Consider the following 112,227-nt stretch of genomic DNA (forward strand, 5'->3'; position numbering starts at 1 on the left):
GTCTGCCCCGGGGACACGACGTGTCCTCGCACCAGCGCCACGTCGACTGGCCCGCCGCCCGGTCGGACGGCGCGCGGTTCACCTACATCAAGGCGACCGAGTCCACGACCTATCGCAACCCTTACTTCGCCCGGCACTACGCGGGCGCACGCCGGGCGCACCTGATCCGCGGCGCGTACCACTTCGCCCGCCCCGACCAGTCCTCGGGCGCCGCGCAGGCCGCGTACTTCGTGCGGCACGGCGGCGGCTGGCGGGCGGACGGCTGGACCCTGCCGCCGGCCCTCGACATCGAATACGACCCGTACGACAGCAGGCACCTCTGCTACGGGCTCGGCCACCGGCGGATGGTCGGCTGGATCCGCTCCTTCAGCGACGAACTGGACCGGCTCACCGGCCGCCGCCCGGTGATCTACACGACCGCCCAGTGGTGGGCCGCCTGCACCGGCGGCAGCCGCGCCTTCGCCTCCGACCACCCGCTGTGGATCGCCCGTCACGGCACGTCAGGACCTGGATCACTGCCCGGCGGCTGGTCGTCCTGGACCTTCTGGCAGTACGGCACCGAGGGCGGCCTGCCGGGTGACCAGAATCTCTTTCACGGGCCACCGCCGAGCCGGCTGCGGGCCTTCGCGCGGGGCCGGTAGCCAAGGGGCGCCCCGGCCGGCCGCTCGGAGCGGAATCCCGAACCCCCGTTACCGACACCCCCACGCCTGACCCAGTTCACCTTCCGTTCACCCAGGTTGCCTACGTTCGACCCGCCAATGACGCTCGAACGATTGCCTGGGTAAATGGAAAGCTTCTCGCTGATCCTCGCGATTGTGGTGGTAACCGCACTCGCGTTCGATTTCACGAACGGTTTCCACGACACCGCCAACGCGATGGCCACCACCATCTCGACCGGCGCGCTGAAGCCCAAGGTCGCGGTGGCCATGTCCGCCGCGCTCAACCTTGTGGGCGCTTTCCTCTCCGTGGAGGTCGCCAACACGATCTCCAAGGGTCTCGTCGATGAGAACGGCATCCGTCCCGAGGTCATCTTCGCCGCCCTGGTCGGCGCGATCCTCTGGAACCTGCTGACCTGGCTGGTGGGACTGCCCTCCAGCTCCTCCCACGCCCTGATGGGCGGCCTGATCGGCGCCACCGTCGCCTCGGCGGGCTTCGGCGCCGTCCACGGCGACGTCCTGGTCACCAAGGTGCTGCTGCCGGCGGTCGCCGCCCCGGTCGTGGCCGGACTTGCCGCCATGCTCGCCACCCGCTTCTCCTACGGGATCGGCGGCAAGGCCGAGGGCGACGCCACCCGCAAGGGCTACCGCGCCGGCCAGATCGCCTCCGCCGGACTGGTCTCCCTCGCGCACGGCACCAACGACGCCCAGAAGACGATGGGCATCATCACCCTGGCGCTGATCGCGGGCGGTGCCATCGCCCCGGGCTCCAACCCTCCCACCTGGGTGATCCTCTCCGCCGGCATGGCCATCGCGCTCGGCACCTACATCGGCGGCTGGCGCATCATCCGCACCATGGGCACGGGCCTGACCGAGCTGGAGTCGCGCCAGGGCTTCGCCGCCCAGACCAGCGCCGCCACGGCCATCCTGGCCTCCTCGCACCTCGGCTTCTCGCTGTCCACCACCCACGTCGTCTCCGGCTCCGTGATGGGCGCGGGTCTGGGCCGCAAGGGCGGCGTGGTCCGCTGGTCCACCGCGACCCGCATGGCCGTCGCCTGGGTCCTCACCCTGCCGGCCGCCGCCCTGGTCGGGGCGCTCGCCGAGTCCGTCACGGACCTCGGTGACTGGGGCACCGCCGTCGTCGCGGTCTTCCTGGTCGGCTCCAGCGCCGCCATCTGGAAGCGCTCCCGCCGCGAGGTCGTCGACCACACCAACGTCAACGGCACCGACGAGGCCGCCGAGCCCGCCGGTGTGGTGACCACCGCGATCGCCGCGGTGACCCCGCCGCCGGCCGGCACCGTCACCCTCACCGAGGGGCCGGCCATCAGCTTCCCGTCGCAGTCCAGCGGCCCGGCCCCGGCCGTCGCCGAAGTCACGGCACCGGCCGCTACGGCCGTGCCCCCGGCCGCCACCGTCTGACCCGGTTACCGGAGGAAAAGCAACATGAAGATCGACTGGGCGGCCATCGGCTCCGTCTTCGGCGTCAGCCTGGCCTTCACGGTGGGCCTGGTGGCCCTGTTCACCCTCGGCGTCAACGGCCTGTCCCGGCGGGAGAGGGCGGCGGCGCAGGGCGGGTCCGCGGCGCTCGCCGTGACCGGCGCGTACGTGTGCTTCGCGGCGTGCGCGGCGGCCGTGGCCTACGGCATCTACCTGATCGTGGCCAAGCCCTGACCCGAGCCACCCTCGAAGAGGCTCCCCGCCGGTGCGTTCCGGCAGGGAGCCTTTTCCATGCCCGGATCTCGCCGGTGTGGGGCTGAGCACACTCTCCCCTCGCAGGTCAAAGGCAAGTTGACGGCCCTTCGGGGCGCGTGGTGGACTGCCCGGGCCATGTACGGCGGCAGGAGAGGAAGCCGGTGCGAATCCGGCGCGGTCCCGCCACTGTGACCGGGGAGTGATCCCCGGGAGCCAGGAACTCTCACCGCCGGCTTCGTCGAACCAGGGCGCGGACACCCTGAGTGAGGACACATATCGCCATGCTCGGCCGCAGATCGAGGACCCTTACCAGGGCCTGTCACGAGAGTCCCGCCTCCGCGCCCACGGCCGGCTGAGCCGATGGGTGCCGATCGCGCTTACGCGTACGGCGCCGCCGCCGGCCTTCTCGGTGACCTGCTCCTCGGCGATCCGCGCCGCGGGCATCCGGTCGCCGCGTTCGGGCGGGCGGCCGCTGCCGTGGAACGCGTGCTGTGGCACGACCACCGCGGCTGGGGCGCTCTGCACACCGCCGTCTGCGCCGGCGGCGCCGTGGCCGCCGGGCTCGTCGCCCGACGGGCCGTGCGCCGCTCCCCCGTCGCCTCCGCCGCGCTGACCGGCGTGGCCACCTGGGCCGTCGTCGGGGGCACCTCGCTGGCCCGCGAGGCCCGGGCCATCGGGCGCGCGCTGGAGGCCGGGGACGTGACGGCGGCCCGCGCGCGGCTGCCCCATCTGTGCGGCCGGGACCCGCAGGCGCTGGACGCCGACGGGATCGCCCGGGCCGTGGTCGAGTCCGTCGCCGAGAACACCTCCGACGCCGTCGTGGGCGCGCTGGTGTGGGGTGCCGTGGGCGGGGTGCCGGGGCTGCTCGGGTTCCGGGCCGTCAACACCCTGGACGCGATGGTCGGTCACAAGTCGCCGCGCCTGCGCCGGTTCGGCTGGGCCTCCGCCCGGCTCGACGACCTCGCCGGGTGGCCGGGGGCCCGGCTGACGGCCGTGCTCGCCGCGCTGGCCGGACCGGACCCGCGGGGTGCCGTACGGGCCTGGCGGGCGGACGCGGCCAAGCACCCGAGCCCCAACGCCGGTCCCGTCGAGGCCTCGTTCGCGGGCGCCCTGGGCGTGCGGCTCGGCGGGACGCTCTCCTACGCCGGCCGGGTGGAACACCGGCCCGTACTGGGCGGCTGCACCGGGCGGGCCGTCCGGGTCGCCGACATCGACCGGGCCGTGACGCTCTCCCGCCGCGTCGGCCTGCTCGCGCTCGGTGTCACCGCCGGTGCGCGCCTCCTCGCGAAGGGACGTGGCAAGTGAACGGTGGTCTCCTCGTCGCCGGCACCACCTCCGACGCCGGCAAGAGCGTCGTGACGGCCGGGATCTGCCGCTGGCTGGTGCGCCAGGGTGTGAAGGTGGCGCCGTTCAAGGCGCAGAACATGTCCCTCAACTCCTTCGTCACGCGCGAGGGCGCCGAGATCGGGCGGGCACAGGCGATGCAGGCGCAGGCCTGCCGGGTGGAGCCGACCGCGCTGATGAACCCCGTGCTGCTCAAGCCGGGCGGTGAACAGAGCAGCCAGGTGGTGCTGCTGGGCAGGCCGGTGGGCGAGATGAGCGCGCGCGGCTACCACGGCGGGCGCCAGCAGCGGCTGCTGGGCACGGTGCTGGACTGCCTGGCCGAGTTGCGGGGCACGTATGACGCGGTGATCTGTGAGGGGGCCGGTTCGCCCGCGGAGATCAATCTGCGGCGGACGGACATCGTCAACATGGGGATCGCGCGGGGCGCGCGGCTGCCCGTCCTCGTGGTCGGCGACATCGACCGCGGCGGCGTCTTCGCCTCCTTCTTCGGCACCCTCGCCCTGCTGTCGCCCGAGGACCAGGAACTGGTCGCCGGTTTCCTGGTGAACAAGTTCCGGGGCGACGTCTCCCTGCTGGAGCCCGGCCTCGACATGCTCCACGGGCTCACCGGACGGCGGACGTACGGCGTGCTGCCGTTCCGGCACGGGCTCGGCATCGACGAGGAGGACGGACTGCGGGTCTCCCTGCGCGGCACCGTGCGGGAGTCCACGGTGGCTCCTCCGGTCGGAGACGACGTGCTGCGGGTCGCCGTGTGCGCGGTCCCGCTGATGTCCAACTTCACCGATGTGGACGCGCTGGCCGCCGAACCGGGCGTCGTGGTGCGGTTCGTGGACCGGCCGGAGGAGCTGGCGGACGCGGACCTGGTCGTGGTCCCGGGGACCCGGGGCACGGTCCGGGCGCTCGAGTGGCTGCGGGAGCGCGGCCTCGCCGACGCCCTCGTACGCCGGGCCGCCGAACACCGGCCCGTGCTCGGCATCTGCGGTGGCTTCCAGATCCTCGGCGAGCACATCGAGGACGAGGTCGAGTCGCGCGCCGGGGAGGTCCCGGGGCTCGGAGTGCTGCCGGTGCGGGTGCGGTTCGCCCGTGAGAAGACGCTGACCCGGCCGGTCGGCGAAGCCCTGGGCGAACCGGTCGAGGGGTACGAGATCCACCACGGCGTGGCCACCGTCGGCGGGGGCCGGCCCTTCCTGGACGGCTGCCGGGCCGGACAGACCTGGGGCACGCACTGGCACGGCTCGCTGGAGTCGGACGGCTTCCGGCGGGCCTTCCTGCGCGAGGTGGCGGCCGCCGCGGGACGCCGCTTCGTACCGGCCCCCGGCACCTCGTTCGCCGCGCTGCGCGAGGAGCAGCTCGACCGGCTCGGCGACCTGATCGAACAGCACGCGGACACGGACGCGCTGTGGCGGCTCATCGAGTCGGGCGCGCCGCAAGGACTGCCTTTCATTCCACCGGGAGCGCCCGCATGAGCACAGTGTTGTTGTTGTCGACCGCCGACACCGATCTGCTGGCGGCCCGGGCCTCCGGCGCCGGGTACCGGATCGGCAATCCGACCCGGGTGGACGTGGCCGGGGAACTGCCGGGGCTGATCGAGGGCGCGGACCTCGCGGTCGTACGGCTGCTCGGCGGCAAGCGGGCCTGGGAGGACGGGCTGGCCGCGCTGAAGGCGTCCGGCGTCCCCGCCGTGCTGCTGGGCGGCGAGGCCGTGCCGGACGCCGAGCTGATGGCCGAGTCGTCCGTGCCCGCGGGCGTGGTGGCCGAGGCGCTGAAGTACCTCGTCGAGGGCGGCCCGGACAACCTGGCCGAACTGGCCCGGTTCCTCTCCGACACGGTGCTGCTCACCGGCGAGGGCTTCGAGGAGCCGCGGAAGATGCCGGAGTTCGGCGTCCACGGCTCGTACCCGGTCCGGGACGGCCGTCCGACGGTGGGCGTGCTGTTCTACCGGGCGCACGAACTGAGCGGCAACACCGCCTTCGTGGACACACTGTGCGAGGCGATCGAGGCGCGGGGCGCCAACGCCCTTGCCGTGTACTGCGGTTCGCTGCGCGGAGCGGACGCCGGGCTGTACGAGCTGCTGGGCCGGGCCGACGCGCTGGTCGCCACCGTGCTGGCGGCCGGCGGCACACACGCCTCGCAGGCGTCCGCCGGCGGGGACGAGGAGTCCTGGGACATCGGGGCGCTCGCCGATCTGAACGTGCCCGTGCTACAGGGGCTCTGCCTCACCTCCTCACGGGCCGCCTGGGCGGAGTCGGACGCCGCCCTGTCCCCCATGGACGCGGCGATGCAGGTGGCCATCCCGGAGTTCGACGGACGGCTCGTCACCGTGCCGTTCTCCTTCAAGGAGCAGGGTCCGGACGAGGTACCGGTGTACGTCGCGGACCCCGAGCGGGCCGCGCGGGTCGCCGGAATCGCCGTACGCCATGCCGAGCTTGCCCACAAGCCGAACGCGGAGAAGCGGATCGCGCTGGTCTTCACCGCCTACCCGACCAAGCACTCCCGGGTCGGCAACGCGGTCGGCCTGGACACGCCCGCCTCTGCGGTCCGGGTGCTGGACGCGCTGCGGGACGCCGGCTACGTGGCCGAGGGTTACCCGGACAACGGCGACGAGCTGATCCACCGGCTGATCGCGGCCGGCGGCCACGACGTCGAGTGGCTGACGGAGGAGCAACTGGCCGCCGCGCCCGCCCGGGTGCCGCTCGCCGACTACCGGGAGTGGTTCGACGGGCTCGACGCCGGGCTGCGGGACGCGATGCTGGAGGCCTGGGGCGAGCCGCCGGGCGGCCTGTACGTGGACGGCGACGACATCGTGCTCGCCTCGCTGCGGTTCGGGAACGTCGTCGTGATGATCCAGCCGCCGCGCGGCTTCGGCGAGAACCCGATCGCCATCTACCACGACCCCGACATGCCGCCCTCCCACCACTACATGGCGGCCTACCGCTGGCTCGACAGGAGTTTCGGCGCCGACGCGATCGTGCACATGGGCAAGCACGGCACGATGGAGTGGCTGCCGGGCAAGGGCCTGGGCCTGAGCGGCGGCTGCGCCCCGGACGCCGTGCTCGGCGACCTCCCGCTGATCTACCCGTTCATCGTCAACGACCCCGGCGAGGGCACCCAGGCCAAGCGGCGCGGGCACGCCACCGTGGTCGACCACCTCGTGCCGCCGATGGCGCGCGCGGACACCTACGGCGACCTGGCCAAGCTGGAGCAGCTGCTGGACGAGTACGCGCTCGTCTCCGACCTGGACCCGGCGAAGGCACCGGCGGTGCGCGCCCAGATCTGGACGCTGGTCAAGGCCGCCGAGCTGCACCACGACCTGCATGTGGACGAGCAGCCGGACGACGACGCGTTCGACGAGTTCGTCATGCACATCGACGGCTACCTGTGCGAGATCAAGGACGTGCAGATCCGCGACGGACTGCACATCCTCGGGGGCGGCCCGGAGGCCGAACCGCGGGTGAACCTGGTCCTCGCCGTGCTGCGCGCCTCCCAGGTGTGGGGCGGGCGGGCGAACGCGCTGCCGGGGCTGCGGGCGTCGCTGGCCCGGCACTACGGGCTGGTGGAGAAGGAGCTGCTGGCCGAGCCGGGCGCGCCGGTCAAGGTGCCGGTGGAGCTGACGGACCGGGTCGACGGTCCGTCCCGGACGGCGGCCGACGCGATCGACCTGCTGGAGCGGCTCTGCCGGCGGATCGCGGAGGACATGGAGTCCCGGGCGTGGGACCGGGCGGCCGTCCCCGCCGTACTGGACGGCGTGCTCGGCACCGAACTCGCGGACGCCGCGGCGGTGCTGGAATTCGCCTGCGACGAGGTCGTACCGCGGCTGGCCCGGACCACCGACGAGATCGGGCACATCCTGCGGGCGCTGGACGGCGGTTACGTGCCGGCCGGACCGTCGGGTTCGCCGACCCGCGGTCTGGTCAACGTGCTGCCGACCGGCCGCAACTTCTACTCCGTCGACCCGAAGGCGATCCCCTCCAGGCTGAGCTGGGAGGTCGGCCAGTCGCTCGCGGACTCGCTGGTCCAGCGGTACCTCCAGGACACCGGGGAGTACCCGAGGTCGGTCGGCCTCACGGTGTGGGGCACCTCCGCGATGCGCACCCAGGGCGACGACATCGCCGAGATCCTGGCACTGCTGGGCTGCCGTCCGGTCTGGGACGACGCCTCGCGCCGGGTGACGGGGTTCGAGGTGATCGGCCCGCAGGAGCTGGGCCGGCCGCGCGTGGACGTCACGGTCCGTATCTCGGGCTTCTTCCGGGACGCGTTCCCGCACGTGGTCGGGCTGATCGACGACGCGGTGCGGGCGGTGGCCGAGCTGGACGAGCCGGCCGAGGTCAACTTCGTGCGGGCGCACGTGGACGAGGACGCGGCGGAGCACGGCGACCGCCGGCGGGCGACGGCCCGGATCTTCGGCTCGAAGCCGGGCGCGTACGGCGCCGGTCTGCTGCCGCTGATCGACGCCCGGAACTGGCGCTCCGACGCCGACCTCGCCGAGGTGTACGCGGTGTGGGGCGGTTACGCGTACGGGCGCGGCCTCGACGGGCGGGCGGCGCGCGGGGACATGGAGACCGCGTTCCGGCGGATCGCCGTGGCGGCGAAGAACGTCGACACCCGTGAGCACGACCTGGTCGACGCCGACGACTACTTCCAGTACCACGGTGGCATGGTCGCCATGGTGCGGCACCTGACCGGCGCCAACCCCGAGGCCTACGTGGGCGACTCGGCCGTGCCGGACCAGGTGAGAACGCGCACGCTGGGCGAGGAGACGCACCGCGTCTTCCGGGCCCGGGTGGTCAACCCGCGCTGGATGGCGGCGATGCGCCGGCACGGCTACAAGGGCGCCTTCGAGATGGCGGCGACCGTGGACTACCTGTTCGGCTACGACGCAACGGCGGGCGTGGTCGACGACTGGATGTACGAGAAGCTCAGCGCGGAGTACGTCTTCGACCCGGAGAACCGGGACTTCATGCGGAAGTCCAACCCGTGGGCGCTGCGCGGCATCACCGAGCGGCTGCTGGAGGCGGCGGACCGCGGGCTGTGGGCGGAGCCGGACGCGGACACCCTGGAGCGGCTGCGCGCCACCTATCTGGAGCTGGAAGGCGACTTGGAGGGCGACCAGTGACAACCCCGTTCCCGTTCACGGCCGTGGTCGGCCAGGACGATCTGCGGCTCGCGCTGCTGCTGAACGCCGTGTCGCCGGCGGTCGGCGGTGTGCTGGTGCGCGGCGAGAAGGGCACTGCGAAGAGCACGGCCGTACGCGCCCTCTCCGCGCTGCTGCCGGAGGTGGCCGTCGTCCCCGGATGCCGGTTCTCCTGTGATCCGGCGGCCCCGGACCCGTCCTGCCCGGACGGACCGCACGAGCCGGGCGCCGGGGACCGACGGCCGGCCCGGATGGTCGAGTTGCCCGTGGGCGCCTCCGAGGACCGGCTGGTCGGCGCGCTGGACATCGAGCGGGCGCTCGCCGAGGGCGTGAAGGCGTTCGAGCCGGGCCTGCTGGCCGACGCCCACCGCGGGATCCTGTACGTGGACGAGGTCAACCTCCTGCACGACCACCTCGTCGACCTGCTGCTGGACGCCGCCGCGATGGGCGCCTCGTACGTCGAGCGCGAGGGTGTCTCGGTGCGGCACGCCGCCCGGTTCCTGCTCGTCGGCACCATGAACCCGGAGGAGGGCGAGCTGCGGCCGCAGTTGCTCGACCGGTTCGGGCTGACCGTGGAGGTCGCCGCCTCGCGGGAACCGGACGAGCGGGTGGAGGTCGTGCGGCGCCGGCTGGCGTACGACGACGATCCCGGCGTCTTCGCCGCGCGCTGGGCCGAGGAGGAGACCGCCGTCCGGCAACGGATCGTCGCGGCCCGGAAGCTGCTGCCGGGGGTGCGGCTGGGCGACGGCGCGCTGCGGCAGATCGCGGCGACCTGCGCGGCCTTCGAGGTGGACGGGATGCGCGCCGACATCGTGATGGCGCGTACGGCGACCGCGCTGGCCGCGTGGGCCGGGCGGACCGATGTGCTCGCCGAGGACGTCCGGCAGGCCGCGCTGCTCGCGCTGCCCCACCGGCGGCGGCGCAACCCGTTCGACGCGCCCGGTCTGGACGAGGACAAGCTGGACGAGACGCTGGAGCAGTTCTCCGGCGAGGGCGAGGGTGAGGACGACGACGACCCCGGCCCCGACGGCCCCGGAGGCGGCGGGCAGCCGGCGCCGGACAGCGGTCCGCAGGGCGACGGCGGTGCGGCCCCGGAGCCCGAGGCCGGGGAGGGCGGGCAGCCGCAGTCGTCGGGCGGGCAGGAGCAGCCGGCCGCACGGGCGGCCGAGCCGTTCCGCGCGAAGGTGCTGACCGTGCCCGGCCTCGGCGAGGGCGCCGCGGGCCGGCGCTCCCGAGCGCGTACCGAGCACGGGCGGACCACCGGGGCCCGGCGGCCCCGGGGCGCGCTGACCAAGCTGCACCTGGCGGCGACGGTACGGGCCGCGGCCCCGCACCAGCGGGCGCGAGGGCGGTCCGGTCCGGGTCTCGTGGTGCGCCGGGACGATCTGCGGCAGGCGACCCGGGAGGGGCGGGAGGGCAACCTCGTGCTGTTCGTGGTGGACGCCTCCGGGTCGATGGCGGCGCGGCAGCGGATGAGCGCCGTGAAGGGCGCGGTGCTGTCACTGCTCCTCGACGCCTACCAGCGGCGGGACAAGGTGGGTCTGGTGACCTTCCGGGGGTCCGCGGCGGACGTGGCGCTGCCGCCGACCTCGTCGGTGGACGCGGCGGCGGTCCGGCTGGAGTCGCTGCCGACCGGCGGCCGTACGCCGCTGGCGGCCGGGCTGCTGAAGGCGCACGAGGTGCTGCAGGTGGAGCGGCTGCGGGACCCGGCGCGGCGCCCGCTGGTCGTGGTGGTGACGGACGGACGGGCCACAGACGGAGGGGCGGCGCGAAGCGTCTCCGGCCGGGGCGGTGGTCGGGCGACGGGCGGGACGGAGCCGGTGGCGCTGGCCGGGCGGGCGGCGCGGCTGTTCGCGGCCGAAGGCGTCGCCTCGGTGGTCGTGGACTGCGAGTCGGGGCCGGTACGGCTCGGGCTCGCCGGGCAGCTCGCGGACGGCCTGGGCGGTACCGCGGTGACGCTGGACGAGCTGCGGGCCGACTCGATCGCCGGGCTGGTCAGGGATGTGCAGGGGACTTCGAGGAGGGCCGCGTAATGCCGCAGGGGCAGCCGAGTGTCGTGCCGGACGACGGACTGACGACCCGTCAGCGCCGTAACCGGCCGCTGGTCGTCGTGCACACGGGCGTCGGCAAGGGCAAGTCCACCGCCGCGTTCGGGCTGGCGCTGCGGGCCTGGAACCAGGGCTGGCCGATCGGGGTGTTCCAGTTCGTCAAGTCCGCCAAGTGGAAGGTCGGCGAGGAGAACGCGCTGCGCGTGCTCGGCGCCTCCGGTGAGGGCGGCAGCGTCGACTGGCACAAGATGGGCGAGGGCTGGTCCTGGGTGCAGCGCGACGCGCAGATGGACAACGAGGAGAAGGCCCGCGAGGGCTGGGAGCAGGTCAAGCGGGACCTGGCGGCCGAGACGTACCGGCTGTACGTGCTGGACGAGTTCGCCTACCCGATGCACTGGGGCTGGGTGGACACCGCCGAGGTCGTGGACGTGCTGCGGAACCGGCCCGGCACCCAGCACGTGGTGATCACGGGGCGGAACGCGCCGGAGAAGCTGGTGGACCTCGCCGATCTGGTCACCGACATGTCCAAGGTCAAGCACCCCATGGACGTGGGGCAGAAGGGCCAGAAGGGCATCGAGTGGTGATGACGCCGGTGCCCAGGCTGGTCGTCGCCGCGCCCGCGTCGGGCAGCGGCAAGACCACCGTCGCCACGGGGCTGATGGCCGCGTTCGCCGCGCGGGGGCTCGCCGTGTCCCCGCACAAGGTCGGGCCGGACTACATCGACCCCGGGTACCACGCGCTCGCCACGGGGCGGGTGGGACGCAACCTGGACGCGTACCTGTGCGGGCCGGAGCTGATCGCCCCGCTGTTCCTGCACGGGGCGCGGGGGTGCGATCTCGCCGTCGTCGAGGGCGTGATGGGGCTGTACGACGGGGCCGCGGGCCAGGGCGAGCTGGCGTCCACCGCTCATGTCGCCAAGCTGCTGCGGGCGCCGGTGGTGCTGGTCGTGGACGCCTCGTCGCAGTCGCGGTCGGTGGCGGCGCTGGTGCACGGGTTCGCGTCCTGGGATCCGGAGATGCGGGTCGGGGGCGTGATCCTGAACAAGGTGGCGTCCGACCGGCACGAGGCGCTGCTGCGGGAGGCGCTGGACGCCTCCGGGGTGCCGGTGCTGGGGGTGCTGCGGCGGGTGCCGCAGGTGGACACGCCGTCGCGGCATCTGGGTCTTGTGCCGGTCGCCGAGCGGCGGGACGCGGCGGCGGACGCGGTCGCGGCGATGGCGGCACAGGTCTGCGCGGGGTGCGATCTGGATGCGCTGATGACGCTGGCGCGCGGTGCGGGCGCGATACCGGGCGCGGCCTGGGACGCGGCCGAGGCCCTGGCTTCCCCTGCTCGGCCGGCCGGGAAGCGGGGGCCGGTGGTCGCCGTCGCCGGCGGTCGGGCGTTCACGTTCTCCTACGCGGAGCACGCCGAGCTGCTCGCCGCCGCCGGTGCCGAGGTCGTCACGTTCGATCCGCTCCGGGACGAGGAACTGCCGGAGGGCACCGCCGGGCTGGTCATCGGGGGCGGGTTCCCCGAGGTGTACGCGGCCGAGCTGTCCGCGAACGAGCCGCTGCGCAAGGCGGTCGCCGGACTGGCCCTGAGCGGTGCTCCCGTGGCCGCGGAGTGTGCCGGGCTGCTCTATCTGTGCCGGGAGCTGGACGGGCGGCCCATGTGCGGGGTGCTGGACGCCGGCGCCCGCATGGGCGAACGGCTCACTCTCGGCTACCGGGACGCGGTGGCCGTCGGCGACAGTGTGCTGGCCGCCGCGGGGACGCGGACGCGCGGGCACGAGTTCCACCGCACGGCCGTCGAGCCCGGCGCCGGTGCCGCTCCCGCCTGGGGTCTGACGACCCCGGTCCGGCGGGTCGAGGGTTTCGTACAGCAGGGCGTGCACGCGAGTTATCTGCACACGCACTGGGCCGCCGGGCCCGGTGCGGCCCGTCGGTTCGTGGAGAGGTGCCGGACGTCATGAGCAGCAGGCTGGTCGGAGTCGGGGTCGGTCCCGGGGACCCGGAGCTGGTGACCGTCAAGGGGGTCAACGCGCTGCGCGCCGCCGAGATCGTCGTCGTTCCCGTGATGGACACCGGTGAGCAGGGCCGGGCCGAGGCGACCGTGGTGCACTACGTGCCCCGGGAGAAGGTCGTTCGGGTGGTGTTCGCGCTGAACGAGCGGTCCGACCGGACGCGCCGGGAGGCCGCCTGGGACGCGGCGGGCGAGCGGGTCGCCGGGCTGCTGGAGCGGCACCGGTCGGTCGCCTTCGCCACCATCGGCGATCCGAACGTGTACTCGACGTTCACGTATCTCGCGCAGACGATCACGGAACTGGTGCCGGGTGTCGTGGTGGAGACCGTGCCCGGGATCACCGCCATGCAGGATCTGGCGGCGCGGTCGGGCGCGGTGCTGACGGAGGGGACAGAGCCGCTGACGCTGGTGCCGGTGACGGCGGGAGCGGCGGCGCTCAAGGAGGCGCTGGCGGGGCCGGGCACCGTCGTGGCGTACAAGTTCGGGCGGCAGGCCACCGAGGTCGCCGAGGCGCTGCGGGAGACCGGGCGGATCGGGGACGCGGTGTGGGGTTCGGCGCTCGGACTGCCGGAGGAGTCGGTGCGGCCGGCCGCCGAACTGGACGGGGCGCCGTTGCCGTACCTCTCCACGCTGATCGCCCCGCCGCGGCGCGACGGCGGGCGGGGCGGGAAGCTGTGACGCGGCCCGTGCGGTCAGCCGCCGGAGACGCCGACCACCAGCCAGATGAAGGCCGCGCCCGCGACCGTGCACAGCAGGGTGGAGCGGGCGGGGTGCTCGTGGTGGGCCTCGGGGAGGATCTCGGCGGCGGCGAGGTAGAGCAGTACGCCGCCGAAGAGGCCGAGATAGCCGCCGAGCACCGGCTCGGGGATGTGGAAGAAGACCGTCGACAGCGCGCCCACCAGGGGGGCGCAGGCGTCGGCCACGAGCATGCCCACGGCCCGGCGGCGGGCGTTGCCGTACAGGCTCGTGATGGTGAAGGTGTTGAAGCCGTCGGCGAAGTCGTGCGCGATCACGGCGAGCGCGACCGACGCGCCCATGCCGCCGCCCACCTGGAAGGCCGCGCCGATCGCCACGCCGTCCATGGCGCTGTGGCCGACCATCGCGGCCGCCGCAGTCAGGCCCACCTCGGGCGCGCGGTGCTGGTGCTCGGCGCCCCCGTGCGCCGCCTGGCGCGCGGCCAGGGTGCGCTCCACCAGATGGGCCAGCAGGAAGCCGGCCACGAACAGCAGCAGGGCCGCGGGTACGCCGAAGATCTCGCGGTCCGCCGCGTGCAGCGCCTCCGGCAGCAGGTCGAGGCCGACCACGCCCAGCATCAGGCCGCCGGCCAGACCCAGGACGAGATGGCGACGGTCGGTCACACGCTGTGCCGTCCAGCCGCCGGCCAGCGTCATCAGGAACGCGCCGAGCGCGACGAGGACCGCCATGGCCCCTTGCTATCCGATGAAGGCGCCTTCGCGCACATCCGGCGCCTTCCGCACGCCCCCAGACCCTGACGTTTCATCCCAGAACAGACCCGCGTCTTTCCTACGAGAGGACCCCTTCCCATGGCCATGGCCGATGCCCCCGCCGGCAAGGTGACGTTCGTCGGTGCCGGCCCCGGCGCCGCCGACCTGCTGACGTTCCGGGCCGCGCGCGCGATCGCGGCCGCCGACGTGGTGATCTGGGCGGCGAGCCTGGTGCAGGCCGAGGTCCTGGAGCACGCGCGGGACGACGCGGAGATCCTGGACTCGGCGGCGATGTCGCTGGAGGACGTGGTCGGCGTCTACCGGCGGGCCCACGCCGAGGGGCTGGAGGTCGCGCGGATCCACTCCGGGGACCCGGCGCTGTGGGGCGGCACGCAGGAGCAGCTCGACCGGTGCGCGGAGATCGGCATCGCGACCGAGGTCGTGCCGGGAGTGTCCTCGTTCTCCGCCGTGGCCGCCCTCGCCCAGCGGGAGCTGACCATCCCCGAGGTGGCCCAGTCGGTCGTCCTGACCCGGCTCGGCGGCGGCAAGACGCCGATGCCGCCCGGTGAGGAGGTGCGCGAGTTCGCCCGGCACGGCACCACGATGGCGGTGTTCCTGTCGGCGGCGCGCAGCGGCCAGCTGGTGCGGGAGCTGCTGGAGGGCGGCTATCCCACGGACACCCCCGTGGTCGTCGCGTACCAGGCGACCTGGCCGGAGGAGCTGATCGTCAGGTGCACGATCGGCACGCTGGAGGAGACGGTCAAGGAGCACAAGCTCTGGAAGCACACGCTCTTCCTGGTCGGCGCGGCCCTGGACGCCCACGGGACCCGCTCGCACCTGTACCACCCCGGCCACTTCCACGGGTACCGCAAGGCCGACCCGGAGGCACGGCGGGCGCTGCGCGAGCAGAGGGCGAAGAGTTGATCACGGTCGTCGGTACGGGGACGGGCGCGCCGGTCGCGGACGAGGTGCTCGCCGGTGCCGCCCTCGTCGTGGGCGGGCGGCGGCACCTGGACGCCGTGCGCCTGCCCGAGGGGGCCGGGCGGCTCGTGCTCGGGCCGCTGGCGCCCGCCCTGGACGCGATCGGGGAGTACGCGGACCGGGGGCTGCCGGTGGTCGTGCTGGCCTCCGGGGACCCGGGGTTCTTCGGGATCGTGCGGGCGCTGGCCGAGCGGTTCGGGGCGGGGCGGCTGGACGTGCGGCCGGGGGTGTCCTCGGTGGCCACCGCGTTCGCGCGGCTGGGGCTGCCGTGGGACGACGCGGTCGTGGTCAGCGCGCACGGGCGTGATCTGCGGACGGCCGTCAACGCGTGCCGGGCGCATCCGAAGGTGGCCGTGCTGACCGGGCCCGGCGCCGGGCCGGCCGAGCTGGGAGCCGCGCTCGGCGGCGGCCGGCTGCTGGTCGTGGCGAGCGCGCTGGGCGATCCGGAGCACGAGCGCGTGGAGCGGGTGACGCCCGCCGAGGCCGCCGCCCGGGACTGGGGCACGGCGGTGAGCGTGGTGCTGTGCCTGGACGAGGCGCGGACGCTGGGCGCCGTGCGGACGGTCGCCGGGGCGGGGGCGCGGCCCGCCGGATGGGCCCTGGACGAGGGCGAGTTCGCGCACCGCGACTCGATGATCACCAAGTTCGAGGTGCGGGCGCTGGCGCTCGCCCGGCTGGGGCCGCGCCTGGGCGACCTGGTGTGGGACGTCGGGGCCGGCTCGGGGTCGGTGGCCGTGGAGTGCGCGCGGCTCGGCGCGGCCGCCGTCGCCGTGGAGCGGACCGCGGACGGCGTCGAGCGGATCCGGGCCAACGCCGCCGCCCACGGAGTCGACGTGGACGTGGTGCACGGTGCGGCGCCGGACGCGCTGGACGGTCTCGACGACCCCGACGCCGTGTTCGTCGGCGGCGGGGGGCGCGAGATGCCGGCCATCGTCGGCGCGTGCGCGCGGCGGGCCCGGCGGACCGTCGTCGTCGCCATGGCCGCCCTGGACCGGCTGCCGGCCGCGCGCGCGGCGCTGACGGGCGCGGGGCTCCGCTGCGAGGGCGTGCTGCTGCAGTCGTCCCGGCTGGCGCCGCTGCCCGGGGACGTGACCCGGCTGGCGGCGGCCAATCCGGTTTTCCTGCTGTGGGGCGTCCGTCCCCCGGCATCCAGTGAAGGAGTAGCGAAGTGATCGGCCTCATTTCCGCCACCGCGGCGGGCGCGGCGGCGCGGGACCGGCTGGCCGCGGCCTGGCCGGACCGTACGCGGGTGTACGACGGTGGCGCCGGGGATGCCGTGCGGGCCGCGTTCGCCGAGTGCGAGCAGCTGGTCTGCTTCCTGGCGACGGGCGCGGTGGTACGGCTGCTCGCGCCGCTGCTCGGCGACAAGGCGGCCGACCCGGGCGTGGTGTGCGTGGACGAGGGCGGCCGGTTCGCGGTGTCGCTGCTCGGCGGGCACGGCGGCGGCGCCAACGAACTCGCCCGCGAGGTCGGCGGGTTGCTGGGCGCCGAACCGGTGGTGACGACCGCGACGGACGCGGTGGGGCTGCCGGGTCTCGACACCCTCGGGTTCCCGTTCGAGGGGGCGGTGGCCGCGGTGTCGCGGGCGCTGCTGGACGGCGAACCGGTCGCTCTGGAGGCCGAGGTGCCGTGGCCGCTGCCCGCGCTGCCCACCTCGCCGCGGGGCGCGTACACCGTACGGCTCACCGACCGGGCCGTCGCGCCGGGCGAGCGGGAGGTGCTGCTCAGGCCGCCGTCTTTGGTGGTCGGCGTGGGCGCCTCCCGGGGCGCGCCGGCGGACGAGGTGCTGGCCCTGGTCGAGGAGGCGCTGCGGGAGGCGGGCCTGTCGCCGCGGTCGGTCGCCGAAGTCGCCACCGTGGACGCGAAGTCGGAGGAGCCGGGCATCGTGGCCGCCGCCGGGCGGCTGGGGGTGCCCCTGGTGACCTACCCGGCGGAGGAACTGGCGGACGTGGCGGTGCCCAACCCGTCCGGCGCGCCGCTCGCGGCCGTGGGCACGCCGTCGGTCGCGGAGGCGGCGGCACTGGCGCGCGGTGGTGAACTCCTCGTGCCCAAGCGGAAGTCGGTGCGCGCCGACGGCCGGCCTGCGATGGCGACCTGCGCGGTGGTGCGGCGTCCGGGACGCGGACGGCTCGCCGTGGTCGGGCTCGGGCCGGGCGCCCGGGACCTGCTCACCCCGCGCGCGACGGCCGAACTGCGGCGGGCCTCGGTGCTGGTCGGCCTCGACCAGTACGTCGACCAGATCCGCGACCTGCTGCGGCCCGGCACCCGGGTGCTGGAGTCGGGGCTCGGCGCGGAGGAGGAGCGGGCCCGTACGGCCGTGGCGGAGGCCCGGCGCAGGCACGCGGTGGCGCTGATCGGCAGCGGGGACGCGGGCGTGTACGCCATGGCCTCCCCGGCGCTCGCCGAGGCGTCCGACGACATCGACGTGGTCGGTGTGCCGGGCGTGACGGCCGCGCTGGCCGCGGGGGCGATCCTGGGCGCGCCGCTGGGCCACGACCACGTGTCCATCAGCCTGTCCGACCTGCACACGCCGTGGGAGGTCATCGAGCGGCGGGTGCGGGCGGCGGCCGAGGCGGACATCGTGGTCACCTTCTACAACCCGCGGTCCCGGGGCCGCGACTGGCAGCTGCCCAAGGCGCTCGCGATCCTCGCCGGGCACCGGGACCCGGCGACGCCGGTCGGTGTGGTGCGCAACGCCTCCCGGCCGGACGAGTCGAGCAGGCTGACCGCGCTCGGCGAACTCGACCCGGCGACGGTCGACATGATGACGGTCGTCACCGTGGGCAACACCGCGACCCGGAACATCGCCGGCCGCATGGTGACCCCGCGCGGCTACCGCTGGCAGGAGAGCACGCAGACCGGCCCGCGGGAGGGCGCCCAGTGAACCGTGTCGTCCACCCCATCGAGCAGGAGTCCTTCCGGCGGCTGCGCGCCCGCCTGGACACCTCGCACTTCCCGCCGCTGACCAGGGCGGTGGTGGAGCGGGTCATCCACTCCGCCGCCGACCTGGAGTACGCGACCGACCTCGTCACCGACGAGGGCGATCTGGTGAGGGCGCACGCCGCGCTGCACGCCGGGGCGCCCGTCGTGGTGGACGTCGAGATGGTCGCGGCCGGCATCACCCGGCGGGAGACCGTCTGCCGGCTGAAGGACGCCGTGGCCGGTCCGGGGCTGACCCGTTCGGCGCACGCGGTCCGGCTCGCCTACGAGCAGGTCGGTCCGGGCGCCCTGTGGGTGATCGGCTGCGCGCCGACCGCCCTGGAGGAGCTGCTGACCCTGGACGCCTCCCCGGCGCTCGTCATCGGCCTGCCCGTCGGCTTCGTCGGCGCGGCCGAGTCCAAGGAGGCGTTGCGCGCGAGCGGGCTGCCCGCCGTGAGCAACGTGTCCGAGAAGGGCGGATCGGCGGTCGCCGCCGCCGCGCTCAACGCCCTGCTGTACCAGCCGATTTCCCCGGAGGAGACCCCGTGACCACCCCGCCGCCCGCCCTGCTCATCGCCGGCCACGGCACCCGGGACGAGGCCGGAGCCGAGGCGTTCCGCGACTTCGTGCGGGAGCTGGGCCGCCGTCACCCCCAACTGCCCGTCGCCGGCGGCTTCATCGAGCTTTCCCCGCCTCCGCTGGGCGAGGCGGTCGCCGAGCTGGTGGAGCGGGGCGTACGGCGGTTCGCGGCCGTCCCGCTGATGCTGGTGTCCGCCGGGCACGCCAAGGGCGACATCCCGGCGGCGCTGTCCCGGGAGAAGGAACGGCACCCGGGCATCTCGTACACCTACGGACGCCCGCTCGGCCCGCACCCGGCGCTGCTGAACGTGCTGGAGCGGCGGCTGGAGGAGGCGCTGGCCGGTACGTCCGCCGAGCGGTCCGACGTGACCGTGCTGCTGGTGGGGCGCGGGTCGACCGACCCGGACGCCAACGCCGAGGTGCACAAGGCGGCCCGGCTGCTGTGGGAGGGGCGCGGCTACGCGGGCGTCGAGCCGGCGTTCGTGTCGCTGGCGGCACCGGACGTGCCGAGCGGCCTCGACCGGTGCGCCAGGCTGGGGGCGCGGCGCATCGTCGTGCTGCCCTACTTCCTGTTCACCGGCATCCTGCCGGACCGGGTGCGCCGGCAGACCGAGGAGTGGGCGGCCGCCCGTCCGGAGCTGGAGGTGCGCTCGGCGGACGTCATCGGGCCCGAGCCGGAGCTGCTGGACCTGGTGATGGAGCGGTACGCGGAGGCCGTCAAGGGCGATCTGCGGATGAACTGCGACTCCTGTGTGTACCGGATCGCGCTGCCGGGCTTCGAGGACAAGGTGGGGCTGCCGCAGCAGCCGCACTTCCACCCGGACGACGACGGTCACCACCACGGGCACGGGCACCACCATCACGGGGGGCACTCGCACAGCCATGCGCGCTGAGGAGACCGGGGACGCCCCGGGCCCCGGGCACGATCTGCGTCATCACGGCGACGCCGAGATGCGCGACGACGGCGCCGGGCTGGTCGATCTCGCCGTCAACGTCCGCGCGGACACGCCTCCGCCGTGGCTGCGGGAGGAGATCGCCGCCTCGCTGCCGTCCCTCGCGGCCTACCCGGACGGGCGGGCCGCGCGGGCGGCGGTCGCGGCGCGGCACGGGCTGCCGGTGGAGCGGGTGCTGCTGACGGCGGGGGCGGCGGAGGCGTTCGTGCTGTTGGCGCGGGCGCTGAAGGTGCGCCGGCCGGTCGTGGTGCATCCGCAGTTCACCGAGCCGGAGGCGGCGCTGCGGGACGCGGGGCACACCGTGGACCGGGTGCTGCTGCGGGAGGCGGACGGGTTCCGGCTGGATCCGGCGGCGGTGCCCGAGGACGCGGACCTGGTGGTGATCGGCAATCCGACGAATCCGACGTCGGTGCTGCATCCGGGCGGTGTGATCGCCGCACTCGCCCGGCCCGGCCGGGTGCTGGTGGTCGACGAGGCGTTCATGGACGCGGTGCCGGGTGAACGGGAGGCGCTGGCCGGGCGGACGGACGTGCCCGGTCTCGTCGTGCTGCGCAGCCTGACCAAGACCTGGGGGCTGGCCGGACTGCGCATCGGGTACGTGCTGGCCGCGCCGGAGACGATCGCCGAGCTGGAGCGGGCCCAGCCGCTGTGGCCGGTGTCGACGCCGGCGCTCGCCGCGGCCGAGGCGTGTGTGGCGCCCCGGGCGCTGGCGGAGGCGGCGCACGCGGCCCACCGGATCGCGGCGGACCGCGGCCATCTGGTGGCGGGGCTCGCCGCGTTCGCGTCCCGCGGGGTGCGGGTGGTGTCGCCCGCGGAGGGGCCATTCGTGCTGGTGCGGCTGCCGGGGGCGGGTGCCGTGCGGCGGCGGTTGCGTGAGCTGGGGTACGCGGTGCGGCGGGGGGACACGTTTCCCGGGCTGGACGGGGACGCGTGGGTACGGGTGGCGGTGCGGGACCGGGGGACGGTGCGCGGGTTCCTGACGGCGCTGTCGGCCGCGCTGCCGTAGCCGGGGCGCCCCCCTGGGCCCCTTTCCCACCGGCCCGCCCGTCTGCGGGCCGCGAAGGCCGTCCCCCCGGCCGTCGTCAGCTCCTGCGGCGGCGGGCCACCGTGACCGCTCCTCCGCCGAGCAGCAGCAGTGCCAGTGCGCCGCCCGCGATGTACGGGGTCGAGGAGCTGCCGCCCGTTTCCGCGAGGTCGGCCTCGGCGCCCGGGGCACCCTGGGGCTTCACCTCGGGGGCGGTGCCGGCGTGGGTCGGGGTCACGTGCCGGGCGGGTACCGGGGTCTCGCAGGTGGCCTTGGCCAGGGTGACCGTGCCGTTGACCTCCGCCACGTTCAGCTTCAGCGGGTTGACGGAGACCTTGAGTTCGAGCGCCGTGGCGGCCGCCGTACGGGACGTGGTCCGGCGCTGGGAGAGGTCGAGGCGGACCTCGCCGACGCCGGGCACCTTCACCTCGGCCGGGCCGCCGGCGGTCAGCGAGACCCGCTTGCCGAGGACCGTGACGGCGCCGAGGACGTTCGCGGAGGCGACCGGCTTCTTCCCGGCGGCACAGGTCGCCTCGGCGGTGACCGTGCCGACCTCCACCACGGACAGCAGCGGCAGGCCCGGGACGTGCAGCCTGGCGTGGGCGAGACGGACCGAGCCCTCGGCGAGCCGGCCGTTCGCCGTCGCCCTGGCCGAGGCGGCCTGCGCGGCGAGGACCGTGAACGGCCGGCCGCCGTTCACGCCGTCGAGCCGGGCCGTCAGGGTCGTCCTGTCCGCGCTGCGCGGCGCCTGGACCTCGTTGAGGCTGACCGCGAGCGGGACGTTCACGGTTTTGTTGAGCAGGGACACGTCGAGCCCGGTGCGGAGCACGACGGCGGAGGCGCGGCCGTGACCGGTGGTGGCGTGCGCGGCGCTCGCGCCCAGCAGCGCGGGCGCCGCCGCGAGCGCGGTGACCGTCGCCACCGTGGCGAGCCTGCGTGCGGGCATGCGGAAGTTGTTGCTGTTCAAGGCGGTGGGACCCCCAGAGGAAACTTGCTTGGGACCCGTCAACCTTTACGCACTGTGGGTGAACGGTCAGCGATCCTGCGTCACTTCACTCCATCGTGGAGTTTCAGCACGTCTCTTCGAATCCTCGGGCACGTGCGTTCCCCTGCCCCGCCCGGGCCCCGCCGCCCGCTCGCCGGCCCCGCCGTCCCTACTCCACCACGCGTCCGTTCAGCACCACCCGGCGCGGGGCCGCCAGTACCCGGACGTCCGCCCGCGGGTCGGCCTCGTACACCACGAGGTCGGCCGGTGCGCCCTCATCCAGGCCGGGACGGCCCAGCCAGGCACGGGCGCTCCAGCTCGCCGCCGCCACCGCCCGGACGGGCGGGATGCCCGCGGTGACCAGTTCCGCGACCTCGGCCGCGACCAGGCCGTGGGCCAGTGAGCCGCCGGCGTCCGTGCCGACGTAGACCGGGATCCCGGCGTCGTGGGCGCCGCGCACGGTGTCGTAGCGGCGCTCATGGAGCCGGCGCATATGGGCCGACCAGCGCGGATACCTGCGTTCGCCGCCCGCGGCGAGCTGCGGGAAGGTGGCGATGTTGACGAGGGTCGGGACGATCGCCACGCCCCGCTCGGCGAAGAGCGGGATCAGGTCGTCCGTGAGGCCCGTGGCGTGCTCGACGCAGTCGATGCCGGCCTCGACCAGGTCACGGAGCGAGCTCTCGGCGAAGCAGTGCGCGGTGACGCGGGCGCCCAGCCGATGGGCCTCGGCGATGGCGGCCTCGGCCGCCTCCCGCGGCCAGCAGGCGGACAGGTCTCCGAGGTCGCGGTCGATCCAGTCGCCGACCAGTTTCACCCAGCCGTCGCCGCGCTCCGCCTCCCGGGCGACGTGGGCGACCAGGTCCTCCGGCTCGACCTCCCACGCGTAGTTGCGGATGTAACGGCGGGTGCGGGCGATGTGCCGGCCCGCCCGGATGATCTTCGGGAGGTCCTCGCGGTCGTCGATCCAGCGGGTGTCGGAGGGGGAGCCGGCGTCCCGGATCAGCAGCGTGCCCCGCTCCCGGTCGGTCAGCGCCTGCTTCTCGGCGGTGTCCGCGTCCACCGGGCCGTCGGTGCCGAGGCCGACGTGGCAGTGCGCGTCGACCAGGCCGGGCAGCGCCCAGCCCTCGACGGTGGTGATGTCACGCGCCCCGGCGGGGCGGTCGTAGGAGACGCGGCCCCCGACCACCCACAGTTCGTCGCGGACGTCCTCGGGCCCGGCCAGGACCCGCCCCCTCACATGCAGCACCGCGTCATCGCTCATACCCGGCACCCTAGCCAGCCGGGGCCCGGGCCCACCCACCGGTCTACCGCTCGGCTCCGGGCCCGCCCACCTGGTCCGAGGTCTCCTCCTCGACCTCGGCCATCGCCGGGTCCAGCAGACGGGAGAGGAAGTGACGGGTGCGCTCGTGCCGCGGGGCGCCGATGACCTGGCCGGGGCGGCCCTCCTCGACGATCAGGCCGCCGTCCATGAAGACGACCCGGTCGGCGACCTCGCGCGCGAAGGTCATCTCGTGGGTGACGACCATCATGGTCATGCCCTCCTCGGCGAGCCGGCGCATGACCGCGAGGACGTCCCCGACCAGTTCGGGGTCGAGCGCGGAGGTCGGCTCGTCGAACAGCATCACCTCGGGGCCCATGGCGAGCGCGCGGGCGATGGCCACCCGCTGCTGCTGGCCGCCGGAGAGGGAGGACGGGTAGGCCCGCGCCTTCTCGGCCAGGCCGACGCGGTCCAGGTTCTCGGCGGCGATCCGGGCGGCCGTCGCCTTGTCCCGGCCGAGGACCCGGCGCTGCGGCAGCGTGAGGTTGTCGGTGACGTTCAGGTGCGGGAAGAGGTTGAACTGCTGGAAGACCATGCCGATACGGCGGCGTACGGCGTCGATGTCGACGTCGGGGTCGGTCAGTTCGGTGCCGCCGACGAAGACCTGGCCCTTGGTGGGCTCTTCGAGCAGGTTCACGCAGCGCAGCAGCGTGGACTTGCCGGAGCCGGAGGGCCCGATGACGCAGACGACCTCGCCCTGGCCGATCTCCAGGTCGATGCCGCGCAGCACATGGTTGTCGCCGAAGGACTTGTGCAGGTCCCGGACCTGGATCTCCGCGCTGCTCATCGGATCGCCTCCTGGGACCTGGACTCCATGCGCCGGACGACGTAGCCGAGCGGGATGGTCACCAGCAGGTAGCACAGGCCCGCGACCAGGATAGGCGTGGAGTTGGCGGTGGTACTGGCCAGATCGCGGCCGTACTTGGACAGTTCGCGCTCCTCCAGGGTGACGCCGAGGAACAGCACCAGCGAGGAGTCCTTGAAGAGCAGGACGAGTTCGTTGGTGAGCGGCGGCAGGATGATCCGGAAGGCCTGCGGGACGATGATCGAGACCATGGCCCGGGTGGGTGAGAAGCCGAGCGAACGGGCGGCCTCCATCTGCCCCTTGGGCACCGCCTGGATGCCGGCGCGGATCGTCTCCGCCATGTACGCGGCCGAGACCAGGCCGAGCGCGATGGCGACCTTGCCGTAGGTGCCGCCCGGGATCTCCGTGCCCGGGAAGGCCAGCGGCACGGCCACGCCGACGAAGATGAAGATCAGCAGCGCCGGCAGACCGCGGAAGATCTCGATGTAGATGCCCGCCACCCAGCGGTACGGGCCCACGGACGACAGCCGCATCAACGCGATGACCATGCCGAGGACGAGTCCGACGACGAAGCCGGACAGCGTGTAGAGCACGGTGTTCTTCAGCGCCAGCGTGATGACCTCGGGGAACATCTGCTTGGCGATGCCGCCCTGGGCGAACTGGTTCTTCAGCCGGCCCCAGTCCGCCGCGACCGCGAACGCGATCACGGCGGCGGCGAACACCACGTACTGCACGGCCCGGGACAGGCTGCGCCGCTGCCGCCGGGTCAGGCCCTTCTTCTTCGGCTGGAGTCGTACGCCGGTGTCGGTCATGAGGCCGAGGGAGAGGCGGCGGACGCGTCGTACGGGCCGATCCACTTCTCGTACAGCTTCTTGTACGTGCCGTCGGCCTTCGCGTCGGCGATCGCCTTGTTCAGGGCCTCACGCAGCTCGGTGTTGCCCTTCTTGACGGTGAAGCCGTACTGCTCACCGGTCTTGAGGTTGCCGACGACCTTGAACTTGTCCGCGTTGGCCTTGTCCTTCAGCCAGCCCTGGACGACCGGGTAGTCGATGACGACGGCCTGGACCTGGCCGGTGCGCAGGCCGTTGAGGACCGCGTCGGAGGACTCGAAGGAGATCGGGTCGTAGCCCTTGCCCTTGACGTAGTCCTCGCCGGTCGTCTGAGCCTGAGCGCCGAGCTTCTTGCCCTTTGCCTTGACGTCCTCGAGGGAGTTGACCCCGCTGCTCCGGTCGACGAGGACCGCCTGGGTGGCCTCGAAGTACGGGTCGGAGAAGTCGACGTTCTTCTTGCGTTCGGCGGTGATGGTCATGCCGGCCGCGGCCAGGTCGCACTGCCCGGAGTTGAGGAACGCGCCGGTCTTGAAGTTCTCGAACGGCGTGTCCAGGATCTGCTGCTTGACGCCGAGGTTCTTGGCGACGAGGTCGACGAGGTCGACGTCGAAGCCCTGCACCTTGCCGTTCACCTCCGACTGGAACGGCGGGTACGGCAGGTGGGTGCAGGTGGTGAGCTGCCCGGCCTTGACGAGGTGGACCCCCTTGACCGTGGCGCCGCTCCCCCCGTCGCCCGAGGAGCAGCCGGCCACGAGCACGAGCCCGGCCGTGGCGGTGGTGGCGGCCAGAAGGCGGGTCCGGCGCCGGAGGAGCGTATTCATGGGGGATCTCCAGTGGGGGAATCGTGGGTTCCGATTATAAGGAGAGGTTTGGGTCTCTCAAATCAAACCGATGGCCGAAGGGCCTTCCGGCCTGAGAACTCGCCGGTCGCCGGGGCGGCGGAGGGCGAGCGTTACCCTCGTTCCCGGCGGCCTCCGGCCGGCCCCCTGGACCCTCGTGAGCGAAGAGAGCAGCGCCGTGACCCACCCCCTCCTCGATCTGCCCCCGCTGAGCGCCGAACGGTTCGCCGCCATCGAGGACCGGGTGGCCCGGCTGCTGGACACCCGGCAGGACGTGCTGATCACCCAGGGCGAGGCGCTGCTGCCGCTGGAGGGCGCGATCCGCGGGGCGGCCGGGCCCGGCACGACGGCACTGAACGTGATCACGGGGCCGTACGGGCAGACCTTCGGCAACTGGCTGCGGGACTGCGGGGCCACGGTGCACGACGTCGACGTGCCCTTCCACACGGCGGTGACCGCCGAGCGGATCCGCGAGGCGTTCGCCCGGCATCCGGAGATCGACTTCGTGTCGCTGGTCCACGCGGAGGCGGCGACGGGCAACACCAACCCGGCAGCGGAGATCGGCGAGGTGGTGCGCGAGCACGGCGCGCTGTTCTACCTGGACGCGGTCGCCTCGGTCGGCGCGGAGCCGGTGCTGCCGGACGCGTGGGGTGTGGACCTGTGCGTGATCGGGGCCCAGAAGGCGATGGGCGGACCGGCCGGGGTGTCGGCGATCTCGGTGAGCGAGCGGGCGTGGGCGCGCATGGCGGCCAACCCGGACGCCCCGCGCCGCTCGTACCTCTCCCTGCTGGACTGGAAGGACCGCTGGATCGACGGCGGCCGCAAGGCGCTGCTGCACGCTCCCGCCCAGCTGGAGATGCTGGCGCTGGAGGCGTGTCTGGAACGGATCGAGTCGGCGGGCCTCGACGCGGTGATGGCGCGGCACGCCGCGGCCGCGCGGGCCACCCGGGCGGGCGCGGTGGCCCTGGGCGGCGGCCTGGAGCCGTACGTGTACGAGGCGAAGGACGCGGCGCCGGTGGCCACCACCCTGCGGGCGCCGTCCGGGACGGTGGCGTCTGAGCTGGTGGCGCACGCGCTGGGGAACGACGCGGGACTGCCGCTGGCCGCCGGCGGGGGCGCCCTGGCCAAGGAGATGATCCGGGTGAACCACTACGGGCCGGACGCCACGCCGGACGCCGTGCACGCCTGTCTCGCGGCGCTGGGCGCGGCGCTCGCCGAGCACGGGATGACGGTGGACGTGACGGCGGCCCGCCGGGCGGCCGACGAAGCCTGGCGGTGACCACAGAAGTCCGCGAAACGACGGCCCGCACACACCGTGCGGGCCGTTTTCATTGCCCGAGTGGGAATTCAAATCACTTTCACAATTCCCGCGAATTCACCCATCGATAGCTTCCCGTCTTCTTCTGCCCGCTTTTTGCGAAGCTAAACGGGGAGGTTTTCCGGCAAGTTTCATGCATGTGACACACTCCACAAGCGAGGTCTTTTGTCCTATTTTGATGTGGGTCAAACCCGACATTTAACTACCCTGAACACGACTCCCGGCGCCCCTGCCCGTGCATTCTTCAATTTGTCTCGCTAAATTCCTTCCGCATGACTGCCGCACCAGCAGACCTGCTGATCGACCGACCGGCGGTGACCGACGGAGCCTCGCTCTGGCGGCTCGCCAAGGAATCGAAAACCCTCGACCTGAACTCCTCGTACAGCTATCTGCTGTGGTGCCGGGACTTCGCGGCCACCTCGGCGGTGGCCCGCGACGCGGACGGCGAGCCCGTCGGTTTCGTCACCGGGTACGTGCGGCCGGACGACCCCCGCACCCTGCTCGTCTGGCAGGTGGCCGTGGACTCCGCCTACCGCGGCCACGGCATCGCCGCCGCGCTGCTCGACGGGCTGACCGCCCGGCTCGCCGAAGAGCGCGGGATCACCGGCATCGAGACCACCATCACCCCGGGGAACACCGCCTCCGAGCGGCTGTTCACCTCGTTCGCGGCCCGGCACGGCGCGGACGTCACCCGCGAGGTGCTGTTCCAGGCCGGCCTTTTCCCGGACGGCCCGCACGACCCCGAAGTCCTGTACCGCATCGGCCCTCTGGCCCCCACCACCGCGCACTGAGGAGCGATTCACCGTGACGATCACCCAGCCCGACCTGAGCGTCTTCGAGACCCTCGAGTCCGAGGTTCGCAGCTACTGCCGCGGCTGGCCCACCGTGTTCGACCGTGCGCAGGGCAGCCGGATGTACGACGAGGACGGCCACGCGTATCTCGACTTCTTCGCCGGGGCCGGCTCACTCAACTACGGGCACAACAACCCGGTACTCAAACGGGCGCTCATCGACTACCTGTCCCGGGACGGCGTCACCCACGGCCTGGACATGTCGACCACCGCCAAGCGGAACTTCCTGCAGACCTTCGAGAACCTGGTGCTGCGCCCGCGCGACCTGCCGTACAAGGTCATGTTCCCGGGCCCGACGGGCACCAACGCCGTCGAGTCGGCGCTGAAGCTCGCCCGCAAGGTGAAGGGCCGGGAGGCGATCGTGTCCTTCACGAACGCCTTCCACGGCATGTCCCTGGGGTCCCTCGCGGTCACCGGCAACGCCTTCAAGCGGGCCGGCGCGGGCATCCCGCTGGTGCACGGCACCCCCATGCCGTTCGACAACTACTTCGACGGCCAGGTCCCCGACTTCCTGTGGTTCGAGCGGCTGCTCGAGGACCAGGGGTCCGGCCTCAACAAGCCGGCCGCCGTGATCGTGGAGACGGTCCAGGGCGAGGGCGGCATCAACGTCGCGCGCCCGGAGTGGCTGCGCGCGCTGGCCGAGCTGTGCGAGCGCCAGGACATGCTGCTCATAGTCGACGACATCCAGATGGGCTGCGGCCGCACGGGCGCCTTCTTCTCCTTCGAGGAGGCGGGGGTCACGCCCGACATCGTCACCGTGTCGAAGTCGATCAGCGGTTACGGCCTGCCGATGTCGCTGTGCCTGTTCAAGCCCGAGCTGGACGTCTGGGAGCCGGGCGAGCACAACGGCACCTTCCGCGGCAACAACCCCGCGTTCGTCACCGCCACCGCGGCCCTCGAGACGTACTGGACCGACGGCTCCGCCATGGAGAAGCAGACCCGCACCCGCGGCGAGCAGCTCGAGCAGGCGCTGATCTCCATCACCGAGGAGAACCTCGCCGACGTGAAGGAGTACCGCGGCCGCGGCCTGGTGTGGGGCCTGGAGTTCCGCGACAAGGAGCGCGCCTCACGGGTCGCCCGGCGCGCCTTCGAACTGGGACTGCTCATCGAGACGTCGGGGCCGGAGGGCGAGGTCGTCAAGCTGCTGCCCGCGCTCACCATCACCCCCGAGGAGCTGGAAGAGGGTCTCAGCATCCTCTCCCGCTCGGTCCGCGAGACCGCCTGACCCGCTCCGTACGGCCCACCGGCCGCACGCACAGCACACCGTACGACCAGGAGGAAGTTCAGCACCGTGATCGTCCGATCGTTCAAGGACATCGAAGGCACCGACCGGCACATCAAGTCCGCGTCCGGCACGTGGGAGAGCAAGCGGATCGTCCTCGCCAAGGAGCGGGTCGGCTTCTCCGTGCACGAGACCATCCTGTACGCCGGCACCGAGACGCACATGTGGTACGCCAACCACATCGAGGCCGTCGTCTGCACCAAGGGCGAGGCCGAGCTCACCGACCGCGAGACCGGGAAGACGTACACCATCACTCCCGGCACCACGTACCTCCTGAACGGGCACGAGCGGCACACGCTGCGTGTCAAGGAGGACTTCCACTGCATCTGCGTGTTCAACCCGCCCGTGACCGGACGGGAGGACCACGACGAGAACGGCGTATACCCGCTGCTCACCGAGCCCGAGGAGGTGTGACACCCATGACCGCTGTCACCGACCTGTATCCCAGCCGCGGCACCAGTGAGGTGGCCGTGCCCCGTCAGGACCCGGTGGTCTGGGGCTCCCCCGACACACCCGGCCCGATCCCGACGGCCGATCTGCAGGCGTTCGAGCGCGACGGCTTCCTCGCGGTCGACCAGCTGATCACCCCGGACGAGGTCGAGGTCTACCGGGGCGAGCTGGACCGGCTGGTCGCCGACCCGGCGATCCGGGCCGACGAGCGCTCGATCGTCGAGCCGCAGTCGAAGGAGATCCGCTCGGTCTTCGAAGTGCACCGGATCAGCGAGGTGTTCGCGAGGCTCGTGCGCGACGAGCGGGTGGTCGGCCGGGCCCGGCAGATCCTCGGTTCGGACGTGTACGTCCACCAGTCGCGGATCAACGTCAAGCCGGGCTTCGGCGCGAGCGGCTTCTACTGGCACTCGGACTTCGAGACCTGGCACGCCGAGGACGGCCTGCCGAACATGCGCACGGTGTCCGTCTCGATCGCGCTGACCGAGAATCACGACACCAACGGCGGGCTCATGATCATGCCGGGCTCGCACCGCACGTTCCTGGGCTGCGCGGGGGCCACGCCCAAGGACAACTACAAGAAGTCGCTGCAGATGCAGGACGCGGGCACCCCGTCCGACGAGGCGCTGACGAAGCTGGCCGCCGAGCACGGCATCCGGCTGTTCACCGGCAAGGCCGGCTCGGCGACCTGGTTCGACTGCAACTGCATGCACGGCTCCGGCGACAACATCACGCCGTTCCCGCGCAGCAACGTCTTCATCGTCTTCAACAGCGTGGAGAACAAGGCGGTGGAGCCGTTCGCGGCACCGGTGCGCAGGCCGGAATTCATTGGGGCGCGGGACTTCACTCCGGTGAAGTAGGCGCAGGCAGCACCCCCGACCACCGGGCCGGGGCCTCCTCGTGTGGGACGGGAGGCCCCGGCCCGGTCGTGCTGTCAGCCGGACAGCGCGTCCAGCAGACGGTCCACGTCCGCCGGCGTGTTGTAGAGGTGGAAGGCCGCGCGCAGACGGCCCGCGCGGTCGGACACCACGATGCCCGCCTCCCCCAGCCCGGGCTGGCGGTCACCGAGCCCCGGCACCGAGACGATGGCCGAGCCGGGCGCGGGCACCGGCTCGTGGCCGAGGCCGGCGAGCCCGGCCCGGAACCGGTCGGCGAGCCCCACGGCGTGCGCGTGCACGGCGGGCAGCCCGATCTCCTCGATCAGCTCAAGGGAGCGGCGCAGCCCGGCGTAGGTGAACAGGGCATGACTGAGGTCGAACTGCCGTGCGGAGTGCGCGAGTTCCCCGACCGGGCCGTAGCAGCTGTCCCACGGCCGCTCCCCCGCGACCCAGCCCGCCAGCACCGGGCTCAGCCCGCCGAAGTCCTCCGGGACCACCAGGAACGCCGCGCCGTGCGGGCCGAGGAGCCACTTGAAGGAGACCGCGGCGCTGAAGTCGAAGGCATCCGCGTCCACCGGGAGCCAGCCGGCGGACTGGGAGTGGTCGACGTAGGTGCGCGCGCCGTGCTCGCGGGCGGCCTCGCGCACGGCGGCCAGGTCGGCGATCCGTCCGTCGGCGGACTGGACCGCGCTGAGCGCGACGAGCGCGGTGCCCGGGCGGACGGACTCGGCGATCCGCTCCAGCGGGACCGCGCGGACCTTGAGGTCGCCGCGGACGTGAAAGGGGTTCACCACGGAGGTGAAGTCGTCCTCGACGGTGAGGACTTCGGCGCCCGCGGGGAGCGAGGCGGCGATCACCCCGGTGTGCGCGGCGACCGAGACGCCGGCCGCGACACGGGCGGCCGGAACGCCGGCGAGCCGGGCGTAGGCGGCCCGGCAGGCCTCGACGTCCTCGTACAGCGGCAGCAGCGGCAGGCCCTCGGCCCGCAGCAGCGCCGCCTCGTGCAGGGCGGTGACGGTACGGGCGGGCAGCAGGCCGTTGCTGGCCGTGTTGAGGTAGCTGGTCCTGGGGGCGAACTCGGCGCGGACGAGGCTCTCGAACGTCTCCGTGGTCTCCATGGCTCCACTCTGCGGCCCGATGAAGTGCCAGTCCATCGCGTATTTCTACGCGGATCCTCTCAGCGACCCTTATACGTCCGCGCCGACCTGTGGTTTCTCAGTACTGGGGCACCGCGCACCCGTCCGGGCCACAGGCCTCGGCGGTGCCCTGGCCGACCGGCTTCAGCGGGGAGCGCTCGCCCCAGGCCTGGGTCAGCGCCTGGGTGAAGACCTCGGCGGGCTGGGCGCCGGAGACGCCGTACGCGCGGTCGAGGACGAAGAAGGGCACGCCGGTGGCGCCGAGCTCGGCGGCCTCGCGCTCGTCGGCGCGGACCTCGTCGGCGTGGGCGGCGGGGTCGGCGAGAACCGCCCGGGCCGCCTCGGCGTCCAGGCCGGCCTCGGCGGCCAGCTCCACCAGCCGCTCGTCGCCCTCGGCGTACACCGACCGCTCCTCGGCGAAGTTGGCCCGGTAGAGGATCTGCAGCAGCTCGTCCTGCTTCCCCCGGCCCTTGGCGAAGTGCAGCAGGCGGTGCATGTCGAAGGTGCTGCCGTGGTCGCGGCCTCGGGTGCGGTAGTCCAGTCCCTCGGCGGCGGCCTGGGCGCCCAGGTTGTCCTCGCCCGCCTGGGCCTGCGCCTCGCTCATGCCGTACTTCCGGGTGAGCATGGTGAGCACCGGCTGGACGTCTCCCTTGGCACGGCCGGGGTCCAGCTCGAAGGAGCGGTGCACCACCTCGACGTCGTCGCGGTGCGGGAAGGCCGCGAGCGCCTTCTCGAAGCGGGCCTTTCCGACGTAGCACCAGGGACAGGCGATGTCGCTCCAGATTTCGACGCGCATGCTCTCGGCTCTTCTCCAGCTCGTACGGCGGCGGAGGCGGTCTCCGCGCGCGTACGTGAACGTTCAAGCAGCGGGGTTCATTCCCCGGGGACCGTGAACACCAGGTTGAGGTGGAGATGGCCGTCGTCCGGGTGCTCGGGGTCCGGGACCCAGCCCTGGCGGGCGTAGAAGGCCTGGGCACGGAGGTTGTCGACGTGCACCTCGAGCGCGGCCGTCCGGGTGCCGTCGGCCCGCCACTGCTCCACGCAGGCGGCGTGCAGGGCGGTGCCGATGCCCTCCCGCCAGTGGCCGGGGGCGACGTGGAACTGGAACAGCTTCACCGCCCCGGCGGGCGAGCCCTCCGGGGCACGGAAGGAGGCCAGGCCCACCAAACGGGCGTCGCGCACCGCGCACAGCACGTGGCCGTCGGGCCGTTCGATGGCCTGGCGCCACCGTTCCGTCCAGTCGACGTCCGGGTCCGGAAGGCCGTCAGGGTAGTACGTGGACCGGGCCCGCACCATCACATCGGCGACGGCCTCGGCCTCCGCGGGCAGGGCGGTCCTGATCATCAGTGACCGGGGGGTCCGGCGTGCGTCGATCATGCACCTGTAGACGTGCCGGGGCGCGGCTCCGGTTCCCCAGGGGCGCCCCGGCCGTCGTGCTCAGCCGCCGTCGCGCAGGTCGTCCGGCCAGCCGGCCCGGAACTCCAGGTGGTCGTAGGTCACCACACAGCCCTCGCCCAGCGGCGACTGGGTCATGAAGCCGACCAGCGCCGCGCCGGACTCCTTCTCCTCGCCCAGGGTGAAGAGCCGGACGAAGGTCCAGTGCCGGCCGTCCCGGGAGGCGTGGAAGGCGAAGGCGCGGCCGGTCCGGCTGATCCGCAGCCACGCCGAACTTCCTTCTACAGTGAAGGAGTTGGCGTCGTCGGAGTGCCCCCGGGTGACCACCGTGCAGACGGTGGGCACGTCCGGGGAGTACTCCAGACAGAGCTTGGCCCAGGCGCGGTCGCCGACGTGGACGTACAGGACCCCGGCGTCGAAGGAGGCGCCGAACCCCACAGTGACCCTGGCTATGAGCTGGAAGTCCCCCTCGGGCGCCCCGAGCAGCCGGGGCGCGTCGGCGGCGGGGTCGAGGGCCTCGCCGGTGGGCGGCACGAACCGGTCCTGCCGGGGTCCGGCCCAGCCGGTGAGCACGCCGCCCTCGTAGGACCAGTTGCCGTCAGGCCCGTAGGTCCGCAGGGAGAAGGGCAGTTCGGGGAGTTCTACGTCCATCGCGCGAGTGTCCCAGGTTCCTTGTCCGGCGTCCGGCTGATCCGCTCAGCGCTCCAGCCGGCCGTTGAACCGGCGGGGCAGCCCGAGCGGGTTGTCGTCGCGCAGCTCCCAGGGCAGCAGGGCCTCGGGCGCGTTCTGGTAGGCGACCGGCCGCAGCCAGCGCTCGATGGCGGTGCCGCCCACGGAGGTGGAGGTGGAGGTGGTCGCGGGGTACGGGCCGCCGTGGTGCTGGGCCGGCGCCACCGCCACCCCGGTCGGCCAGGCGTCGACCAGCACGCGCCCGGCCAGCGGCGTCAGTTCGGCCAGGATCTCCGCGCCGCGCCCCTCGCCGGCGGCCTCCCCGGCCGACAGGTGGACCGTGGCCGTGAGGTTGCCCGGCAGCCGCGACAGCACCGCCGTGGCCTCGGCGTCGTCGGCGTAGCGGACCACCACCGTCACCGGCCCGAAGCACTCCTCCAGCAGCAGGTCGTACGCCCCCTCGGCGGTCAGACCGCTCGCCGGGACGGTCAGGAAGCCCGCGCTCACCGTGTGCTCGCCGCGCGCGCCCGGCATGACCGGCGTCTCCACTCCCGGCAGCTGGGCGCGTTCGGCGACACCCGCGATGAAGTTGTCGCGCATCCGGTGGTCGAGCAGCACCCCGGCGGCGGTGTCGCCGACGGCGTCGGCCAGCGACTTCAGCAGCGTGTCGCCGGCGTCGCCGGACGGCACCAGCACCAGGCCCGGCTTGACGCAGAACTGGCCGACGCCGAGGGTCATGGACCCGGCGAGCCCGGAGCCGATCGCCTCGGCGCGCTCGGCCGCGGCCTCCTCGGTGACCAGGACGGGGTTCAGCGAGCCCAGCTCACCGTGGAACGGGATCGGCACCGCGCGCGCGGCCGCCGCGTCGAACAGGGCGCGCCCGCCGCGCACCGAACCGGTGAAGCCCGCCGCGGCGACCAGCGGGTGGCCGATCAGCTCGACGCCCGCCTCGAAGCCGTGCACGAGGCCGACGACGCCCTCGGGGATGCCGTGTTCGGCGGCGGCACGGCGCAGCACCCCGGCGACCAGCTCGGACAGGGCCGGGTGGTCGGGGTGGGCCTTGACCACCACCGGGCAGCCCGCGGCCAGGGCGCTGGCGGTGTCGCCGCCGGCCACGGAGAAGGCGAAGGGGAAGTTGGAGGCGGAGTAGACGGCCACCACCCCCAGCGGCACCTTGTACCGGCGCAGGTCCGGGACCGGCGGGGTGGCGGTGTCGTCGGGGTGGTCGACGATCACGTCCAGGAAGGCGCCCTCGTCGACGATGTCGGCGAAGGCCCGCAACTGGTACACGGTCCGGGCGAGTTCGCCGGTGAGGCGGACCGGTCCGAGGGCGGTCTCGGCGTCGGCGGTCTCGATCAGGCCGTCCGCGGCCGCGTCCAGGCCGGCGGCGGCCGAGCGGAGGAAGGCCGAGCGCACGGCGCGGTCGGCGAGGGCGCCGCGCGCGGCCCGCGCCGCCCGGACGGCCGCGTCCACCTCCTGGGCTGTGGCCTCCACCGCAACCTGTTCACGCTGCTTCCCGGTGCGCGGGTCGACACTCCAGACTGGTGCTGCTGCCACCGCGGGTCCCTCCAAGTAAGGCCGCATTCGCTGGGTAACCATCAGCCGCGTTCGATATACTGAACGCTGTCTCTGATGATGAATATGCTGCTCGGAGACTATTTCCCGTCGAATGAAGGGGTCAAGGGCGATGTCGGCAGGCGAGACGGGCGGGGCCCAGGTCAAGTCCGCGGTGCGGACCGTTGAATTGCTCGAGTACTTCGCCGGCAAGCCCGGCATGCACTCCCTCGCGGCCGTGCAGGAGGCCGTGGGCTACCCCAAGTCCAGCCTGTACATGCTGCTGCGCACGCTCGTGGAGCTGGGCTGGGTGGAGACGGACGCCACGGGGACGCGGTACGGCATCGGGGTGCGGGCGCTGCTGGTCGGTACCTCCTACATCGACGGCGACGAGGTGGTGGCGTCCGCCCGGCCGACCCTCGACCGCCTCTCCGACGACACCACGGAGACCATCCACCTGGCCCGGCTCGACGGCACGAACGTGGTGTACCTGGCCACCCGGCAGTCGCAGCACTACCTGCGCCCGTTCACCCGGGTCGGCCGGCGGCTGCCCGCCCACTCCACCTCCCTCGGCAAGGCGCTGCTCGCCACCCACACCGACGAGCAGGTGCGCAAGCTGCTGCCGGAGACCCTGCCCGCGCTCACCGAGCACACCATCACCGACCGCGAGAAGCTGATCGAGGAACTGCACCAGATCCGCGAGCAGGGCTTCGCCGTCGACCGCGAGGAGAACACGCTGGGGCTGCGCTGCTTCGGCGTGGCGATCCCCTACCGCACACCCGCCCGGGACGCCATCAGCTGCTCGGTGCCGGTGGCGCGGCTGACCCCCGCCCACGAACAGATGATCAAGGACGCGCTGTTCGACGCACGGGACCGGCTGACGCTGGCGACGCGGCGGCTGTAGTCGCGGGCGGGGTGGTCTCCCCCGTCCGGTGGACCGGGATCATCACCGCGCATGAGGTGCGACACCGGTGCGGTACGGGAGAGTCGGTCCATGCCGACCTCCCCCTCCCCCGCTCCGGCCCCGCCGGGACGGGCGACGGCGTTCCTGTTCGGCGGGCGGGCGCGGCGGCGCTGGATCCATCTGGTGCTGGGCGGCGCGCTCGCCGTTCCCTATGTCCTCGTCGGCTCGGTGATCCTCGGTCCGCTCACCGGCGCGGACGACGTCCTCGGCGACTTCTACCTGCAACTCGGGGCGTTCGCCGTGGGGTTGCCCATCGCCGCGGTCACCTCGCTGTTCCCGCCGACCCGGCCACTGGAGTCGGGCGCGGTGCGCGCGCTGTGCGGCGTGGAGGCGGGTGCCCTCGCCGACGGTCCGGCCCGCACCCGGGCGGAACGGGGCCGTACGGCGCTCTGGTTCACGCTGCATCTGGGGCTGGGCGGGATCGTCTCCGGGATGTCGCTGGCCCTGCCGCCGTTCGCGGCCGCCCTCGTCGTGCTGCCCCTGGTGGCCCCGCTGTGGGGCAGCCCACTGGACCTGCCCGGAGTCCTGGACCACCCGTGGGCGCGAGTGCTGTGTCCGGTGGCCGGTCTCGCCATGCTGGCCGCCCTCGCCGCCTGCGCGGCGGCCGCCGGGGCCCTGCTCGCCCGCTGCGCGCCCGCCCTGCTCGGGCCCACCCCCGAGGACCGGCTCGCCGCGGCCGAGGCCCGCGCCGCCGACCTCGCCGTGCGCAACCGGCTCGCGCGCGAACTGCACGACTCGGTCGGCCACGCGCTGAGCGCCGTCACTTTGCAGGCGGGCGCCGCCCGCCGCGTCCTGGACAGCGACCCGGAGTTCGTCCGCGAGGCGCTGGCCGCCATCGAGGAGACCACCCGGCGCACGGTCGGTGAACTCGACGCGGTGCTGGGCGTCCTGCGGGACGGCGACGCCCCCGGCACCGCGCCCGCGCCGACCCTCGCCACCGACCTGGACGGGCTGCTGCGCCGGACCCGGGCGGCCGGACAGGTGGTGACGGCCACCGTCGGCACCGATCCCGCCGCCCTGCCCCCGCTGGTCTCCCGGGAGGCGTACCGGATCGTGCAGGAGGGCCTGAGCAACGCCCTCAGACACGCCGGCGAACCGGTCACGCTCCGCATCACCACCACCGGCGGCCGGCTGGAGATCACCATGGAGAACCCGCTCGGCGCCGGCCCCGCGGCCCGCCCCGGCGGCGGCCACGGTCTGCGCGGCGTCGCCGACCGGGTGCGGCTGCTGGGCGGCACGGCGCGGGCCGGGGCGGCCGGGGGCACCTGGCGCCTGCACGTCCGGCTGCCCGTGCGGGAACACGCGTGAGCGACGAAGGGACCGTCATGACCCAGCCCGCGATCCGGGTCGTCATCGCCGACGACGAGCGCATGGTGCGCACCGCGCTGCGCGCCATCCTCTCCGCCGAGCCCGGCATCGAGGTGGTGGGCGAGGCGGCGACCGGCGCCGAGGCCGTGTCCGTCGTCCGGGAGCTGCGCCCCGACGTGGTCCTCATGGACGTCCGCATGCCGGAGACCGACGGCATCCGGGCCACCGAGCAGATCCTCGCCGGTCTCGACGGGCCGCCCCGGATCGTGGTCGTGACCACCTTCGAGAACGACTCCTACGTGTACGAGGCGCTGTGCGCCGGGGCCGCCGGGTTCCTGCTGAAACGGGCCGACGCCGAGACGCTGGTCCAGACGGTGCGGCTGGTCGCGCGCACCGACAGCCTGCTGTTCCCGTCGGCCCTGCGGTCCCTCGCGGCCGCGCACGCGCGGCGGGCGTCCGCTCCCCCGGCCTGGGTGAGCGGACTCACCGGACGCGAGAGCGAGACGCTGCGGCTCCTGGCCGCCGGGCTCACCAACGCCGAGCTGGCCCGGCGGCTGGGCGTCGGCCCCGCCACCGTGAAGTCGCACGTCGCGGCGGTGCTGGCCAAGACCGGCACCCGGGACCGGACCCAGGCGGTGATCGCCGCGTACGAGGCCGGCTTTCTGAACGCGGGATGAGAAAATCGGGCGTACGGGAACGATTGCCCCGCCCCGGTCGTCATCACGGGCGGGATGAACAAGACGATCAGGCGGGCGTCCGTCTTCACACTGCTGCTCGTGCTCGCCCTGCTGGTCAGGGCGACCTGGGTGCAGTACTACGACGGCACGGCCCTCGCGGACGACCAGGCAAACCGGCGGAACGCCATCCATACGTACGCGCAGCCACTGGGGAACATCATCGTGGCGGGCAGCCCCGTCACCGGCTCGGCGCGGACGAAGGGCGGCGACCTCGCGTACAAGCGGACCTACAAGGACGGGAGACTGTACGCGGCGGTGACGGGCTACGCCTCGCAGGCGTACGCCCCGACCCAGTTGGAGGGCATCTACCAGGACCTGCTGAACGGCACGGACAGCAAGCTGAAGACCGTGCTGGACACGGTGACCGGCAAGCGCGCCGATCCGGGCAACGTGCTGACGACGATCGACCCCGCCGTGCAGAAGGCGGCGTACCGGGCACTCGGCGGCAACAAGGGCGCCGCGGTCGCCCTCGACCCGAAGACCGGGAAGATCCTGGCCGTGGTGTCGACGCCGTCGTACGACCCCACGCGGCTCACCGACGCCAACACCGCCGGGGCCGCCTGGAAGTCGCTCACCACGGACAAGGACAAACCGCTCACCAACCGCGCGCTGCGCCAGCCGCTGCCGCCGGGCTCGACGTTCAAACTGGTCGTGGCGGCCGCCGCGCTGGAGAACGGGCTCTACGAGAACGTGGACGACCCGACCGACAGCCCCGATCCGTACACCCTGCGGGGCACCAGCCGGGTCCTGGCCAACGAGAACAAGTCGGCCCCCTGCGAGAACGCCTCGATCCGGGTCGCGCTCCGCTACTCCTGCAACAACGTCTTCGGCAAGATGGCCGTTGACCTCGGCCAGGACAAGGTGCGGGCCATGGCTGAGAAGTTCGGCTTCAACGACAAGGAGCAGGACGTCCCGGTGCGGGCGTACTCCAGCGTCTACCCCTCCGGCATGGACGCGGCGCAGACCGCCCTGTCCGGCATCGGCCAGTTCGACGTCACCGCCACCCCGCTGCAGATGGCCATGGTGTCCGCGGTGATGGCGAACGGCGGCAAGCTCGTCTCGCCGCACATGGTGTCGCGGATCACCGACGGCAACGGCGATGTGCTGCGGGACTACGACGACGGCGCGGACAGCGAGGAGATCGTCTCCTCGGACACCGCCGCTCAGTTGCGCTCGGCGATGGAGACGGTGGTCCGGGACGGTACGGGCACGAACGCGCGGATCGACGGGGCGACGGTCGGCGGCAAGACCGGCACCGCCCAGCACGGTGAGAACAACAGCAAGACGCCGTACGCCTGGTTCACCTCCTACGGCAAGTCCGACAGCACCGGCAAGGAGGTCGCCGTCGCGGTGATGGTCGAGCAGTCGGACGCGGCCCGCTCGGAGGTCAGCGGCAACGGGCTCGCGGCGCCGGTGGCCAGGGCCATGATGCGGGCGGCGCTCAAGTAGCGGGACGAGGGGGCGGTCCGGCGGGACCGCCCCCTCCGCGTCACTTGACGCCCAGGGCCTGCTCCACCGGATCGATGGCGAAGTACACCAGGAACAGCGCCGAGACGCCCCACAGCAGCCAGTTGACCTCGCGGGCCTTGCCCAGGACGGTCTTGACGATCACGTAGGACAGGAAGCCGGCGCCGATGCCGTCGGTGATGGAGTAGGTGAACGGCATCGCGGCGATGGTGAGGAACGCCGGGATGGCGATCTCGTACCGGTCCCAGTCGATGTGCTTGACGTGGGTCATCATCAGGAAGCCCACCGCGATCAGCGCGGGCGCGGCGGCCTGCAGCGGGACGATGGTCAGCAGCGGGGTGAGGAAGAGCGCCAGCCCGAACAGGCCGCCGGTGACGAGGTTGGCGAAGCCGGTGCGGGCGCCCTCCCCGACGCCGGCCGCGGACTCGATGTAGGCGGTGTTGGAGGAGGCGGAGCCGACCCCGCCGGCGACGGCGGCGGCACCGTCGATGAACAGCACCCGGCCGATGCCGGGCACCTGCCCCCGGTCGTCGAGCAGTCCGGCCTCGGCGCTGATGCCGACGATGGTGCCCATGGCGTCGAAGAAGTCGGACAGGACGAGGGTGAAGACCAGCAGCACGGCGGTGAGCACACCCGCCTCCGCGAAGCCGCCGAACAGGCTGAAGTGACCCACGAGGCCGAAGTCCGGGGCGGCGACGATCTCGTCCGGGACCTTCGGTGTGGTCAGGCCCCAGCTCTTGATGTCGGCGACCGCGTCGATGACGATGGCGACGACCGTCATCGTGACGATGCTGATGAGGATCGCGCCCTTCACCTTCCGGGCGAGCAGCGCGATGGTCAGCAGCACGCCCAGACAGAAGACCAGTACGGGCCAGCCGGTCAGCCGGCCGACCGCGCCGAGCTGGACGGGCACGGTGCTGTGCGCGGCGTCCGGGATGCGGCTGACGAACCCGGCGTCCACGAAGCCGATGAAGGCGATGAACAGGCCGATGCCGACGCCGATGGCCTGCTTGAGCTGCTGCGGGATCGCGTTCATGATCGCTTCGCGCAGCCCGGTGAGCACCAGCAGGCAGATGACGGCGCCTTCGAGGACGACCAGGCCCATCGCGTCCGCCCAGCTCATCAGCGGGGCGAGCTGGAAGGCGACGACGGCGTTGAGGCCGAGACCCGCGGCGATGGCGAGCGGGAGGTTGCCCCCGACGCCCATGACGACCGTCATCACACAGGCCACCAGCGCGGTGGCGGTGACGAGTTGACCGGTGTCGAGGGTGTGGCCGAACTTGTCCTTGGCGCTGCCCAGGATGATGGGATTCAGGACAAGGATGTAGGCCATGGTGAAGAACGTGGCGAAGCCGCCGCGTATCTCCCGGCCGAAAGTGGATCCCCGTTCGGAGATTCTGAAGTACCGGTCGACGCCGTTGCCGACGGGCGGTGTGGTGCCGGGCCGTTGGTCCGCCTTCTGTGTCTCGGACATGGTCGTACTCCTCGTCGCCTGATCAAGGTGCGCGGATGCTGGCTGGATTGTTCCCCTGTTGAACCCGTTTCAGGTTTTCCTCGTGTTACGGAATCGGGGTTCGGCCCGTCAACTGCCGTCCGGCCCACCGCAGGGCATGGCCTCGGCCGTGTACACCGTGTACGGCGGCGGCGCCAGGAACGCCGACGACAAAGTCCTGCAGTTCAACGGCGCGGGCAAGCTCGTGGTGAGCAAGTTCCAGGTCGAGAACTTCGGCAAGCTGGTCCGCTCCTGTGGCAACTGCAAGACGCAGTACAAGCGCACGGTCGTCGTCAACGACAACCGGCCCCGTGACACCCCCGGGGCTCAGAACGCGGTGGCACGCGGCGCCGGTGCCGCCCGGGGCAGGCGGGCCCGGGCCTGCCGCATCTCGTCCTCGCCGAGGTCGGGGCGCGCGAGCAGCGGCTCAAGGACCGCCTCGGCCCCGGCGGTGACGAAGCCGTCGGCGGTGCCGTCGGTGTGCTGGTCCAGCCATTCCAGCGTCCACGCGACGACCCGGCGGACCTCGGCCGGGGACAGCCCGGCCAGGGACAGCAGGGCCGCCAGGACGAAGCGGGACCGCCACACGGGCATGTACTGCTCCAGCCAGGACAGCGCCCAGGAGACCGCCGTCGCGCGCCGGGCCGCCGTCAGGTCGGGGCGGCCGAGGAACGGGGCCAGGAGGAAGCTGGCGTCGTAGGCGACGGGGTCCGGCTGGAGCCCCGAGACGACCCGCGAGACGACCTCGCGGGCCTGGTCCGGCGGCAGGTCAGCGCGCTGCACGAGCAGGCCCAGCACCCGCCAGGAGTCCGGGACCGCGTAGTGCGGCAGCCGTCCGAGGGTGAAGTCGGCCAACGCGCGCAGCTGTTCGGGGCCGAGGTCGGCGCGGGCCAGGAGCGGTGCCAGTACGGTCTGCGCGTTGGCCGGGCCGTCGTAGCGTTCCAGCCAGGTGACGGTGTCGCCGAAGGCGTGGCCGATTCCCTCCGGGCCGAGCCCGGCGTGCGCGTTCACCGCCACGAGCACGTGCCGTGCCTCGTGCAGGGAGCCGAACTCCCGCAGCCAGCGCGACGCGTGGGTCACGGCGAGCCGGGTCTCGTCCGCGGTGAGGTCGGCGCGGGCGAGCAGCGGCTCGAGCACGAAGCGGGCCGCGCGCATCGTCACATGGCGGTCCAGCCACACCTGGGTGAAGGCCACCGCGGCCCGGGCCCGGTCCCCCGTGATCTCCCCGCGCGCCAGCAGCTTGTCCAGCACGAAGCTCGCGCCGGGCGAGGTGACGCTGTGCTGGAGCCAGTCCGCGGCGAGGGAGATCCCCCGGTCCAGCGTCTCGGCCGTGATCCTCCTGTTGGCGATCAGCGCGCCCAGGGTGTAGCTGGCCTGGGGGCTCTCCCGGTGGTGCGCCAGCCACTCCAGGGCGTGGGCGGCCACCGGGCCGGTGTCCTCGTCGGGGAGTGCGCGCAGCTCCAGCAGCGGCTGCAGGAGGTAGGAGGCGGCCGGCCGGGTGTCGTGGTGCCCCAGCCAGGTCGTCGCGGCGGTCACGGTCCGGCGCAGCTCGTCCCCGGTCGGCTCGTGGTGGACGAAGACCGCCCGGAACACCTGCGCCGCCTCGGGGAGGTCCGGGTGCCGCTCGAGCCAGGCGAGGGCCGAGGCGAGGTCCTCCCGCCCCTGTTCGTCGCCGGGTCCGTGCCGGGCGGCCAGGCGGCGCGATAGCGCCTTCGCCTCGCGGTACGTGGTGCCGTTCTGCTGTCCCCGCTGGGTGGCGAAGGCGGTGGCCTGCTCGCGTTCGCCGTGGGACAGGTCGCCGCGGCCGAGCAGGGAGGTCAGCACGAGTTCCGCCTCGGGCACATGGCCGTGGTGGGCGAGCCAGGTCAGCGCCGCGGTGACCGCCTCCCGGGCCTGTGCGGCGGTGAGGGTGCCGTGGCCGAGCAGCGGGCCGAGGACGTACCCGGCGTTCCGGGCGGTGCCGTACTGGCGCAGCCAGCGGGTGGCGCGGCCGACGGCGTCGCGGGCCTGGCCGGCGGTGAGGTCGGGGCGGGAGAGCAGCGCGCGCAGGACGTACTCCGCGGCGTCGCTGTCGCCGTGCCGGCCCAGCCACCGCTCCGCCGAGCCGATGGCCTGCCGGGCCTGTTCCGCGGCGAGGTCGGTGCGGGAAAGCAGCTTGTTGAGGGTGAAGTTGGCCTCCGGGGAGCCGGTGCGGGTGGCCAGCCAGGCGCAGGCGAGGGTGTGGACGCCGTCCGCCTCGTACTCCGGCAGGTCGCCGCGGCCCAGCACCCCGCTGAGGACGTACCCCGCGGCGTCGGTGCCGGCATGGCGTTCCAGCCAGGTCATCGCCGCCGTGACGGCCTGTTCGGCCTGCTCGTGGGTGAGATCGGGACGGGCGAGCAGCGCGTCCAGCGCGAAGCTCGCCCCGGGGGCGCCGGCGTGCAGGGCGAGCCACTGCACGGCGAAGCCGGCCGCCCGCCGGCTCTCGTCCGCGGTGAGGTCGGGGCGCGCCAGCATCTGCCCGATGAGGAAGTCGGCCTCGGGCGAGGTGGCGTGCTGCTCCAGCCACCGCACGGCGAACCCGGCCGCCCGCCGGCTCTCGTCGCCGGTGAGGTCGGAACGCCCCAGCATCTGCCGGACCAGGAAGTCGGCCTCGGACCGGACGGCGTGCTCGTCCAGCCACTGGGCGGCGAACTCCACGGCCCGCCGCACCTGGCTCCTGGCCAGCTCGGTCCGGGCGAGCAGCGGGCGCAGCACGAACGTGGCGGGCGGCGCGGCGGCGTGCTGCTTGAGCCAGCGGAAGCTGAACGAGGCGGCCTGCCGCGCCTCGTTCTCGGTGAGGTCCTTGCGGGTCAGCAGGGAGCGCAGCACGTTGTGCGGCTCCCACAGGCTCCTGTGGTGCCGCAGCCATTCCAGCGCGAGCAGGACGATCCGCCGCAGCTCGTCGCCGGTGAGGTCGGTGCGGGCGAGGAGCGGGGTGAGGATCTGGGCGACCTGGCGCAGAGTGGTGTCGCGTTCCGACCACCGCAGCGCCACGGCCACGACCTGACGGACCTGCTGGGGCGTGAGGTCGGCGCGGCCGACCAGCGCCCGCAGCACGAAGTGCGCCTCCAGCACCTCACCGTGGCGGCGCAGCCAGGTGATCGCGTCGCGCAGGGCCGGCTTCTGCTGTTCGGCGGGGATGTCCGTGCGGCTGAGCAGGGGGCCGAGGACGAAGCTGGCCTCGCGCCGCCGGCCGTGGGACTCCAGCCAGCGCAGCGCCGCCGGAACGAGCAGCAGGGCGCCGCCGTCGGTGGGCAGGTTCCACAGGCCTCGGTAGAGCACGTGCCGGGCGTTGACGCCGTCCCCGAACTCCTCCAGCCAGGGGCCGACGAGCCGCTGCCAGTTCCGGACCACGCAGTGGGCCCAGGGCTGTCCGGAGCAGAGCGCGCCGAGGGCGTAGCCGCCGATGTCGGCGTCGGCGCGCATGACCTCGCCGATGGCCGCGGCGTTGTCGGCGAACCAGGCGTCGAGGACCGCGGACACCGCCTCGGCGCGGTGGGTGAGCGCCAGGTCGTTCATGAGCCGGGCCAGGTTGGTGGCGTAGCGGCCGATGGTGCGGGGGCTGGTGAGGCTGCCGTCGAGGAGGACCCGGGTGCGGGCGCGGTCCGGGGTGCGGCCGTGGGCGGGCAGGATCACGGACTCGACGAGTTGGTCGCAGACGATGTCGTGGGCGGTGGACAGGACGTCGCCGTCTCCGTCGCGTTCCAGCCAGCCGAGGTCGATCAGGGTCTCGACGACGACCTGGGCGTGCAGGCCGCCGCCGGGACTGCCGGACAGCGCGGCGGCCGCCGCCGCGATCACCTCGGTCTGTTCCTGGGGGCAGGCCGCGGCGGCGGCGGCCGCCGCGACCAGGTCGTCGGAGGCGGTGACCTGGTCGAAGGCGGTGCGCCGGCGTTCGTCGGGCAGGCGCCGGACGGCGAGGTCGTCCTCCATGAGCCGGTCGCGCAGCCAGCGGGCGAGGTCGCCGCCGGCCCGCAGCCCCGCGTTCCCGGCGTCGAGCAGGCCGGCCACGGCCCGGCGTTCCAGCTCCCGGGCGAGCAGCAGGGCGATGATGGGGCGGTGGCCGCAGATGGCCCGCATCCGCTCCATGCCGAGGCGGCCGATGGCCGTGGGGGCCAGATTGGCCAGGGCGTGCTCTGCGACGACCCGCTGGAACTCCTCGTCCTGGCGCAGCTCGACCTCGTCGAACAGGTCGTGCAGCGGGATGTGGCCCGCCTTCTGCAGCCAGCCCGGGCGCACCGAGGCGAGGAAGGCGACCTTGACGTCCTTGCGGCGGGCCTCCGGCAGCAGCCGGTGGCGCAGGGCGGTCAGGTCGAGCTGGGCGTCGTTGTCGTCGTCGTCCTTGAGGTACTCGTTCAGGTAGTCGATCACCACGAGGACCGGGCTGTCCTCGGCCAGGACCCGGTGGCTGATCTGCGCGGTGATGGACGACTCCCGGCCGGGGCGGACGTGCAGTACCCGCCAGCCCTCGCCGAGGGCGATCCGGCCCACCTCGAGTCCGGTGCGCGTCTTGCCGGTGCCGGCCGCGCCGACGAGCAGCACACCCCGCTCGTCGGTGTCGCGCAGCCGCCGGAACAGCGTCTCGGGCGCGGCCGGATGAGCGCTGCCCGGGGAGACGAAAGGCAGTTGCTCGGGGGTGAGGTTGCGCCGGAAGCCGCCGAGCCCGTCGACGAAGGTCTGCTGTCCGACCACGGCGGCCAGTGGATCGGGGGCGGGCTGCGGCTGCCGCCGCGGGGCGGCGCCGGACGGGCCGGGCTCCTGCTTGAAGGCCCGGTTGAGGGCGAGCGGGATGTCGTGGCCGCCGTCGAGGGTGGCCATCCGGGGCTGGGGGACGGGCCAGCCGTCCACCTTCTGGCCCTTCAGACCCTGCCTGAGCGCGTCGAACAGGTCGGCCGTGAGGAGGTGGCGCTGCTCCTCGCCGCGCCGGCCGCCGCGCAGCGGCCCGGTGAGGCCGTCCCGCAGCAGGCGGACCAGTTCCATGGTGAACACGCTGCCGTCCGGGCGGCACAGGGAGCGCTCCGTGACGGCCGCCGAGGCGAGGACGCAGCCGCCGTCGAAGGCGAGGTCCCGCTCCGGGATCGGCGGCGCCTCCTCCCCCATGTGGAGGGCGCCGCCCGCGTAACAGCAGTCCACGATGACGACCTTGTGCCGGGCCCGGGACCCGGCCACGAATTCGCGGACGCGTGCGTAGGAGACGAAGGTGTGGGGCCGGTCGAGGCCCGCCCTCTTCGCGGCCAGCAGCAGCCCCTCGTCGTCGTGGTGGCCGTGTCCGGCGTAGTAGACGAGCAGGAGGTCGTCCGCCTCGTCGGCCGCGTCGGCGACGGCGTCGAGGACGTCGTCCGCCCGGCTGTCCGCGGGCAGGACCCGGCAGTCGCCCTCGGCCAGGCCGCCCACGTCGGGGGCGGTCAGCAGGGCGAGCAGTGCGGGGATGTTCCGCTCGACACCCCCGAGCGCCGGAAAGCCGTCGAATTCATGGGCTCCGAAGAGCACCGCACGGGAGCCGCCCGGCCGCGGTGCGGTCATGACCCGTGCGTGCCGGCGTCCGTGTTCTCCAGGCGGCGCAGCAGGTCCGCGAGTTCCTCGGGGTTCAGGTGACCGATGTCGACGGTCGTGCCGCCGTGGGTCAGGGTACGTCCGCCCGTGCTGCGGCCCGGGGCCTTGGCGAGCCGCCAGCTCGCGTACGCCACGGCGAAGTTGGCGATGTCCGTCACGTTGCCGAGGACGATGTCGAGGGCGTCGAGCACCGACATCGTCGGACCCGGGACGCTGACGGGGGTGACCGGGAGCCTGCCGGTCCCGGGATCACCGGCGAGCCACTTCCGCAGGTCCGTCAGGGCCTTCTCGTCGCCGTTCCCCTGAACGCGGATCCGCATACGTCGCCTCCCCCGGTGCATGTGCCGCAAGCAAAGCCGATGGTAACGGAAATCAACGCTCCGGGAAGCGGCGGTCGCACGTGGCCGGAAACCCGCCCGCGCACCGGCCGGCCCCCGCCGCGGCAGGCTGCTGCCGGGACGGGGGCCGGGTGGAACTGCCGCTGGGCGTACGGCGGTCCGGAACGCGTCAGGACACGAAGTACGTCGGGTTGGGCAGCTTGTAGGTGCGGTCGGCGTGACCGCCGTCCAGGTCCGAGTACTGGTCGCCGAAGTTGGCGATGATGTCGTACCCGAGGTCGTCCTCGATGTGCTCGCGGGTACCGGCCTTGTACTGCACGGTCGTGCAGTTCCAGGTGCCCGGGGTGGCGCAGTCGCTCAGGTAGGCCGGGGGGTTGGCCTTGTCCTTGAGGAACATGTGGCCGGCGTCGAGGTTGACGTCGGCGCCGATCTTCTTCAGGTTCTCCACGGCGCCGGCGCGCTGCGCCTCGCTGAGACCGGAGTTGTAGAAGACCTCGACGCCCTTGGACTCGGCGTAGCGCACCAGCTCGGGGCTGCCGAAGACGGCCGGGCGGTCGGCGCGGTTCACGTAGTCGTTCCACGTCGTGGAGTTGTACGTGTAGTTGTAGCGCTTCTCGTAGTCGAGGCTGAGCAGCAGCGTGTCGTCGATGTCGAAGACGACGGCCGGCTTCTCGCCGTGGTGGTGGGCCTTGCGGGCCGCCTTGTCGATGTAGCTCCTGGCGTCGGCGTCGATCCGCGCCAGGTCCTTGGCGTACGGGCTGACCGGGGACGCCTGGTAGACGCCGTTGCTGTCGGCGGTGGTGCCGTAGTAGGTGTCGATGTCCTTCACCAGGAGCCCGATGTTGTAGGGCTCGTGGGTGGAGTTCGCCGTCGACTGACCGGCGGTGGCCGCACCGGCGCCGTACAGGGCGCCGCCGGCGAGGGCACAGGCGGCGGTGGCCGCCGCGATCCGCAGTGATTTACGCATGACAGGTTTTCTACGCGCGTCACCAGGGGTAGCGCGAGGACCTTTGCCCGATCGATATCGAGCCATCGGGTGAAAAGGCCCTCGCGTCCCCCGGCCGGTCCGGCCGGACGTGCCGTCAGCTCTCCTTCCAGGGTGCCCAGTCCCCGAGGTGGGTCTCCCGGGTCGCCGACGCCGCCTGCTCGGCGGTCAGTTGCGGCCGGTTCTCCGGGACGGTGACGACGGCGCCGGGACCGGTGTCGCGGTACTCGGCGAACCGCTGGGCCTGCCAGGGGTGGGAGGCCGACATGTTCGTGTAGGGGGCGGCCGCGTCGATGCCGGGGCCGAGCCAGGTGTCGCGGACGGTCAGCATCGGGCGGGCGGTGGTGTCGGAGCTGGGCACCCAGGGGCGGGCCAGCTTGTAGTAGGCGTCCGGGGCCTCGCCGCTGACGCGGCCGCGGAGCACCAGGTAGCCGTGCGGGTTGGCGGCGGCCGTGGAGGGCGCGAAGACGAAGCCGTAGGGGGCGGCGGCCAGGTCCGTCCGGTTCAGGGTGCGGAAGTGGCAGTGCTCCCAGACGGCGGTGGCCCGCCCGAAGACGAAGTCGACGTCGCCCTCGGCGTAGCAGTGCGCGTAGTACTGGCGGGCGAAGGTGCCGAGGGCCATGGTGTCGGCGTACAGGGTGTCCTGGTGGCCGAGGAAGCGGCAGTGCAGGAAGGCGCCGCGGTCGCCCTGCGCCTTGAGGGCGACGGCCTGGGTGCCGGTGATGTCCGGGTGGTCGGCGCGCAGCCAGTCGTTGGCGAAGGTGATCCAGCGGGCGGTGAACCCGTCCGCCTGCACGGTGGTGGTGGCCGAGCCGGTGGTGCCGTGGGTGCCGCCGCCGGGCTTGGGGGTGCCGGCCGCGTTGTCGTACACGATCACGACGTCCCGGGGGTCCTCGGAGGCGCCGATCCAGGTCAAGCCCGTACGGGAGGCGTCGACGAGGACCGTCTCCCGGTAGGTGCCCGGGGCGATGACCAGGGTGCGGCCGGTGCCGGTGGCCGCGGTCACGGCGGCCTGGACGGAGGTGAAGTCGCCCCGGCCGTGGGGGTCGACGTACAGGGTCCCCGGGGTGCGGCGGCGGGCCGGCGATCCGTGCCGGCCGAACGGGCCGGGCCGGCCGGCGGCCTGTGCGGGCGCGGCGGTGAGACCGAGCGCGGCGGCCGTGGCGCCCGCGACGAGGAGACTCCGTCGCGAAAGGGGTGGTCGGGGCGAGGGCATGGGCGTGCTCCTTCGCGGTGCGGCGGGTGTGGGAGTTCGGGGTGCGACGGGTGTGGGGGTCCGTGGTGCCGGCCCGGCTCACGGGAGTTCCGGTGCGGGGCGGGCGGGAAGAGGGGCCGGGGCCGGGGGACCCGGCCCCGGGTGGGTCAGCCGATGCGGCCGGCGCCCGCGCGGTGGCCGACGAGGCCCGGCACGGCCCTGGCCGGGTCGACCCTGGTGCGCAGGTCCGGGGTCCAGCCGGTCCCGGACCGCAGGGTCTCGCCGGGGATCTCGGCGTTGTGGACGGCGATCAGATCGGTGAGCCCGCCGTTGACGTAGTTGTCGGCGGCGGTGACCGGCGCGTCCTTCCACTTCTTCAGGATCGGACCGGCCGTCGCCCCGGCGGGCAGGGTGAACGCGTTGTGCTCGGCGACGAGCTGGGACTCCATGCCGATGCCGTAGCTGTAGGAGTAGCCGTCGCCCGCGACGAAGTGGTTGTTGTACGAGTCCACCTGGCCGAAGCGGACCCGCGGCGCGCGTTCCACCAGGTTCCGGAAGAGGTTGTGGTGGAAGGTGGCCTTGAGGTGGCCGCGGTCGACGGCGGCCGTGGCGGCGCTGTCGCTGTTGCCGACGAGGATCGTCTTGTCGTGGTCCTCGAAGACGTTCCAGGAGGCGGTGACGTAGTCGGCGCCCTTGACGATGTCCAGCTCGCCGTCGTGCTGTTCGTAGATCCGGCCGAAGTAGTACGGCAGGGTGCTGTCCGGGTGGCCGCCGTCGGTGAAGGTGTCGTGGTCCATCCAGACGTGGGTGGAGCCGTAGACCACCGCGCTGTCGTACTCGGAGTTCCAGTTGCCGTCGGCGGTGTCGGTCGGGTCCCACTGCGGGAAGCAGTCGAGGGGGCTCTCGAAGCGCAGGTTGCGGACGATGACGTTGTCGACGCCCTTGATCTGGAGGCTGGCGCCGTTGAAGCCGGCGTTCTTCCCGACTCCGATGATGGTGGTATTGGCCGGGACGTCCGCCTTGATGTAGGCGTCCTGGGTGGCGGCCGAGGCGCGGCGCAGGCCCTCGGGGCTGTCGGCGGGCTCGCCGTCCAGGGTGGTGGTGCGACCCCAGCTCTCCGGGGCGTACTTGGCCAGATAGGCGCCGAAGTCGTAGCCGGGCACGGCGAACGAGTCGCAGCTCGGCCCGTCGGCGTCGATGGTGCCCTTCACTCTGATGATCTTCGGGGCGCTGCCGCCGTCGGCGAGGGCGGCCTTGAACTGCTCCCAGGTGATGACGGTGTACACGTGCGCCCGGTCGGCGGCCGCACCGCCGGTCGTCCCGGTGCCGTACGCGGCCCAGCCGTCGCCGGCGGGCAGCACCTGCCGGTCGGTACCGGCCCGGTGCGCGGCCTGCGCGGACGTGGTCCCGGTGGCGGCGAGCACGAGCGCCGTGCAGCCCACCAGAATGGCTATGACACGTCCATGACACTTCTGTGTACGCACTGTGCGGCTCTCCTCTTTCACGAAGCTGACGATGACGTCGCGGGCGGCCAGGGAAATCACAGGGGTCAGGGAAACAAGGGGATCGTGGGGCGTATCGGTGTGCGGCTCCGCCGCGTGGGCGCGCCCCGGCCCTGCCGGACCGGGGCGCGCCCACGCCAAGCGGCCACGGACTCAGTGGTTCTTCTTCCAGTCCGCCTGCGCCGCGTTGAGCTGCTCGGCCAGCGTGTCCAGGAACTCCTTCGCGCTCATCTTCCCGAGCAGCAGCTTCTGGAAGTTCGGCTCGTTGTCCGCCTTGGAGATGGTGTTCCAGTCGGGCAGGTGGTACGGCAACTGGACGATCTTCGTGTCGGCCCCGTTCAGCGCCTCGGCCGCCAGCTTCGTCGGCTCGGCCTGCTGGATCCACGCGTCCTTGGCCGCGTCGGTGTTGGCCGGCACCTGTCCCGCCGACTCGTTGAACTTGGAGTTCTCGGCGGCGGAGAGGGCGAACTCGATGAACTTCCAGGCGGCCGCCTTGTTCTTGCTCGACTTGAACAGGCTCAGCCCGTCCACCGGGTTGGACACCTGCACCCGAGTGCCGTCGGCCAGCGTGGGGTTGGGGATGCCCCGGAACTTGTCCTTGCCCAGCGCCTTCAGATGGTCCTGGTACGAGCCCAGGTTGTGGCTCAGCATGCCGATGGTGCCGCTGTCCCACTGGGCGACCATCTTGGTGAAGTCGTTGTTGACGTCGGCGGACGGAGTGTCCTTCTTGTAGAGCGCGATGTACTTCTCGAGCGCGGCGACGTTCCTGGGGTCGTTGACGGTGGTCTTGTCGCCGTTCCAGAACGAGGCGATGCCGGTCTGGCCGTAGACCGCGTCGAGGGCCGGGGCGATGGCGCCCTCGCCGCCGCGGATGGTGAAGCCGAACGCGTTGTGGCCCTTGTCCGTGAGCCTGCCGGCCGCCTCGTAGAACTTCGCCCAGGTGGCCGGTGCGTCCAGGCCGGCCTTCGTGAACAGGTCCGTCCGGTACCACAGGGTGCCGTTGTTGGCGGAGGTCGGCACCTGGTACAGCGCGTCCCCGCCGCCGGCCGACTTGCTGACGTCGAGCAGGTTCCGGCTCAGCCTGCCGTTCAGCGGGCTCTTCTCCAGCCGGCCGTCCAGCGGCTCCAGGGCGCCCTGCACGGCGACCTCGGCGAGCATGGCAGTGCCCACACCGCCCACGTCGGGCAGCCCGCCGCCCTGGATGGCCGTGTCGTACTTGGACTGGGCGCTCGCGGCCGGGATGCCGACGTACTCGACCTTGATGCCGGGGTACTTCTTCTCGAAGTCGGCGATGATCTGCTTCCAGATGTCGGTACGGACACCGCCGTTGTTGTCCCAGAAGGTGATCGTTCCCTTGCCGGAACCCTCGCCCCCCTTGTCCCCCGCGCCGCCGCTGCCGTCGTCGCCGCAGGCGGTGGCGGTCAGCGCGAGGACGGAGCCCAGGGCGACCGCCGAGGCGGCGCGCGTGCTTCTGCGGATGCTGCTCTTCATCGGTCGGCTCTCTTCTGCTGGATCCAGTGGTGGGGTGGAGCTGTGGGGTCAGTGACCGGTCCGCACGCGCGGACCGGCGGGTGTGATCCGGAACCGGGTGAACGTCGCCGTCCCGGTGGATCCCGGTCCCCCGGGGGCGACGGCGAACAGGCCGAGCAGGGCGCCCACCCAGCGCCAGGGGGTGGCCGCGAACACCGGCCCGGAGGAGCGCGGGCCGTCCCCGACGTCGTAGTGGAACCGGCAGCGCGCCCCGGATCCGATCCCGACGCGCAGCCGGACCCGTCCGCCGGGCGCGGGGCACGGCACCCCGGCGTCCCGCCCCGCATCGGCCACGGCCTCGGCGAACCGGTGCACGAGCCGGACCGTCCCGTCGGTCCCCCGCTCTAGCCCGATCCAGCCGAAGGCGGAGCCGAGCACCGCGAGTCCCGCCCGCGCCCCCGGCTCACCGCCGTCGAGGCGCAGGTCGGCCTCGACCGCGCAGGGGAAGCCGGGCAGCCGCTGGGTGAGCACGTTCGGCAGCCGGCGCGGGTCGTGGGCGTCGGCCGAGCGGACACAGGTCAGCCGCAGCCCGTCCGCGGAGTGCTGGGTGGCCCAGCCGTCGCCCGGGTTGGCGGTCCACTGCCACTGACGGCCGTACCGCCCGCCGGGGAAGTCGTCGTCGGTGGCGGGCGCGGCCGGCGGCTGCGGCGGGAGGGCCGGCAGGCGGTGCACGGTCACGGGCGCGCCGTTGTCGCCCAGCACGGGCCAGCCGTCGGTTCCCCAGCGCATCGGCTGGAGGTGGACGACCCGGCCGTAGGCCCCGCGCTGCTGGAAGTGCAGGAACCAGTCCTCGCCGGCCGCCGTGCGCACCCAGCCGCCCTGGTGCGGCCCGTTCACCTCGGTGTCCTTCTGCTCCAGGACGATCCGTTCCTCGTACGGCCCGAAGAAGCCGCGCGAGCGGAAGGCGCCCTGCCAGCCGGTCTCCACGCCGCCCGCGGCGGCGAGGATCCAGAACCAGCCGTCGTGCCGGTAGAGCTTCGGCCCCTCCAGGGTGAACCAGCCGGGTATGCGGTCCCCGTCGACGATCACCTTGCCCTCGTCCAGCAGCGAGGTGCCGTCGGGGTGCATACGGTGGCCGGTGAGCCGGTTCTTGACACCGGAGCGGGACCTGGCCCAGGCGTGCACCAGATAGGCCTCTCCGGTCTCCTCGTCCCACAGCGGGCACGGGTCGATCAGGCCGCGGCCCGCCTTGAGCAGGTGCGGGCGGGTCCAGGGCCCGCGGATCTCCGGGGCGTTGACCTGGAAGACGCCCTGGTCGGGGTCGCCCCAGAAGATCCAGAAGCGGTCGTCGTGGTGGCGGATCGAGGGCGCCCAGACCCCGCGGTCGTGCCGGGGCACGGCGAACTCCTCCTCCGGCTCCAGGCGTTGGAGGGCGTGGCCGACCAGGGTCCAGTGGACCAGGTCGCGGGAGTGCAGCAGCGGCAGGCCGGGCACGCGGCCGAAGCTGGAGGCGGTGAGGTAGAAGTCGTCGCCGACGCGGACCACGTCGGGATCGGACCAGTCGGCGTTCAGCACCGGGTTCTCGTACGAGCCGGCGGTCACCGGCTCACCGCCTCGCGGACCAGCGCGGCCGCCTCGGCCCGGTCGAGCCGTCCGTCGGCGACCACGGTGACGACGCGGCGCACGACGGTCTCGCCGGGCGGTACCGGCAGCCGTTCGGTGGCGGCCAGCGACGAGCCCACCCCGGGGTACTCGGCGGCCCGCACGAACCACGGGTCCCGCCGGGTCTCCCCGGTGGCCCCGGCGAAGACCAGCGTCCAGCCGGCGGATGCCAGCGCGACCCAGTCGGCACGCCCGCCGTGCACCTCGGCCTCGCCCTCGCGGTCGGCGGTGAAGACCTCCGGTGCCCGCCGCTCCTTGCGGGCCCGCCAGAAGAAGCCCCCGTAGGCCGCGCCGGGCCGCCCGTTGGTGGCGGGGCTGCCGAGGGACAGCAGCCCCTCGGTGACGTTGGTCAGGGAGAAGGTGAGGTCCAGCGCCCAGGCCCGGTGGTCGAGCCCGGTGGCGGCGACGGTGCGGCGCTCGCGCAGCAGCTCCCTCCCGGCGGCGACCCAGCGCAGCTCCTCCACGAACCCGTCGGGGTCCAGGAGCTGGAAGGCGGTGTGCCGCTGGGCGCCGTGGTTGTCCAGCTCGGTCGGGCCCCGGTCGCGGACGAAGGTGCGCCCGCCCCAGAAGTTGTGCCCCTCGACGTCGGGAACGGCGACACCGACGCCGAGGTGGTGTGCGTGGTCGGCGGGTCCGAGTTCGGTGACCACCGTGCCGGCCAGGGTGGTGACGGGGTGCAGACAGGGGCGGGGGGCGAGGCGGGCCGGCAGCTCGGGTCGGGTGACGTACCGGCCGACCGGCCGGCCCGCGACCCGCAGAACCGGTGTGTCGTGGGACATCACGTGCTCACCTCTTTCGACAGGGCCCAGGAGGCGCCCAGTTCGGAGTAGAGGGCGAGGGTGTCGGCCGAGGCCGCGACCAGGCCGTCGACGCCGGTCACGACCCGGCGGTCCGCGCCGGACAGCGGGCGCCAGGCGCTCCGGGGCAGCGGGAGCGGGTCGGGGGCGGTGCGGACGGCCTCGACGACTCTCATGAAGGCGCCGGTCTCCGCCGGGGCGACCAGCAGCCCGGTGCCGTCGGTGAGGTGATCGACCAGGTTCTCCAGCAGGTCGTCACGGCCGTACGAGGTCTCCCGCGGGCCGTGTCCGGACCGCTGGAGCAGCACCCGGTCCTGCTTGTACCAGAAGGTGATCCGGCCCCTGCTGCCGTGGACCAGGACGTACGGCTCCCCCGGCTCCTCGGCGCACAGGGTCGCGGCGACCGTGACCGGGCCGCGCGTGGTGCGCACCCGGACGCAGGAGGTGTCGTCGGACTCGATGTCGTTGGCGCGCAGCAGCTCGGTCTCGATGCCGGTGACGTCCTCGGCCCGGGTGGCGCCGAGCAGGGCGAGGGAGGTGGCGACCGCGTGCGCGAGCGGGTTGGTGAGCACCCCGTCGACCACGTCGGCGCCGTTCAGCCGCCGCCGGCCGGCCCAGGGCGCCCGCCGGAAGTAGGCCTCGTCCCGGGCCCAGGCCCCCGCGCCGCCGACCCCGGTGACCTCTCCGATCGCACCCTCGGCGAGCAGCCGCCGGATCGCGGGCACGGCGTGCGAGCCGAGCGACTGGAAGCCGATCTGGCACGCGACCCCGGCCCCGGCGATCCCGTCGGCCATCCGCCGGTACTCGGCGAAGGACGGCGCCGGCGGCTTCTCCAGCAGCAGGTGCACGCCCCGCCCGGCGGCCGTCAGCGCCAGATCGGTGTGGGTGGGGATCGGTGTGCAGACGACGGCGGCCCTGGCCCCGGTGGCGTCGAGGAGCGCCCCGAAGTCGGCGGACTGCTCGGGCGTGCCGAGGCCGTCCGGGATCTCGTCCGGGCCCAGTGGGGTCAGTTCGCAGATGCCCGCCAGCCGGACGGCGCCCTTCGCCTGGAGCCGGCGGATGTTGTCCAGGTGCCAGCGGCCGTGGCCGCGCGCGCCCGCCAGCACGATGGGGACGGTCATCCCTTCACCGCCCCCGCGCTGAAGCCGGTGATCAGCCACTTCTGGATGAAGGCGAACACGACGACCACCGGTACGGCCGCGATGATGCCGCCCGCGGCCAGCGCGCCGAGGTCGACGCTGTCGGCGCTCATCAGGGTGTCGAGGCCCACCGGGATGGTCTGTTTGCCCTGGTCGGAGAGGAACATCAGGGCGAACAGGAAGTGGTTCCAGGCGTGCACGAAGGCGAACGAGCCGACGGCGATCAGTCCGGGCCGCAGCAGCGGCAGGACGACGATCCGGAAGGCGGTGAGCCGGTTGCAGCCGTCCACCCAGGCGGCTTCCTCCAGGGAGTACGGCACGTTCCGGATGAACCCGCTGATGAGGATCATCGACAGCGGAAGCTGGAAGACGCTCTCGGCGATGACGACGCTGCCGAGTGAGTTGATCATCGACAGCTTGGCGAAGATCTGGAAGAGCGGCACCAGCAGCAGCGCGCCCGGCACGAACTGCGAGCAGAGCAGGGCCAGCATGAAGCCGCGCTTGACGCGGAAGTCGAAGCGGGCGAGGGCGTAGCCGCCGGCCAGGGCGACCACCGTGGTCAGGACGAGGGTGGCGAGGCCGACGTAGACGCTGTTGGCGAAGTAGGTGCCGAAGCCGCGGTCGGTCCACACCTTGCCGAAGTGCTCGAACGTCGCCGGCCAGGGGACCAGGGAGGTGGAGCCGGCCGGGCGGAGGGCGAAGAGCAGGATCCAGTAGAAGGGGACCAGGGTGAACAGCAGGTAGACCGACAGCGGGAGATAGATCTGCCAGCGGGGCACCTCGTCCCAGGCGCGGCGCCTGCCGCGCGGGCGGGCGGACTCGGACACGACCCGCTCGGGCGCGGGAGCGATCTCGGTGATCACTTGGTCTCACCTCCGAACTTGCTCAGCCGCAGATAGACCATCGAGCAGAAGAGCAGGATCACGAACGCCACCGTCGTCAGGGCGGAGGCGTAGCCGAAGTTGTGGGCGTCGACGCTGGTGTTGGCGATGTAGAGGGGCAGCGTGGTGGTCTCGCCGGCCGGTCCGCCGCCGGTCAGGGTGTAGAGCAGGTCGACGTTGTTGAACTCCCACACCGCGCGCAGCAGCGTGGACAGGACGATGGCGTCCTTCAGGTGGGGCAGGGTGATGTGCCAGAACTGCTTCAGGCGGCTCGCCCCGTCGACCTCGGCGGCCTCGTACAGGTCCCGGGAGACGGACTGCAGGTCGGCGAGGATGAGGATGGCGAAGAAGGGGACGCCCCGCCAGAGGTCGGCGACCACCGCCGCCGGGAAGACCGTCGAGGTGTCCGAGAGCCAGCTCGTGCCGTAGGAGCCCAGCCCGGCGTCGGCCAGGTAACGGGTGATGCCGGTCTGGGAGTTGTAGAGCAGGACCCAGATCACCGAGGTCAGCACACCGGAGACGGCCCAGGGGGAGAAGACCAGGGCGCGGCCCAGCGACCGGCCCACGAAGGTCTGGTTGACGATGAGCGCCAGGGCCAGGCCGAACAGGAGCTGCAGTCCGACCTCGACGACGACCCATTGGGCGCTGAAGGTCAGCGTGTCCCAGAACTGCGGGTCGTGGCTGAAGGCCTGGGTGAAGTTGTCCAGGCCCGCGAAGCCGTTCCGCCAGGGCTTGGTGGGGTTGTAGTTCTGCAGGCTGTAGTAGAAGACGCTGAGCACCGGGTAGGCGATGAAGCCCAGCATCAGCAGGGCGGCCGGCGCGATCAGCAGGTACGGCAGCCTGCGCGGCGTCGCGGAGGCACGGCGCCGCCGGGGTGGCGCGGGCGGTTCCGCCACGGCTGCGGCTTGGGCCATGACTGTTCTCCGTTCGCAGTGGGGCAGTTCAACGGGTACAGGAAGCGCTTGCTACGTACACATGGGTGAAGCACTTCCGTGGTGGGGCGCCGGTCAGCCGGCGTAGGGGTCCGGCACGGTGCCCTGGCGGGCCAGGAACTCGAAGTCGCAGCCGGTGTCGGCCTGGGTGATCTGCTCGTTGTAGAGGGCGCCGTAACCGCGCTCGTACCGTGCGGGCGGCGGCGTCCACGCCGCCCGCCTGCGCTCCAGTTCCGTGTCGTCGACGTGGAGCCGGAGGGCGCGCCCCTCGACGTCCAGGGTGATGAGGTCACCGGTGCGCACCAGCGCCAACGGTCCGCCGATGTACGACTCCGGCGCCACGTGCAGCACGCAGGCCCCGTAACTGGTGCCGCTCATCCGGGCGTCGGAGATCCGCACCATGTCCCGCACGCCCTGCTTCAGCAGGTGGTCCGGGATGGGGAGCATGCCGTACTCGGGCATGCCCGGGCCGCCCTTGGGACCGGCGTTGCGCAGGACCAGCACGCTGTCGGGGGTGATCCCCAGGGACGGGTCGTTGATGGTGCGCTGCATCGCCTTGTAGTCGTCGAAGACGACCGCGGGGCCGGTGTGCCGGAGCAGGTGGGGCTCGGCGGCGATGTGCTTGATGACGGCGCCGTCGGGGCAGAGGTTGCCGCGCAGCACCGCGACCCCGCCCTCGCTCGCGACCGGGTTGTCCCGGGGCCGGATCACGTCGTCGTCGTGCACCTGGGCTCCGGCGAGCTGCTCGCGCAGGGTGTCGTGCGACACCGTCGGCCGGTCCAGGTGGAGCAGGTCGGGGATCCGGGAGAGGAAACCGGGCAGGCCGCCCGCGAAGTGGAAGTCCTCCATGAGGTAACGCTGTCCGCCGGGGCGGACGTCGGCGAGGACCGGGACCGTGCGGGCGATGCGGTCGAAGTCGTCCAGGGTGAGCCGCACCCCGGCCCGCCCGGCCATGGCGATCAGGTGGATCACGGCGTTGGTGGAACCGCCGAGGCCGAGGACGGTCGTCACCGCGTCCTCGAAGGCCTCGCGGGTGAGGATCCGGCTCAGCCTGCGGTCCCGGTGGACCAGTTCGACGGCGGTCATGCCCGCCCTGGCCGCCATCCGGTCGTGCCCGGAGTCCACCGCCGGGATGCTCGACGCGCCCGGCACGGTCACCCCGAGCGCCTCGGCGGCGGCGGTCAGCGTGGACGCCGTGCCCATGGTCATGCAGTGGCCGGGCGAGCGGGCCAGGCCGCTCTCCAGCTCGGTCATCTCGCAGTCGCCGATGAGGCCGGCCCGCTTGTCGTCCCAGTACTTCCACATGTCGGTGCCGGAGCCGAGGACCTCGCCGCGCCAGTGGCCGGGGAGCATGGGCCCGGCCGGAACGAAGACGGCAGGCAGGTCCACCGAGGCCGCGCCCATGAGCAGGGCGGGCGTGGACTTGTCGCAGCCGCCCATCAGCACCGCGCCGTCGACGGGGTAGGAGCGCAGCAGCTCCTCCGTCTCCATCGCGAGCATGTTGCGGTAGAGCATCGGGGTCGGCTTCTGGAAGGTCTCGCTGAGGGTGGAGACCGGGAACTCCAGCGGGAAGCCGCCCGCCTGCCACACCCCGCGCTTGACGGCCTGGGCGCGGTCGCGCAGGTGGACGTGGCAGGGGTTGATGTCGGACCAGGTGTTGAGGATCGCGACGACCGGCTTGCCGAGGTGCTCCTCGGGGAGGTAGCCGAGCTGGCGGGTACGGGCGCGGTGACTGAAGGAGCGCAGGCCGTCGGTGCCGTACCACTGGTGGCTGCGGAGCTCCTCGGGATCTCTGCGGGGCGCGTTCATATCGACCATCCGGCGGCGATGGCGGCGACCTCGGCGCGCTCGTCCGCGGGCAGCGGCTTGCTCGGCGGGCGGACGTCCCGGCGGCACAGGCCGAGCGCGGCGAGCGCCTCCTTGACGACGGTGACGTTGTTGGCGTTGCCGTGGGCGGCGCGCAGGTCCTCGAAGCGGCGGATCTGCTCCCAGACCTTCATGGCGGCCGGGAAGTCTCCGGACCGGAGCGCCTCGATCATGTTGCGGGAGACGGCGGGGGCGACGTTCACCAGCCCCGAGGTGAAGCCGGTGGCACCGGCCGAGAAGTAGGACGGGGCGTAGGGCTCGGCGAGGCCGGCGACCCACACGAAGCGGTCGAGCCCCGCGTCCCGGGCGAAGCCGGCGAAGCGCGCGGCGTCCGGGACGGCGTACTTGACACCCACCACGTTCGGGCACTGGTCGGCGAGTTCGGCGAGGCGGGCGCCGGCCAGCCGCTCGTTGCGGATGTACGGCACCACGCCCAGCTCGGGCACGGACTCGGCGATCGCGCGGTGGTAGTCGACCCAGCCGGCGGCCGAGACGTACGGGTGCACGGGCTGGTGGACCATCACCATCGCGGCGCCGGTGTCGCGGGCGTGCCGGGCGGAGTCGATGGCGGTGGGCAGGTCGTGGCCGACGCCGACCAGGACCACGGCGCGGTCGCCGGCCTCCTTCGCGGTCAGCTCGGTGACGAGGCGGCGCTCCTCGGGGGCGAGGGCGTAGAACTCGCCGGTGTTCCCGTTGGAGGTGATGGTGGTGATCCCGCCGTCGAGCAGCCGGCGCAGCAGGGCCCGGTGGGTGTCCCGCTCGACGGAGCCGTCCTCGGCGAACGGGGTCACCGGGATGGCCACCACGTCGGCCAGGGCCGCCCGCTGGGTCTCGAACGCCACGCTGCTCATTCCTGGCCTTCCTCGGGGTGGGGCTCGGAGATCGCCCGCCGTACGAACGACGCGATGTGGGCGTGCAGGGCGCTCGCCGCGCCGTCCGCGTCGCCCTCGAGCGCGAGCCGCAGGATGTCCCGGTGCTCGGCGGCCTCCCGCTCCCAGGAGGGGTCGGCCGCCCAGGCCACGGCCGCGACGAGGGCGGCCTGGTCACGGACCTCGTCGAGCATCCGGCCCAGCAGCGGGTTGCCGCACGGCAGGTACAGGGCGCGGTGGAACTGGCGGTTGGCCAGGGAGCGTTCGGCGGTGTCGCCGGCGGAGTCGGCGCGGGCCAGCGCCTCGCTGGCGGCGTCCAGGGACGCCCCGCGCCGCACGGCCCGGCGCAGGGCCTCGGGCTCCAGCAGCAGCCGGACGTCGTAGACCTCACGCGCCATGTCCGCGTCCACCATGCGCACCGTGACGCCCTTGTACTGGCTCATGACGACGAGCCCGGTCCCGGCGAGGGTCTTCAGGGCCTCGCGCACCGGGGTCTTGGACACCCCGAACTGGGCGGCGAGTTCCGTCTCGACCAGGGCCTGACCGGGCGTCAGCTGCCCGGTCAGGATGCGGTGTTTGATCGCGTCCAGCACGTACTGCGTGCGGGACGGGATCGGCGTGGGCACAGAGGTCATACGGCCCTCTCGGATCTCGCGTATCGCGTCTCATATATGACGTACGAAGTACGACGCGTTGAAGGTAGGAGGGGGCCCGTGTTTCGTCAATGCATCTGACAAAGGAAGTCGAGGTTGCCGCCAGGCGCCTCAGACGCTGTGGCTGTCGCCCTCCAGGGCGGCACGGGCGGGCCGTCCGAAGGCCTCGGCGGCGCGGGCGGTGGCCGCCGCCCGGGTGAGGGTGGGTCCGACGTGGGTGACGACCAGCTCGCGCACCCGTGCCTCCCGGGCGACGCGGCCGGCGTCCTCAGGGGTGAGGTGGACCTGCGGGAAGTGTTCGCCACCGCGATGCTCGTCGATGTCCGCCTCGCACAGGAACAGATCGGCGCGGGCGGCGAGTTCGGTGAGCGCGGCGCAGGGGCCGCTGTCCCCCGAGTAGGCCAGCACACTCCCCTGGCATTCGGCGCGCAGCCCGTACGCCTCGGTGTCGTGGGCGACGGCGCGGGCGGTGAGCCGGAGGTTCCAGTGCCGGACGTCGAGGCCGTCGTACAGGGCCCGGAAGTCGAAGACGCCCTTCAGGAACTCGGTGTCCGGGCGCCCGAAGAAGCCCGCCAGCCGGCGTGCGCAGTCCTGCGGCGCGTACACCGGCACGGGCGCGGCCGGGGTCATCCCGCCGAACGCGAAGGCGTAGGCGGCGGCGAGCAGATCGGCGCTGTGGTCGGCGTGCAGATGCGAGATCCAGATCGCGGTGAGCCGCGCGGGATCCGTGTGCCGCTGCAACGCCGCGAAGGTACCGGGCCCCGCGTCCACCCACACCTCGGCGCCCCCGCCGGCCACCAGATACCCGGAGCACGGCCGGTCGGGACCGGGGTGCGGGGAGGCGGCGCCGAGAACGGTGAGGGTGAGCGGCATAGCACGGAGAGTACGGGGTGTGACGCCGGGCTCCGGCCGGTTCGGTCAAGGACGCGCCCCGCGGCGCCGGGGCCCGCGGCGCGGGGCGCTCCGGCACCGCAGGCGGCACGACCGGCGGCGGCGCCGGCTGCCGCGCGGCACGCCGGCGGTCAGGACCGCCTCCGAAGGGGGCGGCCGGGCGTCACGGGCGCCACCCCGGATCCCGGCCGCTCAGTCCCACCGCCCGGTCCAGCAGAGGCGCGCCGTCCGGTACCGGGACGACCGGGCCGAAGATGCCGTCGCCGCGGCCGGCGTCCTCGGCGGCGGCGAGGAGGAAGCGGTGTGCCGTGTCGAGGGCGTCGGGGTCGGGCGCGTAGGACTGCCCCGTCGCGCGGGCCAGGTCCCAGCCGTGGATCACCAGTTCGTCGACGGCGACGGCGCCCGCGACCTCGCCGGGCAGGTCGATGCCGCCGGCCCGGGTGAAACCGGTCCAGGCGGCCGGGTCGCGCCAGGCGTCGGCCAGTTCGTCCAGCGCCTTGGGCAGTTCCTCGCGCCAGCCGGGGCCGAGGTCCGGGACGGCGGCGTCCGGGCTGGTGTCGGTCGTCGCGCCGAGGTCCTTGCGGGCGGCGTCACGGAAGGCGACCGACAGGTGCAGGATGTGGCCGAGCAGGTTGCGCACCGCCAGGTCCGGGCACGGCGTGGCGGCCGTGAGCCGCTCGTCGGCGACGGCCTCGGCGAGCCGTGCCACGATCCGGGTCTGCGGGCCGAGATCCAAAATGGTCATGGGTCACTCCTCGTAGGTCGCACTGTCCGTACGAAACGTTGACCGTCCCGCTCCCCGGAACTCATCGGTCGCCGCCGAGCCACTCCCACGGCGGACGGCCGCCACCGCCCCGCGTCCGGGAATAGGGCACTCTGCCGATGCCAGGCCCCCGCCTTAGGCCCACGATGGGCGGGCATGACGACTTCCTGGTCCCTGGTCCGCGTCCTGCGGGACCGCGACGCGGTGCTGTACCTCGCCGGCGTGGTGGTGTCGGCCTTCGGCACCTCCTCGCTGTGGCTGGCGTCGGGGGTGTGGGTGAAGGACCTCACGGGGTCCGACGGCCTGGCCGCCCTGAGTGTGCTCGCCCTGTGGGCGCCCACGCCGGCGGGTCCGGCGCTCGGCGCGCCGGCGGACCGGACGCGGCGCAAGCCCCTGCTGGTGGTGGCGAACCTGGGCCTGGCCGGGCTGCTCCTCACCCTGTTCGCCGCCGACTCCGCCGGCCACCCGTGGCTGCTCTTCGCCGTGCTGTTCCTGTACGGCGCCGTCGGTGTCGTCCACGACGCCGCCGAGTCGGCTCTGGTCGCCGCCGTCGTCGCTCCGGAGCTTCTCGGCGACTTCAACGGGCTGCGGACGGCCCTCACGGAGGGCATGAAACTCGTCGCCCCGCTGACGGGAGCGGGTCTCTACGCGCTCTACGGCGGCCCGGCCGTGGCCTGCCTGGACGCCGTCACCTTCGTCCTCGCCGCCGGTGTGTGCGCCCTGCTGCGGGTGCGCGAGGAGCGGCCCGCACGGGCCGGTGACGGATGGCGGCGACAGACCGCGCAGGGCGTCGGGCACCTGTGGGGGCACCCCGTGCTGCGCCCCCTGATCGTGGCGGGCGGTGCGACCATGCTGCTGGCCGGGCTCGCCGGCTCCACGGTGTACGCCGTCGTCGACCGCCTCGGCCACTCCCCCGCCTACGCGGGCGTGCTGTACGCCTTCCAGGGCGCCGGTTCGGTGGCGGCCGGGCTGGTCTCGGGGCCCGCGCTGCGCCGGCTGGGCGCGCGCCGGTTCGCGGCGGCGGGTATCGCGCTGACCGGGGTCGCCGCGGCCACGCGGGCCGTGCCGTCGGACCCGGTGGCCCTGGTGGGCTGCGTGGCGGGCGGGCTCGGCCTGCCCTGCGCGCTGATCGCCGCGTTCACCGCGGTACAGCGCCAGACCCCGGGGCCGCTGCTGGGCCGCGCGACGGCGACCGCCAACACGCTGGTCCTCACTCCGAACGTGCTCGGACTGGCCCTCGGGGCCGCCCTGGTCGAACTGGCGGGCCCGGGACTGCTGCTGCCGCTCTACGGCGCCGCGTTCGTCGCCGCGGCGGCCGCCCTGGCTCACCGCGCCGACAGCGCCTCGCGCACCGCGGACAGGTCGTCGTCCGACGCCAGCCCGGCGTGATACAGCCGCAGTTCCGTCGCGCCCTCGGCACGCGCGCGTGCCGCGTCCCGCGCGAGGGTGCCGGGGCTGCCGCCCATCCCGGTGACCACCGTGAAGTTGGCCGCCAGGACCTTCCGTCCGTCCGCCCGTGCGGCGAAGGGCGCCAGCAGTCCGGTACCGCCCGTACACGGCACCACCACACCGTCCGCGACACCGAGGACGTGGGCGGGGTCGACGCCGGCGTTGGCGCCGCAGTGGTACGGCACCGGGTCGGCGTGCAGCAGCACCTGGAAGCCCTCGGGCGCCGCGGCCCGTACGGCGGCGACGGCCTCCTCCTGGAGGGTGCGGGCGACGGTGTCGCGCCACGCGCGTGTGGCGGCCGCCGTGTCCTCTCCGAGGAGCTTCTCGACCGACGGCCAGCCCCCGTCGTCCGCCGCGCCCCGCCACAGCGGCTCCAGCGCGGCGCGCACCCCGGCCGCCAGCCGGCCGGGGTCCAGCCCCTGTTCGCCGTAACCGGCGCCGCAGGACGGGCAGAAGCACAGGGACATCAGGTACTGCCCGGCGTCCCCGAGACCGACCCCGGAGGTCTTGTCGTGCGCGTGCAGGTGCTGCAGGCCGTACCAGCCGAGGGACTCCAGCTCGGTGCCGTGCGCGCCCGGGCGCACGGCGGCCTCGGCGGCCAGGTCGACCAGGTACGCGCGCGTGGCGGGCTGCGCGACGCACGGCGCCCACGGGTAGCGGTCGCCGTAGGCGTTGACCACCGAGGTGTCCGGATGCTCGGCGCCCATGCGGGAGTTGTGGGCGAGGACGACCCAGGTGTGCACCTCGAGGCCGGCCGCCGCGAGCGCCCCGGCGGCCTCGCCGTAGGCGTCGCCGGGGGCCCAGCGTCCGGCGGGGTACGGGCGCAGCGCGCGGCCCGCCCAGCGGTCGCCCGGCGGGTAGAGGACGGCCGCGTGCTCCGCCGTCACGATGCGGTGGCGGGGGTGGCGGGGGGTCAGGGCGCGGGTGGAGTGGTAGGCGGAGGCGAGGGTGACCTGCCCGGCACCGAGCGAGGCGATCCGCTCGGGGGCGCGCGGGTCCCCGGCCACGTCCCAGGGGTAGAGGAACGCCGACGTCTTCACGCCTCCCCCTCCAGCAGCGCGTGTCCGCGCTCGATGAGCCGGGCGAGCCGCTTGACGTGGTCCTCGCCCGGCTCGTGCAGCGGCGGGCGGACCTCTCCCACGTCCAGGCCGCGCAGCCGTACGCCCGCCTTGACGAGCGAGACGGCGTAGCCGCGGCCCTGGGCGCGCAGTTCCACGAACGGGCCGTAGAAGCCGTCCAGGAGGCGCCGCACGGTGGCCTCGTCGCCCGAGCGCAGCGCCCGGTGGAAGGCGAGGGCGATCTCCGGGGCGAAGCAGAAGACGGCCGAGGAGTACAGGGTGACGCCGAGGGCGCGGTAGGCGAGCTGGGTCTGCTCGGCGGTCGGCAGGCCGTTGAAGTAGAGGAAGTCGCCGGGGGCCCCGGTGCGCACGGCGCTGACGACGCGCTGCATCAGGTCCAGGTCGCCGAGCCCGTCCTTGAGACCGATGACGCCCTCGGTGCGGGCCAGTTCCACGACGGTCGGCGGGGTGAAGACCGCGTTGTCGCGCTGGTAGACGATGACCGGCAGGGCGGTGGCGGCGGCGATCTCCCGGTAGTGCCGCAGCAGTCCTTCCTGGCCGGCGAGGACGAGGTACGGCGGCATCGCCAGCAGTCCGTCGGCGCCCGCCTCCTCGGCGGTGCGCGCGTAGCGGACGGCGAGCGCGGTGCCGTAGCCGGCGCCGGCGACGACGGGCACCCGCCCTCCGGCCGCCTCGACGGCCGCCCGGACGCAGGCCTCGAACTCCTCGGGCAGCAGCGCGTGGAACTCGCCGGTGCCGCAGCAGGCGAAGACGGCGGCGGCACCCGCCGCGACGCCCTCGCGCACATGGGCGCGGTAGACGTCGAGGTCGACGGAGCCGTCGGGGCCGTAGGCCGTGACGGGGAAGAACAGCGGTCCGCTCGGATCGCGGAGCCGGGCGGCGAGAGGGGCTGGCGTCACGAGCGCTCCCTGTCGGTGCATGCTTCTGATCGGCGTCCATATTCCTGAACAATTGCACGCTACGGGCCCCTTTCGGCCCGGGTCAAGCGTGCAAACCCGCGACATGGCACCGGATTTCCCCACTCCACGGCACACTTGACGGGATCCGCCACCGCTTTCTAGCGTGTCCACACATGTGAATGGTGTCCATGTGAATGATGCGCGCGCATGGCCGTTCAGCATTCGTCAGAGGCGACCAAGGAGACCGAGGATGCCCGCTCCCCGCACCGTTCTGCTCACCGGCGCCGCCGGCGGGCTCGGCACCCTGATGCGGTCCCTGCTGCCGGAGTACGGCTACTCGCTGCGCCTGTTCGACGTGCGGCCCGTCGAGGGCGAGCCGGACGCCGTCACCGCGGACCTCACCGACACGGACGCGCTGCGCGAGGCGGTGCGGGGCGTCGACGCGGTCATCCACCTCGCGGGCATCTCCCTGGAAGCGCCGTTCGAGAAGATCCTGAAGTCGAACGTCGAGGGCACCTACAACCTGTACGAGGCCGCCCGCCTCGAAGGCGTGCCCCGGATCGTCTTCGCCTCCTCCAACCACGCCGTCGGCTTCACCCCGGCCCCGGGCCCGGGCGAACCGCTGATCCCCATCGGCACCCCGCGCCGCCCGGACACCTTCTACGGCCTGTCCAAGTCCTTCGGCGAGGACCTCGCCCAGCTCTACTGGGACAGGCACGGCCTGGAGACCGTCTCCGTGCGCATCGGCTCCTGCTTCCCGGAGCCGACCAGCGTGCGCATGCTCTCGGTGTGGATGAGCCCGGACGACGGCGCCCGCCTCTTCCACGCGGCCCTGACCGCCGAGGGGGTCGGCCACACCGTGGTCCACGGCTCCTCGGCCAACACCCGCCTGTGGTGGGACCTCACCAGCGCGCGGGCGCTCGGTTACGACCCCCAGGACGACTCCGAGCCGTACGCGGAGAAGCTCATCGCCGAGCAGGGTGAACTCGACCCGGCGAACCCCGCGCACAGCCACCTCGGCGGCCACTTCGTGAACGACCCGCCCATCTGGCCGTACTGACGCGGCCGGCCCCCGAGGCCGGAAACGGCCGCTCACGGCGGCGGGCGGGCACCGAACGGGCCCGCCCGCCGCCGTTTCGGGCATCCGGACCGCCCGATCCCACCCCGCCCCGCACGGCCCCGCAGGTCCGCGACGGGCACCGCACACCCCGAACGGGCACAACCGGGCAGGATCGGGCCCGTAACAGACCTGGTCAGCGCCGCACACCCGCTGTAGAACTTCCCCCATGGGCCCGAACGGGCAGCTCGGCGGGGAAGCGGGTGAGGACATGGGCACCAGGACGGCGGAGGAACGCCAGCGCGAGATCGTGCGGGCCGCGCGCACCACCGGCTCGGTCGACGTCACCGCGCTCGCCGCCGAACTGGGCGTGGCCAAGGAGACCGTCCGGCGCGATCTGCGCGCCCTGGAGGACCACGGCCTGGTCCGCAGGACGCACGGCGGCGCCTATCCGGTCGAGAGCGCCGGTTTCGAGACGACACTCGCCTTCCGCGCCACCAGCCACGTCCCCGAGAAACGCCGGATCGCGGCCGCCGCGGCCGAACTGCTCGGCGACGCGGAGACGGTCTTCGTGGACGAGGGCTTCACCCCGCAGCTCATCGCCGAGTCCCTGCCGGCCGGCCGGCCGCTGACCGTGGTCACCGCGTCCCTGCCGGTCGCCGGCGCCCTGGCGGAGGCCGAGAACGTGTCGGTCCTGCTCCTCGGCGGGCGGGTCCGGGCCGGCACGCTGGCCACCGTCGACCACTGGGCCACCCGGATGCTGTCCGGCTTCGTGATCGACCTCGCCTACATCGGGGCCAACGGCATCTCCCGCGACCACGGGCTCACCACCCCCGATCCCGCGGTCAGCGAGGTGAAGACCCAGGCCGTCCGCGCCGCGCGGCGCACCGTCTTCGCGGGCGTGCACACCAAGTTCGGAGCGGTCAGCTTCTGCCGGTTCGCCGAGATCGGCGCGCTGGAGGCGATCGTGACGAGCACGCTGCTGCCGGCCACCGAGGCCCACCGCTACTCCCTGCTGGGCCCGCAGGTCATCAGGGTCTGAACGGCCGGGCCCGGGGATCCGGGTCCGCGACTCCGCATCACCTCCCACGGGGCACCCACGCACCACCGAACGCCCCTTATCTCCCCATACATCCAGGAGCGATCCATGCGCATCCCGAGCCGACGGAGGCCGCGAGCCACGCTCGCCACGGCCGCCGCGGGGACGCTGCTCGCCCCGCTGCTCGCCGGCTGCTGGGCCGGTGCGGGCGGGACCGGTTCCGGCGGCGACTCCATCAACGTGCTGATGGTCAACAACCCCCAGATGACCGAGCTGCAGAAGCTCACCGCCGCCCACTTCACCAAGGAGACCGGCATCAAGGTCAACTTCACGGTCCTGCCCGAGAACGACGTCCGCGACAAGATCAGCCAGGACTTCGCCAACCAGGCCGGCCAGTACGACGTGGCCACCCTGTCCAACTACGAGATACCGATCTACGCCCGCAACGGCTGGCTGCACGACATGGACGGCTACGTCGCGAAGGATCCCGCCTACGACGAGCAGGACGTGCTGAAGCCGATGCGCCAGTCCCTTACGGCGCGGGACGGCAAGCTCTACGGACAGCCCTTCTACGGCGAGTCGTCCTTCCTGATGTACCGCAAGGACGTGTTCGCGGCGAAGGGCCTCACGATGCCCGCCCGCCCCACCTGGCGGCAGGTGGCCGACCTCGCCGCGAAGGCGGACGGCGCCCGGCCCGGCATGAAGGGCATCTGCCTGCGCGGGCTGCCCGGCTGGGGCGAGCTGATGGCGCCGCTCACCACCGTGGTGAACACCTTCGGCGGCACCTGGTTCGACAAGGGCTGGAAGGCGCGGCTGGACTCCCCGGAGTTCGAGAAGGCGACAAAGTTCTATGTCGATCTGGTGCGCGAGCACGGCGAGTCCGGCGCCGCCCAGTCCGGTTTCGCCGAGTGCCTGAACGGCATGACCCAGGGCAAGGTCGCCATGTGGTACGACGCCACGAGCGCCGCCGGCCTGCTGGAGGCGGCCAAGTCCCCGGTCAGGGGCAAGCTCGGCTACGCCCCCGCCCCCGTCGAGCGGACCGGCTCCTCCGGCTGGCTCTACACCTGGGCCTGGGGCATCCAGAAGGCCTCCCGCAACCCCGACAAGGCCTGGAAGTTCGTGTCCTGGGCGTCCGGCAAGGGCTACGAGCGGCTGGTCGGCGAGACCAGCGGCTGGTCAAACGTCCCGGCGGGCAAGCGGGCGTCGACCTACCAGGACGCCGACTACCGCGAGTCGGCCGCCGCCTTCCAGGAGATGACCCGGAAGGCTATCGAGGGCGCCCGCCCGAACGATCCCGGCGTACAGCCGCGGCCCGCGCCCGGCATCCAGTTCGTCGGCATCCCCGAGTTCACCGACCTCGGCACCAAGGTCTCCCAGGAGATCAGCGCGGCCATCGCCGGACGCCAGTCCGTCGACTCGGCCCTGAGGAAGTCACAGGCGCTCGCCGAGAAGATCTCCGAGGAGTACGAGGGACGATGACAGCGACGACCACGGCACCGATCGCGACCACACCCGCACGGGCGGCACGCCGCCCCCCGGCCCGGCTGCGCGCCTGGGCCACCCGGGCCCCGCTGCTGCCGGCCCTCGTCTTCATGATCGTCGTGACCCAGCTGCCGTTCGTGGCCACGCTGGTGATCTCCTTCTTCGACTGGAACGCCCTCTATCCGAAGGCCCGCCGCTTCACCGGTTTCGACAACTACCGGCAGGTGCTGACCGACGCGGACCTGCGCCACTCGGTGTGGACGACCCTGCTGCTCACGGTGGCGGTGGTGCTGGCCAGCCTGGTCCTCGGCCTGGTCCTGGCCCTGCTGCTGGACCGGCGGTTCCGGGGCCGGGGCGTCGTGCGCACGCTGCTCATCGCGCCCTTCCTGGTGGTGCCGGTGGCGGCGGCCCTGCTCTGGAAGCATGTGCTCTACAACCCTGAATACGGGCTGCTCAATGGGCTGTTGCACTATGTGGGCGGCCCACAGCCGGACTGGATCTCGAACACCCCGCTGCTCGCCGTCGAGGCCTCGCTGGTGTGGCAGTGGACGCCGTTCATGATGCTGATCCTGCTGGCCGGACTGCAGAGCCGGGACCAGCAGCAGATCGAGGCCGCGCGGGTCGACGGCGCGAGCGACTGGCAGATCTTCCACCATCTGACGTTGCCCCACCTGCGCCGCTATCTGGAACTCGGCGCCCTGCTCGGGTCGATCTACATCGTCCAGAACTTCGACGCGGTGTTCACGATCACCTCCGGCGGCCTCGGCACCGCGAACCTGCCCTACACCGTCTACCAGAGCTTCTACCAGGCCCACGAGAACGGCCTCGCCTCGGCCGCCGGCGTCCTGGTGGTCATCGGCTCCATCGTCATCGCGACCTTCGCCCTGCGCGTGGTGTCGTCCCTGTTCCGCGAGGAGGTGTCCCGCGCATGAGCGCCACCGTCGTCAAGCGCAGGGTGCGCACGGGAACCGGCCTGGGTCTGGTGGCCTGGCTGGCCGGCATCGTGTTCTTCCTGCCCATCGCCTGGATGGCTCTGACGTCCTTCCACTCCGAGGCGGACGCGGCGACCAACCCGCCCTCCTTCGCCGCCTCCCTCACCCTGGACGGCTACCGCGAGTTCTTCGGCACCGGCGGCGGGGCGAGTCCCTGGCCGGCGCTGATCAACTCCACGGTGGCCTCGGTGGTCTCGACCCTCTGCGTGCTGCTGCTCGCCCTGCCGGCGGCGTACGCGCTGTCGATCAGGCCGGTGCGCAAGTGGACGGACGTGCTGTTCTTCTTCCTCTCCACGAAGATGCTGCCGGCCGTCGCGGGCCTGCTCCCGGTCTACCTGTTCGCGAAGAACGCCGGGATGCTCGACAACATCTGGCTGCTGGTCGTCCTCTACACCTCGATGAACCTGCCGATCGCGGTGTGGATGATGCAGTCCTTCCTCGCCGAGGTGCCGGTCGCGGTGATCGAGGCGGCCCGCGTGGACGGGGCCCGGCTGCCGACCGTCCTCACGCGCGTGGTGGCCCCGATCGCGCTGCCCGGCATCGCGGCGACCGCCCTGATCTGCTTCATCTTCAGCTGGAACGAACTGCTCTTCGCCCGGGTCCTGACGGGCGTGGCCGCCGAGACCGCCCCCGTCTTCCTGACCGGCTTCATCACCAGCCAGGGCCTGTTCCTGGCCAAGGTGTGCGCCGCGTCGCTCGTCATCTCCCTGCCGGTGCTCGCCGCGGGGTTCGCCGCCCAGGACAAGCTGGTCCAGGGCCTGTCGTTGGGAGCCGTGAAATGAAGGCCGCCGTCATCGAGTCCGTGGGCCGCGCCGTCGTCACCGAGGTGCCCGACCCCACGCCCGGACCCCGCGAGGTCGTCGTGGAGGTGGCCGCGTGCGGCCTGTGCGGCACCGATCTGCACATCCTTCAGGGCGAGTTCGCGCCCAAGCTGCCCATCGTCCCCGGGCACGAGTTCGCGGGCGAGGTGGTCGGCGTCGGCACCCAGGTCACGGAGGTCGCGGTCGGCGACCGGGTGGCCGTGGACCCGTCCCTGTACTGCTACGAGTGCCGCCACTGCCGCACCGGCCACAACAACCTGTGCGAGCGGTGGGCCGCGATCGGCGTGACCACGGCCGGCGGCGCCGCGCGGTACGCGGTGGCCCCGGTGGCGAACTGCGTCAGGCTGCCCGAGCACGTGCGCACCGAGGACGCCGCCCTGGTGGAGCCGCTGTCCTGCGCGGTGCGCGGCTACGACGTGCTCAACTCGCGCCTCGGCGCCCATGTGCTGATCTACGGCTCCGGAACGATGGGCCTGATGATGCTGGAGCTGGCCAAGCGCACCGGCGCGGCGAGCGTGGACGTCGTCGACGTGAACCCGGCCCGGCTGGAGACGGCGCGGAGCCTCGGCGTCTCGGCGTCGGCCGCGAACGCTGACGAGCTGGACCGGCCGCGGGGCTGGGACGTGGTGGTCGACGCGACCGGCAACGCGGCGGCCATCCAGGACGGTCTGGACCGGGTGGCGAAGGCCGGCACGTTCCTGCAGTTCGGGGTGGCCGACTACGCGACCCGGGTGACCATCGACCCGTACCGGATCTACAACCAGGAGATCACCATCACCGGTTCCATGGCGGTGCTGCACAGCTTCGAGCGGGCGGCGGAGCTGTTCGCGAACGGCGTGCTGGACCCGGAGGTGTTCATCAGCGACCGGATCCCGCTGGAGCGCTACCCCGAGGCGCTGGAGCAGTTCGCGGCGGGTGTCGGCCGGAAGATCGTCGTGGTGCCCTGAGCCGAACGGGGGTCGCGCCGTCGGTAAGGGAACGGTAAAGCGGTGCCGTTCGTTCACCCGGCATGACAGCTATGACCCCCGGCTCGAACATCCCCCTGTCCGCCGCCCGCGTGACGGTGGACGTCGCCGCCCCGGTGCGGCTCGACGTATCGGGCCTGCTGCTCACCGCCGACGGCAAGGTGCGCTCCGACGACGACTTCATCTTCTACAACCAGCCCGGCGGCCCCGGTGTGACGTACCGGTCCGGTGGCGGTGCCGCGCCCGACGCGATCGAGGTCGACACCGCCGCCGTACCGCCGGAGATCGAGAAGATCGTGGTCACCGCCAGCCCGGACGCGGCGGGCCAGACCTTCCAGGGCATCGAGCCGACGGCCACCGTCCGGGACGCCGCCGGCGGCTCGGTCCTGGCGACCTTCACGCCCCCGCGGCTCGGCTCGGAGACGGCGCTGGTGGTCATGGAGATCTACCGCCGCAACGGCCAGTGGAAGGCCCGCGCCGTCGGCCAGGGGTACGCCGACGGGCTGGCCGGCATCGCCACGGACTTCGGCGTGACGGTGGAGGAGCCCGCCGCCGCGCCCGCCGCGCCGCCGGTCACGGCACCGGTGGCCCCGCCGCGGCCCGCCGCCCCGCCGGCCCCCGCCACGCAGGCACCGGCCACTGAGCCGCCCGCGCCCGCCGCCCCCGCGGCTCCGGCGCCCGGCACCGGGAAGGTCAACCTGGACAAGGGCCGGGTCAGCCTCCAGAAGAACCAGACCGTGTCCCTGGTCAAGGGCGGCCGCCCGCTGCTCTCGCTGGTCCGGATGGGCCTCGGCTGGGAGCCCGCGTACCGCGGCAAGGACATCGACCTGGACGCCTCGGTCATCGCCTACGGCCCGCAGCGCAACCCGGTCGACAGCTGCTACTTCGGCAAGCTGTCGATCCTGAACGGCGCGATCAAGCACTCCGGTGACAACCTCACCGGTGAGGGCGGCGGCGACGACGAGGTGATCGTGGTCGACCTCGGGAGGATCCCGCAGGAGGTCACCGGCCTGGTCTTCACGGTCAACTCCTTCTCCGGCCAGAAGTTCACCGAGGTCGCCAAGGCCTACTGCCGCCTGGTGGACGCGGCATCGGGCGAGGAACTGGTCCGCTTCGACCTGACCAGCGCCGAGCCGCAGACCGGCGTGATGATGGCCAAGCTCATCCGGCAGTACTCCGGCGAGTGGGAGATGACGGCGATGGGCGACTTCGTGAAGGCGCGCACCGTGCGGAACATGGTCGGCCCGGGAGCCAGGGCGCTGTAGGCGCCGCCCGTCACGGCGGCCGGGGGCGCCCCCGCGCGGGGCGCCCGCCGGCCGGTTGGCCCAGCTGCCCGTGCAGGCCTTCCATCAGCAGGGTCAGATACCGGCGGATCTGCCCGCCCCGGCCGTCCGCGAACTCCGAGGCCGTCGCCACGCCGTGCGCCAGCCGCAGCAGTTCGACCGGCTCGACATCGGCTCGCAGGGTGCCCTCGGCCCGGGCCGCCGCCACCAGCCGGGCCACCGCGTCCCGGACCGGGGCGCAGCAGACCGGGACCGGCGCCGCCCCGCCGTCCATGACGGCCGAACCCAGCAGCGCCTTCAGTCCGCGCACCCGGATCGTCCCGGCGCACAGCTCGTTCAGCCACTCCACCAGCGCCGCGCCCGGCGGCAGACCCCGCGCCAGCTCGTCGGCCCGGGCGGCGAGCGCCGCCATCCGGTCGGCGTAGGCGGCCTCCAGCAGCGCCCGGCGGTTCGGGAAGTGCCGGTACAGCGTGCCGGAACCGACTCCGGCACGCTTGGCGATGTCGTCGAGCGAGGCGTTCTCCCCGTGCTCGGCGAAGACCTCCGCCGCCACCCGCAGCAGCCGCTCGTAGTTGCGCCGGGCGTCCGCGCGCATGGGTCTGGCCTGCGTCATCCAGGAACTCCTCGCGAACCGTGGGCCGATCCCGAACAGTACCGGGGGCGCTTCCCGCCGGACGGTCAGCAGTGGTCCGGCGGCTCGTACCCGGCGCCGGCCGGGTCCGGTCCGGTCCGGCGGCGGATCGCGCCGGTGCCCAGGGTGATCGTGGCGCGGACGCGCATGGGACCGTCACCGCGGCGGGACAGCACACAGATCCCGGCCACGCGCGCCTGCAGCACACCGAGCCGGGCGGCGCACTCGGCCGCCAGCTCACGCGGGGCACGGGTGCGGCCGAGCGAGAGGTGCGGGGTGAAGCACGGGAAGCGGTCCACGCAGTACGGGAACGGCTCCGCCAGCGCTTCCCGCAGCCCCGTCCAGGGCGCGAGGCCGGCCGCCGCGGGGTCGAGCCACACGGTGGCGAAGGCGCGATGGCGGAAGAAGCGGACCCCGTCGAGCCGGATGCCGAAGGGCTCGCGGTCCGCGGCCGCGGCGGCCAGCAGCGGGAGCGCCGCCGGGAAGTCCTCCTCCGGTACGAAGCCGAAGAGCAGGTTCACATGGGGCGGCCACCGGCGGATCTGCGGGTCGTGCTCGGCCCGGATCCGCTGGACGGCCGGCCACAGCGGGCCCGGAGGCAGCCAGGCGACGGCGGTCCGGGGCGTGGGCGCCGACGCAAGACGCCCGGGGGCGGCGGTCGGCCCGGGCCGCCCGGCGGGACCGGGCGTCTCGGGGCGGGGCACGCCTCCATCATGGCCCCGCCCGCCGCCGTCCGCCGCCCCTGAGGGCACCGCTCAGCCGGAGGAGGTGACGCGGTTCAGCGCTGCTGCCGCTTCCACGGGCCCGTGATGGCGAGCATGATGCCGGGCGTCTGGATGTTGGCGTACAGGGTCCTGCCGTCGGGCGAGAAGGTGACGCCGGTGAACTCGCTGTACTCGGGCTCCTCGGCGGTGCCCTGGTTCAGCTCGTTGCGGGCGATGGGGTAGGTGCGGCCGCTCTCCGTCGCGCCGAACAGGTGCTGCACGCCCTCGCCGTCCTCGGCGATGACCAGGCCGCCGTACGGGGAGACGGTGATGTTGTCCGGGCCGTCGAAGGCGCCGTCGACGGACGGGTCCGGGTTGACGCCGATGAGGACCTTCAGCGTCAGGGTGCGGCGCTTGGGGTCGTAGAACCAGACCTGGCCGTCGTGCTGGACGGGGCTCTCCGCACGGGCGTAGGAGGAGACGATGTAGGCGCCGCCGTCGCCCCACCACATGCCCTCGAGCTTGCGGGCGCGGGTGATCTGGCCCTCGCCGAACTGCTTGCGGGTGGAGACCTGCTTGGCGTCGCGGTCCGGGACGGTGACCCAGTCGACGCCGTAGACCGTGCCGGTCTTCGTGGCGCGGGAGAGGTCGTCGACGAACTTGCCGCCGGAGTCGAAGCACTTGAACGCCTGCAGGACGCCGGCGTCGTCGGCGAGGGTGCGCAGCTCGCCGCGGCCGTGGCGGAAGCCCTCCGGCGGGGTCCAGCGGTAGAGCAGGCCGTTGGGGCCGGAGGCGTCCTCGGTGAGGAACGCGTGCCCGCGCTTGGGGTCGATGACGACCGCCTCGTGGGCGTAGCGGCCGAAGGCCTTGACCGGCTTGGGGTCGCGGTTGGCCCGGCGGTCCTCGGGGTCGACCTCGAAGACGTAGCCGTGGTCCTTGGTGAAGCCGTTCTTGCCGGCCTTGTCCTCGGTCTCCTCGCAGGTGAGCCAGGTGCCCCACGGGGTGCTGCCGCCCGCGCAGTTGGTGGCGGTGCCGGCGATGCCCACCCATTCGGCGACCTCGCCGCCGCGCCGGACCTCGACGACGGTGCAGCCACCGGCCGCAGCCGGGTCGTAGACGAGGCCCTCGGTGAGCGGTACCGGGTGCGGCCACTGGGCGCGGGCCCCGGCGAGTTCGTGGTTGTTGACGAGGAGCGTGGTGCCGCGCGGGCCGTCGAAGGCGGCGGTGCCGTCGTGGTTGGACGGGGTGAACTCGCCCGACTCCAGCTTGGTCTTACCGCTGTAGGTGATGACCCGGTACTCGAACCCGGCGGGCAGCGCGAGGATGCCGTCGGGGTCGGGGAGCAGGGGGCCGTAGCCGACGCCGTGGTGCCCGTGGCCCCGCGCCGGCTCGCCGTCCGCGCCGCCGGTGTCCGTGGCGGCGAGGGCGCCCGGGGCGGTGGCGAGGGCGCCGACGCTGCCCGCGAGCGCGACTCCGGCACCGGTGATCGCGGATTTTCTGGCGAAGTCCCTGCGGCTGAGCGACATGGTGTCTCCTGTGACAGTGGGCGTGCCGTGGAGGGTGGCGTCCTGAGGTCGGCGCTCACGCTCCCGCCCGGTGCTGAACGGGAGTTGAACGCCGGGCTGCCACAGGGGTGCCTGTTCCATGAATCCGTACGCACTGCCCAACGGCCGGTAAAGCCCCCGGCCGCGGCCCGCTCCTCAGCCGCCGTGCTGCGAGCGGGCCTTGAAGGCGGCCTTGCGCGCCTCCTTGGCCACCTTCCTGTCCGGGTGCAGCCGCCCCATCGCCTCCAGCACGTCGGCGGTCGCGGGGTGGTCCACCCGCCACGCCGCGGCGAAGAACCCGCTGTGCTGCTCGGCCAGTCCCTCCACCAGGGCCTGCAGTTCCTCGGAGTTCCCCTCGGCCTGGAGCTGCGCGGCCAGGGTGTCGACGGTCAGCCAGAACACCAGATCCTGGGAGGGCGCGGGCACGCCCGAGGCGCCGTGTTCGCTCAGCCAGACCCGGGCGAGCCCGCCCAGCTCGGGGTCGTCGAGGACGTCCCGCAGCGCCGGCTCGGCCTCCGCGCCGACCAGGGACAGCGCCTGCTGGCAGCGCAGCCGGCGCAGCGGTGCCCCGGCGTCGGCGCCGCGTGCGGCCGCCAGCAACTCGCGGGCCGAGGAGAGCGGTTCGCGCCGGGCCAGCCACTGCTCGGTCTCGGCGCGGGCGGCGGACTGGCCGAAGCGCAAGGTGCCGTCGAGCAGCGCGTCCGCGCCCTTGTCGGCGAGTTCACCGACCGCGGGCGCCTCGAAGCCGGCCTCCAGCAGCCGTGCCCGCAGCCCGTACGCGCCGAGCGGGGTCAGCCGGACCATGCCGTAGCGGGAGACGTCGGTGTCGTCCACCGGCGCGGCGGGTTCCTCGTCGGCGTCGGCCATCAGCGCCTCGTCCACCGGCTGGTACTCGACGAGTCCGACCGGTTCCAGTATCCGGAACTGGTCGTCGAGGCGCATCATCGCGTCGGAGACCTGCTCCAGGACGTCGTTGGTGGGCTCGCCCATGTCGCCGGGGACGATCACCGAGGCGGCGAGGGCGGGCAGCGGTACCGGGGCGTCACCCGCGCCGCCCTCGGTGACGGTCAGCGCGTAGAGGGTGCCGAGCACGCCGTCGAGGAACTCCGTCTCGGCCTCCGGGTCCCAGTCGAGTGACGCGAAATCGATCTCGCCGCCCTCGTCCATGGCGTCGAGCAGGCCGTCCAGGTCGGGCACGCTCGCGTCCGCGACGACCGTCTCCAGGGCGCTGAGCCACACGGTGAGCACGTCGTGCGGGGAACCGGCGGTGAGCAGCGCCAGTTCCTTCCCGGCCGCCACGGTTCCGGCCTCCTCGTCGGTGACCGCGACCAGACCGGCGTCCACGGCCACCCGCCAGGCCTCGCTGGCGTGGGCGGCGGCGTCGTCCCCGCTCAGCCCGAGCAGTTCGGCGGCGGCCGGAAGCTGCTCCTCGACCAGTCCGCCGCCGGCGTCGACCCGGGTGCCGGGCCCGGCCCAGCGGGCGAGGCGGGCGGCGCGGGAGAGCAACGGTGTGGACAGCGCGGCGCGCGCCAGCTCCGCTTCGGGACGCAGCCGCACGGGCGGCAGGGGGGAGCTGTCTGACATCGGCTGAATCTCCTAGGACCGTGAAAGGGCTCAGCCGCTCAGCCTAGACGGATTTCCACCCATGCCGCCTGGTTCATCTCCCCGCCGGGCTGCGTACATGGCCGAAACCTTGACAACTCACCGCCGCAGGCAGGAGATTGACGCGCGTAGAAGTTGGGGGACAACTGTTCACTCGGCTCTACGCGTGTCACAGAGGGCCACGAGTCCCACACGCTGCCGTTCCACCCTCGTCCCGGCGCCCAGTCACGTCCCCGGAGGGATCCCTTGCCGAGCAGGTCTTCCGCGCGCCTCGCCGCGCTCACCGTCGCCGCCGTCTGCAGCGCGGCGTCAGCCGTCGTCCTCACCTCACCCGCGCACGCCGACTCGGTGCGCGTCCACGACATCCAGGGCACCACCCGGATATCCCCGTTCGCCGGGCAGAAGGTGACGGACGTTCCCGGCATCGTCACGGCCGTCCGAACCTACGGCTCCTCCAAGGGCTTCTGGCTGCAGGACGCCACGCCGGACGACAACCCGGCCACCAGCGAAGGCGTGTTCGTCTTCACCAGCTCCGCACCGAAGGTCGCGGCCGGCGACTCGGTCACGGTGACCGGCACGGTCTCCGAGTACGTCCCGGGCGGCGCCTCCTCCGGCAACCAGTCGCTGACGGAGATCACCAAGCCCACGGTCACCACGGTCTCCACCGGCAACGCCGTCCCGGCCCCGGTCGTCGTCGACGAGGACGCGGTGCCGGACGCCTACGCCCCGGCCGGCGACACCGCCGCGGCCGGTTCCGTCAACGGCCTCACCCTGGACCCGTCGAAGTACGCCCTGGACCACTACGAGTCCCTTGAGGGCATGAGCGTCCGGATCGCCGACGCGCGGGTGGTCACCGCGACCGACCCGTACAGCGAGCTGTGGGTCACGGTGAAGCCGCACGAGCACGCGAGCCGCCGCGGCGGCACGGTCTACGGCTCCTACGACTCCCAGAACACCGGCCGGCTGCAGATCCAGTCGCTGGGCTCGACCGCCGACTTCCCGAAGGCGAACGTCGGCGACAGCCTGGAGGGCAGCACCACCGGCCCGCTGGACTTCAACCAGTACGGCGGCTACACCCTGGTCGCGAGCGAGCTGGGCACGCTGAAGAGCGGCGGCCTTCAGCGCGAGACCACGCAGAAGCAGTCGGGACGCGAGCTCGCGGTGGCGACGTACAACGTCGAGAACCTCGACCCGTCGGACGCCACCTTCGACCAGCACGCCGCCGCGATCGTGCACAACCTGCAGTCGCCGGACATCGTGTCCCTGGAGGAGATCCAGGACAACAACGGCGCCAAGGACGACGGCACGGTGGACGCGAGCCAGACCGTGAACAAGCTGATCGACGCGATCGTCGCGGCCGGCGGCCCGAAGTACGACTGGCGTTCCATCGACCCGGTCAACGACCAGGACGGCGGCGAGCCCGGCGGCAACATCCGCCAGGCCTTCCTGTTCAACCCGGAGCGGGTGTCCTTCGCGGACCGCACGGGCGGCGACTCCACCACCGCGGTCGGCGTCACCAAGGCGCAGGGCAAGGCGCGGCTGACGGTCTCCCCGGGCCGGATCGCCCCGGCCGACGCGGCCTGGGCGAACAGCCGCAAGCCGCTGGCCGGCGAGTTCGTCTTCCGCGGCAAGACGGTGTTCGTGATCGCGAACCACCTGAACTCCAAGGGCGGCGACCAGGGCCTGACGTCCCAGTACCAGCCGCCGGTGCGCAGCTCGGAGATCCAGCGTCACGCGCAGGCGACCGTGGTGAACGGCTTCGTCAAGGACATCCTGTCGGTGCAGAAGAACGCCGACGTGATCGCGCTCGGCGACATGAACGACTTCGAGTTCTCCGGCACCGCCCAAATCCTCGAGGGCGACGGCGAGCTGTGGTCGGCGATCAAGTCGCTGCCGAAGAGCGAGCGTTACACCTACGACTACCAGGGCAACCAGCAGGTCCTGGACCAGATCCTGGTGAGCCCGGCGATCCGGCGCGACTGCGGCCTCGAGTACGACAGCGTGCACATCAACTCGGAGTTCAACGACCAGATCAGCGACCACGACCCGCAGGTGCTGCGGTTCCGTCCGTAGCCTGTGTCCCGGTTCAGGACTGGCCGAACACGCCGTTCAGCCAGTCCTGCCAGGCGGCTTCGTTCGCCCGGCCGTCGGCGCCGGGCGCGAAGTCGTGGACGCTGACGCCGAGCGGGGCGCCCCAGTGGCCGCGTCCGAAGAAGCGGACGAGGGCGCTGTCGGTGCGCAGCCCGATGAAGTACGGGTTCCGGTAGTCGAGTACGGCGTCCAGGGTCCGCCCGCCGGGCCCCTGGACACGGACCTTCGTGCCCGCGGCCGCGCCGTCCGCGAGTCCGAGGGCGCGGGCGACGGCCGCGAGCGCCCTGGGTGCCGCCGAGGCGGCGGGCCCGTTCACCTGGGCGAAGGCGACCGGACGGGGCGCGAAGTGCGTGAGGTACTCGCACAGTGTGTGCAGATAGAAGTTGGTGTGCTTGCTCGCGGTGTCGTACTGGTTGTTCCAGTCGTCGGTGAAGATGCCGCTGTGGACGTAGCGCACCCGGGCGCGGCGGCCCTCGTCGCGGGGCTCGATGGTGTGGTCGAGCCGGTTCAGCGACTGGCCGGACGTTCCCACGTCCTCGCTGCGGCTGGTGTAGCGGTGGGGCGGGTCCCACGCGGTGACCGTGGCTCCGAAGGGACCGCGGCCGCCCTCCCGGGGCTCGGGCGGGTCCATCGGCCACAGATAGCCGCCGGTACCGGTGGTGATCGCCGCCCAGACCTTCTCCGGCGGGGCGTCGACCTCGAACTCGCGGACGATCTCGAATTCCTCGGGCATGGCGGGGCTCCTGCTCGGCTCTCGGGGGCGGTCCGTATCGGACCGCGGGGTGGATCAGCTCGTCGACACCAAGCATCGCGGCCGCCGCCCCGGGGTCCCCGATCACGGTCATGTCCGGCGCGCGACCGCCCTCGCACCGACGGGCTTCCGCGTCCAGGAGGACGGAGCGAGCGGTGCGAGGGCGGTCAGCGGTGCCTGCCCGCCGGTGGGACGGGCGGGCCGGAGCGGGTCAGGAACAGCGGCTGTGCTGCCGGCGCCAGGCGATGACCGCCGCGACGGCGGCGGCGGTGAGGGCGCCGGCGGCCAGTACGGGCCCCGGGTGCCGCTTGCCGGCGTCCAGGGCGCCGCGCAGGGACTCCGTGAGGCCGCCGCCGGCGTGCCGCGCACGCCGTTCCCGCAGGGCGTGTCCGGCGCTGGTGGCCTGCTCCTGCAGGGCGTGTCCGGCGGTGCTGGTCCGCTCCTGCAGGGCGTGCCCGGCGCTCGTGGCGCGTTCCTGAAGGGCGTGCCTGGCCGGGGCCGACCGGTCCTGCACCGCGTGCCGGGCGTGGCCGGACCGGTCCTGCACCGCGTGGCGGGCGTGGCTCGACCGCTCCTGCATCGCGTGCCCGGTCCTGACCGCCCGCTCCTGCACGGTGTGCCCGGCCTGGGCGGCGGTGGAGCGGAGCTGCACGGTCATGGCGCCGGCCTTGTCCTTCAGGTCGGCGGCGCGGGCCTTGGCCCGGCCCTTCACATCGGCCTTGCCGACGAGCTGTTCGACGGTCTCGCCGAGCTGGCTGCGGGTGTGCTCTATCTGGTGCCGCAGTTCGTCGGGGCCCTTGGCGCCCGAGCCGTGCGGGTTCTTGTGGCTCATCGGTGTGCCCTTTCCCTGATCACGTCGACGTCCGCCTTGACGCTGCCGAGCGTCACCTCGGGTTTGGGCGGGGTCGCGCGGCGCAACTGGGCCCGGCCGGCCATGGCCAGCAGACCCGCCACGGCGAAGAACACCGCGGCGACGATCAGCGCCGACGCCCACACGGGCAGCGCGAGGGCGATCGCGGCGGTGGCGGCGCCGGCCAGGGTGATCAGGCCGACGTAACCGACGGCGCCCGCGGCACCGAGCAGTCCGCCGCCCCGTCCGGCATGGCGCCCCTTCTCGGCGAGCTCCTCCTTGGCGAGGGCGACCTCCTGCCGCAGGAGCCGGGAAAGCTGTTCGGTGGCCCGGCTGACGAGCTCACCCGTGGAAGGGTGCCCGTTGACAGAGGGCCGTGTCTGCGAGGTCACGGTCACGTGTTCCGCCTCCTCTTCCGTACGGAACTCCCCGAGTACCCAGGCCCGGATCCGTCACCCTCTCCCCTCTCCCCCCGTCCCGGGTGAGCCGAGCCGGGCGAGTTGCGTCTGGAACCAGTCCAGCCGGGCCTGCAACAGGGCCGCCTCGGCCACGAGTTCGGGTACGCCCATGTCCCCGCCGGCCGTCAACCCGGCGGACGGTGCGGCGGCTGCCGCCACCACCCGCAGGCCCTCTCCGGCCAGCCGGGCGAATCCGGCGAGCGGGACGGACGTACGTGCTCCCGCGCAGCCCGCGCACGCGGGTGCCAGGGCCTGCCAGCCGGGTCTGCCCCAGCCGGCGTCGGCGAGCGCGACCGGGCCGGCCCCGCAGGCGCACGGGCCCACGGCCGCCGTGCGCACCCGTTGCCGGGCGTACCGGAATCCGCGCTCGAAGCGGATGTAGGCACCGAGCACGGAGACTTCGAGCAGGACCGCCTCCCGGTGCTCGGCCGTGCACAGCATGGCCTCGGCGGCGGAGCGGTCGTGCACGCAGTGGAAGCCGCAGTCGCACAGGCGCGCGGGCGCGCGGTGCCGGCGCCCGTAGACGCAGGAGGCGTCGTCGAGCACGCCGTACGGCAGCGCGCCGCCCAGGGACACACCGGTGAACCCGGCCCGGGCGCCGTCCTGCGACAGCACCGGGTGGGCGATCTTGTATCCGGTCGGCGGCTCCGTCGGGCGTTCCACCGGGAGCCGCAGCCTCATCGGGCCGCCGGTACCTCTTCGCGGACCGACTCGGCCGGCGCGGTGCGGGTGATCTCCTCGGGGAGCTCCGGCTCCTCCCGGTGGACGAGGGGCCGCTCCTCGGCGACTCCGGTGGCCAGTGCCTTGCCGAGCTTCATGGTGCCTCCCATGACCGACGTCAATGACCGTCCCGACTCATAGTGACCCATGTCGGCCGACTTGGACACAGGACCTTCGGCCACCACCCCGATTCATCAGCATTACTAACCAATACTTCGTAGTGGAATTAAGTAGAGCTTCACCGTCGGGATGCCGAGACTACCTCTATGACGATCCGACGCAAGCCCTTCGGCCGCACCCTGTGCGCGATGATCACCCCGTTCACCGAGGCGGGCGCGCTCGACCTGGAGGGGGCCCGGCGGCTGGCGGACCGGCTGGTGACCGAGGGCTGCGACGGGCTGGTGCTGAACGGCACCACGGGCGAGTCGCCGACCACCACGGACGCGGAGAAGGCGGAGCTGATCACGGCCGTCCGGGAGGCGGTCGGCGACCGGGCCGCGCTGGTGGCGGGCGTCGGCACGGCGGACACCCGGCACACGGCCGAGGGTGCCCGCGCGGTGGAGAAGGCGGGCGCCGACGGCGTGCTGGTGGTGACGCCGTACTACAGCAGGCCGCCCCAGGAGGCGCTGGAGGCGCACTTCCGGCAGGTCGCCGACGCGAGCGGCCTGCCGGTGATGCTCTACGACATCCCGGGCCGCACCGGCACCCGGATCGAACCGGAGACGATGATCCGGCTCGCCGAACACCCCCGGATCGTCGCGGTCAAGGACTGCTCGTACGACTTCCTCGGCACCCAGAAGGTGCTGGCGCGGACGGAGCTGGCGTACTACGCGGGCTGCGACGAGCATGTGCTCGCGCTGTACGCGGTGGGCGCGGCCGGCTGCGTGAGCACGGTCGCCAACGCGGTGCCGGGGCGGATCGCCGCCATCCTGGACGCGTTCGACACGGGCGACACGGCCCGCGCGACCGAACTCCAGCTGGGCGTGACGCCGTTGATCGAGGCGATGATGGCCGCGGGCCTGCCCGGCACGGTCACCGCCAAGGCCCTGCTCGGCCGGCTCGGCCTGCCCGCCGGCCCGGTGCGCCCGCCCCTGCTGCCCGCCACCCCCGACACGGCCGACGGACTGCGGGCACTGTACGACCATCTCGTCGCGGCCTGACCGGCTCCGGGCGGGGCCGGACGCCGGGCCCGGAAAGGAACCGCGCCTCCCCGGGGCCCCGGCCGTACGGTGACCACGTGACCCGCCCGCTCCTCTTCCTGGATGTCGACGGACCGCTCAACCCGTACGCGGCCCAGCCGGAACGCCGGCCCGAGGGCTATGTGACGATCAGGGCCTCCGTCCGCCCCGGGCACGCGCTGCGTGTGTGGCTGAACCCGTCGCACGGCCCGGCGCTGCTGGCACTGGGGTACGAGCTGTGCTGGGCGACGACCTGGATGGCGGAGGCCAACCGCTGGATCGCGCCGGTCCTCGGGCTGCCCGAGCTGCCGTACGTCGACTTCGGGCACTGCCTGTTCGCCGAGCGGCCGGACGGTGTCCACTGGAAGACGGAGGCGATCGTGGCGCACGCGGCGGGCCGCCCCTTCGCCTGGGTGGACGACGAGCAGGGGCCCGCGGACACCGCCCATGTGACGGCCCACCACCCCGCGCCCGCCCTGCTGCACCACGTCGACCCACGGATCGGCCTGCGGGCGGAGGACTTCGCGGCACTCACGAACGCGCTCGGCGGGCTCACGACCGGGCGGTGAGGGCCGGGCCGGTGTCCGGCTCAGGGCCCTTCGGGCGGACGACGTACATTGCCGGACACTCTCCCGGCGCTCTCACGCCCGCCCCGGGACACGTCATCCGCCCGCGGCGCCCTCGGCCTCCCAGCGGAGCAGGTCGCCCGGCTGGCAGGCGAGTACCTCGCAGAGCGCGGCGAGCGTCGCGAAGCGCACCGCCCTGGCGCGGCCGTTCTTGAGCACCGCGAGGTTGGCGGGCGTGATGCCAACACGGTCCGCCAGCTCGCCCACGGACATCTTCCGCCTGGCCAGCATCACGTCGATGTCGACGACGATCGGCATCAGATCACCTCGTCCAACTCGGCCCGCATCCGCGCCGCTTCATCGTCGCGTGCGACGGCCTGGGCGAGCAGCGCCCGCAGCACGAGCACGATGAGCGCGACGCCCAGGATGGCCACGCCGACCCCGCCCATGATGACGGTGACCCCCGGATCGGCCCGCTGGCCCGGCGCGTTGAGGGCCGTGACCGCGAACCACAGGAGGGCGGCCGCCACGATGGAGCCGATCACGCCGTCCACGTACCTGAAGGCGGCATGGGAGAACACGGTTCCGCGTCGCACCATCGCCACCAGCCGCCATACGCAGACCAGGGCGACCTGCGCCGACACCATGCCCAGAATCGTGATCACGCGCAACGGGGTCAGCGGCAGCGATCCGTCCTCGGGGTCGTTCCCGCCGACCAGCGCCCACACCATCCCCGCCTGTACGAACACGGTGCCGGCGAGCACCACCACGAGCACGGCGCGCAGCGCGCGCACGGTCAGCTTTCCCACGGCCCGTCCTCCCATCGAGTTGCGATGGGAATCTATCGAAATTCGATAGACCGAGCAAGGGCTCACGCACGAACGCCCTCCCGGGCCGCCCTGCTGGGGCCGCAGGAGGACGCTCCGTCGCCGCAGAGGGGAAAGACAGGTCTCGCGGTCAGCGCTGCCCCGATCGCCCCAGTCGCCCACATGGGGGACGTCCGGATGCAGTGCGTGCACACTTCCGTACGGTCGGTTGCAGGGCCGGGACGCGCCTGGCCTGCCGAATCGGGAGGTTCGTCATGCGTCGCATCGGCTCGACACTCACCACACTCGCCGCCGCCGGAGTGCTCGCGCTCGCCGTTCCGGGCTCGGCCTTCTCCGCGAACGGGTTCCTCGCGATCGACGGAGTCCGCCACGACGACCCGAGAGGCTGCTTCGAGATAGCCCGACTGTCGACCGTCCTCAACTTCACGGACACACCCGCCCTGGTCCACAACGTTCCGGGCTGCGCGGGCGGGGTCGTCCAGGTCATCCCTCCCGGGCTGGCAGTGCAGGTGCCCGGAACGCACAGCATCTTCATCGGCTGACCAGCGGCGGGGCTTCGGGCCTGCCCGCAGGGCAGCACCGGTTGGCATATGCGCGAACTGGTGCCCGCCCGGCCCGCCGAGCGCACGGTCATCTTTCGGCTCGACCAGCATGCGACCGGCCTGCAGACCCGGCGACCCCGGGGGGTGAGCGTCGCTCCACCGATCATGCGTGGGTGAGGTGGCCGCCGGTGCGTGCGGCTTCCGGGGTGAGTCCGGTCCAGCGGCGGAAGGCCCGGTAGAAGGAGTTGGTGTCGTCGTAGGCGAGGAGGTAGGCGACTTGGGAGGTGGGGAGGGACCGGTCCGCCAGATAGCGGCGGGCGAGCTTCTCCCTGGTGTCGCTGAGGACGGCCTGGTAGCTGGTGTCTTCCGCTTGGAGCTGTCGCTGGAGCGTGCGGGGACTGAGCATGAGCTGGCCGGCGATGGCGTTGATCGAGCTCTCACCGGCGGGCAGACGCTCATGGAGTGCGGCACGCACCCGATCTGCCGTGGTGGCGGACGCTTCGAGCCCGGACAGGCGGCGGCGCAGTTCCGGTGCGAAGAAGTCCCACATGGACTCGTCCTCGGTGAGGAACGGCAGCGCGGCGTCCTCGGCGGAGAAGGTGACGGCGTCAGCCTTCCCTTCGCGGATCCGCGTGCCGAAATAGGAGGTCGTCGCAGGTGAAGGCTGCGGAGCCCGGCGCATGGCGACGCGGGTCGGGTTCACCTCGCGCCGCGTGCCGATGCGTGCCAGTGCCGCCCAGAACGCGAGTTCGGTGGCGACCAGCGGTGAGGGTGGCGTCGGCCCGCCGGGCCAGTGGACCGCGATCGTCAGCCCGGCGCGGTCGACGGTGACGCCGAGTTTCACCGGTCCGATGAGCGGTTTGAACGCGGCGATGCGCTCAGCCGCGGTACGCAGATCGGCGCTGCACAGCGCCGCGAAGATCGGCGGGTTGAACGCCTCGACGGACAGCGCGCGGCCGATCCTCACCGCGAGGTCGGGATCCGCCGCCTCGGCGTCCAGCGCGTCCCAGAACCGGTAGTACTCCTCGGTCGTCATCGTGACCGGACCGTGCGCGAAGACGCCGGCCGGAAGCTGCGCCCGCCGCAGCACTCGGGCGACGGAGATGTCGAGGTCGTGCAGGAGCGCCCGGGTACCCGGGTCCAGGGTGAACCGCTCTGCTGTCACCTCTTGAGGGTAGTTGTCTGCATGCGGAAGCAGGAGGGCCGTGTGCGCCATTCGGCATGCAGAAGACGCCATCTCTCGGTGGCGTGAACGGCAAGAAGATGGGCGTCATCGGCTAGTTCTTCGTCGGGTTTGTCCGCCTAGCGTGGAACCCGTCAACCACCGCAGCGGTGCGCGGCCACCGACGGCACCGACCGGCCGCGCTACCTCGCGGGCCCCTTCATCGAGCCGATCGCCCATCGTGCCGCCTCCGACGACGCCACCTTCATCGGCGGCGTCAAGGCCCGGTTCGGGCTCCGACCGGCCGGTACCGACAAACCACAGTCCGTCTACTCATGAGGACCCCCATGACCACCAAGACCGCCCTGGTGACCGGAGCCTCCTCCGGCATCGGCGAAGCGACCGCCCTCAAGCTGATCAGCCTCGGCTACACCGTCTACGGAGCAGCCCGCCGCACCGACCGCCTGCGAAAGCTCGCCGAACGCGGCGTGCGCCCGCTGGCGATGGACGTCACCGACGACGACTCCGTGCGCAGCGGGGTCGACCGGGTCATCTCCGAGACCGGCCGCATCGACGTCCTGGTCAACAACGCCGGATACGGCTCCTACGGCGCCCTGGAGGACGTCTCGCAGGACGAGGCCCGCCGCCAGTTCGACGTCAACGTCTTCGGCGCCGTCCGCCTGATCCAGATCGCCCTGCCTCACATGCGTGCCCAGCGCAGCGGGACGGTCGTCAACGTCACGTCGATGGGCGGGAAGATCCACACCCCTCTCGGCGGCTGGTACCACGGCACCAAGTTCGCCCTCGAAGCCCTCAGTGACTGCCTGCGGGTCGAGGTCAAGCCCTTCGGTGTAGACGTCGTCGTCATCGAACCCGGCGGCATCCGCACCGAGTGGGCCGGCATCGCCGCCGACCAGCTGGAGAAGTATTCCGCCACGGGTGCCTACTCCGACCAGGCCGAGGCCGTAGCCGCCTCCATGCGCTCCGAGAGCATGACCAGGCGCATGTCCCCGCCCACCGTCATCGCCGACGCCATCGGCAAGGCCGTCACGGCACGCCGGCCCAAGACCCGCTACGCCACCGGCTTCAGCGCCCGCCCCCTCATCGGCCTACGGCGCCTCCTGCCCGACCGCGCCTTCGACACCCTGGTCTCCCGGTCCATGGGCCTTCCCCGCTGATCGGCCCGAGGAAGACCGCCGGCAGCGGTGTCCACGCACGAGCGCCCTCCCGGGCCGTCCTCGGGCCGTGGAAGGGCGCTCGGCGATGACCGGCGTCCACAACTTCCGCCAGCTCGGTGGAAGTTCGCAGCAATGGTCGATCAGACGGCCGCACCTCGCGGCCGCCGTTGCTCAGTTGTGGCTGTGCAGGATGTCGTTCAGGCCGCCCCAGACCGCGTTGTTCGGGCGGGCCTCGACCGCGCCGGTGACCGAGTTGCGGCGGAAGAGGATGTTGGAGGCGCCGTTGAGTTCGCGGGCCTTGACGATCTGGCCGTCGGGCATGGTGACGCGGGTGCCCGCGGTGACGTACAGGCCGGCCTCGACCACGCACTCGTCGCCGAGCGCGATGCCGACGCCCGCCTCGGCGCCGACCAGACAGCGCTCGCCGATGGCGATGATCACGTTGCCGCCGCCGGACAGCGTGCCCATGGTGGAGGCGCCGCCGCCGATGTCGGAGCCGTCGCCGACCACGACGCCCGCGGAGATGCGGCCCTCGACCATGGAGGTGCCGAGCGTGCCGGCGTTGAAGTTGACGAAGCCCTCGTGCATCACCGTGGTGCCCGCGGAGAGGTGGGCGCCGAGGCGGACCCGGTCGGCGTCGGCGATGCGCACGCCCTTCGGGGCGACGTAGTCCGTCATGCGCGGGAACTTGTCGATCGAGGTGACCTGGAGGTGCAGGCCCTCGGCGCGGGCGTTCAGCCGCACCTTCTCGATGTCGTCCACGGCGACCGGGCCGAGCGAGGTCCAGGCGACGTTGGCGAGGTGACCGAAGATGCCGTCCAGGTTCTGGCCGTGCGGCTTGACCAGGCGGTGCGAGAGCAGGTGCAGGCGCAGGTAGACGTCGTGCGCGTCGATCGGCTTCTCGTCCAGCGAGGCGATGACCGTGCGGACCGCGACCACCTCGACGCCCCGGCGGGCGTCCGGGCCGGTCGCCGCGGTCGCACCGCCGCCGAGCAGCTCCGCGGCCCGCTCGGCGGACAGCCGCTCGGTGCCGGCCGGGCCGGGGTCCGCGACCAGCTCGGGGGCCGGGAACCAGGTGTCGAGAACGGTGCCGTCGGAGGCGATGGTGGCGAGGCCGGCGGCCACGGCACCGGTGGTGCGGGAAGCAGTCGTGTCGGTCATGTGGGAAAACCTAACGTGGCCGGGGGCGCCGGAGCGAACCGCGTCTCACGTGCCGGGCGCCGCCTCAGCGGATCAGCCGGGCCAGCGAGGCGCGCGCGTACCCCTCGTCGTAGGAACCGCCGGTGAGCAGGACCTGGAGGCAGATGCCGTCCATCAGCGCCAGCAGCGCCCGGGCCGTCTCCGTATCGGCCCGCTCGGCCAGCCGCGCGGCCGTCCGGCGCGTCCAGCGTGCGGCGACGGGACGCAGGGCGGGGCGCCTCAGCGCGGCGAGGTACAGCTCGTACTCCAGCTCCGCCCCCGGCCGGTCGCCGCCCAGCCACTCACCGAGCACACGGGCGAGTCCCGCCGCGAGGTCGGCGTCCGGGTCCGCGAGGACGCCGTCGGCGTCGAGCACGTCGCCGAACCCTTCGCCGGCCTGCTCCAGAGCGGCCGCCAGCAGGTCGTCCAGGGTCGCGAAGTGGTACGTCGTGGAGCCGAGCGGGACGTCCGCCTCGGCGGCCACCGAGCGGTGGCTGAGGCCGGCGATGCCCTTCTCCCCCACGACCCGGAGCGCGGCGTCGATGATCCGCTGCCGCCGGCCGGGGTCGTAACGGCGGGGCATCAGTGCGCACCGCCCAGGTTCAGGACCACCACTCCCCCGACGATCAGGAGTATCCCGGCGATCTTGGCGGCGCTCAGTCCCTCCCCGAACAGCGTCAGGCCGATGACCGCGATCGTCGCCGTCCCGGCGCCGGACCAGATCGCGTACGCCGTGCCGATGGACACGGTCCGCAGGGTCCGGGCGAGCAGGGTGAAGGCGACGACATAGCCGAGGGCCGTCACGACGGAGGGCACGAGCCTGCTGAAGCCCTCGCTGTACTTCATCGCCGTGGTGGCGACCACCTCGGCGGCGATGGCACCGGCGAGCCACAGGTATCCCATGTGTACGAGCGTACACATCGACGCGCCTCCGGGCCGTGCGCATACGCAAGGGGGCCGCGGCACATGACCGCGGCCCCCTTCGTGAGGCGCTGTGTCAGACGTTGAACCCGAGCGCCCGGAGCTGCTCGCGGCCGTCGTCCGTGATCTTGTCGGGGCCCCACGGCGGCATCCACACCCAGTTGATGCGCAACTCGTTGACCAGACCGTCCGTGGCGGACTTGGCCTGGTCCTCGATGACGTCCGTCAGCGGGCAGGCCGCGGACGTCAGGGTCATGTCGACGGTCGCGATGTTCGCGTCGTCGACGTGGATGCCGTAGATCAGGCCCAGGTTGACGACGTCGATGCCCAGCTCGGGGTCGACGACGTCCATCAGGGCCTCGCGAAGCTCCTCCTCGGAGGCGGGCTTCATCTCCACGGTGTCGCTCATGCCGTCTTCCTTTCGGCGTCGGCGCCGTCCAGCGCCTGGGCCGTCGCGTCCTTCCACGCCATCCAGCTCAGGAGGGCGCACTTGACCCGGGCGGGGTACTTGGAGACACCGGCGAAGGCGACCGCGTCCTCCAGCACCTCCTCCATCGCGTCGTCCGGCTCGATCCTGCCCTTGGACTGCATCAGCTCCAGGAAGGTCTCCTGGATCTTCTGCGCGTCGGCCAGGTCCTTGCCGACCAGCAGCTCGTTGAGCACGGATGCGGAGGCCTGGCTGATGGAACAGCCCTGGCCCTCGTAGCTGACGTCCTCGATCGTCGTGCCGTCGTACTTCACTCGGAGGGTGATCTCGTCGCCGCACGTGGGGTTCACGTGGTGCACCTCGGCGTCGCCGTCCCGCAAGCCCCGCCCGTGCGGGTTCTTGTAGTGGTCCAGGATGACTTCCTGGTACATCGAGTCCAGCTTCACGCGTCAGCCCCTCATCCGAAGAAGTTCCGTACGTGCTCCAGGCCGTCGACCAGAGCGTCGATCTCCGCCGGCGTGGAGTACAGATAGAACGACGCTCGCGTGGTCGCGGGAATTCCGTAGCGCAGGCAGACGGGTCGCGCGCAGTGGTGACCCACACGCACCGCGATGCCCTGCTCGTCGAGAACCTGGCCCACGTCGTGCGGGTGGATGTCGCCCAGCGTGAACGAGATCGCGGCCCCTCGGTCCTCGGCCGTGGTCGGGCCGATGATCCGCAGGTCAGGTACCTCGGCGAGCCTCTTCACCGCGTACTCGGTGAGCGCGTGCTCGTGCGCGAGGACCTTGTCCATGCCGATGGCGTTCAGGTAGTCGATCGCCGCGCCGAGACCGACCGCCTGGGCGATCGGCGGCGTGCCCGCCTCGAACTTGTGCGGCGCCGGGGCGTACGTCGAGGAGTGCATCGACACCGTCTCGATCATCTCGCCGCCGCCGAGGAACGGGGGCAGGTCCTCCAGCAGCTCCTGGCGTCCCCACAGCACACCGATACCGGTGGGGCCGCACATCTTGTGGCCGGTGAAGGCCACGAAGTCGGCCTGGAGGGCCTGGACGTCCAGCGGCATGTGCGGCGCCGCCTGCGAGGCGTCGATGCACACCAGCGCCCCGACCTCCTGGGCGCGGCGGACTATCGCCTCGACCGGGTTGACCGTGCCCAGGATGTTGGACACCAGCACGAAGGAGACGATCTTCGTCTTCTCGGTGATGACCTCGTCGATGTTGGACAGGTCGAGCCGGCCGTCGTCGGTGAGGCCGAACCACTTCAGCTTCGCGCCCGTGCGCTGCGCCAGCAGCTGCCACGGCACGATGTTGGAATGGTGCTCCATCTCCGTGATGACGATCTCGGTCTCGTGGTCCACGCGGTAGGGCTCGTCGGCCCAGCCCAGCATGTTGGCCACGAGGTTCAGCGACTCGGAGGCGTTCTTGGTGAAGATCACCTCGTCGCGGCTGGGCGCGTTGATGAACTCGGCGACCTTGTCGCGCGCGCCCTCGTACAGCGCCGTGGCCTCCTCGGCGAGCACATGCACACCGCGGTGGACGTTGGCGTTGTAGCGCTCGTAGTACTCGCTCAGGGCGTCCAGCACCTGACGCGGCTTCTGCGAGGTCGCCGCGTTGTCCAGGTACACGAGCTTCCGGCCGTCGTGGACCACTCGGTCCAGGACGGGGAAGTCCTTGCGGATCGCCTCGGTGTCGAGGAGGCCCGGCAGTTGCGTCACGCGGATGCGCCACCCTTCGTGTAAGCCTCGTAGCCCTCTTCCTCCAGCTTGTCGGCGAGCTCGGCGCCGCCGGACTCCACGATCCGGCCGGCGGAGAAGACGTGGACGAAGTCGGGCTTGATGTAGCGCAGGATGCGCGTGTAGTGCGTGATCAGCAGGGTGCCGACCTCGCCGGTCTCACGGACCCGGTTGACGCCCTCGGAGACGATGCGAAGGGCGTCGACGTCCAGACCGGAGTCCGTCTCGTCGAGGATCGCGACCTTCGGCTTGAGCAGCTCGAGCTGGAGGATCTCGTGCCGCTTCTTCTCACCGCCGGAGAAGCCCTCGTTGACGTTGCGCTCGGCGAAGGACGGGTCCATGTTGAGGCGCTCCATGGCCTCCTTGACCTCCTTCACCCAGGTGCGCAGCTTCGGGGCCTCGCCGCGGACGGCGGTGGCGGAGGTGCGCAGGAAGTTGGAGACCGAGACGCCGGGGACCTCGACCGGGTACTGCATCGCCAGGAACAGGCCCGCGCGGGCGCGCTCGTCGACGGACATCTCCAGGACGTCCTCGCCGTCGAGCAGCACGGTGCCGCTGGTGATCGTGTACTTCGGGTGACCCGCGAGCGAGTAGGCGAGGGTCGACTTGCCCGAGCCGTTGGGGCCCATGATGGCGTGCGTCTCGCCCTGCTTCACGGTCAGGTCGACACCCTTGAGGATCTCCTTCGTGGCGTTGTCGGCCTCGACGGTGACGTGCAGGTCTCGGATTTCAAGCGTTGCCATGGGTGCCTCAGGACTCCTGGGTGAGGGAGACGAGAACGTCGTCCCCTTCGATCTTTACGGGGTATACGGGAACGGGGCGCGTCGCGGGGAGGCCGGACGGCTTGCCGGTACGCAGGTCGAAGGCGGAGCCGTGCAGCCAGCACTCGATCTGGCAGTCCTCCACCTCGCCCTCGGAGAGGGAGACGTTCGCGTGGGAGCAGATGTCGTGGATGGCGAACACCTCGCCCTCGGTCTTCACGACCGAGACCGGCGTGCCGTCGAGTTCCACCCGCTTCGGGGTGCCCTCCTCCAGCTCGCTCAGCCCGCAGGCGCGTACGAAGGACGTCATGCGACCGAGGCCTCCAGCTCCTCCTCGATCTTGGCGAGCAGGCGCTCCTCGATGTCGGCGACACCGATCTGCTGGACCAGCTCGGCGAAGAAGCCGCGGACCACCAGGCGGCGGGCGTCCTGCTCGGGGATGCCGCGGGCCATCAGGTAGAAGAGCTGCTCGTCGTCGAAGCGGCCGGTGGCGGAGGCGTGGCCGGCGCCGACGATCTCGCCGGTCTCGATCTCCAGGTTCGGCACCGAGTCGACGCGCGCGCCGTCCGTGAGGACGAGGTTGCGGTTCATCTCGTAGGTGTCCGTGCCCTCGGCGGCGGCCTCGATGAGCACGTCGCCGATCCAGACCGCGTGCGCGTCGTCGCCCTGGAGCGCGCCCTTGTAGACGACGTTGGACTTGCAGTGCGGGGTGTTGTGGGTGACCAGCAGGCGGTGCTCCTGGTGCTGCCCGGAGTCGGTGAAGTACAGGCCGAACAGCTCGGCCTCGCCGCCGGGGCCGGCGTACTCCAGGCGCGGGTGCAGCCGGACCACGTCGCCGCCGAAGGTGACGACAACGGACTTGAAGGAGGCGTCCCGGCCGATCAGCGCGTTGTGCTGGGCCACGTGGACGGCCTTCTCGTCCCAGTCCTGGACGGAGACGACGGTCAGCTTGGCACCGTCGCCCAGGACATAGTCGACGTTCGCGGCGAGGACCGCGTCACCGGTGTGGTCGATGACGACGACGGCCTCGGCGAAGGCGCCCAGCTCGATGACCTGGTGGCCGAAGGCGACCCCGCCCTCGCCGTGCACGGCGATGCGGATCGGCTCGGTGAGCACCGTCTCCTTGGGGACGGTGACCACGCCGGCCTGCTCGAACGCCGAGTACGCCTGGGCGGCGACCCGGTCCACCGGGGTGCCGGCCCGGCCGATCCGGGCGTCGTCACGGCCGACGGTCTCGACGGTCACGCCGTCGGGGGCCTCGACGGCGACCTTCACGCCCGCGCCGGTCGCGACGGCGGTGCCGTCGTGCAGGCCGCGCAGGCGCTCCAGCGGCGTGAACCGCCATTCCTCCTCGCGGCCGTGCGGGACCGGGAAGTCCGCCACGTCGAAGGACGGGGGCACGCTCATGCGCGTGGCGACGGTCGACTCGGCGGCCACCGCGATCTGGCCCGCGGTGGTCGAGCCCACGGGGATGTTCTGAGCCTCAGCCATGGCTGTCGGTCTGCTCTCTTCCTGCGTCAGAAATTGCTGGCTGCTGTCCGGGGCGGGTCTCAGCCGACCGCGCCTTCCATCTGCAGCTCGATCAGCCGGTTGAGCTCGAGGGCGTATTCCATGGGGAGTTCCTTGGCGATCGGCTCGACGAAGCCGCGCACGATCATCGCCATCGCCTCGAACTCGGACAGACCGCGGCTCATCAGGTAGAAGAGCTGGTCCTCGGAGACCTTGGAGACGGTCGCCTCGTGGCCCATGGAGACGTCGTCCTCGCGGACGTCCACGTAGGGGTACGTGTCGGAGCGGGAGACGGTGTCGACCAGCAGCGCGTCGCAGAGCACGTTGGACTTGGAGCCCGCGGCGCCCTCGCCGATCTCGACCAGGCCGCGGTACGAGGTGCGGCCGCCGCCACGCGCCACCGACTTGGAGACGATGTTGGACGAGGTGTTCGGCGCCATGTGGACCATCTTGGAACCGGCGTCCTGGTGCTGGCCCTCGCCCGCGAAGGCGATGGACAGGGTCTCGCCCTTGGCGTGCTCGCCCATCAGGTAGACGGCCGGGTACTTCATCGTCACCTTGGAGCCGATGTTGCCGTCGATCCACTCCATGGTCGCGCCCTCGTAGGCGACGGCGCGCTTGGTGACCAGGTTGTAGACGTTGTTCGACCAGTTCTGGATGGTCGTGTAACGGCAGCGGGCGTTCTTCTTGACGATGATCTCGACGACCGCGCTGTGCAGCGAGTCCGACTTGTAGATCGGGGCGGTGCAGCCCTCGACGTAGTGCACGTAGGCACCCTCGTCGACGATGATCAGGGTCCGCTCGAACTGGCCCATGTTCTCCGTGTTGATACGGAAGTAGGCCTGGAGCGGGATCTCGACGTGCACGCCCTTCGGCACGTAGATGAAGGAGCCGCCGGACCACACGGCGGTGTTCAGCGAGGCGAACTTGTTGTCGCCGGCCGGGATGACCGTTCCGAAGTACTCCTTGAAGAGCTCCGGGTGCTCCTTCAGGGCGGTGTCGGTGTCGAGGAAGATGACACCCTGCTCCTCCAGGTCCTCGCGGATCTGGTGGTAGACGACCTCCGACTCGTACTGGGCGGCGACACCGGCGACGAGGCGCTGCTTCTCGGCCTCCGGGATGCCCAGCTTGTCGTAGGTGTTCTTGATGTCCTCGGGCAGGTCCTCCCAGGACTCCGCCTGCTTCTCCGTGGAGCGCACGAAGTACTTGATGTTGTCGAAGTCGATGCCCGACAGGTCCGAGCCCCAGTTCGGCATGGGCTTCTTCTCGAAGAGCTTCAGACCCTTGAGGCGCAGCTTCGTCATCCACTCCGGCTCGGACTTCTTGTCCGAGATGTCGCGGACGACGTCATCGTTGAGACCGCGCCTGGCAGAGGCACCGGCGACGTCGGAGTCGGCCCAGCCGTATTCGTAGTTGCCCAGGCCCTCGAGTTCGGGGTGGGCAGTCTCCGTGGGGAGAGTCATGCGGGGTTCCTCCCGGCCGTGCTTGCAGATGCTTGGTCGCTCTGGTGATCGGACTTCGAAATCTTGGGGATGAACGTCGTGCAGACGCCGTCGCCGTGCGCGATGGTCGCCAGCCGCTGCACATGGGTACCCAGGAGCTCGGCGAAGATCTCCGTCTCCGCCTCGCAAAGCTGCGGGTACTGCTCCGCCACGTGGGCGACCGGGCAGTGGTGCTGGCAGAGCTGCTCACCCTGCTGCGGGAGGGGCGCGCTGCGCGCCGCAGCAGCGTACCCGTCCGCGCTCAGGGCCTTCGCCAGTGCCTCGGCGCGCAGCTCGGGGCCGACACTCTCGATCGCCTCGCGGTAGGCCCTCGCCTGGGCGGCGAACCGGGCCCGGGCGAAGGCGGCGACCGCCTCCGGGCCGCCCTCCCGCTCGGCGATCCAGCGGAGCGCGTCCGCGGCGAGCTTGTCGTACGACTGGTCGAAGGCGTCCCGGCCGCAGTCGGTGAGCGCGAACACCTTGGCGGGCCTGCCGCGCGTGCGCGCGCCGTACACCCGCTGCTCCCGGGCCTCCACGACGTCGTCGGCGACGAGCGCGTCCAGGTGGCGGCGTACGGCGGCCTGGGTCAGACCCAGGCGCCCGGCCAGCTCGGCGACGGTCGACGGGCCGTGGTCCAGGATGGACCGCGCGACCCGGTTGCGCGTCGAGCGCTCCCCGGTCGCGAGCTCGTCCTGGGGGGTCCCCACCGGGGTCTCCCGAGCCTCGCCGACGTTTTTCACAACGCCATTGTTGCGTAATTCCTCGGAGACTGACAAGCGCCGTCCGAATCACCCTCCGGTGCCCTGCGTCACTTAGGCATACCTAATCCGACCTGCGGAAACGATCTTCTGATCGATCGTTCCGGCCGCCCCGGCCAGGCAATTCACTGGCGCAGCGCACCCTGGTCCGGGAGACTCCGGGACCATGTCCACACCCCCTCCGACCGGCCCTCTCGTCACCCGGGACAGCCTGGCCGCGGAGTTGCGCCGACTGGGTGTCGAGAGCGGCGAGACCCTGCTGGCGCACTCCTCGCTGAGTTCCCTCGGCTGGGTGAACGGGGGCGCCGTCGCCGTCGTCCAGGCACTCCTCGACGCGCTCGGCCCGTCCGGCACGCTCGTCGTCCCCACCCAGTCCGGCGACCAGTCCGACCCGGCGGTGTGGAGGAGCCCTCCGGTACCCGAGGAGTGGTGGGACCGCATCCGCGCCACCATGCCCCCGTACGATCCCGCGACCACTCCCTCGCGCGGGGTCGGCGTGATACCGGAGACCGTGCGGACCTGGCCGGGCGCCCGGCGCAGCGCGCATCCGCAGACCTCGTTCGCGGCCCTCGGCCCGCGCGCGGCCGACGTCCTCGACGGGCACTCCCGCGACTGCCGGCTCGGCGAGCGAAGCCCGCTGGCCCGGCTGGAGCGGCTCGGCGCCCGGGTGCTGCTGCTCGGTGCGGGCTACGACGCCTGCACCAGCTTCCACCTGGCCGAATACCGCATACCGTCGCCGCTGGTGAACGTCGGCCGGCCGGCCCCGGGCGGCGGCTGGGAGACGGTGACGGAGGTGTCGATCACCTCGGACCGCTTCGACGAACTGGGCCACGACTTCGAACGGGACCGGCCCGTCGTCCGCGGCAGGGTGGGCGCGGCCGACGCGCGTCTGTTCCCGGTGGCGGACGCGGTGGCCTACGCGCGGCGGTGGCTGCGGGTGCACCGGCCCCGTGAGGAGGAGTTCCAGCACCCCCACGTCTGAACGCCCGGCGGCGTCCCTAGACTCTGGGTTCATGCGAAGTGAGCCCGTGGTCCAGGTCCAGGCCTTGATGAAGCGGTACGGCACGAAGACCGCGGTGGACGGGCTGGACCTGGTGGCCCGGGCGGGAGTGACCGCCGTACTCGGCCCCAACGGGGCGGGCAAGACGACCACGGTCGAGACCTGCGAGGGGTACCGGAAGCCCGATTCGGGCACGGTGCGCGTCCTGGGCCTCGACCCGGTACGGCAGTCCGCCGAGCTGCGTCCCCGGATCGGCGTGATGCTCCAGTCCGGCGGCGTGTACTCCGGTGCCCGGGCCGACGAGATGCTGCGGCACGTCGCCAAGCTGCACGCGCACCCGCTGGACGTGGACGCGCTGATCGAGCGCCTCGGGCTCGGCTCCTGCGGCCGGACCTCCTACCGGCGGCTGTCCGGCGGCCAGCAGCAGCGGCTCGCGCTCGCCATGGCCGTGGTCGGGCGCCCGGAGCTGGTGTTCCTGGACGAGCCGACCGCGGGCCTCGACCCGCAGGCCCGCCGGGCCACCTGGGACCTGGTGCGGGACCTGCGCGCCGACGGTGTCTCGGTGATCCTCACCACCCACTACATGGAAGAGGCCGAGCAGCTCGCCGACGACGTGGCGATCATCGACGGCGGCCGGGTCATCGCCCAGGGCTCCCCGGAGGAGCTGTGCAAGGGCGGCGCCGAGAACACCCTGCGCTTCACCGGCCGCCCCGGCCTCGACGTGGCCTCGCTGCTCAAGGCGCTGCCCGCCGACTGCACGGCCGCCGAGCTGACCCCGGGCGCCTACCGGGTCGCCGGCAAGGTCAACCCGCAACTGCTGGCCACGGTGACCTCGTGGTGCGCCCAGCACGGGGTGATGCCGGACCGGATCTCGGTGGAGCAGCACACCCTCGAGGACGTCTTTCTGGAGATCACGGGCAAGGAGCTGCGTTCATGACCGCGTCCCGCACAGAGACCGGCCGGGAGCCCGGGGGTCGCTCCCCGGAAGGACACAGCCTGGAGATCACGGGCAAGGAGCTGCGTTCATGACCACCGCGTCGGGTACCTACACCCCCAAGCCGGGCGCGGCGCCCCTGCCCCGCATGATCGCGGCGCAGGCGGCGCTGGAGACGCGGATGCTGCTGCGCAACGGCGAGCAACTGCTGCTGACCGTCGTGATCCCCACCCTGCTGCTGGTGCTGTTCAGCTCCGTGGACATCGTGGACACCGGCAAGGGCGAGGCCGTGGACTTCCTCGCGCCCGGCGTCCTCGCCCTCGCCGTAATGTCCACGGCGTTCACCGGGCAGGCCATCGCGACCGGCTTCGAGCGCCGCTACGGCGTGCTCAAGCGGCTGGCCTCCTCCCCGCTGCCCCGCTGGGGGCTGATGGCCGCGAAGACGGCGTCGGTACTGGTCACGGAGATCCTCCAGGTGATCCTGCTGATCGCGATCGCGTTCGCCCTCGGCTGGTCCCCGCACGGCAACCCCTTGGCCGTGCTGCTCCTGCTGGTCCTCGGTACGGCCGCCTTCTCCGGGCTCGGCCTGCTGATGGCGGGCACGCTGAAGGCCGAGGCCACGCTGGCCGCCGCCAACCTGGTCTTCCTGCTGCTGCTCGTCGGCGGCGGGGTGATCGTCCCGCTGGAGAAGTTCGGCGCCGGTCAGCACGTGCTCGGTCTGCTGCCGATCTCGGCGCTCTCCGGCGGCCTGCGGGACGTCCTCCAGCACGGGGCCGGGGTGCCCTGGGCCGACCTGGGGATCCTCGCGGTGTGGGCGGTCCTGGGACTGGCCGCGGCGGGGAAGTTCTTCCGCTGGGAGTGAGGCCGCGAGTGGACCCTCGTGAAAGCGTGCACAAGCGGCGGCCTACCATGGTGCACGTGCCAAAGCTGACCCGTGCCGACGCCACCGCGGCGCTGCGCAACCCGCTCGCCTTCATCGCCGACCGCTGGACCCCGGATCCCCGGACCGTCCGGCGGGCGGCGCTCGCCGCGCTCGTCATGGCGGTGATCATCGTGGTCACCGGCGGCGCGGTCCGCCTCACCGGCTCGGGCCTCGGCTGCCCGACCTGGCCGACCTGCACCGACGACTCGCTGACCACCACCCGGGCCATGGGCTTCCACGGGGTCATCGAGTTCGGCAACCGCATGCTGACGTACGTGCTGTGCGCCGCCGTCGGCTGGGCGATCATCGCCGCGCGTGCCGAGAAGCCGGGGCGGCGGAGCCTGACCCGGCTGGGCTGGGCGCAGTTCTGGGTGGTCATGGGCAACGCCGTGCTCGGCGGGATCGTCGTCCTGGTCGGCCTGAACCCGTACACGGTCGCCGCCCACTTCCTGCTCTCCTCGGCGCTGATCGCCATCGCCACCGTGATGTGGCAGCGCACCCGCGAGGGCGACGGGATGCCACGGCCGCTGGTCGGCAAGGCGGTGCAGCAGCTGGTGTGGTTCCTGGTGGCCGCGTCGGTGCTGCTCATCGGGGTCGGCACGGTGGTGACCGGGGCCGGTCCGCACGCGGGTGACTCCTCGGAGGTCGCGCGGATCCCGATCGACTGGGAGACGGTCTCCAAGCTGCACGCCGTGCTCGCGTGGATCGTGGTCACGCTGACATTCGCGCTGTGGTTCGTGCTCAAGGCGGTGGACGCGCCCAGCGGGCCCCTGGCACGCACCCGGGAGCTGTTCCTGATCCTCCTCGGGCAGGGTGTCATCGGCTACGTGCAGTACTTCACGCACCTGCCCGAGGTCCTCGTCGCCCTGCACATGCTCGGCTCGTGCCTGGTGTGGATCGGGGTGCTGCGGGTGCTGCTGTCGCTCCGGGAGCGTCCCGGGGCCGCCCTCGACCGGCCCGGCCCCTCGGCCGAGGTGACGGTGGGCACGCCCGCCTGAGTCACCCGTACGCGGCGACCAGCGCGTCGATCGCCGGCCCCAGGTAGGCCCGGGTCAGCTCGGCGCGGCCGGCGAGCCAGGCCTCGTCGCGCGGGGCGGGAGTGCCGTAGCGCCGGCGGGCGATGTCCTCGACGACCTCGGCCGGCGCGCCCAGGGTGGTCAGTTCGGTCAGTGCCTCCCGCTTGGGGATCAGCCCTCCGTCGCGCAGGGTGACGGTTGCGCGGGCGAAGGTGAGCAGGCCCAGGTCCACCCACACGTCCTGCCGCCACAGCCGGGCGCGGTCCACGTGGGGCCGCCAGTAGTCCCGCTGGTCCCGTACGACGAACTCCTTCAGCTGCCGGTCCGGCACCGGCGGCAGCAGTCCGGCCGGCGGCCCGCCGTGCAGCACCCGGCCGAAGTCATGCAGTTCGCGCCGGGTCACGGGAGTGACCGGCCGGCGCGTCGCACGGCCGTGCGCCCAGGTCAGGTGGGACCGGCCGGGGTCCGCCGAGGCGGCCGGGGTGAGATAGGTGCAGTGCAGCCCGGCGGCGAGCGGTTCGGCGCGCAGCCGGCGATGCGTGCGGATCACCCGGCGCGCGGTGCCGAGGGTGAGCGGGCCCGGGAGCACCGCGATCAGGTCGAGGTCGCTGCGGCCCTCCTGGTAGTCGCCGCCGGCCAGGGAGCCGTGCGCCCACAGGGCCAGCGGCCGCAGCGGGGCGAGGTCGTGCAGGAAACGGGCGAGGAGCGCTTCGGTCTGCATGGCAGCAGTCTGTCGGGGGCCCGCGCCGCCGCACACCCCTCAGTCCAGCGCGTAGACCCGCCGCGCGTTGTCCGCCGCGACCATCCGGGCCACCCGCTGGGCGTCGTCCGGGGACCAGGCGTCCTCGGCGACCCAGGCGCCCAGCACCCGGCCCAGGGCCTCACGGAACAGCAGGGCGCCGACGACATGCAGCTCGGGCAGGCCGTGGGCGCCGCTGGAGAAGAGGATCTTGCCGAAGGGTGCCAGTTCGAGGATCTCGGCGAGGACCGTGACCGCGCGGGCGCCGGTGCGCACCAGGGCCGCGCCGGAGTCGGCGTACACGTGCGGGAAGACTCCGGCGAGGTGGGCGGCGTGGCGGTGGTACGGGTAGCCGTGCAGCAGGATCAGATCGGTGCCGAGCCCGGCCGTGGCGCGCACGAAGTCGGTGAGCAGCACCGGGTCGGTGCGGTCGATGCGGGAGCCGGGCTCGCCGAGCCCGGCGTGGAGCTGGAGGGGCCGGCCCGAGGCGACCGCGATCCACAGCAGGTGCCGCAGCAGCACCGGGTCGGTCAGCGCCCCGCCCACCCGCCGCCCGGCCAGCCAGCGGCCCGCCGCGCCCCGCACCTCGCCCGGGCCCGGCGGCTCGGGGGCGAGGGCCAGACCGTGCCGGAGACCGGCGACGGAGGTGAAGGCGACCGCCTCGGCGGCGGCCCCGTGCACCGACTCGGCGAGGTTGGCGAGGAAGCACTCGACGGTGCCCGAGGTGTCCGCGACCTGTTCGGCGAGGAGTTCCAGGCGGACGATCTCGTGGGCCTCGGCGTCGCCCGCGGACGCCAGCTCCGCCGGGCCCGTGAGGTCGCCGGGCAGACCGGTGTCGACCAGGTAGGTGGTGATCCCGCTGCCCCGCAGCAGCCGGCGGCCCGCCTCCAGCACGCCCAGTTCCCGGCGCCGGGCCAGATACCGGGCGGGCGGGCAGTGCGGCTCCAGGCCGAGCAGGGGCGGGCACCAGCGGCGCACGGCGAAGCCGGTCTGGGTGTCGAAGAGGGTGGTGCCCGGTGCGGGCGGTCCCTCGGTGCGCGTGAGCCGGGCCTCGAAGGTGCCGAGGCCCAGCTCGGTGCGCAGCACGCCGTGGCAGTACTGGTCCACGAGGGACGGCGTTTCGATCATGCGGGCTCCCCGGGGAGGCGCTGCGCTTCTTGCAGGGCCTAACGGGTGAACCCGGGATCCGGTGCTGCCTCGGCGTCCTTCGAACTGGAGGCCGCAGGCGTCAGCCGTTGCCGGGGCCGCCCACCTGGATGCCCGCCATCCGGCTCCACTCGTAGCGGCCGGTCGTCACCTTCGCCGCGAAGTCGCCGTCGAAGGACTCGTGGACGGTGATGCCGGCCTTCTCGACGGCCTGCTCGGCGATGGCGGTGCTGGGCGCCACCAGGTCGCCCCAGCCGCCGTCCGCGCCGACGAGCACGATGCGGGCGCCGCGCTCGCCGATGTGGGCCACCTGGCCCTCGGCGCCGCCGTGGGCCTTGGAGAAGGCCCCGATCTGCCGGGCCAGCTTCGCCGCCCTGCGCTCGTTCTTGGGGTCAACCTGCTGCGTGTCTGCCATGGACAGGATGCTACTCACGGGTAGATCGACTGGCGAGAGCAGGGCCCTGTGACGTACGCCCGGCGCGGGTCAGCGCAGGAACGGGTCGACGGCGACCGCGACGAAGAGGATGGAGACGTAGGTGATGGACCAGTGGAACAGCCGCATCTCCTTGAGCTTCACGCCCGTCACCTCGGCCTTCGCCCGGTTCTGCAGTCCGTGCGCCTCCCACAGCCAGAAGCCGCCGGCCGCGAGGGCCACCGCCGTGTAGAACCAGCCGGTGTAGCCGAGCGGGGTGAGCAGCAGGGAGACGGCGACCATCACCCAGCTGTAGATGACGATCTGCCGGGCGACCACCTTGTTGGAGGCGATGACCGGGAGCATCGGCACGCCCACGCGGGCGTAGTCCTCCCTGACCTTCATGGACAGCGGCCAGTAGTGCGGCGGCGTCCAGAAGAACATGACGAGGAAGAGGACGACCGGCGCCCAGGACATCGAGTTCGTCACCGACGACCAGCCGATCAGCACCGGCAGGCAGCCGGCGATGCCGCCCCAGACGATGTTCTGGGAGGTGCGCCGCTTGAGGATCATCGTGTAGACGACGACGTAGAAGAGGAGCGCTCCGAGTGACAGCCAGGCGGACAGCCAGTTGACGGTGAGCCCGAACAGCAGCGTCGAGACGACGGCCAGGGTGATGCCGAAGACCAGGCATTCGAGCGGGCTGACCATGCCGGTCACCAGCGGTCGCTGCGAGGTGCGGTCCATCAGGGCGTCGATGTCCCGGTCGATGTACATGTTCAGCGCGTTGGCGCCGCCCGCCGAGAGGTAGCCGCCGACGCAGGTGAGCAGCACCAGCTTCAGGTCGGGCACCCCCTGCTGGGCGAGGAACATCACCGGAACGGTGGTGATGAGCAGCAGCTCGATGATCCGCGGCTTGGTCAGCGCCACGAACGCCTTGACACGGGCCCCGAACGGCCGGTGAACCGGGCTTTGGCTCGCATCGCGAACCACACCCTCCCCCAGTGCCTTAACGGCCTGGGAGGTGCCCCCAGGACGGGATTCGACGGCCGTCACGCACACCCCTGACAGAGACTCCCAGCGAGCCTCCCCTCGTGAAGGTCGGGTAAGGGCTCGCGCGTACCACGCCACTTTAGACGTTGCCCAGACCCCGGCTTTCGCGGGGGTGGGGTCGTGTTGGCCGACCGCGCGTCCGAGGTGCGGTGGGGCTCGATTGAGCAGTCGGATGAGCGGCTTCGTATTCATCTGCCAAATGCGCTGTCGGCCAGTCGGGAGGCGGATGTCCAAGAGTCCCGGCAGTCTGTAATGACTCGAAAAAACGCACGTCCTTACGGGGGTAGGCTCGAGGCGGCCGGTGGGCAGGCAGTGCGCACCGGCGGCCGGGAGGGGGCACGCCCCCAGGGCCGGCGACCGACATGTGGAGAGGAGCCCTGACCCAGGGTGAGCACCAAGCCGACCACCACAGACCTTGAGTGGACCGAGCTGGACCAGCGGGCCGTGGACACCGCCCGGATCCTGGCCGCCGACGCCGTACAGAAGGTCGGCAACGGCCATCCCGGTACGGCGATGAGCCTGGCCCCGGCCGCGTACACCCTCTTCCAGAAGGTGATGCGCCACGACCCGGCCGACCCGGAGTGGGTCGGCCGCGACCGCTTCGTGCTGTCCGCCGGCCACTCGTCCCTGACCCTCTACACGCAGCTCTACCTGGCCGGCTTCGGCCTGGAGCTGGAGGACCTGGAGTCCTTCCGTACCTGGGGCTCGAAGACCCCGGGCCACCCGGAGTACGGGCACACCAAGGGCGTGGAGACCACGACCGGTCCGCTGGGCCAGGGTGTGGCCAACGCGGTGGGCATGGCGATGGCCGCCCGCTACGAGCGCGGTCTGTTCGACCCGGAGGCCGCGCCGGGCGAGTCGCCCTTCGACCACTTCATCTACTGCATCGCCGGTGACGGCTGCCTCCAGGAGGGCATCTCCGCCGAGGCGTCCTCGCTGGCCGGCCACCAGAAGCTCGGCAACCTGATCCTGCTGTGGGACGACAACCACATCTCGATCGAGGGTGACACCGAGACCGCCGTCTCCGAGGACACCGCCAAGCGGTACGAGGCCTACGGCTGGCACGTGCAGCGGGTCGCCCCGAAGCCGGACGGCGACCTCGACCCGCACGCGCTCTACGACGCCATCGAGGCCGCGAAGCAGGTCAGGGACAGGCCGTCGTTCATCGCGATGCGCTCGATCATCGCCTGGCCGGCCCCGAACGCGCAGAACACCGAGGCCGCCCACGGCTCGGCGCTCGGCGAGGACGAGGTCGCGGCCACCAAGCGCGTCCTGGGCTTCGACCCGGAGCGGAGCTTCGAGGTCGCGGACGAGGTCCTCGCGCACACCCGCAAGGCGCTGGAGCGCGGCGCGCAGGCGAAGGCCGAGTGGGAGAAGTCGCTGCAGGAGTGGCGGGACGGCAACACCGAGCGCGCCGCCGACTTCGACCGCATCAGCAAGGGCGAGCTGCCGGCCGGCTGGGAGGAGAAGCTCCCGGTCTTCGAGCCGGGCAAGGGCATCGCGACGCGTGCCGCGTCCGGCAAGGTGCTGCAGGCCCTCGGCGCGGTGATCCCGGAGCTGTGGGGCGGCTCCGCCGACCTCGCCGGGTCGAACAACACCACCATCGACAAGGACAGCTCCTTCCTTCCGGCGGACAACCCGCTGCCGGAGGCGAACCCGTACGGCCGCACGATCCACTTCGGCATCCGCGAGCACGCCATGGCCGCGGAGATGAACGGCATCACCCTGCACGGCAACACCCGCGTCTACGGCGGCACCTTCCTGGTGTTCTCCGACTACATGCGCAACGCGGTGCGTCTGTCGGCCCTGATGCACCTGCCGGTGACGTACATCTGGACGCACGACTCCATCGGCCTCGGCGAGGACGGCCCGACCCACCAGCCGGTCGAGCACCTGGCCTCGCTGCGCGCGATCCCGGGCCTGAACGTCGTCCGCCCGGCGGACGCCAACGAGACCGCGATCGCCTGGCGCGAGATCCTGGGGCGCTACACCAAGGAGTTCGGCAAGGGCCGGCCGCACGGTCTGGTGCTGACCCGGCAGGGCGTGCCGATCTACGAGCCCAACGACGATGCCGCGCGCGGCGGTTACGTCCTGATGGAGGCCGACGGCGGCGAGCCGCAGGTCGTCCTGATCGCCACCGGTTCCGAGGTGCACGTGGCCGTCGAGGCCCGCGAGCAGCTGCAGGCCGAGGGCGTGCCCACGCGGGTCGTGTCCATGCCGTCCGTGGAGTGGTTCGAGGAGCAGGACCAGGGGTACCGGGACTCCGTGCTGCCGCCGTCCGTGAAGGCCCGTGTCGCCGTGGAGGCGGGCATCGGCCTGACCTGGCACAAGTACGTCGGGGACGCCGGCCGCATCGTTTCGCTGGAGCACTTCGGTGCTTCCGCCGACGGCAAGGTGCTCTTCCGCGAGTTCGGCTTCACCGCCGAGAACGTGGCCGCCAAGGCCCGGGAATCCCTGGCCGCCGCCCAGCGCTGACGCTCATATACGACACGTAGGAGATGTAATTCCATGACAGACGCACTGAAGCGCCTCTCCGAGGAGGGCGTGGCGATCTGGCTGGACGACCTGTCGCGCAAGCGGATCACGTCCGGCAACCTCGCCGAGCTGATCGACCAGCAGCACGTCGTGGGCGTCACCACCAACCCGACGATCTTCCAGAAGGCGATCTCGCAGGGTGACGGCTACGACCAGCAGCTTGCGGACCTCGCCGCCCGCAAGGTCACCGTCGAAGAGGCCATCCGCATGATCACCACGGCGGACGTCCGCGACGCGGCCGACATCCTGCACCCGGTCTTCGACGCCACGAACGGCCAGGACGGACGGGTCTCCATCGAGGTCGACCCGCGCCTGGCGCACAACACCAGGGCGACCGTCGCCGAGGCCAAGCAGCTCGCCTGGCTGGTGGACCGCCCCAACACGCTGATCAAGATCCCGGCCACCGAGGCGGGTCTGCCGGCGATCGCCGAGACGATCGGCAACGGCATCAGCGTGAACGTCACGCTGATCTTCTCGCTGGAGCGCTACCGCAAGGTCATGGACGCGTACCTCTCCGGCCTGGAGACGGCCAAGGAGCGCGGCCTGGACCTGTCGAAGATCCACTCCGTGGCGTCGTTCTTCGTGTCCCGCGTGGACACCGAGATCGACAAGCGCCTGGACGCCATCGGCACCGACGAGGCCAAGGCGCTGCGCGGCAAGGCCGCCATCGCCAACGCCCGGCTCGCCTACCAGGCGTACGAGGAGGTGTTCAGCTCCGATCGCTGGAGCGCGCTGGAGAACGCCGGCGCCAACCGGCAGCGTCCGCTGTGGGCGTCGACCGGTGTGAAGGACCCGGCGTACCCGGACACGATGTACGTCACCGAGCTGGTCGCGCCGAACACGGTCAACACCATGCCGGAGGCCACGCTGCAGGCCGTCGAGGACCATGGCGAGATCCGTGGCGACACCGTCACCGGCACCTACGAGCAGGCGCGCGCCGACCTGGACGCGCTGGAGCGGCTCGGGATCTCGTACGACGACGTCGTACGGGTGCTGGAGGACGAAGGCGTCGACAAGTTCGAGGCGTCCTGGAACGACCTGCTGAAGTCGACCCAGGCGGAGCTCGAGCGCCTCGCCCCCTCGGAGGGCTGAGTTGTCACGCATTCCCGGTTCCGGGGCGAACCCGCTTCGTGACCCCGCCGACCGACGGCTCCCGCGCATCGCGGGGCCGTCGGGCCTGGTGATCTTCGGCGTCACGGGCGACCTGTCCCGCAAGAAGCTGATGCCCGCGGTGTACGACCTCGCCAACCGGGGTCTGCTGCCGCCGGGCTTCTCGCTGGTCGGCTTCGCCCGGCGCGAGTGGGCGAACGAGGACTTCGCCGCCGAGGTCCACGACGCCGTCAAGGAGCACTCCCGGACCCCTTTCCGTGAGGAGGTCTGGCAGCAGCTCATCCAGGGGATGCGTTTCGTCCAGGGCACCTTCGACGACGACGACGCCTTCGACCGGCTGCGCGGCACCATCGAGGAGCTGGACAAGGCGCAGGGGACGGGGGGCAACTTCGCCTTCTACCTGTCGGTGCCGCCGCGTTCCTTCCCGGTGGTCATCCAGCAGCTCAAGAAGCACGGTCTGACCGACCAGTCCTCGGGTTCCTGGCGGCGCGCGGTCATCGAGAAGCCGTTCGGCCACGACCTGAAGTCGGCCGAGGAGCTGAACAAGGTCGTGCACGACGTGTTCGAGCCGGACCAGGTGTTCCGGATCGACCACTACCTCGGCAAGGAGACCGTCCAGAACATCCTGGCGCTGCGCTTCGCCAACACGATGTTCGAGCCGATCTGGAACCGGTCCTTCGTGGACCACGTGCAGATCACCATGGCCGAGGACATCGGCGTCGGCGGTCGCGCCGGCTACTACGACGGCATCGGCGCCGCCCGTGACGTCATCCAGAACCACCTGCTGCAGCTCATGGCCCTCACGGCCATGGAGGAGCCCGCCTCCTTCGACGCGGACGCGCTGGCGGCGGAGAAGACCAAGGTGCTCGGTGCCGTGCGGCTGCCGAAGGACCTGGGCCGCAGCACCGTGCGCGGGCAGTACGCGGCGGGCTGGCAGGGCGGCGAGAAGGTCATCGGGTACCTCGAAGAGGACGGCATCGACGCCAAGTCGAAGACCGACACCTTCGCCGCGATCAAGCTGGGCATAGACAACCGCCGCTGGGCGGGCGTCCCCTTCTACCTGCGCACCGGCAAGCGCCTGGGCCGGAGGGTCACCGAGATCGCGGTGGTCTTCCAGCGGGCCCCGCACTCCCCCTTCGACCACACGGCGACGGAGGAGCTGGGCTCGAACGCGGTCGTCATCCGGGTGCAGCCGGACGAGGGCATCACGGTCCGCTTCGGCTCCAAGGTGCCGGGCACCTCGATGGAGATCCGGGACGTGTCCATGGACTTCGCCTACGGCGAGTCGTTCACGGAGTCCAGCCCGGAGGCGTACGAGCGGCTCATCCTGGACGTGCTGCTGGGCGACGCCAACCTGTTCCCGCGCACGGAGGAGGTCGAGCTGTCCTGGAAGATCCTCGACCCGATCGAGGAGTACTGGGACCGGCACGGCAGGCCCGCGCAGTACAAGTCGGGCACCTGGGGGCCCGTCGAGGCGGACGAGATGCTGGCACGAGACGGACGGAGCTGGCGCCGGCCATGAAGATTGACCTGACCGGCACCACCGCCGGTGCGATCAACAAGGCGCTCGTCCGGGGCCGCCGTGCCATCGGCACCCCCGCCGTCGGCATGGTGCTGACCCTGGTCATCGTCACCGACGAGGAGAACGCCTACGACGCTCTGAAAGCCGCCAACGACGCCTCGCGCGAGCACCCCTCGCGCACGCTGGTGGTCATCAAGCGGGTCTCCCGCTCCCCGCGCGACCGCACGTCCTCGCGGCTCGACGCCGAGGTGCGGGTGGGCGTGGAGGCGGGCACCGGCGAGACGGTCGTCCTGCGGCTGTACGGCGAGGTTTCCGAACAGGCCGACTCGGTGGTGCTGCCGCTGCTGCTGCCCGACGCCCCGGTGGTCGTCTGGTGGCCGGTGAACGCGCCGCTTGACCCGGCGGGCGACCCGCTGGGCGCGCTGGCCCAGCGCCGGGTGACCGACACCTATGCCGCCGAGCAGCCGGTGCGGGAGCTGTCCGCCCGCGCCGGGACCTACGCCCCGGGCGACACCGATCTGTCCTGGACCCGGATCACGCCGTGGCGCTCGATGCTCGCGGCGGCCCTGGACCAGGTGGTGTGCGAGGTGAAGGCGGTCGAGGTGGAGGGCGAGGAGTTCAACCCGAGCTGTGAGCTGCTGGCGATGTGGCTCGCGGACCGGCTGGACGTTCCCGTCCGGCGTTCCCTGTCCGCGGGGCCGGGGCTGACGGCCGTGCGGATGGACACCAGCGAGGGTCCGATCACCCTGGACCGGGCGGACGGCTCGCTGGCCACCCTGTCCATCGAGGGTCAGCCGCCCCGCGCGGTGGCGCTGAAGCGGCGGGACACCGCCGAGCTGATCGCGGAGGAGCTGCGGCGGCTCGACCCGGACGACACCTACGCCTCGGCGCTGGCGTACGGCGTGGAGCGGCTGAACACCGTGCCGGAGCCCGCGGCGGAGCCGGCCGCGGTCGGCGAACCGGTGGAGGGGGCCGCCAAGGCGCCCGCGAAGAAGGCGGCCGCCAAGAAGGCCCCGGCGAAGAAGGCGGCGGCGAAGTGAGCACTCCGCAGCTGGTCGTGCACCACGACAAGGAACTGATGGCGCAGGCCGCCGCGGCCCGCCTGATCACCCGGATCGTGGACGCGCAGGCCTCCCGGGGCAGCGCGTCCGTGGTCCTCACCGGCGGCCGCAACGGCAACGGCCTGCTGGCCGCGCTGGCGGCGCAACCGGCCCGGGACGCCATCGACTGGGGCCGCCTGGACCTGTGGTGGGGCGACGAACGCTATCTGCCCGAGGGCGATCCGGAGCGCAATGTCACGCAGGCCCGCGAGGCGCTGCTGGACGCGGTACCGCTGGACCCGGAGCGCGTGCACGCCATGCCCGCGTCCGACGGCCCCTACGGTACGGACGTGGAGGCGGCGGCGGAGGCCTACGCGGCGGAACTTGCCAAGGCGGCCGGACCGGAGAACCACGGCCCGGTACCGACCTTCGACGTGCTGATGCTGGGCGTCGGACCGGACACCCATGTGGCTTCGCTGTTCCCGGAGTCGCCCGCGGTCCGCGAGACGGAGCGCACGGTGGTCGGCGTGCACGGCGCGCCCAAGCCGCCGCCGACCCGGATCTCGCTGACCCTCCCCGCGATCCGCTCGGCCCGCGAGGTCTGGCTGCTCGCGGCCGGCGAGGACAAGGCCCAGGCCGTGGCCATCGCCCTGTCGGGCGCGGGCGAGGTACAGGCGCCGGCGGCGGGCGCCCGCGGACGCTCGCGGACACTGTGGCTCCTGGACTCGGCGGCGGCCTCGCGGTTGCCGCGGTCGCTGTATCCACCGGCGTCACCGTGAGGCTCGTCCTTCCGTGACGGACGGGGGCGGCAGGGAGAATTCAACTCCCCGCCGCCCCCTTCACGTTGCCGCTCGATGACTCCCCCTCAGTCGGGTTCTTCACACTTCCCCCACCAGGCGTACATGTACCCATCATCTTTTGTGTAAGCTCCTGGCCGCATCACTCGCACGATTGAGGGGGGACCTCATGCGTATACGTTTCGCGCTGGCCGCAACCGTCACGGCCGGAGCGGTCGCCGTCACCGTCGCGGCGCCGGCCCAGGCCGCCGAGTACTCCTCCGCCCTGAAGATCAAGGGCGTCCAGTACGACGCTCCGGGGCGGGACTCCAACAGCTGCACCTCGGGCAACACCAAGAGCGAGTACGTGACGATCAAGAACTACTCGCGCACCGCGACCGTGAACCTCAAGGGTTACGTGGTCAGGGACAGCACCAGCAGCAACAAGTTCGTCTTCTCCAAGAACCACTACCTCGAGCCCGGCGACTACGTGAAGCTGCGCGGGGGCCACGGCACCGACTCGGACGCCAACAACGTCGTCTACCGCCAGAACTGCAACTTCATCTGGAACAACGACAAGGACACCATCCGCCTGTACAAGTCCTCCGGCGCCCACGCGGACACCCACGCCTACACCAAGTCCGCCAACGACCGTGACGGCAACGGCTACATCACCTTCCACGGGTGAGAGCGCGTCACATGACGGACCCAGAACCGGCCGGCATACGGCCGCACCGGCGCAAGCGGCTGTGGGCCGCCTGCGTCGCCCTCCTCGCCGCCGGCGCGGTGGGCTGCGGGTCCACGAACGACACGGCGGCC

At 72.5% G+C, this 112,227-nt stretch carries 106 protein-coding genes, 1 pseudogene and 1 riboswitch (2 of these 108 only partly in view); of the genes and pseudogenes, 50 read left to right on the forward strand and 57 right to left on the reverse strand.

From position 1 onward, the window contains the following. The 10 genes from AB0924_RS21435 to cobI all read left to right on the forward strand — a co-directional run. Positions 1-641 carry the 3' portion of a GH25 family lysozyme gene (locus AB0924_RS21435; RefSeq protein ID WP_366912177.1) on the forward strand. The gene continues 130 nt to the left of window position 1, outside the view, so the window shows 641 of its 771 coding nt (coding positions 131-771); its start codon lies off the left edge, out of view; the stop codon is at positions 639-641. A 144-nt stretch (positions 642-785) separates the two neighbouring features. Continuing rightward, entirely contained in the window at positions 786-2,075 is a 1,290-nt protein-coding gene (locus AB0924_RS21440) for an inorganic phosphate transporter (protein ID WP_366912178.1), read from the forward strand. A gap of 24 nt (positions 2,076-2,099) precedes the next feature. Continuing rightward, a complete protein-coding gene (locus AB0924_RS21445; RefSeq protein WP_358931844.1) occupies positions 2,100-2,327 on the forward strand; it encodes a hypothetical protein in 228 nt (75 codons plus the stop codon). Between the two features lie 123 nt (positions 2,328-2,450). Then, positions 2,451-2,592, forward strand: a riboswitch (cobalamin riboswitch). 116 nt (positions 2,593-2,708) lie between these two features. Beyond that, on the forward strand, positions 2,709-3,653 hold the full coding sequence (locus AB0924_RS21450; protein WP_358931842.1) for a cobalamin biosynthesis protein: 945 nt from the start codon (positions 2,709-2,711) through the stop codon (positions 3,651-3,653). Continuing rightward, complete coding sequence (locus tag AB0924_RS21455; protein ID WP_358931840.1) at positions 3,650-5,158, forward strand: cobyric acid synthase; 1,509 nt, start codon at positions 3,650-3,652, stop codon at positions 5,156-5,158. The genes AB0924_RS21450 and AB0924_RS21455 overlap by 4 nt, the downstream gene beginning before the upstream one ends. Continuing rightward, positions 5,155-8,805, forward strand: coding sequence for a cobaltochelatase subunit CobN (gene cobN / locus AB0924_RS21460; RefSeq protein WP_366912179.1), 3,651 nt, complete (start codon positions 5,155-5,157; stop codon positions 8,803-8,805). The genes AB0924_RS21455 and cobN overlap by 4 nt, the downstream gene beginning before the upstream one ends. After that, positions 8,802-10,856, forward strand: a complete 2,055-nt coding sequence (locus tag AB0924_RS21465) for a putative cobaltochelatase (RefSeq protein WP_366912180.1) — start codon at positions 8,802-8,804, stop codon at positions 10,854-10,856. Before cobN ends, AB0924_RS21465 begins: the two co-directional genes overlap by 4 nt. After that, the gene (gene cobO, locus AB0924_RS21470; protein ID WP_366912181.1) at positions 10,856-11,455 is read left to right on the forward strand and encodes a cob(I)yrinic acid a,c-diamide adenosyltransferase; all 600 of its coding nucleotides are present in this window, start codon (positions 10,856-10,858) and stop codon (positions 11,453-11,455) included. The genes AB0924_RS21465 and cobO overlap by 1 nt, the downstream gene beginning before the upstream one ends. Beyond that, positions 11,455-12,822 carry a cobyrinate a,c-diamide synthase gene (locus AB0924_RS21475; RefSeq protein WP_366912182.1) on the forward strand — a complete coding sequence of 456 codons (1,368 nt, stop codon included), beginning with the start codon at positions 11,455-11,457 and terminating at the stop codon, positions 12,820-12,822. The genes cobO and AB0924_RS21475 overlap by 1 nt, the downstream gene beginning before the upstream one ends. Next, the gene (gene cobI, locus AB0924_RS21480; RefSeq protein WP_366912184.1) at positions 12,819-13,550 is read left to right on the forward strand and encodes a precorrin-2 C(20)-methyltransferase; all 732 of its coding nucleotides are present in this window, start codon (positions 12,819-12,821) and stop codon (positions 13,548-13,550) included. Before AB0924_RS21475 ends, cobI begins: the two co-directional genes overlap by 4 nt. A 14-nt stretch (positions 13,551-13,564) precedes the next feature. Here the strand turns inward: cobI and AB0924_RS21485 are convergent, their stop codons facing one another. Continuing rightward, positions 13,565-14,296, reverse strand: coding sequence for a ZIP family metal transporter (locus tag AB0924_RS21485; RefSeq protein WP_366912185.1), 732 nt, complete (start codon positions 14,294-14,296; stop codon positions 13,565-13,567). 126 nt (positions 14,297-14,422) lie between these two features. Between AB0924_RS21485 and cobM the strand changes: the two genes are divergently transcribed. Genes cobM through cobC form a run of 6 tightly spaced genes read left to right on the forward strand, consistent with a single transcriptional unit; the run spans position 14,423 to position 20,755 of the window. Then, positions 14,423-15,241, forward strand: coding sequence for a precorrin-4 C(11)-methyltransferase (gene cobM / locus AB0924_RS21490; RefSeq protein WP_358931968.1), 819 nt, complete (start codon positions 14,423-14,425; stop codon positions 15,239-15,241). Next, on the forward strand, positions 15,238-16,470 hold the full coding sequence (gene cbiE / locus AB0924_RS21495) for a precorrin-6y C5,15-methyltransferase (decarboxylating) subunit CbiE (protein ID WP_366912186.1): 1,233 nt from the start codon (positions 15,238-15,240) through the stop codon (positions 16,468-16,470). The genes cobM and cbiE overlap by 4 nt, the downstream gene beginning before the upstream one ends. Next, complete coding sequence (cobJ, locus tag AB0924_RS21500; RefSeq protein WP_366912187.1) at positions 16,467-18,182, forward strand: precorrin-3B C(17)-methyltransferase; 1,716 nt, start codon at positions 16,467-16,469, stop codon at positions 18,180-18,182. Before cbiE ends, cobJ begins: the two co-directional genes overlap by 4 nt. Beyond that, complete coding sequence (locus AB0924_RS21505; protein ID WP_358931821.1) at positions 18,179-18,766, forward strand: precorrin-8X methylmutase; 588 nt, start codon at positions 18,179-18,181, stop codon at positions 18,764-18,766. The genes cobJ and AB0924_RS21505 overlap by 4 nt, the downstream gene beginning before the upstream one ends. Beyond that, positions 18,763-19,689: a sirohydrochlorin chelatase gene (locus AB0924_RS21510; RefSeq protein WP_366912189.1), complete on the forward strand. Its 927-nt coding sequence runs from the start codon at positions 18,763-18,765 to the stop codon at positions 19,687-19,689. Before AB0924_RS21505 ends, AB0924_RS21510 begins: the two co-directional genes overlap by 4 nt. Beyond that, complete coding sequence (cobC, locus tag AB0924_RS21515) at positions 19,679-20,755, forward strand: Rv2231c family pyridoxal phosphate-dependent protein CobC (protein WP_358931817.1); 1,077 nt, start codon at positions 19,679-19,681, stop codon at positions 20,753-20,755. Before AB0924_RS21510 ends, cobC begins: the two co-directional genes overlap by 11 nt. A 76-nt stretch (positions 20,756-20,831) precedes the next feature. On the opposite strand, the gene AB0924_RS21520 is transcribed toward cobC, so the two are convergent. The 5 genes from AB0924_RS21520 to AB0924_RS21540 all read right to left on the reverse strand — a co-directional run bounded on the left by AB0924_RS21520 (position 20,832) and on the right by AB0924_RS21540 (position 25,532). Beyond that, on the reverse strand, positions 20,832-21,740 hold the full coding sequence (locus tag AB0924_RS21520) for an SCO1860 family LAETG-anchored protein (RefSeq protein ID WP_358931815.1): 909 nt from the start codon (positions 21,738-21,740) through the stop codon (positions 20,832-20,834). Between the two features lie 187 nt (positions 21,741-21,927). Next, positions 21,928-23,019, reverse strand: coding sequence for an amidohydrolase family protein (locus tag AB0924_RS21525; RefSeq protein ID WP_358931813.1), 1,092 nt, complete (start codon positions 23,017-23,019; stop codon positions 21,928-21,930). Between the two features lie 43 nt (positions 23,020-23,062). Further along, positions 23,063-23,863, reverse strand: a complete 801-nt coding sequence (locus tag AB0924_RS21530) for an amino acid ABC transporter ATP-binding protein (protein ID WP_359554961.1) — start codon at positions 23,861-23,863, stop codon at positions 23,063-23,065. After that, the gene (locus AB0924_RS21535) at positions 23,860-24,693 is read right to left on the reverse strand and encodes an amino acid ABC transporter permease (protein WP_366912190.1); all 834 of its coding nucleotides are present in this window, start codon (positions 24,691-24,693) and stop codon (positions 23,860-23,862) included. The genes AB0924_RS21530 and AB0924_RS21535 overlap by 4 nt, the downstream gene beginning before the upstream one ends. After that, positions 24,690-25,532 (reverse strand): transporter substrate-binding domain-containing protein, encoded by an 843-nt coding sequence (locus AB0924_RS21540; RefSeq protein ID WP_366912191.1) that lies wholly within the window; start codon positions 25,530-25,532, stop codon positions 24,690-24,692. Before AB0924_RS21540 ends, AB0924_RS21535 begins: the two co-directional genes overlap by 4 nt. A 196-nt stretch (positions 25,533-25,728) precedes the next feature. Here AB0924_RS21540 and AB0924_RS21545 point away from each other — a divergent pair, with 196 nt between their 5' ends. From AB0924_RS21545 to thpD, 5 genes are all read left to right on the forward strand, one after another. Then, positions 25,729-26,829, forward strand: a complete 1,101-nt coding sequence (locus AB0924_RS21545; protein ID WP_358931804.1) for an aminotransferase class V-fold PLP-dependent enzyme — start codon at positions 25,729-25,731, stop codon at positions 26,827-26,829. 311 nt (positions 26,830-27,140) lie between these two features. Next, entirely contained in the window at positions 27,141-27,659 is a 519-nt protein-coding gene (gene ectA, locus AB0924_RS21550) for a diaminobutyrate acetyltransferase (protein ID WP_358931802.1), read from the forward strand. 13 nt (positions 27,660-27,672) lie between these two features. Then, on the forward strand, positions 27,673-28,944 hold the full coding sequence (gene ectB / locus AB0924_RS21555) for a diaminobutyrate--2-oxoglutarate transaminase (protein WP_358931800.1): 1,272 nt from the start codon (positions 27,673-27,675) through the stop codon (positions 28,942-28,944). Positions 28,945-29,010: 66 nt separating this feature from the next. Further along, positions 29,011-29,415, forward strand: coding sequence for an ectoine synthase (locus AB0924_RS21560; protein WP_366912192.1), 405 nt, complete (start codon positions 29,011-29,013; stop codon positions 29,413-29,415). 5 nt (positions 29,416-29,420) lie between these two features. Next, positions 29,421-30,308 (forward strand): ectoine hydroxylase, encoded by an 888-nt coding sequence (gene thpD, locus AB0924_RS21565; RefSeq protein ID WP_366912193.1) that lies wholly within the window; start codon positions 29,421-29,423, stop codon positions 30,306-30,308. 74 nt (positions 30,309-30,382) lie between these two features. Here the strand turns inward: thpD and AB0924_RS21570 are convergent, their stop codons facing one another. The 5 genes from AB0924_RS21570 to AB0924_RS21590 form a co-directional block, all read right to left on the reverse strand. Beyond that, complete coding sequence (locus AB0924_RS21570; protein ID WP_366912194.1) at positions 30,383-31,444, reverse strand: aminotransferase class V-fold PLP-dependent enzyme; 1,062 nt, start codon at positions 31,442-31,444, stop codon at positions 30,383-30,385. A gap of 97 nt (positions 31,445-31,541) precedes the next feature. Next, on the reverse strand, positions 31,542-32,258 hold the full coding sequence (locus AB0924_RS21575) for a DsbA family oxidoreductase (protein ID WP_366912195.1): 717 nt from the start codon (positions 32,256-32,258) through the stop codon (positions 31,542-31,544). A 77-nt stretch (positions 32,259-32,335) separates the two neighbouring features. Further along, positions 32,336-32,839 carry a GNAT family N-acetyltransferase gene (locus AB0924_RS21580; RefSeq protein ID WP_366912196.1) on the reverse strand — a complete coding sequence of 168 codons (504 nt, stop codon included), beginning with the start codon at positions 32,837-32,839 and terminating at the stop codon, positions 32,336-32,338. Positions 32,840-32,899: 60 nt separating this feature from the next. Then, a complete protein-coding gene (locus AB0924_RS21585; protein ID WP_358931787.1) occupies positions 32,900-33,508 on the reverse strand; it encodes a DUF1349 domain-containing protein in 609 nt (202 codons plus the stop codon). Positions 33,509-33,553: 45 nt separating this feature from the next. Beyond that, complete coding sequence (locus AB0924_RS21590; RefSeq protein ID WP_358931785.1) at positions 33,554-35,083, reverse strand: aldehyde dehydrogenase (NADP(+)); 1,530 nt, start codon at positions 35,081-35,083, stop codon at positions 33,554-33,556. Between the two features lie 130 nt (positions 35,084-35,213). Between AB0924_RS21590 and AB0924_RS21595 the strand changes: the two genes are divergently transcribed. The 4 genes from AB0924_RS21595 to AB0924_RS21610 all read left to right on the forward strand — a co-directional run bounded on the left by AB0924_RS21595 (position 35,214) and on the right by AB0924_RS21610 (position 39,538). Further along, the gene (locus AB0924_RS21595; protein ID WP_359554648.1) at positions 35,214-35,984 is read left to right on the forward strand and encodes an IclR family transcriptional regulator; all 771 of its coding nucleotides are present in this window, start codon (positions 35,214-35,216) and stop codon (positions 35,982-35,984) included. Positions 35,985-36,074: 90 nt separating this feature from the next. Beyond that, the gene (locus tag AB0924_RS21600) at positions 36,075-37,352 is read left to right on the forward strand and encodes a histidine kinase (protein WP_366912197.1); all 1,278 of its coding nucleotides are present in this window, start codon (positions 36,075-36,077) and stop codon (positions 37,350-37,352) included. Between the two features lie 17 nt (positions 37,353-37,369). Then, entirely contained in the window at positions 37,370-38,029 is a 660-nt protein-coding gene (locus AB0924_RS21605) for a response regulator transcription factor (RefSeq protein WP_358931966.1), read from the forward strand. A gap of 54 nt (positions 38,030-38,083) precedes the next feature. Further along, complete coding sequence (locus tag AB0924_RS21610; protein WP_366912198.1) at positions 38,084-39,538, forward strand: penicillin-binding transpeptidase domain-containing protein; 1,455 nt, start codon at positions 38,084-38,086, stop codon at positions 39,536-39,538. A gap of 40 nt (positions 39,539-39,578) precedes the next feature. On the opposite strand, the gene AB0924_RS21615 is transcribed toward AB0924_RS21610, so the two are convergent. Then, positions 39,579-41,030 (reverse strand): NCS2 family permease, encoded by a 1,452-nt coding sequence (locus tag AB0924_RS21615; protein WP_366912199.1) that lies wholly within the window; start codon positions 41,028-41,030, stop codon positions 39,579-39,581. Positions 41,031-41,169: 139 nt separating this feature from the next. Between AB0924_RS21615 and AB0924_RS21620 the strand changes: the two are divergent. Beyond that, positions 41,170-41,352 (forward strand): annotated as a pseudogene (locus tag AB0924_RS21620) (pectate lyase); the annotation flags it as partial. A gap of 23 nt (positions 41,353-41,375) precedes the next feature. Here AB0924_RS21620 and AB0924_RS21625 read toward each other — a convergent pair. The 16 genes from AB0924_RS21625 to AB0924_RS21700 all read right to left on the reverse strand — a co-directional run bounded on the left by AB0924_RS21625 (position 41,376) and on the right by AB0924_RS21700 (position 62,547). Continuing rightward, positions 41,376-46,592 carry a caspase family protein gene (locus AB0924_RS21625; protein ID WP_366912200.1) on the reverse strand — a complete coding sequence of 1,739 codons (5,217 nt, stop codon included), beginning with the start codon at positions 46,590-46,592 and terminating at the stop codon, positions 41,376-41,378. After that, positions 46,589-46,942, reverse strand: a complete 354-nt coding sequence (locus AB0924_RS21630; protein WP_358931773.1) for a hypothetical protein — start codon at positions 46,940-46,942, stop codon at positions 46,589-46,591. The genes AB0924_RS21625 and AB0924_RS21630 overlap by 4 nt, the downstream gene beginning before the upstream one ends. 187 nt (positions 46,943-47,129) lie before the next feature. Then, on the reverse strand, positions 47,130-47,927 hold the full coding sequence (locus tag AB0924_RS21635) for an HAD family acid phosphatase (RefSeq protein ID WP_366912201.1): 798 nt from the start codon (positions 47,925-47,927) through the stop codon (positions 47,130-47,132). A gap of 115 nt (positions 47,928-48,042) precedes the next feature. Continuing rightward, a complete protein-coding gene (locus AB0924_RS21640; RefSeq protein ID WP_366912203.1) occupies positions 48,043-49,161 on the reverse strand; it encodes a pectinesterase family protein in 1,119 nt (372 codons plus the stop codon). 146 nt (positions 49,162-49,307) lie between these two features. After that, positions 49,308-50,624 (reverse strand): pectate lyase, encoded by a 1,317-nt coding sequence (locus AB0924_RS21645; protein WP_366912204.1) that lies wholly within the window; start codon positions 50,622-50,624, stop codon positions 49,308-49,310. A gap of 171 nt (positions 50,625-50,795) precedes the next feature. Next, on the reverse strand, positions 50,796-52,133 hold the full coding sequence (locus AB0924_RS21650; RefSeq protein WP_366912205.1) for a sugar ABC transporter substrate-binding protein: 1,338 nt from the start codon (positions 52,131-52,133) through the stop codon (positions 50,796-50,798). A 48-nt stretch (positions 52,134-52,181) separates the two neighbouring features. After that, positions 52,182-53,714, reverse strand: a complete 1,533-nt coding sequence (locus tag AB0924_RS21655; RefSeq protein ID WP_366912206.1) for a family 43 glycosylhydrolase — start codon at positions 53,712-53,714, stop codon at positions 52,182-52,184. After that, positions 53,711-54,556 (reverse strand): PmoA family protein, encoded by an 846-nt coding sequence (locus tag AB0924_RS21660; RefSeq protein ID WP_358931761.1) that lies wholly within the window; start codon positions 54,554-54,556, stop codon positions 53,711-53,713. Before AB0924_RS21660 ends, AB0924_RS21655 begins: the two co-directional genes overlap by 4 nt. After that, entirely contained in the window at positions 54,553-55,692 is a 1,140-nt protein-coding gene (locus tag AB0924_RS21665) for a Gfo/Idh/MocA family oxidoreductase (RefSeq protein ID WP_358931759.1), read from the reverse strand. The genes AB0924_RS21660 and AB0924_RS21665 overlap by 4 nt, the downstream gene beginning before the upstream one ends. Continuing rightward, positions 55,689-56,561 (reverse strand): carbohydrate ABC transporter permease, encoded by an 873-nt coding sequence (locus tag AB0924_RS21670; protein ID WP_358931963.1) that lies wholly within the window; start codon positions 56,559-56,561, stop codon positions 55,689-55,691. The genes AB0924_RS21665 and AB0924_RS21670 overlap by 4 nt, the downstream gene beginning before the upstream one ends. A gap of 8 nt (positions 56,562-56,569) precedes the next feature. Then, positions 56,570-57,505, reverse strand: coding sequence for a sugar ABC transporter permease (locus AB0924_RS21675; protein WP_366912207.1), 936 nt, complete (start codon positions 57,503-57,505; stop codon positions 56,570-56,572). Positions 57,506-57,598: 93 nt separating this feature from the next. Further along, positions 57,599-59,341: an L-arabinonate dehydratase gene (gene araD / locus AB0924_RS21680; RefSeq protein WP_366912209.1), complete on the reverse strand. Its 1,743-nt coding sequence runs from the start codon at positions 59,339-59,341 to the stop codon at positions 57,599-57,601. Next, complete coding sequence (locus AB0924_RS21685) at positions 59,329-60,240, reverse strand: dihydrodipicolinate synthase family protein (RefSeq protein ID WP_358931753.1); 912 nt, start codon at positions 60,238-60,240, stop codon at positions 59,329-59,331. The genes araD and AB0924_RS21685 overlap by 13 nt, the downstream gene beginning before the upstream one ends. Beyond that, complete coding sequence (locus AB0924_RS21690; protein WP_358931751.1) at positions 60,237-60,893, reverse strand: GntR family transcriptional regulator; 657 nt, start codon at positions 60,891-60,893, stop codon at positions 60,237-60,239. Before AB0924_RS21690 ends, AB0924_RS21685 begins: the two co-directional genes overlap by 4 nt. Before the next feature lie 129 nt (positions 60,894-61,022). Next, positions 61,023-61,784, reverse strand: a complete 762-nt coding sequence (locus AB0924_RS21695; protein ID WP_366912210.1) for an MBL fold metallo-hydrolase — start codon at positions 61,782-61,784, stop codon at positions 61,023-61,025. Positions 61,785-61,965: 181 nt separating this feature from the next. Further along, complete coding sequence (locus AB0924_RS21700) at positions 61,966-62,547, reverse strand: TIGR03086 family metal-binding protein (RefSeq protein WP_358931747.1); 582 nt, start codon at positions 62,545-62,547, stop codon at positions 61,966-61,968. A gap of 174 nt (positions 62,548-62,721) precedes the next feature. Between AB0924_RS21700 and AB0924_RS21705 the strand changes: the two genes are divergently transcribed. After that, the gene (locus AB0924_RS21705) at positions 62,722-63,954 is read left to right on the forward strand and encodes an MFS transporter (RefSeq protein WP_366912211.1); all 1,233 of its coding nucleotides are present in this window, start codon (positions 62,722-62,724) and stop codon (positions 63,952-63,954) included. Here AB0924_RS21705 and AB0924_RS21710 read toward each other — a convergent pair. Then, the gene (locus AB0924_RS21710) at positions 63,891-65,054 is read right to left on the reverse strand and encodes a hypothetical protein (RefSeq protein WP_358931743.1); all 1,164 of its coding nucleotides are present in this window, start codon (positions 65,052-65,054) and stop codon (positions 63,891-63,893) included. The genes AB0924_RS21705 and AB0924_RS21710 overlap by 64 nt on opposite strands. Beyond that, positions 65,051-65,992, reverse strand: coding sequence for a 5-dehydro-4-deoxyglucarate dehydratase (locus AB0924_RS21715; protein WP_358931741.1), 942 nt, complete (start codon positions 65,990-65,992; stop codon positions 65,051-65,053). Before AB0924_RS21715 ends, AB0924_RS21710 begins: the two co-directional genes overlap by 4 nt. A 250-nt stretch (positions 65,993-66,242) precedes the next feature. Between AB0924_RS21715 and AB0924_RS21720 the strand changes: the two genes are divergently transcribed. The 7 genes from AB0924_RS21720 (at position 66,243) to AB0924_RS21750 (ending at position 73,613) form a co-directional block, all read left to right on the forward strand. After that, entirely contained in the window at positions 66,243-67,052 is an 810-nt protein-coding gene (locus tag AB0924_RS21720; protein ID WP_366912213.1) for an NAD(P)-dependent oxidoreductase, read from the forward strand. A gap of 268 nt (positions 67,053-67,320) precedes the next feature. Continuing rightward, the gene (locus tag AB0924_RS21725; protein ID WP_358931961.1) at positions 67,321-68,091 is read left to right on the forward strand and encodes a DeoR/GlpR family DNA-binding transcription regulator; all 771 of its coding nucleotides are present in this window, start codon (positions 67,321-67,323) and stop codon (positions 68,089-68,091) included. A gap of 105 nt (positions 68,092-68,196) precedes the next feature. Next, positions 68,197-69,567: a sugar ABC transporter substrate-binding protein gene (locus AB0924_RS21730; protein WP_366912214.1), complete on the forward strand. Its 1,371-nt coding sequence runs from the start codon at positions 68,197-68,199 to the stop codon at positions 69,565-69,567. Next, positions 69,564-70,502, forward strand: a complete 939-nt coding sequence (locus tag AB0924_RS21735; protein WP_366912215.1) for a sugar ABC transporter permease — start codon at positions 69,564-69,566, stop codon at positions 70,500-70,502. The genes AB0924_RS21730 and AB0924_RS21735 overlap by 4 nt, the downstream gene beginning before the upstream one ends. Then, positions 70,499-71,344, forward strand: a complete 846-nt coding sequence (locus AB0924_RS21740; protein WP_366912216.1) for a carbohydrate ABC transporter permease — start codon at positions 70,499-70,501, stop codon at positions 71,342-71,344. Before AB0924_RS21735 ends, AB0924_RS21740 begins: the two co-directional genes overlap by 4 nt. Beyond that, positions 71,341-72,330: a zinc-dependent alcohol dehydrogenase family protein gene (locus AB0924_RS21745; RefSeq protein WP_358931731.1), complete on the forward strand. Its 990-nt coding sequence runs from the start codon at positions 71,341-71,343 to the stop codon at positions 72,328-72,330. Before AB0924_RS21740 ends, AB0924_RS21745 begins: the two co-directional genes overlap by 4 nt. 71 nt (positions 72,331-72,401) lie before the next feature. Then, entirely contained in the window at positions 72,402-73,613 is a 1,212-nt protein-coding gene (locus AB0924_RS21750) for a TerD family protein (RefSeq protein WP_366912244.1), read from the forward strand. Positions 73,614-73,623: 10 nt separating this feature from the next. Here AB0924_RS21750 and AB0924_RS21755 read toward each other — a convergent pair whose 3' ends face one another. From AB0924_RS21755 to AB0924_RS21770, 4 genes are all read right to left on the reverse strand, one after another. Next, a complete protein-coding gene (locus AB0924_RS21755) occupies positions 73,624-74,244 on the reverse strand; it encodes a helix-turn-helix domain-containing protein (protein ID WP_366912218.1) in 621 nt (206 codons plus the stop codon). 65 nt (positions 74,245-74,309) lie between these two features. Continuing rightward, a complete protein-coding gene (locus tag AB0924_RS21760) occupies positions 74,310-74,966 on the reverse strand; it encodes a 2'-5' RNA ligase family protein (RefSeq protein ID WP_366912219.1) in 657 nt (218 codons plus the stop codon). Positions 74,967-75,040: 74 nt separating this feature from the next. Beyond that, positions 75,041-76,492, reverse strand: a complete 1,452-nt coding sequence (locus AB0924_RS21765; RefSeq protein WP_366912220.1) for an alkaline phosphatase PhoX — start codon at positions 76,490-76,492, stop codon at positions 75,041-75,043. Positions 76,493-76,666: 174 nt separating this feature from the next. Then, positions 76,667-78,094 carry a hypothetical protein gene (locus AB0924_RS21770; protein WP_366912221.1) on the reverse strand — a complete coding sequence of 476 codons (1,428 nt, stop codon included), beginning with the start codon at positions 78,092-78,094 and terminating at the stop codon, positions 76,667-76,669. A 264-nt stretch (positions 78,095-78,358) separates the two neighbouring features. Between AB0924_RS21770 and AB0924_RS21775 the strand changes: the two genes are divergently transcribed. Next, positions 78,359-80,185, forward strand: coding sequence for an endonuclease/exonuclease/phosphatase family protein (locus AB0924_RS21775; RefSeq protein ID WP_358931721.1), 1,827 nt, complete (start codon positions 78,359-78,361; stop codon positions 80,183-80,185). Positions 80,186-80,198: 13 nt separating this feature from the next. Here AB0924_RS21775 and AB0924_RS21780 read toward each other — a convergent pair whose 3' ends face one another. The 5 genes from AB0924_RS21780 to AB0924_RS21800 all read right to left on the reverse strand — a co-directional run bounded on the left by AB0924_RS21780 (position 80,199) and on the right by AB0924_RS21800 (position 83,080). Then, positions 80,199-80,936, reverse strand: coding sequence for an SRPBCC domain-containing protein (locus AB0924_RS21780; RefSeq protein ID WP_366912222.1), 738 nt, complete (start codon positions 80,934-80,936; stop codon positions 80,199-80,201). Between the two features lie 229 nt (positions 80,937-81,165). Continuing rightward, complete coding sequence (locus AB0924_RS21785) at positions 81,166-81,786, reverse strand: DUF3618 domain-containing protein (RefSeq protein WP_366912223.1); 621 nt, start codon at positions 81,784-81,786, stop codon at positions 81,166-81,168. Continuing rightward, entirely contained in the window at positions 81,783-82,202 is a 420-nt protein-coding gene (locus AB0924_RS21790) for a phage holin family protein (RefSeq protein WP_366912224.1), read from the reverse strand. The genes AB0924_RS21785 and AB0924_RS21790 overlap by 4 nt, the downstream gene beginning before the upstream one ends. Positions 82,203-82,256: 54 nt before the next feature. Then, positions 82,257-82,943 carry a hypothetical protein gene (locus tag AB0924_RS21795; protein WP_366912225.1) on the reverse strand — a complete coding sequence of 229 codons (687 nt, stop codon included), beginning with the start codon at positions 82,941-82,943 and terminating at the stop codon, positions 82,257-82,259. After that, on the reverse strand, positions 82,940-83,080 hold the full coding sequence (locus tag AB0924_RS21800) for a hypothetical protein (protein WP_358931711.1): 141 nt from the start codon (positions 83,078-83,080) through the stop codon (positions 82,940-82,942). Before AB0924_RS21800 ends, AB0924_RS21795 begins: the two co-directional genes overlap by 4 nt. A 168-nt stretch (positions 83,081-83,248) precedes the next feature. Here AB0924_RS21800 and dapA point away from each other — a divergent pair, with 168 nt between their 5' ends. Next, complete coding sequence (gene dapA, locus AB0924_RS21805; RefSeq protein WP_366912226.1) at positions 83,249-84,142, forward strand: 4-hydroxy-tetrahydrodipicolinate synthase; 894 nt, start codon at positions 83,249-83,251, stop codon at positions 84,140-84,142. Positions 84,143-84,219: 77 nt separating this feature from the next. Further along, positions 84,220-84,729 (forward strand): hypothetical protein, encoded by a 510-nt coding sequence (locus tag AB0924_RS21810; protein ID WP_358931707.1) that lies wholly within the window; start codon positions 84,220-84,222, stop codon positions 84,727-84,729. A 93-nt stretch (positions 84,730-84,822) separates the two neighbouring features. On the opposite strand, the gene AB0924_RS21815 is transcribed toward AB0924_RS21810, so the two are convergent. Both AB0924_RS21815 and AB0924_RS21820 read right to left on the reverse strand, forming a co-directional pair. Beyond that, entirely contained in the window at positions 84,823-85,044 is a 222-nt protein-coding gene (locus AB0924_RS21815; protein WP_358931705.1) for a helix-turn-helix transcriptional regulator, read from the reverse strand. Then, complete coding sequence (locus tag AB0924_RS21820) at positions 85,044-85,535, reverse strand: DUF2975 domain-containing protein (protein WP_358931703.1); 492 nt, start codon at positions 85,533-85,535, stop codon at positions 85,044-85,046. The genes AB0924_RS21815 and AB0924_RS21820 overlap by 1 nt, the downstream gene beginning before the upstream one ends. Before the next feature lie 272 nt (positions 85,536-85,807). Between AB0924_RS21820 and AB0924_RS21825 the strand changes: the two genes are divergently transcribed. Beyond that, positions 85,808-86,095, forward strand: a complete 288-nt coding sequence (locus AB0924_RS21825; protein ID WP_366912227.1) for a hypothetical protein — start codon at positions 85,808-85,810, stop codon at positions 86,093-86,095. Between the two features lie 163 nt (positions 86,096-86,258). Here AB0924_RS21825 and AB0924_RS21830 read toward each other — a convergent pair whose 3' ends face one another. Further along, the gene (locus AB0924_RS21830) at positions 86,259-87,260 is read right to left on the reverse strand and encodes an AraC family transcriptional regulator ligand-binding domain-containing protein (RefSeq protein ID WP_366912228.1); all 1,002 of its coding nucleotides are present in this window, start codon (positions 87,258-87,260) and stop codon (positions 86,259-86,261) included. A gap of 344 nt (positions 87,261-87,604) precedes the next feature. On the opposite strand from AB0924_RS21830, the gene AB0924_RS21835 reads away from it, so the two are divergent. Beyond that, complete coding sequence (locus tag AB0924_RS21835) at positions 87,605-88,435, forward strand: oxidoreductase (protein ID WP_358931697.1); 831 nt, start codon at positions 87,605-87,607, stop codon at positions 88,433-88,435. Between the two features lie 171 nt (positions 88,436-88,606). Here the strand turns inward: AB0924_RS21835 and dapD are convergent, their stop codons facing one another. From dapD to AB0924_RS21890, 11 genes are all read right to left on the reverse strand, one after another. After that, positions 88,607-89,596 carry a 2,3,4,5-tetrahydropyridine-2,6-dicarboxylate N-succinyltransferase gene (gene dapD / locus AB0924_RS21840; RefSeq protein ID WP_358931695.1) on the reverse strand — a complete coding sequence of 330 codons (990 nt, stop codon included), beginning with the start codon at positions 89,594-89,596 and terminating at the stop codon, positions 88,607-88,609. A gap of 64 nt (positions 89,597-89,660) precedes the next feature. Continuing rightward, positions 89,661-90,197 (reverse strand): TetR family transcriptional regulator, encoded by a 537-nt coding sequence (locus AB0924_RS21845; protein ID WP_366912229.1) that lies wholly within the window; start codon positions 90,195-90,197, stop codon positions 89,661-89,663. Next, on the reverse strand, positions 90,197-90,517 hold the full coding sequence (locus AB0924_RS21850) for a multidrug efflux SMR transporter (RefSeq protein ID WP_358931691.1): 321 nt from the start codon (positions 90,515-90,517) through the stop codon (positions 90,197-90,199). Before AB0924_RS21850 ends, AB0924_RS21845 begins: the two co-directional genes overlap by 1 nt. Before the next feature lie 94 nt (positions 90,518-90,611). After that, on the reverse strand, positions 90,612-90,944 hold the full coding sequence (locus tag AB0924_RS21855; RefSeq protein ID WP_030745090.1) for a metal-sulfur cluster assembly factor: 333 nt from the start codon (positions 90,942-90,944) through the stop codon (positions 90,612-90,614). Further along, positions 90,941-91,408, reverse strand: a complete 468-nt coding sequence (gene sufU, locus AB0924_RS21860) for a Fe-S cluster assembly sulfur transfer protein SufU (RefSeq protein ID WP_199210101.1) — start codon at positions 91,406-91,408, stop codon at positions 90,941-90,943. The genes AB0924_RS21855 and sufU overlap by 4 nt, the downstream gene beginning before the upstream one ends. Positions 91,409-91,419: 11 nt before the next feature. Further along, positions 91,420-92,676, reverse strand: coding sequence for a cysteine desulfurase (locus AB0924_RS21865; protein WP_358931687.1), 1,257 nt, complete (start codon positions 92,674-92,676; stop codon positions 91,420-91,422). Beyond that, positions 92,673-93,437, reverse strand: a complete 765-nt coding sequence (gene sufC, locus AB0924_RS21870; RefSeq protein ID WP_351669270.1) for a Fe-S cluster assembly ATPase SufC — start codon at positions 93,435-93,437, stop codon at positions 92,673-92,675. The genes AB0924_RS21865 and sufC overlap by 4 nt, the downstream gene beginning before the upstream one ends. A 7-nt stretch (positions 93,438-93,444) precedes the next feature. Next, entirely contained in the window at positions 93,445-93,765 is a 321-nt protein-coding gene (locus AB0924_RS21875) for a bifunctional 3-phenylpropionate/cinnamic acid dioxygenase ferredoxin subunit (RefSeq protein WP_358931685.1), read from the reverse strand. Next, positions 93,762-94,946 carry a Fe-S cluster assembly protein SufD gene (sufD, locus tag AB0924_RS21880; RefSeq protein ID WP_366912230.1) on the reverse strand — a complete coding sequence of 395 codons (1,185 nt, stop codon included), beginning with the start codon at positions 94,944-94,946 and terminating at the stop codon, positions 93,762-93,764. The genes AB0924_RS21875 and sufD overlap by 4 nt, the downstream gene beginning before the upstream one ends. A 59-nt stretch (positions 94,947-95,005) precedes the next feature. Further along, positions 95,006-96,427 carry a Fe-S cluster assembly protein SufB gene (gene sufB / locus AB0924_RS21885; protein ID WP_358931681.1) on the reverse strand — a complete coding sequence of 474 codons (1,422 nt, stop codon included), beginning with the start codon at positions 96,425-96,427 and terminating at the stop codon, positions 95,006-95,008. Continuing rightward, a complete protein-coding gene (locus AB0924_RS21890; protein ID WP_366912232.1) occupies positions 96,424-97,185 on the reverse strand; it encodes an ArsR family transcriptional regulator in 762 nt (253 codons plus the stop codon). Before AB0924_RS21890 ends, sufB begins: the two co-directional genes overlap by 4 nt. A gap of 184 nt (positions 97,186-97,369) precedes the next feature. Here AB0924_RS21890 and AB0924_RS21895 point away from each other — a divergent pair, with 184 nt between their 5' ends. The 4 genes from AB0924_RS21895 (at position 97,370) to AB0924_RS21910 (ending at position 101,057) form a co-directional block, all read left to right on the forward strand. After that, a complete protein-coding gene (locus tag AB0924_RS21895; RefSeq protein ID WP_366912233.1) occupies positions 97,370-98,185 on the forward strand; it encodes an AAC(3) family N-acetyltransferase in 816 nt (271 codons plus the stop codon). A gap of 31 nt (positions 98,186-98,216) precedes the next feature. Beyond that, complete coding sequence (locus AB0924_RS21900) at positions 98,217-99,140, forward strand: ABC transporter ATP-binding protein (protein WP_359554530.1); 924 nt, start codon at positions 98,217-98,219, stop codon at positions 99,138-99,140. A gap of 88 nt (positions 99,141-99,228) precedes the next feature. Then, positions 99,229-99,999, forward strand: coding sequence for an ABC transporter permease (locus AB0924_RS21905; RefSeq protein WP_366912234.1), 771 nt, complete (start codon positions 99,229-99,231; stop codon positions 99,997-99,999). A 47-nt stretch (positions 100,000-100,046) separates the two neighbouring features. Further along, on the forward strand, positions 100,047-101,057 hold the full coding sequence (locus AB0924_RS21910) for a COX15/CtaA family protein (protein ID WP_366912235.1): 1,011 nt from the start codon (positions 100,047-100,049) through the stop codon (positions 101,055-101,057). A 1-nt stretch (position 101,058) separates the two neighbouring features. On the opposite strand, the gene AB0924_RS21915 is transcribed toward AB0924_RS21910, so the two are convergent. The 4 genes from AB0924_RS21915 to AB0924_RS21930 all read right to left on the reverse strand — a co-directional run bounded on the left by AB0924_RS21915 (position 101,059) and on the right by AB0924_RS21930 (position 104,377). Beyond that, positions 101,059-101,796 carry a nucleotidyltransferase gene (locus AB0924_RS21915; RefSeq protein WP_366912236.1) on the reverse strand — a complete coding sequence of 246 codons (738 nt, stop codon included), beginning with the start codon at positions 101,794-101,796 and terminating at the stop codon, positions 101,059-101,061. A gap of 39 nt (positions 101,797-101,835) precedes the next feature. Continuing rightward, positions 101,836-102,942, reverse strand: coding sequence for an amidohydrolase family protein (locus tag AB0924_RS21920; RefSeq protein ID WP_358931667.1), 1,107 nt, complete (start codon positions 102,940-102,942; stop codon positions 101,836-101,838). Positions 102,943-103,042: 100 nt separating this feature from the next. Next, complete coding sequence (locus AB0924_RS21925) at positions 103,043-103,375, reverse strand: hypothetical protein (protein ID WP_358931665.1); 333 nt, start codon at positions 103,373-103,375, stop codon at positions 103,043-103,045. Positions 103,376-103,444: 69 nt separating this feature from the next. Further along, positions 103,445-104,377: a heme o synthase gene (locus tag AB0924_RS21930; RefSeq protein ID WP_358931957.1), complete on the reverse strand. Its 933-nt coding sequence runs from the start codon at positions 104,375-104,377 to the stop codon at positions 103,445-103,447. 435 nt (positions 104,378-104,812) lie between these two features. Between AB0924_RS21930 and tkt the strand changes: the two genes are divergently transcribed. The 7 genes from tkt to AB0924_RS21965 form a co-directional block, all read left to right on the forward strand. Further along, the gene (tkt, locus tag AB0924_RS21935; RefSeq protein ID WP_358931663.1) at positions 104,813-106,900 is read left to right on the forward strand and encodes a transketolase; all 2,088 of its coding nucleotides are present in this window, start codon (positions 104,813-104,815) and stop codon (positions 106,898-106,900) included. A 33-nt stretch (positions 106,901-106,933) separates the two neighbouring features. Then, complete coding sequence (tal, locus tag AB0924_RS21940) at positions 106,934-108,052, forward strand: transaldolase (RefSeq protein WP_366912237.1); 1,119 nt, start codon at positions 106,934-106,936, stop codon at positions 108,050-108,052. A gap of 10 nt (positions 108,053-108,062) precedes the next feature. Next, a complete protein-coding gene (gene zwf / locus AB0924_RS21945) occupies positions 108,063-109,592 on the forward strand; it encodes a glucose-6-phosphate dehydrogenase (RefSeq protein WP_358931955.1) in 1,530 nt (509 codons plus the stop codon). Next, entirely contained in the window at positions 109,589-110,632 is a 1,044-nt protein-coding gene (opcA, locus tag AB0924_RS21950; RefSeq protein ID WP_366912238.1) for a glucose-6-phosphate dehydrogenase assembly protein OpcA, read from the forward strand. The genes zwf and opcA overlap by 4 nt, the downstream gene beginning before the upstream one ends. Beyond that, complete coding sequence (gene pgl / locus AB0924_RS21955; protein WP_358931657.1) at positions 110,629-111,411, forward strand: 6-phosphogluconolactonase; 783 nt, start codon at positions 110,629-110,631, stop codon at positions 111,409-111,411. The genes opcA and pgl overlap by 4 nt, the downstream gene beginning before the upstream one ends. Positions 111,412-111,598: 187 nt before the next feature. Beyond that, positions 111,599-112,096, forward strand: a complete 498-nt coding sequence (locus tag AB0924_RS21960; protein WP_358931655.1) for a lamin tail domain-containing protein — start codon at positions 111,599-111,601, stop codon at positions 112,094-112,096. 11 nt (positions 112,097-112,107) lie between these two features. Further along, positions 112,108-112,227: the 5' portion of a hypothetical protein gene (locus AB0924_RS21965; RefSeq protein ID WP_358931654.1), read on the forward strand. The gene runs 354 nt beyond the window's last position; only the first 120 of its 474 coding nucleotides appear in the window; it begins with the start codon at positions 112,108-112,110; its stop codon lies beyond the right edge, outside the window.

This window comes from Streptomyces sp. NPDC047869, assembly GCF_040704065.1.
Taxonomy (GTDB): Bacteria; Actinomycetota; Actinomycetes; order Streptomycetales; family Streptomycetaceae; genus Streptomyces.

What these genes read in the sequence shown, in the direction of transcription:
- AB0924_RS21440 (WP_366912178.1), top strand. Translation starts at nt 786, where the DNA reads ATGGAAAGCTTCTCGCTGATCCTCGCGATTGTGGTGGTAACCGCACTC.
- AB0924_RS21445 (WP_358931844.1), top strand. Translation starts at nt 2,100, where the DNA reads ATGAAGATCGACTGGGCGGCCATCGGCTCCGTCTTCGGCGTCAGCCTG.
- AB0924_RS21450 (WP_358931842.1), top strand. Translation starts at nt 2,709, where the DNA reads ATGGGTGCCGATCGCGCTTACGCGTACGGCGCCGCCGCCGGCCTTCTC.
- cobN (WP_366912179.1), top strand. Translation starts at nt 5,155, where the DNA reads ATGAGCACAGTGTTGTTGTTGTCGACCGCCGACACCGATCTGCTGGCG.
- cobO (WP_366912181.1), top strand. Translation starts at nt 10,856, where the DNA reads ATGCCGCAGGGGCAGCCGAGTGTCGTGCCGGACGACGGACTGACGACC.
- AB0924_RS21475 (WP_366912182.1), top strand. Translation starts at nt 11,455, where the DNA reads ATGACGCCGGTGCCCAGGCTGGTCGTCGCCGCGCCCGCGTCGGGCAGC.
- cobI (WP_366912184.1), top strand. Translation starts at nt 12,819, where the DNA reads ATGAGCAGCAGGCTGGTCGGAGTCGGGGTCGGTCCCGGGGACCCGGAG.
- AB0924_RS21485 (WP_366912185.1), bottom strand. Translation starts at nt 14,296, where the DNA reads ATGGCGGTCCTCGTCGCGCTCGGCGCGTTCCTGATGACGCTGGCCGGC.
- cobM (WP_358931968.1), top strand. Translation starts at nt 14,423, where the DNA reads ATGGCCGATGCCCCCGCCGGCAAGGTGACGTTCGTCGGTGCCGGCCCC.
- cobC (WP_358931817.1), top strand. Translation starts at nt 19,679, where the DNA reads ATGCGCGCTGAGGAGACCGGGGACGCCCCGGGCCCCGGGCACGATCTG.
- AB0924_RS21525 (WP_358931813.1), bottom strand. Translation starts at nt 23,019, where the DNA reads ATGAGCGATGACGCGGTGCTGCATGTGAGGGGGCGGGTCCTGGCCGGG.
- AB0924_RS21530 (WP_359554961.1), bottom strand. Translation starts at nt 23,863, where the DNA reads ATGAGCAGCGCGGAGATCCAGGTCCGGGACCTGCACAAGTCCTTCGGC.
- AB0924_RS21535 (WP_366912190.1), bottom strand. Translation starts at nt 24,693, where the DNA reads ATGACCGACACCGGCGTACGACTCCAGCCGAAGAAGAAGGGCCTGACC.
- AB0924_RS21540 (WP_366912191.1), bottom strand. Translation starts at nt 25,532, where the DNA reads ATGAATACGCTCCTCCGGCGCCGGACCCGCCTTCTGGCCGCCACCACC.
- ectA (WP_358931802.1), top strand. Translation starts at nt 27,141, where the DNA reads ATGACTGCCGCACCAGCAGACCTGCTGATCGACCGACCGGCGGTGACC.
- thpD (WP_366912193.1), top strand. Translation starts at nt 29,421, where the DNA reads ATGACCGCTGTCACCGACCTGTATCCCAGCCGCGGCACCAGTGAGGTG.
- AB0924_RS21570 (WP_366912194.1), bottom strand. Translation starts at nt 31,444, where the DNA reads ATGGAGACCACGGAGACGTTCGAGAGCCTCGTCCGCGCCGAGTTCGCC.
- AB0924_RS21575 (WP_366912195.1), bottom strand. Translation starts at nt 32,258, where the DNA reads ATGCGCGTCGAAATCTGGAGCGACATCGCCTGTCCCTGGTGCTACGTC.
- AB0924_RS21580 (WP_366912196.1), bottom strand. Translation starts at nt 32,839, where the DNA reads ATGATCGACGCACGCCGGACCCCCCGGTCACTGATGATCAGGACCGCC.
- AB0924_RS21585 (WP_358931787.1), bottom strand. Translation starts at nt 33,508, where the DNA reads ATGGACGTAGAACTCCCCGAACTGCCCTTCTCCCTGCGGACCTACGGG.
- AB0924_RS21595 (WP_359554648.1), top strand. Translation starts at nt 35,214, where the DNA reads ATGTCGGCAGGCGAGACGGGCGGGGCCCAGGTCAAGTCCGCGGTGCGG.
- AB0924_RS21600 (WP_366912197.1), top strand. Translation starts at nt 36,075, where the DNA reads ATGCCGACCTCCCCCTCCCCCGCTCCGGCCCCGCCGGGACGGGCGACG.
- AB0924_RS21605 (WP_358931966.1), top strand. Translation starts at nt 37,370, where the DNA reads ATGACCCAGCCCGCGATCCGGGTCGTCATCGCCGACGACGAGCGCATG.
- AB0924_RS21610 (WP_366912198.1), top strand. Translation starts at nt 38,084, where the DNA reads ATGAACAAGACGATCAGGCGGGCGTCCGTCTTCACACTGCTGCTCGTG.
- AB0924_RS21615 (WP_366912199.1), bottom strand. Translation starts at nt 41,030, where the DNA reads ATGTCCGAGACACAGAAGGCGGACCAACGGCCCGGCACCACACCGCCC.
- AB0924_RS21625 (WP_366912200.1), bottom strand. Translation starts at nt 46,592, where the DNA reads ATGACCGCACCGCGGCCGGGCGGCTCCCGTGCGGTGCTCTTCGGAGCC.
- AB0924_RS21630 (WP_358931773.1), bottom strand. Translation starts at nt 46,942, where the DNA reads ATGCGGATCCGCGTTCAGGGGAACGGCGACGAGAAGGCCCTGACGGAC.
- AB0924_RS21635 (WP_366912201.1), bottom strand. Translation starts at nt 47,927, where the DNA reads ATGCGTAAATCACTGCGGATCGCGGCGGCCACCGCCGCCTGTGCCCTC.
- AB0924_RS21640 (WP_366912203.1), bottom strand. Translation starts at nt 49,161, where the DNA reads ATGCCCTCGCCCCGACCACCCCTTTCGCGACGGAGTCTCCTCGTCGCG.
- AB0924_RS21650 (WP_366912205.1), bottom strand. Translation starts at nt 52,133, where the DNA reads ATGAAGAGCAGCATCCGCAGAAGCACGCGCGCCGCCTCGGCGGTCGCC.
- AB0924_RS21665 (WP_358931759.1), bottom strand. Translation starts at nt 55,692, where the DNA reads ATGACCGTCCCCATCGTGCTGGCGGGCGCGCGCGGCCACGGCCGCTGG.
- AB0924_RS21675 (WP_366912207.1), bottom strand. Translation starts at nt 57,505, where the DNA reads ATGGCCCAAGCCGCAGCCGTGGCGGAACCGCCCGCGCCACCCCGGCGG.
- araD (WP_366912209.1), bottom strand. Translation starts at nt 59,341, where the DNA reads ATGGTCGATATGAACGCGCCCCGCAGAGATCCCGAGGAGCTCCGCAGC.
- AB0924_RS21685 (WP_358931753.1), bottom strand. Translation starts at nt 60,240, where the DNA reads ATGAGCAGCGTGGCGTTCGAGACCCAGCGGGCGGCCCTGGCCGACGTG.
- AB0924_RS21690 (WP_358931751.1), bottom strand. Translation starts at nt 60,893, where the DNA reads ATGACCTCTGTGCCCACGCCGATCCCGTCCCGCACGCAGTACGTGCTG.
- AB0924_RS21695 (WP_366912210.1), bottom strand. Translation starts at nt 61,784, where the DNA reads ATGCCGCTCACCCTCACCGTTCTCGGCGCCGCCTCCCCGCACCCCGGT.
- AB0924_RS21700 (WP_358931747.1), bottom strand. Translation starts at nt 62,547, where the DNA reads ATGACCATTTTGGATCTCGGCCCGCAGACCCGGATCGTGGCACGGCTC.
- AB0924_RS21705 (WP_366912211.1), top strand. Translation starts at nt 62,722, where the DNA reads ATGACGACTTCCTGGTCCCTGGTCCGCGTCCTGCGGGACCGCGACGCG.
- AB0924_RS21720 (WP_366912213.1), top strand. Translation starts at nt 66,243, where the DNA reads ATGCCCGCTCCCCGCACCGTTCTGCTCACCGGCGCCGCCGGCGGGCTC.
- AB0924_RS21725 (WP_358931961.1), top strand. Translation starts at nt 67,321, where the DNA reads ATGGGCACCAGGACGGCGGAGGAACGCCAGCGCGAGATCGTGCGGGCC.
- AB0924_RS21730 (WP_366912214.1), top strand. Translation starts at nt 68,197, where the DNA reads ATGCGCATCCCGAGCCGACGGAGGCCGCGAGCCACGCTCGCCACGGCC.
- AB0924_RS21735 (WP_366912215.1), top strand. Translation starts at nt 69,564, where the DNA reads ATGACAGCGACGACCACGGCACCGATCGCGACCACACCCGCACGGGCG.
- AB0924_RS21740 (WP_366912216.1), top strand. Translation starts at nt 70,499, where the DNA reads ATGAGCGCCACCGTCGTCAAGCGCAGGGTGCGCACGGGAACCGGCCTG.
- AB0924_RS21745 (WP_358931731.1), top strand. Translation starts at nt 71,341, where the DNA reads ATGAAGGCCGCCGTCATCGAGTCCGTGGGCCGCGCCGTCGTCACCGAG.
- AB0924_RS21750 (WP_366912244.1), top strand. Translation starts at nt 72,402, where the DNA reads ATGACCCCCGGCTCGAACATCCCCCTGTCCGCCGCCCGCGTGACGGTG.
- AB0924_RS21755 (WP_366912218.1), bottom strand. Translation starts at nt 74,244, where the DNA reads ATGACGCAGGCCAGACCCATGCGCGCGGACGCCCGGCGCAACTACGAG.
- AB0924_RS21765 (WP_366912220.1), bottom strand. Translation starts at nt 76,492, where the DNA reads ATGTCGCTCAGCCGCAGGGACTTCGCCAGAAAATCCGCGATCACCGGT.
- AB0924_RS21770 (WP_366912221.1), bottom strand. Translation starts at nt 78,094, where the DNA reads ATGTCAGACAGCTCCCCCCTGCCGCCCGTGCGGCTGCGTCCCGAAGCG.
- AB0924_RS21780 (WP_366912222.1), bottom strand. Translation starts at nt 80,936, where the DNA reads ATGCCCGAGGAATTCGAGATCGTCCGCGAGTTCGAGGTCGACGCCCCG.
- AB0924_RS21785 (WP_366912223.1), bottom strand. Translation starts at nt 81,786, where the DNA reads ATGAGCCACAAGAACCCGCACGGCTCGGGCGCCAAGGGCCCCGACGAA.
- AB0924_RS21795 (WP_366912225.1), bottom strand. Translation starts at nt 82,943, where the DNA reads ATGAGGCTGCGGCTCCCGGTGGAACGCCCGACGGAGCCGCCGACCGGA.
- AB0924_RS21800 (WP_358931711.1), bottom strand. Translation starts at nt 83,080, where the DNA reads ATGAAGCTCGGCAAGGCACTGGCCACCGGAGTCGCCGAGGAGCGGCCC.
- dapA (WP_366912226.1), top strand. Translation starts at nt 83,249, where the DNA reads ATGACGATCCGACGCAAGCCCTTCGGCCGCACCCTGTGCGCGATGATC.
- AB0924_RS21815 (WP_358931705.1), bottom strand. Translation starts at nt 85,044, where the DNA reads ATGCCGATCGTCGTCGACATCGACGTGATGCTGGCCAGGCGGAAGATG.
- AB0924_RS21825 (WP_366912227.1), top strand. Translation starts at nt 85,808, where the DNA reads ATGCGTCGCATCGGCTCGACACTCACCACACTCGCCGCCGCCGGAGTG.
- AB0924_RS21835 (WP_358931697.1), top strand. Translation starts at nt 87,605, where the DNA reads ATGACCACCAAGACCGCCCTGGTGACCGGAGCCTCCTCCGGCATCGGC.
- dapD (WP_358931695.1), bottom strand. Translation starts at nt 89,596, where the DNA reads ATGACCGACACGACTGCTTCCCGCACCACCGGTGCCGTGGCCGCCGGC.
- AB0924_RS21845 (WP_366912229.1), bottom strand. Translation starts at nt 90,197, where the DNA reads ATGCCCCGCCGTTACGACCCCGGCCGGCGGCAGCGGATCATCGACGCC.
- AB0924_RS21850 (WP_358931691.1), bottom strand. Translation starts at nt 90,517, where the DNA reads ATGGGATACCTGTGGCTCGCCGGTGCCATCGCCGCCGAGGTGGTCGCC.
- AB0924_RS21855 (WP_030745090.1), bottom strand. Translation starts at nt 90,944, where the DNA reads ATGAGCGACACCGTGGAGATGAAGCCCGCCTCCGAGGAGGAGCTTCGC.
- sufC (WP_351669270.1), bottom strand. Translation starts at nt 93,437, where the DNA reads ATGGCAACGCTTGAAATCCGAGACCTGCACGTCACCGTCGAGGCCGAC.
- AB0924_RS21875 (WP_358931685.1), bottom strand. Translation starts at nt 93,765, where the DNA reads ATGACGTCCTTCGTACGCGCCTGCGGGCTGAGCGAGCTGGAGGAGGGC.
- sufD (WP_366912230.1), bottom strand. Translation starts at nt 94,946, where the DNA reads ATGGCTGAGGCTCAGAACATCCCCGTGGGCTCGACCACCGCGGGCCAG.
- sufB (WP_358931681.1), bottom strand. Translation starts at nt 96,427, where the DNA reads ATGACTCTCCCCACGGAGACTGCCCACCCCGAACTCGAGGGCCTGGGC.
- AB0924_RS21895 (WP_366912233.1), top strand. Translation starts at nt 97,370, where the DNA reads ATGTCCACACCCCCTCCGACCGGCCCTCTCGTCACCCGGGACAGCCTG.
- AB0924_RS21900 (WP_359554530.1), top strand. Translation starts at nt 98,217, where the DNA reads ATGCGAAGTGAGCCCGTGGTCCAGGTCCAGGCCTTGATGAAGCGGTAC.
- AB0924_RS21905 (WP_366912234.1), top strand. Translation starts at nt 99,229, where the DNA reads ATGACCACCGCGTCGGGTACCTACACCCCCAAGCCGGGCGCGGCGCCC.
- AB0924_RS21910 (WP_366912235.1), top strand. Translation starts at nt 100,047, where the DNA reads ATGGTGCACGTGCCAAAGCTGACCCGTGCCGACGCCACCGCGGCGCTG.
- AB0924_RS21915 (WP_366912236.1), bottom strand. Translation starts at nt 101,796, where the DNA reads ATGCAGACCGAAGCGCTCCTCGCCCGTTTCCTGCACGACCTCGCCCCG.
- AB0924_RS21920 (WP_358931667.1), bottom strand. Translation starts at nt 102,942, where the DNA reads ATGATCGAAACGCCGTCCCTCGTGGACCAGTACTGCCACGGCGTGCTG.
- AB0924_RS21925 (WP_358931665.1), bottom strand. Translation starts at nt 103,375, where the DNA reads ATGGCAGACACGCAGCAGGTTGACCCCAAGAACGAGCGCAGGGCGGCG.
- tal (WP_366912237.1), top strand. Translation starts at nt 106,934, where the DNA reads ATGACAGACGCACTGAAGCGCCTCTCCGAGGAGGGCGTGGCGATCTGG.
- opcA (WP_366912238.1), top strand. Translation starts at nt 109,589, where the DNA reads ATGAAGATTGACCTGACCGGCACCACCGCCGGTGCGATCAACAAGGCG.
- AB0924_RS21960 (WP_358931655.1), top strand. Translation starts at nt 111,599, where the DNA reads ATGCGTATACGTTTCGCGCTGGCCGCAACCGTCACGGCCGGAGCGGTC.